This is a genomic window from Neobacillus sp. DZ-9 (genome assembly GCF_059587065.1).
Map to the genome: position 1 here is coordinate 173,015 of NZ_JCAIOL010000006.1, position 115,343 is coordinate 288,357.

Below are 115,343 nucleotides of genomic sequence, written 5' to 3' on the forward strand. Positions count from 1 at the left end.
ATTGCTCACTTAATAGCACGATCAAGTAAAAAATATTTTGATGAAGCTGGGCCTGATGTTCTTAAACGGATCGACGGTTCATTCGCTTTGCTTATCATGACAGATAAACAAATGCTAATTGCCTTAGATCGGCATGGGTTACGGCCCCTTAGCCTCGGAAAAATTGGTGAATCCATCATCGCGGCTTCTGAAACGTGTGCTTTAAATGCAGTTGATGCTAAGTTTTGGAGAGATGTTGAACCAGGAGAGTGGATTCTTGTAGACGAAAAGGGAATAAAAACCGGAAGATTTGCTGAAAAAGGAGAGATTTCCCTTTGTTCCTTTGAATTTGTTTATTTTGCCCGTCCTGATAGTGTGATTCATGGAAGAAGTGTTTTAGCCATCAGGAAAGAATTAGGTCAAATTTTAGCTAAAGAACACCCTACACAAGCTGATGTTGTGGTTGCTGTTCCAGAATCGAGTGTTCCTGCGGCTATTGGCTATTCACAGCAATCAGGAATTCCATATGAAATGGGAATCATCAAAAACCCTTATGCGGGCCGCTCCTTCATTGAACCAACTCAAGAATTACGTGATTTAGCAGTCCGTCTTAAATTAAGTGCCGTTCATGAAATACTTAAGGATAAAAGAGTTGTACTTGTTGACGATTCTATTGTTCGTGGAACCACAAGTAAGCGAATTGTTCAATTGATCCGCCAGGCAGGCGCAAAGGAAGTCCATGTAAGAATCACTTCACCTATGGTAAAAAACCCTTGTTTTTATGGCGTCGATATGCCAACCAAAGATGAACTTTTTGCAAACAAACACGAACATGAACGAGCAATGGGACAATCTATCGGAGCAGATTCATTAGCCTTTTTAAGCACAGAGGGGTTATTAGAGGCAGTTGATGTAAATCTTGCAGATTCAAGCAGTCGTTGTATAGCCTGTTTTAACGGGGCTTACCCAACGAAAATGTATTTGAAATGAACAACCCGATCAAAATTAATACGAAAGCAGGTGACTAAGGGGTATCCTTATCACCTGCCTCCTCTTTTCATTTGATTATCTAAATAATTATATAACTTTCATAGATACAGAAATTTCAAGCTTTTTGAATCGGGACTTGTATTTCAAACATGACTTCATTTGGATTATCCGTTACCGTAATATCCACATGCATGATTTGAAGTGCATCACCCGTGATCCGGTAACCCTTTTGGTCCAGATATGTACATATTTTATTCAAACTTTTACTCCGATTCCTTAACAACTCCCCATTATAACGGATACATGCAAATAACCCTTCAGGAATCATTTTCAGGTACTTTTCTGGAATTTGTTCATTGTTTTTGGCTACGACAAAAATAACAGAGGGATCCTTAAAACGTCGGTCATTAATGTCAGCTTCCTTAATTATGATTCCTAAGCGATTACTGGCAAGTATTGGAGCCTTCTCGGTAAGCAAGGTCTCTAACCTTATAATACTGTAACAAAGTTCCAAATTCGTATTGATATGTTCATTTAACGTAAATAACTTTCGGCTTTTTATTTCACGAACGGTAATTTCTTGAAAAGAATCTTCACTTAAAACACTGTCCAAATACGCTATTTTTTCTTGAATATTTTCCTCAAGCTCAGATAATTCTTTTAGTTTAGAAACAAGTTCGATATGTTTAGCTTTCAGAATGTCCCTCGATTTCTTAAAATTTCGCTGATTGAAATATTGTTTAATTTCATCCGTACTCATCCCGATTTGACGTAGCTCTTTGATCGTCCCGAGTATCTCATACTGAAAAATTGAATAATATCGATAACCTGTTTGAGTATCAACATATTTCGGTTTAAATAAATCAATCCGATCGTAATGACGCAATGTCTCTGTCGTCACCCCTCGTAACTTGGCCATTTCACTGATTGTTAACCTTTCTTTCAAAAAACCCCACCCCTTAAAGAAACAAAAAAGATATAAAAAATGCCATTACAAAACCTATTGACCTTTGTGTAACACAAAGCTTTACCATAATGATACATTAAGTTCAGATTTATCTGAATAGTAAATTTAAAGGAGGTGAAATTTGGTAGATTTGTTTTCCTATTAGAAAACGAACTCTATCGAAAAGATATGTTGTTCATCCAACCAAGGAAAGAAAAGAAGAAACATGATTACGGGCAAACGCCCAAACAGAATTAAGCGAGGATAGCGAGGGAGGAATGAATTTGACTGAAAAAGCAACTCTTAGAAGATCCCTTACATTGTTACAAGTTGTTTTTTTAGGTTTAGCCTGGAATAACCCAATGGTATTTTTTAATACTTATGGAATTGCAGCAGAGAGCTCAAAAGGTGTACTTGCAGGTGCTTATGTGATAGCGTTTATGGCCATTCTCTTTACCGCAGTCAGCTATGGAAAGATGGCGAAGGCACATCCAATCGCTGGCTCGGCGTACACCTATACTCAAAAGTCGATGAATTCTGAAACCGGTTTCATGGTGGGGTGGACCATTTTGTTGGATTATCTGTTGACGCCGATGATTACCTGCCTGATGTCCGCTGTTTTTTTAAGCGCAGAATTTCCAAACATTCCGTTTTCTTTTTGGATTATCATCCTAAATATCGGTATAACCATCATCAGTTTAATCGGGATCAACTTCTCCGCAAATACAAGCAAAATTTTTGTTATCGCTCAAGTCCTTTTTATTGTCGTTTTTGCTATCCTAACCATCAAAAGCGTCTTGGGAGGCATGGGTTCAGGTACACTTGTATCCATTCATCCCTTTGTTAACTCAAATGTTTCAGTCTCTGTCATCTTCGCCGGGGCATCACTTCTCTGCTTTAGTTTTCTAGGTTTCGATTCCGTCACAACATTGTCGGAGGAAACCATTAATCCGGAGAAAACGATTCCAAAAGCCATCTTTTTGATGATGCTTATCATGGGTATTATTTACATCGGTTCATCCTATTTGGCACAGATTGTCTTTCCAGGATTTCATTTCAAAAACACTGATTCTGCAGCACTCGAACTTGTCAAAATGATCGGTGGAAACTTATTTAGCTCTTTATTCATTACTGTCATGATTATCGGGAACTTTACTTCGGGTGTTTCGTCCGTTACGAGTGTTTCTCGCGTGTTGTATGTAATGGGCCGAGATTCGGTTTTACCGAAAAAAATATTCGGCTATATTCATCCACGATTTAGAACGCCATCCACTAGTATTCTAGTTGTTAGTTTCATTTCCTTATTTGGAATTGTACTAAGCCTGGATACAGCGATTACGTTTATTAATTTCGGAGCCTTGATTGCGTTCACCTTTGTAAATCTTTCAGTCATCGCACACTATTATGTGAAGAATCGTAAGCGTTCTTTCGGTGAAACCATTCATTATCTTATTTTTCCGCTTATTGGTGCAGCATTCATCATGTGGCTATGGTCCTATTTGAATATTCATGCGCTCATTTTAGGAATCAGCTGGATGGCAATCGGATTTGTCTATCTACTTTTCTTGACAAAATTCTTCCGTCAGCGGCTTCGAAAGTTACATTTTGATGATGTGAATAATGATTACCTGTTAGTGGAAAGTCAGGAGAAAAGTATTCCTGCCGATTCATAATTTTGGGTTTAGTAGTTAATGAGACATTTAGTATTACAAATAAGTAAAGGATCTTTTCCTATATAGGATGGTGTTACCTAGAATGTATGCATTGGAGTTTCATAATCTATCCTATGTTTTTCCCAATGGCGACAGAGGCCTTTCGGATATTTCAGGAGCAGTGCCATTTAATAGTAAAGTAGTGGTTCTTGGTAGTAGCGGCTCAGGAAAAACAACACTCGCTAATCAATTAAGTGGTGTATTACTACTTAAGAGCGGATCCATTCGATTATTTGGTGAAGAAACTCTATCAAAGCCAAAAAAATTCATCCGAGAACGTATCGGATTTGTAGAACAAGATTTACGCTCATCCCTTTTTATTCGAACCGTCTGGGAGTATGTAACCGCTGGAATCATCAATAAATCACTGCCTAAAGCAGAGAAAATTAAAATGGCAGAGACGGCTCTAGGAATGGTTGGCATGCTTGAATCGAAGTATCAAACCATAAGTTATTTAAACAAGAGTCAAAAAAAAAGAATAGGTATTGCTAGAGCACTTGTAACTCAAGCTGATGTTTTGGTTTTAGATGAACCGATTACCGGCTTGGACCCTGAAGGTTATCGGAGCATATACGCTCTTTTAGAAGGATTACACATTATTGGAAAAACAGTTATCGTTCTGACTCACGATGTCGATTTTGCAGCTAACTGGGCGGATCATCTGTTCCTACTAAGCGAAGGCCGTCTGTTAGCGGAAGGGTCACCCTCTTTGGTTCTTGATGAAAAACTAATGGAAAAAGCGCGCTTGCGATTGCCGATGATGTCACTTCCCTTTATAAACCTTCCTAGACACAAATTGCGTACAATACCTCGAACAGTCGATGAAGCTATAACAATACTTAGAGAATTTGTCCAAAATGAACATTTTACAGGGAGGTTTTAAAGTGGATAATGCAATCTTTGGCCTTATATTACTTTCCGTATTCTTGGGATTACGGCATGGGATTGATTGGGACCACATCGCTGCCATCACAGATTTGGTAGGTGGTGAGAAAGAACAGAAAAAGGGATTTATTTTGGCCTTTTGGTACGCAATGGGTCATGAAGTCGTCATTATTGTGCTTGGAGGAATGGCGGTACTGTTCGGAAGCACACTCCCCTCTTGGGTTGATAACGTGATGGAACCGGTTGTTGGAGTAACACTTATTATTTTGGCTTCTTTCTTATTGCTTTCTCTTTATAAAAACAGCCAAGAAACCATCATGGTTAGTAGATGGAGAATCTTATTTACAGGTTTTTATAATTTGTTTGCCCTAGTTACTGGTCGTTATTTCAAGAAATACCGAGGTTTTGATTCCAGCATCAATATCAACGTCTCCCGTACCGGTTCGTTCGCCATCGGCATCGCTCACGGTATTGGCGCTGAAACTCCTACCCAATTGATGCTGTTTACCGCTGCTTCGAGCGTCGGTCATTTGGATCATGGGATCATCGTGGTTCTAGCGTTTGTCGTCGGCTTGTTGATTTCTCATACCCTGTTGGCCCTGGCTTGTTTTTTCGGGTTTACACGTATTCTCAAGAATAAAATGGCCTTTCGAAGCTTCGCATTTGCTACAGCGATTTACAGTTTAGGCATGGGAATCCTCTATGTCTTTGGTGAATCTTCATTTCTTCCGGCTATTTTTTAGCCGGACGTAAATCATTTAATACTTTACTAGGAGGAATATAAAATGGGATTTTTTGATAATCATGGACTTAAATACAAACCGAGCACAGGATTGGACTCTGAAACCAAAAACGATCTTTTAGGTGTCATTGCCGCCCAAAAAGAAAAGGAAGTTCCAAGAGTGAAAGCAGAGGAAGAAATCAAACGAGGACTAGAATTCGGATTGGAAGCTGCTGAATCCATTGGAGATAGAACGATTTCTTGTTTTTCTAGAGGATCTTTACCACCCTATTCTGGTATTAATACTTTTCTCAAAGTCCCTTATTTAGAAGATGTTCGTGAAGTTGGAAAATATGACGTGGCCTTTATGGGAGTTCCTTTTGATATTGGAACCACTTATCGCTCTGGAACCAGATTTGGCCCGCAGGCGATTCGTCGCATTTCTAGCTTATTTACTTCCTTCTCTTTTGAATTAGGTGTTGATTTAAAAGAGTCACTAGATATGGTGGATATCGGTGATGTATTTACAATCGCCAATATTGAAAAAAGCTTTGATCAAATTACAAAAGCCGTATCACATGTATTTTCTTCGGGAACCATGCCCATCATTTTTGGTGGAGATCACGCTATCGGTTATCCGTGTTTGCGTGCCATTGCCGAAAATGTTGACGGGAACGTTGGAATCATCCATTTAGATCGCCATATCGACATGGGTGAAAAGGATATGGATGAAAGAATGCATGGTACACCTTGGTTCCATGCCACTAATATTCCGAATGCTCCGGCTTCAAATCTCGTACAAGTGGGTCAGGGTGGATGGATTAGCCCACGTGAAGGCTATTCCAATGCTGGAAAAAGAAATACTACTATTTTAACCATGACAGATGTGGAAACGATGGGTATTGAGAAAGCAGCTGAAATTGCTTTGGAAACGGCCTGGAAGAATGCAAAAGCCGTGTATTTAAGTTTTGATATCGATAGTCTCGATCCTGGTTTTGCTCCTGGAACGGGTACACCTGAACCAGGCGGTTTCTTACCACGCGAAGCATTGAAATTTTTACAGCTTGTCGCTAAAGAAGGCGTGTGCGCGATGGAAGTTGTGGAAGTATCACCTCCATATGATGTCAGTGACAAAACCTCCCTGTTGGCAGCCCGAGCTGTTTTAGATGTCTTGGGTACAATGGTGGCAAATGGGAAATTAGGTAAAAGAAATTTATATTCTGAAAAAACCATCCTGCGATGATAGAATGAAAAATATCGCTAAACCCTATTTTATATAAAAGCTAAAATAACCTTAGCCCTATAGAGTTCAGGGCTAAGGTAGCTTAAATAGTGCACCTTTTTATATACTGTCTGCTTGACGGGGGTAGGACTACACCTCAATAGAACATCTTTTTCTATTGAACATTATCCTATTTTCTCCTCTGTCCCTATTTCTGAAGTCACATCCTCAATGGAAACAAACTCCTCCGACATTGGACGAAGTTTCTTGGATCCTACTAAGAAATAATAGACAATCGCTACACCAAAAATCGTCAGAATCACACCCGCCAAAGGCAGCTGCACTCCAAACAATGGAAGAGTTGTCGTTAACACGCTGTATTTAACCACGCAGAAAAAAGAGAAAACACCCAATACTAATGCTATCGCCGGTACCACCGGATAGCTCACCTTAAATGGTCTTTCCAAGTTCGGCTCTTTTTTCCGCAGCACAAACAACGAAACCATACTTAAGCAGTACATCGTAATCGCACCAAAAACGGATAGGATAATCAACGCATTTGCAAAGTTTGCTGAGCCTGCTGCGATCACTCCAATCGCTCCAGGAACAATCAAGCCCCAATGCGGCACTCCGCGTTTTGATAGATTAGACAAAAACTTAGGCAGGTATCCTGCACGAGCCAGGGCAAACGTTTGACGGGAATAACCAATAATAATACCATGTAAGCTGGCAATTAAACCAAATAAACCGATAATGGCAACAGATTTTGGGATAAAGCTGCCTTCTCCATAAATACTTGCCAATGCCTGTGGAAGTGGATAATCCGCCGGTTTACCGGTACCGCCACCAAGTCCTGCCGTTACGACTAAAGTTAAAATCGTTGCCACACCAAGCGTTAAAATCCCGGAAATAAAGCCTTTTGGAATATCCTTCTTCGGGTCGCGCACCTCTTCTGCTGCCATCGCTCCCCCCTCAATCGCAAGGAAGAACCAAATGGCAAATGGAATCGCTCCCAAAACACCGGACCAGCCATGACTAAAAGCCATATCATTAAAGATATTGGATGATTGAATATGAGGTAAACCGGCCACATAATAAATTGCGAGACCGATTAGTGCCAATACCGTTGCCACTAGCTCAATGATAGCGGCACCTTTTACACCGATGAGGTTGACCAAAATAAATAAAATAAACATTCCGACCGTTGCATAAACGGCATTAATGCTTGGGATTAAGAAATTGATATACGCTCCAACCGAAACCGCAATCGCTGGAGGGGCAAACACGAATTCCAGTAAACAGGCTAAACCGGTTATAAAACCCATAAACGGCCCCATTGCCTTTCGGGCATAGGCAGACGGCCCGCCTGCATGAGGGATGGAAGTTGAAAGCTCTGAATAACTAAAAATGAAGGTCGTATAAAAGACAATAATAATCAGTGCGGCAATGCCGAGGCCGATGGTGCCGCCTGATTCAAAACCATAGTTCCAGCCAAAATATTGGCCGGATATTACCATCCCTACGGCAATACCCCAGAGATGGATTGGTTTCAGCGCTTTCTGTAAATGGTTGTTTCCCTGCTCCATAAACCCTTCCCCTTTCATAGTAAATCTCCTGGAAATATTAAACGAAAACAATATCCCCCTACAAGACTATTTCCAAAACTAGTAGTTTCTAGTTTAATATAGAATTGTAGAAGGACTCACAGGTTATATTATCCAAATATTATAGTGTCTTCAATATCGACATGACATTGCGAACAGATTGGGCTGATTGATCCAGGGCTGTTTTTTCTTCAGGGGTTAACGTAATTTCAATGACCGTTTCAATCCCATCGCCGCCAAGGATCGTTGGAACCCCTAAATATAGATCCTGATAGCCATATTCCCCTTCCAGATAGGCAATACATGGCAAGATTCGTTTTTTGTCCTTTAATATGGCTTCAGCCATTTGGACCATCGAAGCTGCCGGTGCGTAGTAGGCACTTCCTTGACCTAGCAAACTGACAATCTCGCCGCCGCCTTTACGCGTTCTTTCCACAATCGCTTCAATTCGGTCAGGCGGGAGAATTTTATCAAGCGGGATTCCGCCGGCATAAGAGAAACGAACCAATGGGACCATATCGTCCCCATGCCCGCCAAGGACAAATCCCGAAATATCCTCCACTGACACATTCAATTCCTGTGCAACAAACGTGTTGAAACGCGCAGTATCTAAGACCCCGGACTGACCGATAACCCTATTTTTAGGAAAACCAGTTGTTTTGTAGCAAACATAGGTCATCGCATCAACGGGATTACTTAAAACGATAATATAGCTATCCGGCGCATATTTTTTAATATTTTCCGAGACTTGCTCGATAATCTTTGCATTGGTAGAAACCAAATCATCCCGGCTCATCCCAGGTTTCCGCGGCAGTCCTGCCGTGATTAACACCAAATCAGCATCCTGTATATCCGCATAATCTGAGGTACCCGTTATATTTGCATCAAAGCCTTGGACAGGACTGGCTTCCAGCATATCCAGTGCCTTCCCTTTGGTCGGATCATTTTGAGACGGAATATCAAGTAGAACGACATCTCCTAATTCTTTTTGCGCAACCATCAGCGCTGCAGTTGCACCAGTAAATCCTGCACCAATCACGGCAATTTTTTTACGTTTGAACGCCATGTTTCTTCCTCCATTCTTTTAAAAATTATTCCGTTTGAGCTGGAGGCTCTTCTTGTTTTGCTTTTTGACCTCTTTTTGCAGGTTTAGGTTTCTCCTCGACCTTTTTCGGCGTCTGCGCCAACATTTGCCCTACTCCCTCATCCGGACGGGGGATCACATGCGCCGTTACCAGCACCCCGACACTTTGAGCTGCATACTTGCCGGCATCGACGGCTGCCTGGACTGCTCCGACATCACCTTCTACTAAAATCGAAACGAGTCCGGCATCCACATTTTCTTTTTTAACTAAACGTACATCCGCTGCTTTGACCATTGCATCTGCGGCAACGATCGAGGCAATCAGTCCTCTAGTTTCAATCATTCCTAAGGCCTTTGACATCGTTTACGCACCTCCTTCTACATCAATCGAATCGATAATTCCGATAATGACAGCATCAATCGGCATTCTATGGTCACCGATAATATTTGCCGCTGCACTTCCCGTTGTGACCATCACTTTATCTCCGACTCCGGCACCAATCCGATCCACCGCAATAAACGGTGAAAGGATAGGCGCCCCGGATGGAAGCTCCGGCTGGACAAATAAATATTTTAATCCTGTTAGATTCTCTTCCTTCCTTGTCGCCCACACATTTCCAATCACCGTTCCCACTATCAAAAAATCATCCCCTTAAACTAATCCATAACCTGGATGGTTTTTTTCAACTCTCTTGCGGCATCCCGTGCCATTGGAGTCACAATTGTGCCTTTGTGAACCGAAATCATCTCGTGCTGCCATGCCTGCACATCTCTTTTGGTTAAGAGATTTTTTTGAAAATGAACTTCTTTTGGTTTCTTTTGTTCAGGTGATCCCAGATTGGTAACAGGCTGGGGTTTTACGAAAGGTTCCCCATCCTTAACAAGGAAACCAGCCTGACCGCTTGTAATGAACCCGGCATTAGCTTCATCAGTATCGATATGCATCTCAAGCCGATATCTCGGTGAAACCCTTATAAGTACTTTTTCAAATGAAACCGGGCGTTCCCCTTCTGTTCGGATTCGTACATATTCGCCGTTTTCTACGGCAAAATAAGCGGCATCCTCAGGGTGCATATGAATATGAGCCTGGGCAATGATCAGTCCTTCATTTTTAAAAATACTTCCCTTGGGCCCTACCAGGGTAATTGGTGCAGAACCAGCAATATTGCCCGATTCCCTTACGGGCGGATTCAACCCAAGCTTTACTGCATCCGTTCTGCTGACTTCCACTTGTGTTAAAGAACGGGCCGGACCGAGGATTCGCACTTTTTCAATGCTTCCTCTTGGTCCGACGATGACCACCGTTTCATTGGCCGCAAATTGACCGGGCTGAGACAAGTCCGCTTTTTTCGTTAACTCATACCCTTTTCCAAATAGCGTTTCTAAATCAGTTTGACTTAAGTGGCAATGGCGGGCAGAGACAGCCATCGGGATTGTACTTTCTCTGGAGTCCTTTTTTAACAATTGCTGAATCACTTCTTCAACTACCGTTCGAATGGCTTGTTCGTTCATCGAATTGGCTCCTTACTACTTACACTTCTACTTCTAATTTTGGTAAAATGCTCTCCAATTCGTTGTGTGGACGTGGGATGACATGAACAGATAATAGTTCTCCAACACGTTCTGCTGCTGCCGCACCTGCTTCAGTTGCCGCTTTAACCGCACCTACATCTCCTCGGACAAGAACCGTTACAAGCCCGCCGCCAACATGTACTTTACCGATTAAATGTACGTTTGCTGCCTTTACCATTGCATCTGCTGCTTCCACGGATGCTACCAAACCTTTTGTTTCCACCATTCCTAATGCAGTTAATTCTCTAGCCATTATAAATTCCTCCTATTAATTCATTTGATATTTTTTTAATACTTGATTTACCAATTCAGAAATGACCTGCGGATCTAGCTGGCCCGATACATTCACATTGCTTAATACCTGATTCACAATCTCATCTACATGGTTGCTGGCACCCCAATGTGGAACAGTACTTTTGCTGGATGGTTTTGGAACGTCTACCTCTTTTGTTCCATAGGCCATTCTTTTGATATTGATTAAATGGCGGGCCGTTAGATTGTCTGAAGTAATATTACCACCAAATGATCCACAGCCAAGTGTCAGCGATGGCATCAATTCTGTTGTGGCTCCAACCGCACCTATGGATGAAAGAGTATTCACCATCAATCGTGATACTGGCATGAATAGCGCAAATTCACGGGCAACCTTGTCATCATCGGTGTGAAGCGATAAGCTATGACCCATCCCGCCTAAATTTAAGATTTTCACACACAGCTCTTTTGCACTTTCATAGCTTTCTGCTGTATAAATTGGAAAGATCGGCGACAGTTTTTCAATGGAAAAAGGAACATCCTTCCCTATCCGCGTTTCTTCAGCAATTAATATCGTTGTGTCGGCTGGAACGGAAATACCCGCTAATTTCGCAATTTTGACAGCACTTTGACCAACAATTGCCGGATTCAGCTTTCCTGGCAATGGTGAAATCACCTTTTCTAAAAGTGATTTCTCCTTCTCATTTAAGAAATAGGCACCATTCTTTTTAAGCTCCCTTACGGCCATTTCTTTCACATTCTTGTCAACCACAATGGCCTGTTCCGTTGCACAAATCGTGCCGTTATCAAACGTTTTGCTTTGAACAATCATTTTGACCGCTTTTTGGATATTGGCGGTTTTTTCGATATAGACGGGCACGTTCCCAGGACCGACCCCATAGGCAGGCTTGCCTGAACTGTAGGCAGCTCGGACTAAATCTTTTCCTCCAGTTGCTAAAATCAAATCAATATCACGATGACGCATTAATTCAGTAGTTGCTGCCATTGTTGGTTTTGAGATCCACCCGATAATTCCAGCCGGCGCTCCCGCTTCAACGGCTGCCTCCAAACAAATCTTTAAAGCGGCAACTGAGCATTTCACTGCCCGCGGATGCGGACTAAAAACGATTCCATTTCTTGTTTTTAAGGCGATTAATGCTTTAAAAATCGCACTTGAAGTTGGATTTGTCGTTGGAATGATCCCGGCAATCACTCCAAAAGGTGAGGCGACTTCCACGATTCTCTTTGTACGGTCCTCGTTAATAATTCCAACTGTCTTTTCGTTTTTAATAGATTCATAGACAGCAAGTGAACCGACGTCATTTTTCATTTTTTTATGTTCGACCACACCCATCCCGGTTTCTTCGACAGCCATCTGGGCTAATTCAAGTGATTTGGCAGCAGCCGCTTCGGCAGCCCGTTTTACAATTTCGTCGACTTGTTCTTGAGAAAACGCCAAGTACTTTTGCTGTGCTTCTTTTGCTTTCTGAAGTGCATCCCGCATTTCTTGAATGGATTGGAGATCTAAATCAAATGGCAACAGGGACACTCCTTTCTCTCTTGTTTTTTATAAAATTACACGTAAGCAGCATTTATCCGCCAATCAAATAGGGAATCTAATACTGTCGTGGATTTCTCGCAATCTCGATAATCACATCACGAAAAGCATCTGCTGCTGCCTGGCATGCCGATTGTGACCCGGTCAATAGTCCTCCACCAAAGTTTGTTTCCGAAGGCGGTCCAAAAAACTTCACCAGCTCTACATCCGCAGCCTTTAACGCCGCATCAATTCCATACACTGCCTCAAGCGGCGGAGCAATCAAATAGGCTAGTGCTTCTCCTTGATTAATCCCTGCCTCAGCTGATAGATAAGAACCGGTTCTTGCCACCACATGGGCATACAATGCATGGCTTTTTTCGTCATTTATGGCTTCAAAATACGCTTCATTTTCTGCGGTTTGAATCACCGCATCCATCCCGCTTTTCACTTCATCTGGACTTGGACCGGCCAACACGCCGATCATTTCCCCAGATAATGGCCCTGAGGCATGCGCGGAACCTGCGTAGAAGGACTTTGCATAGACAACCTCAACATCAGCGCGTTTCGTTGCTTCATCTAAAGCTGTATAGCCGACATCGTCAATCGTGGAGGTAAAAATCGCTAAACTCCGTTGATGGGGCTTTAACTGAAACTGTGCGGCTAAAGCAGGGTCAACATTTGGAATAATCCGAACAGCCAAGATTTCTGCATGAATTCGTTCTAATGCCATTTATTAACCCTCCTCTTATTGCTCTTTTTGTACCAGCGAAACACCGCTAGCTTCATATTTTAATATTTTTTGCACAACCGTTCCGATATAGGCGCCGGCCTCTACCGGTGGAATGCCACCCTTATGAATATTGGAGATGACCATCCGGTCGGCCTCAATGGTGCCTTGGCGTGGTTCGTAACAGAGATACGCACTTAACGATTCCGCACTCACGAGCCCTGGACGTTCACCAATCAAGTAAACAATCACTTTTGGTTTTAGGAGCTCCCCAACATCATCCATTGCCGCCACCCGGCCTTTTTCGATAAAAAATGGGGTTCCGACATCGAGCCCTAAGCTTTGAAGCGATTGATTAAGAGATAAAAAGACATCCTCTAAATTTTCCTCGACCGCTTTCGAACTTAAGCCGTCAGAAACAATAATTTGAACAGTTGGAGACTTTTTACATTTTTGATCAATTAATTGCTTTGCCTCATCAGAAAGCTTTCGGCCGAAGTCAGGGCGGCGGATATAAACCTCTTTGTCGGAAACCCTTGTATTAACTTTTAATAAAGATAAGCTTTCAAGAATTTTCGGGTCGACATCACCATAAACGGCATCAACTGCCGCCGCATGGTCAAAGCGAAACTTCAGCCAAGTGTCCGTTTTGGGTCTTAATCCCGCACGGCCGACGCCTATTCTTGCCGGTGTTTTGCTAATTAACAGATCCAGCTCTTCCTTATTAATCGGATTTTCAATTCCTACAGGCGGCTTTGGTTCAAGAAGTATTTCTTTTTCCTCGACTGACACCACGCAGCTCGTACTTTGATTGCATTCTGATTCAACATGATTCGCCCGGTGGTTCCAAAATTTCACTTCCACTTTTGCCGATGCATTATCGTTCGCCTGTTGCTTAACTTCTTCCACCGCCGCACCGCCAACAGCGGTCTTCGTCTGCAATTTTTCAACCACCATTTTCGTGATTTGTTCCACTAATTCAGGATTCACACCCTACACCTCCTATCGCGAAAAAATCGTCGGGTCGCCTGCATATTTACTTAATTTCCCGTTTTCAAATATCCCCATTTTCTCCAGCCATGCTTCAAATAATGGTGCCGGCCGTTTATTCAGCGTCTGTCTTAATGTCGCAACATCGTGATAACTTAAGCTCTGGTAATTGAGCATACAATCATCACCCATTGGCGCAGCGATAATAAAATTCACCCCGGCCGTGGAAAGCAGCACGCTAAGATCTTCAATGTCATTCTGGTCTGCTTTAATATGGTTCGTATAGCAAATATCAACGCCCATTGGAATGTCATGCATTTTTCCCATAAAATGATCTTCAAGACCGGCTCGAATTACTTGTTTGTTGTTGTACAAATACTCAGGTCCGATAAAGCCGACTACAGTATTGACAATATACGGGTCATAGTAACGGGCAAAGCCATAATTTCGGGATTCCAATGTCAATTGGTCGATATCATAATGAGCTTCGGCAGATAATTCCGAGCCTTGACCTGTCTCAAAATACAAGCGTTGTGGACCCGTTCCTGTACCGTATACTTTTGCCATTTCATTGGCTTCCTCCAAGAGTGCAGCGGTAATCCCGAATGAACGATTCGCCGCTTCGGTTCCGGCAATACTTTGGAAAATCATATCTGCCGGCGCCCCCTGCTGGACCGCTTTCATTTGAGCTGTCACATGGGCAAGCACACAGTTTTGCGTTGGAATTTCCCATTTTTGAATAAAGTCATGTGTCGCATGCAATAACCGTTTGACACTTTCAACGGAGTCATCTACCGGGTTTATTCCAATTACGGCATCTCCAATCCCATAGGCAAGCCCCTCTTTCATGGAGGCCATCATCCCTTCGACATTATCCGTCGGATGGTTCGGCTGCAGCCTGGAGGCTAAGACTCCTTTTTGACCAATCGTAATATTGCATTTGGTTAACACTTCAATTTTATTGGCGGCATGGACTAAATCGAGGTTGGACATGATCTTTGCCACCGCTGCAATCATTTCACTATTCAGACCTCGGCTGAGACGTTTCAAGTCTTCACCGGTTGTTGTATCGTTCAGGATATACTCTCGAAGCTCCGAAACAGACCAATTTTTAATCGATTGATAGACGGGTTCGTTGATCTGACTCTCGATAATCCTTGAAACCTCATCCTCTTCAGGAGATAGCAAAGGATTTTCCCTAATATCTTTTAGTGTTAAATAGCTCAACACATGTTTGGCTGCAATTCGTTCCTGAACCGTCTCAGCAGCGATCCCTGCTAAGCGGTCGCCGGATTTCTCTTCATTTGCTTTCGCAAATAAATCTTTTAGTGAGGTAAATTGATAGACGGCACCTAAATAGGTGGACTTTAATCTCATAAGAATGCCCCCTTTCGTCATTTCTGGAATGTTAATGTTTTTATGATGACAGGAACAACATCGGATTCGAGCACTTGGCCTATATCCAAATAGTCCCCATTTTCAACTTTAATTTGATCAATACAAATGATGGATTGCACCGGAGCCTTCCGCTTGAGTGTTTGCCCGAGAACTTTTGCATAATCCCGGTCAAGCACAAGGACCAATGGCTGATTTTGATTCGGTTTTTGTTCCATTGCTTTGAGGATGAATTCAGCAAATTCATCGATTTCACGGAATCTTAAGTAAGGCAGCTCTGAAAAATAAACCGCAAAATTCTGTCCATCACGCTGCGGGTCATAGAGATCGAGAGCTTCCTCAATCCGCATGGATAATTGGTTTATTTCCGTTTTAAAATCAGCCTCGAATCGAATCTGGTAAACCGGCAAGTTTTTCATCGGCAATTTATGATGATCAACTTCAATGGTTGCGCCGCTGATTTCAGTCGTTTGCATTCCGGCGCCCAACACTGTGGCCCGAACCGTTTCCTGCGGCTTTACCCAAGTCCACTCCGCAAGACTTGAGCTTTCCTTTAAGGAGGCGGCTAACATCAACCCGATATCATCGTACCCGTCTGTCAGTACGGTTCCAGTCTCATGCCGATAAATGCATTCACTTATCCCGCCTGAGAACATAATTGCCTCAATATCTTCCACCCAGTTTGGTTCATGACCTAGCAGCAACGTTAGATCCTCGTTTGTGAGTGCCTTTTTTAACATCCGCGCAATGACATCTGCCATAAAATCGGTTACTTGTTTTATCGCGGATGGATTTTGGGTTTGCCCCTCCACCATCCTTGAATCCCATTGTCTCAGTAAATTCTTAATTGGCGGAGAAATACTCTGGATTTTATTATCGTTACATTCAATTAATCTGCCGCCTACATGAAGCGTACAGGTTCCACAAAGTCTGCCAGATTTATAAACGGCCACATTGGCGGTACCCCCGCCGATATCGATATTGGCGATAACCTTCCCCGTATCTTTCGAATATTCATAGGCGCCCGATCCCTTAGCGGCAATTATTCCTTCTAAGTCAGGACCAGCTGTTGCAACTAGAAACTCCCCAGCCTGGTCAGACAGCTGATGCAGCATGACTTCTGCATTTGACTTTGTGGCTGTTTCACCCGTAATAATCACTGCCCCCGTTTGAATATCCTTCGGTTCAATACCCGCTTTCTGATATTCCTTTCTGACAAGGTCTTCGATTTTTTCAATATCAATCGTGGTTGGTGAAAGCAGCGGTGTCCGGTAAATCGGGCTGCGATGGAGGACCTGTTTGTCAATGATTTCAATTCGCGGCACATGGGCCCCGCCAGCCATATTCATTAACGTGAACCGGCTGATTACCAGCTTAGTAGTACTTGTACCGATATCGATTCCCGCACTGATCATTTCTTCTTTTTGCGGGCCTTTGAACTTCATCTCAACTCCCCCAAAAAACAAAAAGCGCCCCTAGTAAACTATCCCAAATTGGATAGTTTACAAGAGGCGCCATTGCCATTAAATTCATTTGTATTCATAATATAAATTATTTTCTGGATATTGTAAAGGTTTTCATTTAAAAAATAACAAATTCGGATGGATTTCCTTCCAAATACTGCTTCATTTCCTGTGTCGAACGAAAGTTTACCAGATTCCGGATCTCCTCTATTCCTTCATTTTTTAGGGAAGAGGTAATGGCAATCGGACCTTTGGTTACGATTACCTTTTTTAACAAAGAAATGGCTAGTTCAACGTCAGCCTGGTCTGAATCACTTTTTGTCACGACCCCTATGGGGATTTTATTGATACCGCTGCTGAATCCTGGCGGGAAAATCATTTTCTTCTTGGTCGCATCCTGTAAATACAAGACATGGGTCACTTCTAATGCCGTTGCCATTATATTTTTATAGTAGAACGGGTTTTCACAATATTCTCCTGGTGTATCTACAATCCAATCATAATAAATCAGGGACTGCGTTTTGACAGCAGGCACTTCCCGGCTAAGCAATGCATTCGTTAACGTCGATTTTCCCGCCCCTATGGAACCGATTAGCATGGCTCGGTTCTTTTTCGTCATCAGATTTCCTCCTTTCTTAAAATTCTATTTTCTGATTCTATGACTTCGTGATCTCCGCCGGGGTATATTTCAGCGTATTCTGCAAAAAACGGTTGATTTCCAGCATCGCCATTTCCACTTCTGAAACATTGCCGACAATCACAAGACTTCCGGTAAAGCGATCCAAAAATCCTAGCTTGACATTCGCCGATTTGGTGGCTAAATCTCCGGCAATAATCACCGTCTCACTTGGGGTCAGCGTCAATATCCCTAATGCCCCAGCCTCCTGGATCCCCAGTTTTTCAAACATATCCGGGTCCGGATTTGCAATAATATGGCTTAAAGTGACCTGTTTCCCTGGAACAAACTCCTGTATAAACCGTTGTTTCTCTTCGTTCACGACAAACCCGCCTCTCAAATTAATAAAAAAATGCCTAATAGATTTTATTTTTATAAAAAATAAAATCTACTAAGCACCATTGCTTCAGCTATTCACTTGTAAACTAACTTGGGTACTTCAATATAATGTACTTTGCCACTTTTTCCAATGGCATTTGTTTTTTCATGCTGAGGTCTCTCATCTTATTGTAAGCCATTTCTTCCGGTAAATTCAATTGTTTCATTAATATTCCTTTTGCTTTTTCTACGAGCTTTCGGTTTTTCAGTTCCCGATTCATTTCTTCTACTTTTTCTTTGTAAAGAATCGCATTTTCAGCCTGCTTCAAAGCAATTTCAACTGCCGGAATCAAGTTAGCCTCCGAAATCGGCTTTACAAGATACCCTAAAATATTTGCTTTCTTCGCTTTTTCTATATATTCCTTTTGACTATAGGCCGTTAACAGCAAAATTGGGATATTGAATTTGTTAGAAATAATCTCACTGGCCTTTAAACCGTTCAGCTTCGGCATTTTAATATCCATGATCATTAAGTCAGGCTTAAGGCTGTAGGCCAATTCAATTGCTTTCTCGCCATCAGCTGCTTCCGCCACAACATCGTAGCCCGCATCCTTTAACATGAGGGAAACATCCAATCGGACGAGGGACTCATCTTCCACTACAATAATTCGCTTTTTCATTCTTTAAACCTCCCTCTCAAGGGGAAATTCGACGATTGCTTCCGTTCCTTCCCTTGTTCCTTCCATGGAAAAATGGCCCGATAAATCGTGTTCAACCATCATTTTAACGATATCAAGTCCTAATGACGGCTTCATGGAAGGAGTATAGCCTATTCCATTATCTTTTACGAGGACTCTTACAGCAGAAACCTCCTCCTGGATGACTACATCAATTTGGCCCTCAGTCATCTCCGCAAATGCATGCTTCACACAATTTTGGATTAATTCATTGATAACCAGAGCAACGGAAACAGCTAGATTCGATTTAATCATCATCTTTGGGCCTGAATAGTTGATCGAAATCAATTTTCCTTCATGATCTTCACTAAAGACCAGCATATTCCCGATTTTTTCTATTAAACTAACAAGTTCTACATCATCCTGATTTTCAGAATTAGATAAAATGATTTCATAGACAGAGGCAATACTTAAAATTCGGTTAAGGCTCTTGATAAAATGAAACTTGCTTTCTTCGGGGATTCCTCTTCGCATTTGCAGCCGAAGAAGACTCGCTACCGTTTGCAAGTTATTTTTTACGCGATGATGGATTTCCCGGATGGCAACGGTCTTTACGGTAAGCTCCCGCTCCTTTTCGCGCAGCTCTGTTAAGTCTCGGAAAATGATAAACGATCCGCTATTTTTCTCATGCTGCACAAGAGCAATTTTTTTCATTTGAAAGACTTTATTTTGAATGATGATTTCTTGGACCACAAGTTCATCCGGCAGCCTGCATATTTCTGCAAGGTTAGGAAAATAGGAAGTAAAAAGATTGCCGTTTTTACATTCCTCCGAACACATTTCTAAAACAAGATTCATCGCAGCAGGATTTGAATATTGAATCCGTAAATCTTCGTCAATGATGAATAGTGCTTCCTCAATCACTTCTGGGATAAAAGTACGATTTTCAGCCATTCCCAATAAGAGTTCGCTAAGCGTCTCATTCGCTTCTGTTAGCGCTTTCAGTTTGTTTTGATTTTGGAGCTTATCACTGTTGTCTTTCTCCATGATCAACGCGCCAATCACCTGGTTATGGATTCCAACAATCGGAACAACACTTTGTTCGACTTTTTTCCCTTCCTGGGTTAAGGCATGATTGAGAAAAAGCGGCTTACCTGTCCGAAGCGCATAAAAAACAGCAGGCTCAAACGTTTCGTAGGCAAACTTTCCGACCACCGGATTTTTATAGACAGAACTGGCCGTTGCAGGTGCTGCTTCTGCCACCACTATAGCATGCTTTTTTTCTCTTGTTTGACAATCGACAAACACATTTGCTTGATTTAAATCTGCAATTAATTGCAGGTTTTGAACCACTTCTTGTATCTTTTGTATGTCTTGTCCCGATAGGTCTGTGTGAAGCTGACATAGAGTTACTACGGTGTTCATCTCAGTTTTAATCATGTCATAGCCCCAATCTTTTTATCTTTAAATATATAAAAATATTTTATATATCATTTATCATAGTGTCAATCTTCTGTTTTTTCACAAAAAATGGTTCACCCCATTATACTCCACGCTAAAGAGGGGTTGCCGCTGCAACCCCAATGTTAATTTCTTATATCTGATATTTTAATAGGAAAGACTTATTAACGAATTCTAGCCTTGCGAAAGCCATCTACTACATTGATAGCTGTCGATATTATAAAGATGAAAATTCCACCGCCAACGATCCAGGTCTTAAATTGATTAGCAGTAATGGAAAATAAATCCATCATATACATAATAAAATCCTTGCTTAGTAGATTCGGGTTTATTACCATTACTATAAATACAATAGTTTGAATGATCTGAAGGACAGCATTGGATATTGCCATCCGTTTCTTCCATTGTCCCTTTATCAATTTATAAAGGGATAATGCTATTTCGAATGCGATCATCATAACAACGATTGGCCAATACTGAAGCAATACCTCTTGATTGAAAGTTGGAGTCACAAATATAAGACCGTCTTTACCTCCTTCGTATACACCTACAAGATGACTAGCGTAAAAATAAAATGTCGCCCAGATCGCAGTCCACATTAATCCTCCAAATACTTCGAACTTGGAAATAGCTTTTTTCTTAGGGATATACGGGATATTTTTCAAATCATCTGGAGTCCATTTTTTAAGGCTTGCTGTTAGTGGCTGCTCTTCTTTTCCTTTATCTGTTCTTTCTAAAATCGCAAACACAATGGTTAGCCAAAAGAATACTTGGATCCCTACTTCAATGATTCTCCAAATTCCTTCACCAAAAAGTCTTAATACAACATTTATTACCGCTTCTTCCCCGCCATATCCGATAAAGTATTCGGCAATCATCGAGATTAACGAAATGACAGCAGCAATCGGTAATATCATTTTCAACAGTGTGATATATACATCAAAATAGCGAGGACCAATAAGATACATGGGCCGATCTCGATAACCACTAGCGAAAGTCACTGGACTTCCTAATTGTTCAAGAACAGCCTTTATATCTTTTTCACTGTAATCATCAGGCAGCATATCCTCTATGGTTGAACGTAATTCAAGTGCAATATCCTCACGATTTTTTTCAGGCAGCCTTCGAGTAACTTCCTGAATATAAATCTCAATCAGATTCATCCTCTTCCTCTCCCTTTAATAAGTTATAAAGCTCTTTTGAATTCTTAATCCATTCCTTTTTTACCTGTAAAAATATCTCTAACCCATATTCACTTAAAACATAGTACTTACGGGGTCTACTCTCAGATGTATCCCAACTACTTGATACCAGCTCCTGTTTTTCTAATCGGCGAAGCAAAGGATATAGGGTACTTTGATCAATGGCAATTCCTGATCCCTCCAATAATTGAACAAGTGAATATCCATACTGGGGGGTTCGTAATTGACTTAAAACCGCTAATGTCAACGTTCCTCTCCTAAGTTCTGTCGTTAATGAATCCAATAAATTACTCATTCACCCACCTCATTTTTTATTACTATATGTCATACAGTATTTGATTTATACTATGTATCATACACTATTGTTGTGACGAAATCCATTAAAATTTGGAAATATTTACAAATAAAAAAATTAGTAAGTAAAGGACATAAAAGTTGAAATAAAAAGAAACCGCAATTTAGATCTGTCTAAAATGTGGTTTCCTAATATTTTTTCTTCCACATACCTCTGTAAAAAAAATGTTTACACCAAGTTTCGGAGAAATTAACAGCTAGTGTTGGCCGCTAATTCTCCTTCCAGCCATAATCTTTTCATATGGGAATTTGCGTCCTGAAAATCAGGATCGGTAGCGTATGCAGTTGGTATTACATTTCCAAATAGCTGTTTGTATTTTTCCTCAACTCGATCCATAAATAAGCCTCCGGTTTAAGTTAAATTCCTTTTATTATTCCAAAAGATAGTTAAACATGATGCTTTAAAAATTTATGCTTAAAAAAATAAAAAAAAAATTTATCTCTAATCGGTTCTTTTTGTCTACTTGTTATCACAGTAGTGAATTTTTCGTCACATAATAACAGGCTAACTGGTTCCATTAGCATGTTATTGTTTCTATTAGTCTTAATTTTTTTTTAGTAAGGAGGAAAGCTTAAAAAGTAAAAAGCCTTAAAACGTAAAAATGTACGTTTTAAGGCTGTAAACTCTTAAACTTACTTCATCCACTAATTGACTCATTAATTCCACTAAGTAAATAGATTTCGAAATTTTTGATAATCCAAAAGCTACAGCAATAATATCTGTTTCAATAAATGAACGCCCGGTCAAACAGCTCTAAACCCAGTTGTATCAAAGATAGAAAATAGGTCAAAAAAATTACCCATTGAGGGCAGCTTTACCAACCGTTTTTGAATATATGAGCCCCACTAAAAATGCTGTATATAATCCATACACTGATTATTGCACCTACAACAATAGCTCCCCACTTAACAGGTTTCTTCATTTCGTCCCTCTCTCTTCCAGTTTATAGGATAACCTTGTGCTAACGATTGAATTAAATATGTGTAACTTTAAAATAAAGATTGATAGAAAACTGCCTTCAATCCCATATACACCAACAAATAGAAAACCGTTAGCTCGAAAAAAGATTGTTCAAAATGACGGTTTTCCATTTGATTAAAAATAAATTGTTTATAATAAAATTTCACAATCTTGTTTTCGAAATATTATTCATTTGTTCAAGATTCCTTTTTCTACACTCTAATTTTTTTTAATATCTAAAGTCGATTTTTCAAAATTCTTATTTTCAATTTTTTTCATTTCTAAAGCCAATTTTTGTTGTTCTAATTCCATTTCTTTGATTGTTAATTCATGTTCAAATTCCATTGTTTTTCTTTTAATTTCATATTTTCTTTTGTTTTCATAACCATAATAAATGAGACAAAAACCTATAATAATTGTAAAGAAAAGCCAAAATTCCAAGAATTTCACCTCATTTTTAATTTTGCATCGTTTAATCTAATATCATTTAAGTTATCTAACATAGCCAGGACTATAATGGTTAATAACAATTTCTGTATCTTAAGCTTACCATAAAATGAAATAAATTTGGGTTATATTCCCAAAATTCATTTTGAACTAAGCTGCTTCGTTAGTTGATATCAACAAAAATAGCCGCCAAATCGGCGGCTGACTCTTTAACTCTTGCACCCGTTAGCTTATGTACACTTTTTCACAAACTCATACAAAAGCCCCGTTAAATTACGATCCCTTTTTTTCAAATAAAGCCTTGTTTGTACTGCTTGTTTATATTACTCAAAGCTCAATAATTGTAATTACATTTTAGGGGCTTCCATACCTATCATAGCCCATTCCTCTTTTGATGGACCATAAAGACCAGGAACTGTTAAACCTGCTTGACGCATAAGAATTGTCATTTGTCCTCGATGGTGAATTTGATGTTGAATTAAAAAAGATAAAATCTCTCCCTTTGACATTTTTTGCCCAAACATATCCTGTACTTCTCTAAGACTGTTGTCAGTCCACTGTTTTTTTACTACTTCAACCAAACCATTACTTGCTTGTTGATAGCTGTCAGAGATGAACTTTGCTGAAGTTGGAACTGGATAATCTTGATTAGGAGAATCAAAAGAAAGGTCTGTTCGAGATGTCACAACGCCAATTGCTGTTACCGTATGCCAAGCAATTCGACCTAACGTCCAATTTTGAGGTGTTACTTCCTGAGATAATGATTCATCAGTAAGTTCATTAAGGATTTTCTGAGTAGCGTCTGCTTCGTATTTCCATAATTTAAAGAAACCATCTAATGTTTGAAACATATTCATCCTCCTCACTTAAATACTTCACAAATATATTCTACACTCTCAAAAAGATGCCTGCTCATTTAACAAAAACCACTAATTTCTTCTGAAATATCTATTCTAGATAATTGTAAAATTCTCAATGTACTAATTTTGCATTCCTTTAAAAATGTCATTACGGTATTTACATATGCTGCTTCAACAAGATGATATTCACTTAAAGTAAATTCTTTTCCACCAATAATTTTCCCAATTTCAGAGGGACAAGTCCATTCTACTTTTAAAGTATAATACCCCTCTTCATCTCTGAAATCGGGATTGTATTTTGTTATTCGCCATTGATAATTTATTGGATTTGGCATTAGAACCACCCCCTTTAAAAATTATACTTGGACCTTCAACTTTTGCTTTCCGTTACTTGAATAAGAAGCTTATCTGTTGCAAGCACCTTTATTAATTTCACTTAACATGAACTAAATTGCGTTATTAAGGAGCTTAGGAAATTCGCCAAGCTCCTATTTTTCATCTAATCTGTTTTTAATATCAAAATCGTGTCGTGTAGATACACTTTTTGACTTGGTTTTGTATTTTCATTGTTTAATAAAATCGTACCGTTCTTGATTTTTCGGATGATTTCAGTTCTGCTTAATCCTTCTATATGGCTGGCTAAGGCTTGATCTAGGCGAAAGCTCCCTTCCACAACGGTAACTTTAAATTCAATGACTGGTTGTTCCTTTAATCCTTGCATGGAGAATCTCTTGGTCTCTATTTTCGTTTCAAATTGAGTGGGAATAAGGTTTTCAGGAATAACATGGTCAGAATATGACTTGTAAATATCGAGTTTCTTGTTCCAAGTATGGTTTTTAGGACATTTAAAAATAGCAAACTGATAAATGTATTTTCCGTTCGCATTATGTCTCCTAATCGTTGTATCGGAAAAAACGGTTACCTTTTTGCACATCTTACAATGTCTTCTTATGGTATCAGCTTCACGTTTTTGAAGTAAAACCATTGGCATTGTTAGTATTTCCATCGTTTATCACCTCGAATAATGATTCGAGGAATACAACTCCTATTTGAAATTTTTGCAGTATGCACAACAAAAAAAGGTCCCCAAATGGCAGGAGAACCTTTGAACGCATTGTCTTATAAACGTAACAGACTGCAGTTCGCTGTATTCCTTCTGTAATGGGATGTAGACAGACTTCTCCCGTAGTTAAAAAACCGTAAGTTTTTTACATTTGAGAAGTTATCCAATTGTTTTCCATTACAGAGTAAATGATGGCATACAGGTCACATGGTCCTTTCTTTCAAACAGGATATAAAAATTTTACCATATTTTACACTTAATAACTATATTTTATATAAATTTCTTAACTAAATCCCTAGTTGAAGAACAAAAAAAGAAGGTATTTCCGCTCCAATCCCTTCTTGAAGTAAAGCCCACAGTTAGTTCAACAAGAAAAAGCTGACAATCATTAATTGATCCTCAGCTCCAACACCAGTTATAATAATTACAAATTGTCAAGTTGTGAGCAATACGTGATGTGATGCCAATTGAGAGATTGCTAATCAATGCAGCCCAATTAGAGTCCCCCTTATTGTTTTTATTTCATCCCAAGATCTTGGTCGATTCTCCCAATCGCTGCTCGTGCGCGTTCTCTTAGAGTCACTAGTTCTGTTTGGACACTAAGCATCCTCCTAAGCTTTAGTTCCATCATCTCCAGGTGGTCATCGAGGATTCCTAAGATATCAGTTAATTTTCCCCTTTGTTCTTTTGGATCTGATAAATTTCTAAATTCCACTTTCTGACTTTCTAATATGTCTTTGAGTGAAATGAACTGCTGTAATTCTTGCAACGTAAAGCCCAAAGCTTCTTTCGCAATAGTTATCCTGTTTAAAAATTCAACATGTTCCTGTCTATATAGCCTAGTCCCTCTTTCACTGCGTTCGGGGCATGGTAAAATACCAATCTCTTCGTAGTATCTAATTGTCCGTTTACTCAAACCACTTTGATGTGCTACATCATCTATTTTTAGAAACTGATCCATCAATAATCGCCCTCCTGTTAATATTATATATTATCTAACGTTAACGTTAAATTTACAATTTTCTTTCAAATGCTTTTCATACCTCTGATGATTATTAAAAATTGAATTTAATTGGTCCCTCCTGATTGCATTGGCACTTGCTCCACGCCTTCAATCCCCATTAATAATGTTCTGGTAATTTATATGCCTGTACTATTTCCTTCATAAAACACCCAATTTTATTGGATTAATTTCGACTTTATGTTCTAACAACGAAGAAATCATTTTTTTATCAAGTATATTTATTCTCGAACGTCATATATATTTAACGACGTTGACGTTAACGTTAAAAATCATAAAGGGAGTGTATATTATGTGGCAACTTTGGCTTACAGGATTGATTGGTATTTGGCTCATCTTTTCGCCATGGGTGTACGATTTCTCCAATAATTCAGGGGCAACGTGGAATAGTATTATTTTTGGAATTATCATCTTAATTCTATCAATATGGAGTGGCACGTCTAAGGATAAAAATAATAAATCCTAGTGGAAATTTGACCTGACAATAGCAGGGATGTTCCTGTAAACACCCTTCAGCACCCAGGGATATTTAACAAAGGCTTGTGTTAAAGTTCCTCCAGATTTCAATCTAAAAGGCATCGGAATATGGTGAACACCGATGCCTTTTACAAAAGGAACAAGTTTTTATGCATTATATTTCTTATTCATACTTTATCGTTATCATTTCCAACCTAGTCGATTTCATTGTGTTATCTTAATGTGCTACTCCCTCTCCCTGGTAAATCCGAAATGCTGGAACAATCGTGTCTGAAACAATTTCTTTTCCTTTTTCACGAATGAAGTCCAATTTATAATAGGCATCAAATCTTTGACTGATTTCCGTTTTCACAAGTTCGGGCGGAGTGACGACAATGAATTGGAACTTCAGTTTTTCGGCAACTGCGAAGATCGGGTCAAGGACATGTGCCGATGCAGCTTGTCCGAACGGATTATCACAGACTAAAGGAACCCAGCTTTGATCGGTTTCGCTTTTAACTGATAATAACATCATCATCATAACCATTCTAGCTGATAGCTTTTGTCCTCCACTGCCATCCGATTTCGTCTTAGAACCTTGATTTATTGTCTGCCAGGTTGAATAATGCTCTTTTTGCGGTTTCCCGTACATAAAGGCATTATCTGTCCGCATATTATAGACGAGCAGCTCTGGATATCGATTTCGGAGTGATACAAATAATATTTGCTCATCACTAATCAGTTGTTTTATTTCTTCATCTAGTGCTCGATTGTGATCATCAATCATATCAAATTGTTTGGTAATTTTATTAATAGCAGCTACAAAGTGCTGCTTCAGCAATGGTTCGATATCTTCAGCCTTTTTAGGTAAGATGTCTTCTTTGAGCTGGACGAGCGGAAAGGAACCACGTTCATTTTTCAGCTTCATCTTCGCAATCATGGAACGAATGGCCTCTGATATGCTCATCACTTTCATGCTGGCACGGCTTGCCCAGAAGTTTTGAGCCTTTTCCGCTCTTTCCTTGTCACGTTCTAATTGTTCTAAGCCACTTTGTGAAAAACGTTTCATATTTTTAACGATGGTCTGGATATGAGCATAATGCCTTGTATCCATATGGTCTAGTGTTGTTAACACTTCATTTTTAAAACGAATCTCCCAATCTTTTCCTTCAATCGTGAGCTTTAAATTTCGCAATGATTGATCGATTTTCGCATGCTTCTCTTGACCTTCTTCCTGAATAGCTTGATGTTCTTCGCACCAGGATATGATACATGCTTTACCTAGACTCTTAATTTGTTCTAAATCATTATTCGTAAATGCTGCGGCTTCCTCTTTCAGGATAACAGATAAGGTTAACAAATCACCTTCGAAGCCCGCAATATTGGTTTCCGTTTCTTTTTGGTGTTTCTCCGCTTTCTTTACTTCCTCTTTCGTTAATTTCGTTTGGTCTTTAATTTCTACTTCCTTTACTTCTAAATCAATATCTGCCCATTGTTCAGGTTGTTTTCCATGTTTTTCGACTTTCTTTCCTGACTTATCACGCTGTTCCGTCGCGTGCTTTAAGGATGTTTCAGCCACTGTTACAGCCGTTCCTTGTTCCCGTTCTTCTTTTTCTGCCGTCTTTACTTCCTTCTGTGCCGTTTGCAGCATATTTTCTAATATACTCATAGGTTCATCTGGTTCTGGGGCTTTATTCCAATCTAGATCATGTGCATTGAGTTTTTTCTCTAATTTCTTTTGCTGCTTTTGTTCGGTTTCTTTTTTTGCTTGAAGAACAAGTAATTCTCTTGCCTGTTCTTCTTTTGATTTTTGGAGCTGTTTTAGCTCTTCGATACTTCCATTTATCTCTTGTAAAAAATGTGGTGATAACCGAGGGACATCTTCACATTGGTCTGCTTTTTCATCAGCAGGATAAACCGCTTCTTCAATAAAGAACTTAATCTCCTTTATATTTTGTTCGGTTGTAAGCTTCCATTCTACATACGTTTGATTCCACTGGTTTTGCAGTTCAACGGTCTTCTGGTGCTCTTTTCCTATTTCTTGCTGCCGAATGGTCAAGGCTTCCTGTTGTTTCTCTTTTTCTAGTTTTACCCGTTTATTTTCTTGATAAAGAGTTTTGTCTTGATCAAACTCCTCCAAAGTTTCTACATTTCTTGTAAGCTTTTCTAACTTACCTTTTGTCTTTTCAAGCTGTTCTTTTAACCCCAGCTGTAATTCCTTTTCTTTTTCTTCTTGCGCTTTGATTTCCTGTAATTTCGTTTTCAGAGACAGAAGAGAGTTTTGTTCCTGATAAAGAGCTTTTTCGATATCAATTGAAAGCTCACTTGATAAAAAACGATCGATTTCTTTTATAATACGACGTAAAGAGGCTTCTGTTTTTTCAATTTCAACAAGAGCATCTTTCTTTTCTTCTATTTGTTTAGCAACCTTTATTTTCCAGCTAGTGAATTGATTTTTATCACTTAATAGCTCTTTCTCGGTTCCATTTATAATCACAAACGATGGCTGGTGATGTTCGCTGTTCATTTCCTCACGCAAGAAAATTGGAACAGGACTTTTAAACATTCTTCCTGTAAGAACCTGCTGATTAATTTTTTGCCATTGTTGCCCGCTTACGACCAACCCGTATGGAAGGAGCGGATACGTATTAAGGGTATGTACCATTTCCTCTGGACGTAATGATTGGAGAAATTGGGTTCCATAAAACACATCAATTCCAGTTTTCTCATCTATCCATTCCTTTAATTCTTTTACGTCTTTATTTGCGATCCAGAAGGGCTCATCGTTTAAGGAATGGTCGAGTTGTGTTACCCATAATTCTTTTTTAATCTGTTCAGCTTGTTCTCGATTATTACCCAGTATTTCTTCTATTTGTATGGCATATTTCGATAAGAGCGAATGAGTAAACGGCGCTGTGACATCATCTATTAAACCAAGAAGCTTTTCTAATAGTTTTGCCTCTTTTTGCTTTTGCTCTTTATTTGCTCGGTTTAAATCTTCACATTTTTCTTCTGAAAACTGAATGGATTGGACGAGCGTACCATGAGAAGTGGCAAGCTGATTTTGCTTCTCACTAGATTCTTTATCTTTTGCTTGCAACTCTACTAATCTAGCCTTTTTGTCTTCAATTTGTTTAATAAGACTCTCGATCAAGCCCCTTAAGTCATAGGTTAAGCGGTCGCCAAATTCTTGGATGAGAGCCACTTCCTTAGACTCAAAAGTATGCATTTGTGTATACAGAAAATCGATTTCAGTACTTAGCTGAGCAATCTCTTTTGTCTTTTGTTTATCCTGTTGAGCTAGTTCCGTTCCTTTTTTCTTTAAGAACTTTTGAAACCCCACATACTGTTTAACAGCTTCTTGTATCGATAGATAGGATTGCTCCCATTGCTTTTTAGCTTCTTGCTTGATTTCATCCATTCTTTGATTTACTTGCTCTAAACCGCTATTTTGTTCCAATGTGGCTATCTGCTGAGAAAGAGAGCGAATCGTTTGTTCATTTTCACTCCATTCTTTTAATAATAACTGAAAGACCAATTGTTCTTTTCGTTCCTGTTTCTCTTTAACGATCGCTTGGAAGGAGGTATGTTTCTCCCTTTCTTCCACTAATTTCTTATCCCATTGCATGACCTCTCTGTGAGCTTTTGCAAACTCCAAATTATCATTTTGGAAGCGTAAATCCGCTTGCCTTACAGTTAATTTCTCCATGTCTGTCTTTAAGGTATGCAGCGTTTCCTCTTCCGATTGCTTCAAATGCTCTAAGGCACCAAGCAGTTGTCTACCTGCCTGTAAACTTGCATGAACAATTTCTTTATGTTCTGCTCCTTTAGCTAAGTGCTCTTCAAATGGGACAATGTCTTCTAAAAACTCTTTATGGGCTTGCTCTCTTTTTAAGAGCACTGGCAGATCCTTAGCAATACTTGCCTGGCTCTTAAAAATCTCTACAAGATCGTTCTTTTGATGTTCGGTCCGATGTAAGACTTGACTAACAGTAGGTATGATTCGTTTTTGGAAAAGGGAATGATCATCCTCAGCTCCCTCGAAGTATTTACCAACTCCGCCTTCATCCTTGTTAATGTCCTTCATAATATCCCAGTCTTTACGGTTAATTCCGTATGTATCAAGAATGCGATAGTGCTTCTTCGTATCTCGGTAAACGTCATATCCATTCCATTTTAAATAGTCCTTCAAGCTTTCAGTTTCAGCAACCTCATCATTTTCATAGAGTGGAATATGCTCAAGCGCTGCTTCCTCTTTCCGTTCAAATTCTCTTGTATAAAATGTAATATTAGGGAGGATTTTTGCTTCCTGTTCCAATGTTTTACTTTCATTTCCACTTTCTTCACTCATTGAAACCCGCTGCTCAGCTGAGAACATTCCTCCTGTTACTAGAGACGCGCGGTCTGCACCGTCCAATTCCCATTGAATAAGAACATGAAAGGTATAGGGAATAAATTGCTCTTTATTGTTAAAGAAAAACTGCTGATAATAACGATTGTTCTGTTTTCCCCATGAAGTTCCAGGTTTGAGTATTTGGAAGATGGTCTGAAGGAACACACCTTTCCCACCCCCATTCATCATTGCAATGAGGCCATTTGTTGATGTCTCATCATTATGGAAATTAAAAGTGGTATCTTTGTATTGCTTTTGCATGCCATCATACTTCAGGCCGACAATTCTAATTCGATGGATTTTCGGCATGCATATCTTCCTCCGTTGTCATCAATTTTTTTAAAAGTTCATACCGATCATAATCGTGATACAGGTATTCAATTCGCTCAAAAAGCTCTTGTTTTGGAATCACCTTAGCTATATCGTCCCGATCAAGAATGACGATCAACCCCTCTGTCTCTAGTAAGCGCATGGCGCCGGCAATTAAACCGATTCGGGTTCGTCTATTTCCTTTTTTAATCCCATAATCGTCCGTGTCAACCTCCATGTATTTCCATGTGGTTACCACTTCTTTCATATCAATTCGTTCTTCTTCTCCGAAGGCCGGTTTAGCTTTAAGAATGCTCTCCCATTTCATCATTAAGTCGTTGACTTGCCGTTCTAATGCGTAATAGCTAATCCCTTCCCGCTTCGTACGGATTTTTGCAGCCTGATTTCGGTCTATAGCTGCTAAAAAAGACATTATGACAACGCTAATAAGATGGAAGTGTTTTTTCGTTTCCACTTGCCGATGCTTTTCTTTCAAATGGGTAAAATTCGTAGCAAAGACGGATCCAGTTGGCTGGACAACTAAGTGGATGCGTTTAGGCGATTCAATAATATATGTACCTGATTCGTCTGCTAATAAAAGAACCGTCTGTCTCACTTCCGGATCAAAATAGGTCTGGAAATGTTCACTGTTTTCGTCGATGACTTTATCTTTTAATAGTGTAAAATAGACAGCTGATGCTCTTTTGATACTTTCTGCATTCATCTTTTTTCCTCCTGTACACATAATTTAAAAGGGGTCATTTTCATTTGATACCATAGGAAGGGTTCCGCCCGATGATCAAACACTGTATAGATCTTCAAGCCTTCAAACACTTGAAATTGCGGATATTCCAACATTAGTTTATAAAGAAGAATTTCTCTCTCATCGCTTAAGGTTTCTTCCTTTCGATGCAGTACTTGAACCTTCAGTGGCTTTTTATCGAACATCATCCACAAATCAATCGTTTCAGATTCTTCAAACCATAAATCCTGCACTTCTAATGGCAACTCTGCTAGATCAGCTAACGAAAACTCTCCGTTTGTTTGTAAAAATTGAAAAACATAACTCCATGCTTTAATTATAGATTCCCAGTTCGTCACTCTCAGACGAGTAATGCTTTCTTCTGCCTCATCTTCCATTACTGCATCCGTTAGTTGTTTTTCATCGAATTCTTGTTCACCCCAAATCCAATCCAATGGCAAAATAAATTCATTATTCGGTGAAAATATAGGAGAAAGTACTGTTTCTATAGTCTCAAAACGATGAACGCCTTCCTTCATGAACCAATTTTCATAAAAATGCTCTCGAAATGAAACCAGACTGTTTTCCCAAAACAATGAAGGGTTTTCCGCTTTTAATTTCATCTCAAATGAAATATTTTGAATGACTAACTTTGCAAAACGATCATGCAATTGCCTTGTATGGCCAATTTTTTCTTGCAGAAGAATCAATTCTTTCTGAATATAATCATCTTCTTCGTTTCTTCGTTTTGTCTTTTCTATCATACTAGTAATCGTACGGAAGTGATTTTTTTCCTCTTCAAATTGATTTTCAATTTCAACACGATTGTCAGCCCTTTGCCATTCCTCTTCCATCAATAAGATTTTGGGATTGTTGATCATTTCCTTTTGAAAAGTGAATTCATTTGCCATTAAGCGGTTTACGCGTGAAATGAGGTGATCGAGGTTTCGAGTAGCTTTTCTAAAATTACCGTTTTTAATCAGCTGCATACTATAGAGTTGTTCAATCGTGATTGAGAATTCCTCAGCCATTTCCCTGCTCATAAAAATCATTTCCTGAGCGACATCTGTGAGTTTATAAACAATGGATCCGCCCATTTCTAAATTCGTATATAATTCATCCATTGTGACATACCGAAATGTTTGCGTCTCCCAGGATTGTCTTATTTCATCGTAATATAAGGCTTCAAACGGTTTACTATACTCTTCTTTTCCCTGATATAAAAGCCCGCTTGTAATCCGTTCAATTTGCTTATCGTCTGCTAAAAGCTTCATTTGCTTAATCGAGTCTTCAACGATATATTTGATATCTGATTTACGTCTATGATCATCATCATTTAATTCTCTATAAAAGATTGTGAGGAGCACTTGCATGAGAATGGTTTGGATATGAGGTTTCAACTCACCTACTTCCATTCCCCTCCCTAGCTCAAACAGAGGATTTAATCGTTGCAAACGCTTGCCGAAGCCTTCCCATGATTCGTTCACGTCCATCTCCTCCATGTTTCGATTGTTAACACTTCTTGTGGGATCCGCTTATTTTCCTGCCATAATTGCTGTAATCGCACTTGCTCCTCTTCCGTAAACCATTGAAAGAATAAATCACGGTATTTGATGTTTGGTGTTTGGCCTTGTTTTTGGTCATTCCTTTGTTCTAGACATTCAAGCATTTTGCGATAAATTTTTAAGGCGGGCTGAATACAGCAGTCCGGGTATTTTTCGATAAGCCGAATGATAATCCCGTATCCCGCTGCATCAAGATCTCCTGCGTAATAGAAAAGATAGGATTTTGGCGGAAACATTCGAAAGAAAAAGGAAAAGCTCCGTTCAATTTTAGGCCCTTCACCATAAATAATCAGTTCAGGTTCATAATCGAGTTGACCCGCTTCCAATAACTTAATGGAAGTATGAAAGAAAGATAGGTTCTCGACAATCAGTACTCTCTGAATATCTTTTATTTCTTTCCCTTGTTTCATCCAAAATACAAAAGGCTCCCCGTATTTCACCATTTTAAGCTGCTCTTCTGATATTCCAATTCTAGCTAAAAATCCTTTTCCATCAGGAAAACCATCACCGTCGAGTAAAAATTTTTCATGGCCAAAGAGCTCCAGGCTTCTTTCTTCGACTGACACGATTTCCCGTTCCTGACTGGATTGGAGAAATGTATATACATTCTGGATTCGTACCCATTCTTCTTTCGTTTGCCATTCGGGATGCCGTTCATAAAAGGAAAAATCAAACTGATCACCTAATTTCATCATCTCAAGACGATCCCATTTGTTTTCCTGAACTTTTATATTAACCCAGTAATATAAGGTAAGCGCTGGTATTCTTCCATTAAATTGAGTATTTCGGATAGGGATAAGTTGTCCTTCCGTTTGCAATATTTCAATGGCACGATAAAACAATGTATAACCGTCCATTTCATCATAATCATCCAACAGCTTGCGCAGCTGAAGTTCTAAATCGTTAATATTTATTTTCTTTTTTTGTTTAGGGTGTTGAATATCTCCAATAAAACCTCTCACCCGTGTTTCAATGATATCGATGGTATTCACCTACTTGAATCTTCTTAGTTTCATAGGAATCGACTCCTACAATCCAATTTGGACATCCTTATATTATAAACTAGTTGCGGTATTGTCGGTAAATGAATTTTTCTTAATGAAGTGGCCGGCTGCAAAAGACTTGCTTTTGCTCATTCCACTAAATGATACAAAAAAGGGAGTACCAGATTTTCAATATTACCGAATTAATTTTCCCTCAATACTATCTGCGACACGTACTCAATATGTGTGGTGGCAACACATGGGGTGTTGATGAGTTTACACTTGTTATAATATAATTTTAGTTTAGAACTCAACCAATTCTTTCATTTTTTAAACAGTTATTCCCATATGGGAATAACTCATATCTTGCCACCAGGTTCCGTTGTATAATAGACTCTTACTAGTATTATTCAATAATCTAATTTAATTAAGAAGAGGGCAGACTTCAATTTAGCCCAAAAATCGAATTTACATTTTTCACAAAAATAACTTCAAGATAGAAAAAGCAGCCAAAATCTAGTAAGATATCCACATGTGATATTAGATAAGGGGTTAAAAAAATGAGCGTATTAAACGTAAAAAATTTAAGTCACGGTTTTGGTGATCGTGCGATTTTTAATGATGTGTCTTTTCGACTTTTAAAAGGAGAACACGTTGGACTAGTTGGGGCAAATGGTGAAGGTAAGTCTACTTTCATGAATATTGTTACTGGGAAGTTGCAACCCGACGAGGGGAAAGTTGAGTGGTCACGAAAAGTTCGTGTTGGATATTTAGATCAGCATGCTGTACTACAAAAAGGTACTACGATGCGTGACGCTTTGAGTACTGCTTTTCAATATCTTTTTGATGCTGAATCAGAAATTAATGAACTTTATGCAAAAATGGGTGATGAAGGTGCTGATATCGATGCATTACTTGCAGAAGTTGGAGAGCTACAAGAAACTTTAGATAGTAATGATTTCTATCAAATTAATTCAAAAGTTGAGGAAGTTGCTCGTGGTCTAGGATTAGACGATGTTGGACTCGATCGAGATGTAGATGATCTTAGCGGTGGGCAACGTACGAAAGTTTTGCTAGCTAAGCTTTTGCTAGAAAAGCCTGAAATCCTATTACTTGACGAGCCTACGAACTATTTGGATGAACAGCATATCGAATGGTTGAAGCGCTATTTACAGGAATATGAGAATGCATTTATCTTGATTTCACATGATATTCCATTCTTGAACAATGTTGTTAACTTGATCTATCACATGGAAAACCAAGAGTTGAATCGCTATGTTGGTGACTATGATAACTTCTTAAACATTTATGAAATGAAGAAGCAACAGCTAGAGTCTGCTTTCAAGCGTCAACAACAAGAAATTGCTGATTTGAAGGATTTCGTTGCTCGTAACAAGGCAAGTGTTGCTACTCGTAATATGGCGATGTCTCGTCAGAAGAAGCTCGACAAAATGGAAATTATTGAATTGGGGAAAGAGAAGCCGAAACCAGAGTTTAATTTCAAAGAAGCTCGTGCAACTAGTCGTTATATTTTCACGGCTGAAGATCTTGTTATTGGTTACAATGAACCGCTTTCTCGCCCTCTGAATTTGAAAATGGAACGCGGACAAAAAATTGCATTCGTGGGTGCAAACGGTATTGGTAAGTCTACTCTTTTAAAAAGTATTCTTGGGTTGATTGATCCAATTTCAGGTAAAGTGGAACGTGGTGAGTATCAACACATCGGTTACTTCGAGCAGGAAGTTAAACAGTCCAACTACAACACTTGTATTGAAGAGATTTGGAGCGAGTTCCCAAGTATGAATCAGGCTGAAGTCCGTGCTGCTCTTGCAAAATGTGGATTAACGACGAAACATATTGAAAGTAAAATCGAAGTCCTTTCTGGTGGAGAAAAAGCCAAAGTTCGATTGTGTAAAATTATTAACACAGAAACGAATTTACTAATTCTAGACGAACCTACTAATCACTTGGATGTTGACGCAAAAGAAGAATTGAAGCGTGCTTTAAAGGCATATCGCGGAAGTATCTTGATGGTATCCCACGAACCTGATTTCTATCGTGAAATTGCAACCGATATTTGGAATTGTGAAGATTGGACTACGAAAGTGTTTTAAATAATGATTAAGGGGTAACCAATGAATTAAAGTTCACTTGGGTACCCCTTTTTATTAACCATCCAAAATTTCTAATAAAAATATATTTTTAGATTTCTTAAAAAAGCTCATCCAAACTAAAGTTAGAATGAGCTTCTATCTATTTCAATATTAATTTTGTAATAGCTATTTACCATATATGACGGCAGTGGTTTCCATCCAATTAACCCAAGTATCGATGGTATAGCGACTTTGCTTCGGAAATATCCTTCGTTCCGTGGACTAACGCCCTTCCGTCATTAAAAACGACTAATCGGTGAGAACCCAATGTATAAGATAAAAGGAAAGGATTTCGCTGTACTGTTCCGCCATTTTTCGCCAATATTTTTTCTAAAGCTTCTAAATCCATTACTGTAGGAATGGAAGGTCGGATCTGCACAGAATCTCTTCCACATAGGACAGCTGATTTTGTTTGATTTTCAAATGATAAAAAAGGGTAAGAGCGTTCATTCCCGCAAGAAGGACAGCCCGCCTTTTTCAATTTATCTACTTGGACGGCACTAAATTGGTTTTTCCATAAATCAAAAGAAACTAGTTTGTTTCGCAAGGAATCCATATCCCCGACCAAAATTTTCAATGCTTCACTTATTTGATAAGAAACGACCATATTCACTGCTGGACTTATAATCCCTGCTGTGTCACAAGTTAATCCCCCTAGAGGAACCGTATCTAATAAACACGAAAGGCAAGGTGTCTTTTCAGGAATAATCGTGTAGGATATTCCATAGCTTCCAACACAAGCACCGTAAATCCATGGGACACCAACTTTTTGCGAAACATCGTTGATAATCATTCTGGTTTCGAAATTATCTGTTGCATCCATTATCAAATCTACTTTTTGAGCCCAGTCTTCCAGCTCTATGGCTGTAGCATCCCCAACGATGGCCTCAATGGCCACAGACGAGTTAATAACTGTTAATCGATTTTTGGCCGCGATCACTTTTGGAATCCGGTTTTTGGCATCTTCTTCTGAGTATAACTGCTGCCGCTGTAAATTGGACCATTCCACATAATCACGATCCACGATGGTTAGTTTTCCAATTCCAGCGCGGACGAGTGCTTCCGCACAGCCTGACCCGAGTGCTCCCACTCCTATAATGAGTACATGTTTATTGGAAATTCGCTGCTGCCCTGCTTTTCCAATCGGTGAAAATAGCTCTTGCCTTGAGTACCGATTATTCACCCGATGCTCATTCCTTCCTTTGGACTGCTTGCTGTTGCATATCTCTTTTTCTCGATTCGACCGGCTTCATAGCCTAATCGTCCCGCTTCTATCGCTAGTTTCATCGCTTTGGCCATTTTTACCGGATCCTTGGCCGCTGACACAGCCGTATTTAATAATACCCCATCCGCTCCTAATTCCATTGCCAAAGCCGCATCCGCTGGTGAGCCAATCCCTGCATCCACAATCACAGGAACGACCGCTTCTTCGATTATAAAGCTCAGGTTAACGGGATTGATGATTCCTTGACCAGATCCGATTGGTGATGCCCCTGGCATGACAGCATGACAACCAGCTTCTTGAAGCTTCCTGGCTAAAACCACATCATCGGAGGTATATGGGAGGACAATAAATCCCTCCTTCACTAATTCTTCTGTGGCTTTTAAGGTTTCAATCGGGTCAGGGAGCAATGTTTTATCACAGCCGATCACTTCCACTTTAATCATATCGCATAGGCCTGAAGCTTTGGCTAATTTGGCAATCCGGACAGCCTCCGCTGCGGTTTTTGCACCTGCAGTATTAGGCAGAAGCGTATATTTATTGGTGTCTAGCTGTTCTAAAAAATTCGGCTGGCTTGATTCAAAAATATTCATACGTCTAACCGCAAACGTAAGGATTTCTGCTTCGGAAACCTCTACGGCTTCCTTCTGGATTTCAAAGCTTGGATACTTTCCCGTTCCCAGTAACAAACGAGATTGAAAGGATAATGAACCGATTTTTAACATAATCAACCGCCTCCTACAAAATGGACTATTTCAATTTTATCTTTATCTGCTAATCTAGTACTTTGGTGTTCTAACTTGGTTAATATCTCACTGTTAACCTCCACGACAACGACCTTATCATGGATTTCATACTGTTTGAGAACATCTGAAACAAACAAGACATGCTCTGGCAATTGGACCAACTCGCCATTCAATAATACCTTCATGTTTACCCTCCCTAACCCACTGTTACTTTATGTCTTTCTAATTGAAATGCTGAGAGAAGACTTTCATCTAGCAATCTGCCTGCCAATAGATCAGCTACTAGTTTCCCTGTAATCGGACTTAATAAAATCCCATTTCGAAAATGCCCTGAGGCAACAAACAGTCCTTTCCAGTTGGGATGCTCACCAAGGTAAGGAAGTCCATCGGCTGTTTGCGGCCTAATTCCCGACCACACCCGCTCCCACGCTGCCTCCTTGATCTGAGGAACTAGTTGAGAGGCTCTTTCTATTAATGTAGTAATTCCTTCTGGCGTTATCTTGTTATCAAAGGTATGTTCAATCATGGTCGCGCCAATATAAATTTCCCCATTTCGTTTTGGGACCAGATAACAGCGTTTATCGGAAAAAATCGTCGTGTTGATGATCGGTTTATCCGTTCTTATCGAAAAGCATTCACCTTTAACAGGGTAAACACTAATATCCAGCCCAGATTCACGCATTAATTTCGCCGCCCAAGCCCCAGTTGCTACGACCACTTGCTCGCTATGTATGATGCCTTTGGTGGTTTTAACCCCTTTAACCTGTCCATTTTCAAAAATAAACGAAAGGACCTCCGTGTTTTCACGTATTTCCGCACCAAAATAGACAGCCGCTTTGGCAAACGCTTCGGTTAACTTTGCTGGCTGCACATGCCCATCGTTAGGGAGATACATCGCTCCGACTACATTTGGCGAAAGTGACGGTTCCATTTCTTGTAATTCCTTTGCATCCAGCCATTTAATCGTTGGATCCCATTTCCTTTGAAAGGCGACCTGTTTTTTTACTTCGTTTGCTATTTCTTCGGTTTCAGCAATTTTAAGCATCCCTTTATTCACATACTCAATATCGATTCCTGAATATTCATATAACTCACTTGTAATGGCAGAAAACATCGCCTGACTTTTTAAAGCCAACTGGAATAAAGGACCGTCTTGTTCAATCTCCGCTTGTGCTGCCAGCATTCCGGCTGCCGCACTTGACGCTTGGCAAGCCAATTGATCTTTCTCAATGATGATTGCTTTTCTTCCCATTTTTGATAATTGATAGGCAATGGAGGCCCCGTTAATTCCCCCGCCAATTATGGCAACATCAAATGAATTTTCCACTTTAACCCTCCTCTAATGCATGAATGTAAGTTTTTACAGAGGATAATGGATCGGGCGCTTCTAAAACTCCTGACATGACTGCAATCCCATTTGCTCCTGCCTGAAGTACCTGCCCCGTATTTTCGGGTGTTATGCCGCCAATGGCAATAACTGGAATGTCCAGTTGGGATATCCTAGATAATTCCTCTAGTCCTTTGGGTCTCATTCCTGGCTTTGATTGAGAAGGGAAAACATGACCGTATAGGAGGTAATCAGCACCCTTCTCTTTTGCTTTTTCTCCTTCCTCGTAGGAGTGAATAGAACTCCCTAACATAAGTTGGGGAAAATTTTCTTTTACAAGGTCTGCATCTAAGCTATGAAAGGCTAATTGAACTCCCCTAACCCTTTTTACGAAGGCAACATCGACCCGATCGTTAATAATGATCTTAGATAGGGGTATGTTTTTCTTTGTTAAAAGTTCAACTGCTTGAAAAAGGTCCCTAGCTGATCTTTGTTTCTCTCGTAAGTGAATCGCGGTTACATATGGGTGAATATCCATTACAATTTCACATAATTGCTCGATCGGCATTTTTCCATTGGAGATGATATGGAACTCATTCCCATAAAAACTAGTGATAATACATCTCCCCCCTTTGAGAAGATTCCGCTTATCTATGAAATAAAGTGAAAAACAAAAAACCACTTCCAAATGTTTAAGGAAGTGGTCGAAAATTTGAATAGAAACGATGATTCTTCAAATATCCAGTTTTCCACTTCCCTACGCTGGTATTACCCAGATCAGGTTCATAGAGTCCCGAAGTAACACTTCAATCTCAGCCCTTTAAAAAGGCACCTCTAGCGGAATTGCTTAAAATATTAATTTGTAATGTTAACCTTTAAAGATAATATTAACACTTCAGTTAGAAAAGTTAAATAACTTTTTTATACTAGGGAACCTTCATTTAACTTCTATTTAGTTTACTATGCTTTCTGCTAATTAAATTTCTTTGCTATCTTATTATTGGTAACTTCGATTTTCCCCGGCAAAACAAAAAGATACTCAATCAAGCTTTCTAATAAGTCCATTATTAATGATGTTGTCTCGTAATCCATTTCGGTTTCCAATTCAAGCATCCGATGAAGTGAACCATCAGTTGCCAATAAATGGCTAAGAGATTGAATAGGCTTTGCCAAATCCACATGATTCGGCAGGATTTCAAGCTGTTGAGACAAAGGCTGAGCCTTACTTTTATCCCCGAGAAAATGCTTTAGGATACTTTCAATCACACGTTTTGACATAACAGCAGTAGCTGAATTTTCTCTAGCTTCATAAACATTTATTGCTGAACGGTAGGCCCTGATCAGATCCTTGGGTATATTGGGTAGACTTTCTATTTGATTTACCGGATGTTTGGAAGCTTGAAGGTCATAAATAAAAGTATCAGCATTTTCGCCTTGTTCATCTATAACTTCCTTAGTCATAATGACGAATACTGCTGATTTTTTACATAATGGACAACTACTCTCAGTTACCATGCCATTCTTACTGCTCTGGTAGTTTGCATTAAGCATAAATTCAGTGGTTTTTCTGCATTCCGGGCATTCGTACTGAATATTCTTTGGTATCTTTAGATTCCCATACTTTATGTAAGAAATGACGGAGCCTGGATTTATCCTTCTCATTCGTTATACCTCCCGAATTTCATTTATGCCTATTACCAGTGTGTCTCCTTTTACTACATCACCAATTAGATTTCATTCCTATAGTTTTTTCATCCTTTAGGATTTCCATTCCAAGAACTAATTAAATAATTCCTTTCATATATGTTTTTCTCCTGGATTCATTTTTCAAAAATGAATCAGATAATATAAAAAGTGAGTGCATAAAAACACTCACCTAGAGAAAAAAATAATTGTACTTATTAATAGTTAAATAATTAGTTAGAACGTTCACCAAGCCAGTCACCAATAGTTGGGTAAGTTATTTTTGTTGCTTGGCTGCCAAATGTAATGGACGTATGACCAACAGGTAAATTTTCAAACTGTTTATCTTTACTAGAAATAGCGTCCATCAAGGCTTCTACCATATGCGGCTGGGCAATTAGATCAGATTGGCCTGCCAAGTTTAGTACATTAGCAGTGATATTGTTCAGATGGACTTTACGACCGCGGACAACCAGGTCCCCTTTAATCAGTTTGTTTTTTTGATAAAAATCTCTTATCCACTGGCGATATGCTTCACCTGGAAATGGAATTCCATCGTTTAACCATTTTTGCAGTAGTTTAAAGTTTTTTACAAATTTCTCGTTATCAGCACGATCGACAAGACTTACAAATGGTCCAAAGAAGTTTCCCATTGGTTTAATCAATTTGTTTCCAAAGTCAATCATTTCAGGAGGAATCACACCTAGAGTATCTACTACTTTATCAATATTAAAATATTTTTCATTCAGCATTGCCCCGTAAGAGCCTGAATTCTCAAAATCAAAAGGACTTGTCATAAAAATTAGATTACGAATCGGCAATTCAGGGTAAAGTGCTGCAAATATAGACGTCATCGTACCGCCCATGCAATACCCAAGGATGGACAATTCGTCTGCCTTTGATGTTTTTAAGACTTTTTTAACCGCTCTTGGTATATAGTCAACAATAAAATCATCAAGTTTCATATTTCGATCTTCGTAGCCTGGGGTCCCCCATTCAAGGAGATAGACATCAAACCCATTATTAACTAAATATTCAACTAGACTTCCACCCTCAGTTAAATCCAATACATATGGTTTATTTATTAGTGCATAAATCAAGAGTAATGGTATTTTATGCTTTTTCGGTTTTTCGGAAAGATAACGATATAGTTTCGTTTTATTTTTAGTCCAAACCACTTCTTTCGGAGTAGGCCCTACTTCTGGTTCAGCGTCAATGGTTAACACTTGGGTTGCCTTGATGACACGTTTTATTTGCTGTCCGTACTCTTGAGGGAATAAATCCAAAAGCATTTCCCATTCTTTTTCGGCATTTACACTCATGTTGTACACTCCTTCCTTAGTTTAGTTATTTTTTTTTGCTATGTACTAAGCCATCCAACAACCACCTACATATCTATTACATGTAAAGTCCGCCATTAATATTAAGCTGCTGACCAGTAATATAGTCACCATCTTTACATAAAAAGGCAACACCGCGTGCTACTTCTTCCGGTTTTCCTAACCGTTTTTGTGGTACCTTTTCCACAATTCCAGCAAGCACTTTTTCAGGAATTGCTTGAACCATTTCGGTTCCGATAAATCCTGGGCAGATCGCATTAACTGTTACATTCGTTTTCGCTAGTTCGAGAGCTAGTGATTTTGTGTAGCCAATAAGGCCGGCTTTTGCTGCAGCATAGTTGGTCTGGCCAAAACCTCCAGCTTGCCCTATTATCGAGGAAATGTTGATGATGCGGCCTGCATCTGATTCAAGAAGGTACGGGAGGGAAGCAGATGTTGTGTTGTAAACACTATTTAAATTAACATCAATTACCCTTCTCCAATCCTCTGAACTTAGTTTTTTGAATGTGCTATCCCTCGTAATACCTGCATTGTTAATTAAAATATCTAATCGTCCAAAATGATCGATTGTTTGTTGTACGAGATAGGCTGCTTCCTCACAATTTGAAACATCCGCACGAACTGCATATGCTTCGCCACCGATTTCGTATATATCCGCGACCATTTTTTCAGCCAACTCTTCACGAGTCACATAATTAAGAACGACTTTCACACCATTTTTTGCCAGTTCCTTGGAAATTGCTGAACCAATTCCTCTGCTCCCACCTGTCACAATAGCTACTTTTCCCTTTAAATCTGTCATTATTTCTCACCCCAAATATTATTTTTTTGTATTTGAATTATTCTGTGGCTTTTAATAAAGAAATAATTTGATTAAGTTTTTTATCCAAGTTCTTCATTTCACGTTTTAAATCCGTTAATTCGTGTTGAAACGATACCAGATTTTCGTTGTTTTCCAGTTTCTCTTCGAGTAATTCTTCTAAACTATCAACTTTTGCATCGACATTAACAATCTGTGAGGACACGTTCGAAAGGTCCTTTCGAGATGGCACATTAACAAGTTCTAAATACTTTTCTGTTGTTTCATCCATCAATTTTTTAAATTGTAGATTCATGTCCAAAATTTGCCCTATACCCTGGGAAGGAAAAGACTCCATAATTTTTTCATCATAAAAATTACTGGTTTGATTATAAAGATCCTTCCAAACTTCAAATAAGTTAAAATCTCTGCTCATTTTTTTCCTCCTTGCAATTTTTCCGACGTTTTTATCGTACTATCATCCTTGAAACATTTAAAGAACAAACATTAAAAACATTCAAAAAATATTATTGCATTTTACGACATTTTTCTACCTTCTATGTAAATTACACCTATAGGATTTTTTTAAATATCCCGCAAAGTCAATAAAGGCAATGGTTTCACAGGTAGATTCTTCTTTCGATATATTTTCCTCTGTTCTAATTTTGTTATCTAATGAATAATATTTGTAGCAAATCGCGATTATATTATTGGGAAAATAGTTGCATATTCACAGGTATTCCGTCTTTTCTTTTTTCAACAATTGTCGACAAATCTATGTTTTTTGGTGGTCGTTATTGTTCACAAAATAGACAAAATTTCTGACTGCATTTTTTTCTCTTCATGAATTCTAGGTGATTGAAAGAAATTGAAAAAGAGGTGGAAATTTTGAGGTTTATAGAAAAAGTCGTTTTAATTACAGGCGGGGCACAAGGAATTGGAAAAGAAACGGCAAAAAAATTTCTAAAAGAAGGAGCGAGTGTTGTTATATGTGATTATGATGAATCTGCCGGCAAGGAAGCATTAGGAGAATTGAATGATGAAAAAGTAAATTTCTATAAAGTTAATGTAACAGAAAGCTCCCAGATTGAAGAAATGGTGCGATTAATTATTCAAAAGTACGGTAAAATTGACATTTTAATTAACAATGCCGGAATTACCCTTGATGGATTTCTCACAAAGATGGAGGATTCAGATTGGGAAAAAGTTATTTCTGTCAACTTATCGGGTGTTTTTAAATGCACAAAAGCTGTAGCCCCCATCATGGTAAAACAAGGGTCGGGTGTTATACTTAACGCTTCTTCAGTTGTCGGTATCTATGGAAACATTGGGCAAACAAATTATGCTGCTACAAAGGCCGGCGTAATCGGACTAACAAAAAGTTGGGGGAAGGAGTTTGGACCCAAAGGGATCAGAGTCAATGCAGTAGCACCTGGATTCATTGAAACAGGCATGACCGCTGCAGTCCCAGAAAAGGTACTAAATTTAATGAAAGAAAAAACTCCTCTAAAAAGGCTTGGTAAGCCAGAGGATATTGCAGCGGCCTACCTATTTTTAGCTTCAGACGATGCAAAGTATATTAACGGAACTGTTTTAAGTGTTGATGGAGGTTTGGTTATTTAGGTACGATAGGTTCTTTTAACTAAATAGAAACTATAAAAAAATAGTAGCACAAACCATGGGCTTTGTTTGTGCTACTATTTTTAGTATGTATGAAAACAAAACTGAAACCATCCAAAATTGGATGGTTTCAGTTTTGTTTATTTTTGCAATAAAACCTAGCTTAGCAAACTTCCCTTTAACCAGGCGCGGGGACGATAGGGTCCAACAGGGATTTTAATCAAGCTGGTTTTTCCTTTCGAATTGATCCTGTATAGTTCATCACATTGGTTCACATCGAAACCTAGCAATGGATGGCCCCCCATCCCTAAGGCACCCGACACCAAGAGCAGCCGCTGCACGAGAATGCCCGCCTCCATCTGTTGAATACGATATCCTCTATATCCTAACTTCTCTTTGTTGTAATCCTTGTCTCCAACGACATGCATACATAACGGAACTTGAAACAGATTCACATTGGGCATTGTTAATCCAAAATGTAAAAGTTGCCGGTAATCACCTTGATTAATTCTCCGAAGTGCATGAGTACTATTTTCATAGGAGTAGGTACCATTTGGAACGCCCTCGACGTTATAAAAACTGCCATACAATGAAAAACGAGTCTCTATCTGCCCTTCTGTTCCATCGAGGTCATTTTGATACGAGAAGGTAAATGTCTCTTTTAACAAAGTCGAAAGTTGTATTTGATTTACATTTCCCAAAACAAAATCGCTATCAAGTGAATGGCGCTCCCTGCAAATGGATGCAAAATCATAAAATAAGCGTTCTGTTAAGGGCAAAAATAACATCTCAGTACTTAAGGAAAGCTTTTCACTTTTATTTTTCATGATTTTCACAAATGACTCAGTCGTTTCCATCCTCGATGCCTCAGTAAGTTTTCTCAGCATCGGATAATCAAGGACTCTCTTTGATTTGTTATAATATACATGTTTCAACATGGGAATTTCCCTACATAATTCAGTCGCAGAAACAATGTCTCTTTTATTCCCATTGTCAACATAATGGGTAGGTTGATTTATGTCTAATGGAATAACCGCATATACACTTTCTTCCTTTTCAGATAATCCAAGTAAATGATTGATGGCCGAATCAAGAAATTGATAGCATACGCGAGAGGAAAACCCAATCTGATCGGCCACTTCCAACGTTTGCCCTATTAACACTCCTGCATCTAACCCTTGGAGCCTATAAGAAAAGTTATTGTATTTATAGTAATTCTTCCAAAACATTGTCGAGACAAAAACGGTGCAAAAACTGTTTGAAATATCATAACCGTTACCAAGACTTCTAGATAAGTAGGAATCGTAGTTTCCTTCTCGCAGCAAAACAAGGCGGTGATGTGCCGCATCGTAATGGTAAATTCCATTTGGAGCTCCCTCCAGATTTACATAAACATATAATTCACTCGGATACAACGCTCCTCCGGAGGGAACAAATCGCCTTTTTGACTGGGCAAACATTACATCATTTTCATCCGTTCCAACGTTTATTGCAGTTAGTGAATATTGTGTTAGGCCATATACATACCATAAGAAATGGCCAAGCTCCTCTAGACTTGGTTTTTGCTGGGAATCTCCTCGCTTGAGGGATAAAGGTCTTTCTGTGTTGAGAGGAATCACTGGTAAGCCGCGATACAGTTTATAGGGCAGGGGTCCATCTTCCCAGTCCACCTGCCAATCAGGCGGAAAGATTTTTTCCTGGTCAAAATGCAAATTGTGTAGAAATGCATCGAGCTCCAAACTTAAACCCCCTAGTCTTCAATTATGGAAATGGATGGGGATATGGATTTAGTTGTTGAAATGATAACGGTGTCTTCTTAAATCCTAGCTCCATCGGTACCTTGAGTACCCTCTCCAGCCCTTTCACACGGGTAAGGTGATGACCAAATGTCATTGGTAACATTCCTGGAATTAAAACCTTTACACAGAATAATCCGTTCCGTTCTGTAACTGGGGTTGTTTGATTAACCACAATGACTTCGAGGTTTAAGCGGCGGAATCTGTTTAAAATATCCAATAGATCATCCTTCAAATCAGAATTGGCCGGAGGCTGCTTGAATTCCTCAGCAAACGTACGTAATGGACGCTTATCATCTAATATAAAATCCAGCCGTTCTTCAGCTTCAGGAAGACCGTACAGTATACCATGGTCCTCCATCGTCCGTACTGCGAACGGATCTTGCAGCATATCTTTATATTTCTGTCGGTTTTTATCCAATTGTTCGTCATGTTTACCCATCATTCCTGCAAGCTCGTAAATCGTGCTTTTTACGGCCCTTACAGGATCAGGGTTCGCTCCGGCTGCACAAATCAGGTTTAGCCCCTTGGATTTTCTGTTTTTTGCTACTGCCCATACGCTTGGAATTCCATGCTCCATCGTCGAATTGTAAAAATGAAGGTCATATCCTGTCACTTCATGTACTCGGTCGACCATCAGCTGTAATTCCTTATCGTTGGCAGAATGAAGGTCAATGCGCGGAAGAGGAAGTTTGGCATACCAAGTTAACAAGAAGGAATCCCGCTCAATGACTTCCATGATCGCATGGAAAATCGCTTCCTCTAAACTCCCCCCTAAAGCACATCCGTTGGAGGTTTCATAAACGAAACATTCCCCATAACCCAAACTGTAATAGGCTAGTAACTCCGGTACCAAAATAGGTCGCTCTTGTAAGAACGAATAGCCCCAGACCCAATTCATCGGAGTATCAGGATGAAATGCTTTAAACGGAAAATGAGGCTTTTTATATTGTTCTTTGTCATGTAAACCTACGCTTGCTGGATTTAATGCTATTTTTTCTAAATTGTGATAGCTATCGCGAACGATCTTTCTTTTTCCTCGCGGCTCAATCCCGCAATATCGTTCCAACCCTTCCAAAATAGCAGTCAGCTCGCTCATTTCATAAGAATTAGACCTTCCCGCTACCCCCTCATCCCCTTCAAAAATCGGCATGTTTATTAATACATCCGCGAACGGCAGTGAGAAATCCTGCATTTTACCATTCATCACCCCACTGCGATAATCGAGGTAATCCTTGACGAGGAACGGTTTCAATTCCTCCATCGAACGTGTGCGATAACCCATACCATTTATTTTAGGACTGGATTCCAACTTGATTTGAGCCAATTCCGGTGTGTCATCAGGTAATGGACTGCAGATGGGGCATAATGGATCTGGCAAGAAAGGATGAATAGAGTTCGTTAACGTCCTCAGGTTCGTAATGAAAACTCTTTCTTCCAAATGGCTGGGTTCCCCTTGAAAAACCTTTTGTACTTCATTACATATCAACGCGGCGATTTGCGATAGACCCGTTCGTGATGCCCAAGCATCCCGCATCCCACCTTCTCCACTAACCCTGCTCATCTGAAATCCCCACATCTCACGGCGATCGGGTCCAGCTAATATGCGCCGAATATCAGCACAACGAGAACATCCTGGTCTATCGGGGCGTACGATTGGACCGATGATTCCCTCCCCAAAGGAAATAAATCCTCGAAGCCAGGGTATTCCTGTTTCCCTGAATCTTTCTTCCGCTTTGTTATGAACCAATGGATTCCAGGCATCGTTTAGGACAAGCGCGAATTCTGTGTCATCGGGGATTTCTTCTAATTGGCTTTGACGCTTAACGAGATAGCTGTCGGACAATCGATCAGAGACAAAATCCGCTAATAATCCCTGTCCCTCAATAAGAATTTGGGCAGCCATCAGGATTCCCCCTCTCGCACCTGTACACCATACACTCCTGCCAATTCTTGTTTTAAAAAAGGTTCGAACGCAAGATCATAAATGAATAGCCGTTTGTTCTTCCTGTTCAGCACCTGTAAAGAAGATTGCAATAACTCCAATTGTGTTATTTCTGCACATGAGGGGATATCGAGCTTAAATTTCTTTTCTTTCAGAAAAACAGCTGACTCCATTTCCCTCTCGGTTACATTCAAGTCGTTTTGCGCATCCAACAGCGCCTGCTGTATTGAATACCGTAATGCCAATGCCGTATTTAAACCTGCCCTTGTGTACCATCGGCCATTCGATCGTACCCCGATGACAGGGAATCCAAGAATATCCTCTTTCAAGCCGATAGTCGGTGCACCATTTAAGGTAGTCAAGGCTTTTAAATATAATCGGCACTGTTGATCTTCTATCGCTCCCAATGGAATTTGAAAAATCGTACTGTTATGGTTGGCCTTTCTTTGTCTCAATTCTTCATCAATATATGCCTGAAGACCTCGACAAACTGCCTCTTCGATTGTTTCTCCCGCACCTACGCCGATGAATCGATCGTGTATATTCACACTATTTTTCCGATCTGTGAATTCCTTGATCATTTGCGAGACATACATTTCTATACCTGTGAGTCCTGCTTCCCTTCTTGCTTCCTCATGGGTTAATCCAGAGCAGATAACCTCCGGCAGGAGAGTTGCCGGTCCTTCTGAAACTGGATTAACTGCTTGAACATAGCACTGTGATAGAGGAAGCTGTTTAAGGTCTCGTTCCTCCCAGATATGGAAAATACCTGTTTCTACAGAAGTTAATAGATTGAAATACTCCAAGAGGTTATGGTTTGGATCCTTTTCACTCCCTTCTTGCTCTAACCCTACATCGAGATCTTCCACTAGTCGAGGCGAAACATCATAATTCGCAACCAATGGATGGGGGATGAATGAAATCCAGTCTCCTTCCAGTGTTTCAAGATTAAGATTGTAAAATTGGGTACTCTGATTGGAGTCTGCAATTTCTGTAGCCTTTTTAAAAAATTCAAATACCATGACATGAGCAAGAATCGCTCCGGCTGTTCCGGAAAAAGGTTGCTGCTGTCGATCTACCTGCAAAAAAGATTGATGGATTCGGCGCCATGCTGATTCCCAGCATCCCTCTGATTCAGGATGAACCACTGGGCCAGCAAGCCCCACTTGGTCTAAGCAGATGGCCGGTACAAATACCTTCCGCTCCTCTTTGCACACCCTATTTAGCTCCCTAAGCTCTTTTTCATTTCCATCTTGAGAGATATATAGGATCCAATCATAGGGCTTTACTGCTTCTTGCCAAAAATTCCTGCCATCAGCTTGATATGGTATTTGTCCTACCATCACCTCGGAGTCATCCTTGCGGGCATTGCGAACGAGTTCATGAATTCGTGCCTCATTTGTAGGTACCGAATCCGTCATCATGAAATGGAATTTCGGAAGCCCAGATTCAAGTAGGGCATCAGCCAATGAAACCAAAAAGGATCCAGAACCAACAGCCAAAACTTTAGCCTGTCGGTATTGTTGAAAACGGTACGGACCGGAATCTACAAAACTCTCGATAAATTCAATTTGTGAAGCGTACTTTTCGAGAATGTTGCTATTTAATTGGTGGGGATGATCTTGGCTTACATCTCGAACAAAACCATTCTTGTACAATGTTTCTCCAATCTCATATACTCTGGTACGATATGGGGGTGTTAATCCTTCTGTTAAGTGTTCTAATGATTGCTCCCCGTTGAACATTGGCATCAGTTTTTCAATCCATTGATAGATGGTACCGCCTTCCAAACGGAATGAACTTTGATTATTTCTAAAATACACACCACCTTGTGGATCAGGTAAATAAAAGGTATCTCTTTTCACCTTTAGACGTGAATATGTGTTTAGTTCTGTCATTCAGCTCCTCCTCAGTTCAAATTATTCTTAGATATGCACTATTAGTTTATGTACTTTTATTTGTCCAATATGAGTAATAAAGCAACTTGACGATTGGCAAGCACCTATCGGAGAAGTCGGACTCGTAGTTCGCTAAAAATCATAGGCACACGAATCTTTCCTTGGTGTCCTTTTGCCTGTAAAAAGCAGCTACTTTCCTATCGGTAAAAAAGAAATGCCCCTGCTGCAGGGGCATTTCTTTCCAATAGATTTTTTTAAATGAAACCGAAACAGCTAAAACCAATACCAAAACAGCTAAAACCAATACCAAAACAGCTAAAGCCGAAGCAACTACCAAAACCGAAGCAACTACCAAAGCCACCACAACGGCCAAATCCACCGCAACGACCAAAGCCACCACAACGGCCAAATCCACCGCACATCATGCCACCGCAACGACCAAAGCCACCACACATCATGCCGCCGCCGCAACGACCACAGCCACCACAACGCCTGTCGTCAAAAACTTGAGTTTGAAAATCCATAGGAACTAACTGACCCACTTGGTAAGGATCCATCCCTAACGATTGAAGATCATTTTGGAAATTCTGCATTTTTTCCTCCCCTTTGTTATTTATAATCAGGTTATCCACCTGTAAAGAGAGTTGAATTTTTTTAATGAACCCATGTAGGCTCCTTCTCGTACTCTCATAAACAAATTATGATTCTCTTTAGGTCGTTGTTACTGATGTAAAAGCCTATTTCATTAGGGGAAATGTTTCTTTATTACAGCGAGCACTGATCGTTATAAAATCTTCTTTATTAAATTTTCAAAAATATAAAGGACTGGTTGATTTGTTATTTTAATTAACTAAAAATCAGCACTTGTCCACTCCATTTTAATAATCTGACATATATTATTATTGCCACCGCCAAAAGGCATAGATATTTATCTCCAAAGAGACGTTTGCATGTAATGCAGACGTCTCTTTACTTTTAAAGAATACACTGATTTTTTTTGTCACTATGATGTTTGTCCAATCGCTTCTTCTCTTAAAAAATATATATATATGGAAAAGGATTTCTCTATAGAAAACCAAAGGGTGGTGATAAATATGTTTGGATGCGGATGCGGCGGTTTTGGCTACGGAGGTTTTGGCTACGGAGGCTTCGGCTTAGGCAGCACCTTTGTTTTAATCGTAGTATTGTTCATACTTCTTATCATTGTTGGAACGTCCTTCATCTAATAAATGGTACAGGGTAAGATGTTTGGATATGAAAAAGGCTCCAGTTAAGGAGCCTTTTTTGTTTCAATACGGCCATGGGAACGGTTCTTCTGGTCTGCACCAAACATATTTTGAGCCATGAGAACCGTCCCTGTGGAATCTTTTACATCCCAACCTCCTCAGCAACAAACAACTCAAACGGAGTAGCGGTCTTTGATTGTCTGGATAATTTTTCAACGATGAGACGGTAACCTGTGCCGTATTCGTCTTGTCGGTTTAGGAGTTGTTGTTTGAGCATGTTGGCGTAAGGGATTTCTCCCATTTGGGTCATCATGTGTACTTCGACCCATGAGGCAAATCCTTCAAGTTCTTCAACCGTCAGCCTTTCCACATCTAAATTCTCATACTGCCAAATATGGGTTAGTTCATGGGCTAATGTAGAAAGCGTATAGATTTTTGGCGACCCGTTTTCTATGATAACTTTAAGTTTCCCATAAATATCCATGCTAGCTTTTCCAGTTAAACGAGGATGTCCCGCTTCTGGAATAAATGGTAATCCGCTTATTTTGTGAAGTTCTGCTGTACTTAATACGGATAGCTCTATATCAGCTGGTAAGGGTACTAGATATACTTCATTGAAAAATTGACGAACCTGGTTATAAAGAGGCTCAACTTGTAATACATGGTCGATAGCCGTCTCATTACACGAAAAGCATCTTTGCCTGCCATCATCGAGTTGATGTACTTGAGTGGAAGAAAATACATTTCCACAGAACACGCATTGCGTAACACTGCCACTCATTTCCTTGCTGTCACCGTCTTGTAAACGTCCGTGATATTCTGTTCGTACTTCCCGTAGTTTTTTCCTTGTTAACAGCTCATCGATCATTAAATAGGTTTCACGTAAGGCCAGTTCTGTTGGATACCTGTCATAACCAAAATGAAGGTAATCACTAGTACCGTTACTTTCGTTTGATAACCAATACAAATAGTCATTCAGAATATCAAAGATATGTTCCCAATTATCGCGAATCGCTTCTAAAATTCCAAGGTGGACAGGCGAATCCTCTATCATGTATAAGATAATTTGCCCTTCGTCTTCCGTCTCACCATCCATCCGTAATGAATGTGTAATCAGTTGTAACTTTTTAGATATGGTGTCTGTCTCATCAAAAAATGAACCATCTAATCGGGTACAGACCTTCACAAAATGATGTGTTTCCGGAAATAAGGACAAAAACAACTCATTTAACAATAATGCGAGCGTAAATTTAATTTGAGCCGGGTTTTGTATGGTTCCCTTTTTTGCACGAATCGCCATTCTTAGTACATGGCCGTTCTCATACTTCCTTATTACCTCCTCATCTTGATGGAAGGAATGAACCTTCATCGATTTTAGATTCAACATTTGACTTAATTCCACATAGCCGCATGTGTGAACTCTGACATCCGCCTGCAACTCTCGAATGCTGACCTCTACTCGGTCAAATGAAATGGTTTTATTTTCATAGGAGCCTGCATCTGTCAACTTACGTATTTGATATTCCATTCTAGGCCGGTAATATTTCTGTTCAAAAAGAGGTTCAAAGCTGACTTCCACGACTCCATGCTCCAGATCGACCTTTTGGATTTTGTAAAGTTCGCCATTAAAGGAATGAAATTGACCCGGCAGGTATTGTTGATAGATATGCCCTTCAAAAATCTCTGAAATGCACTTGTTGTTATGCCTTATCTCAATAAAACGGAACCCTCTTGGTATAATCTTTTCCTTAGCTGTAGATAGAATCCGAAATTGGCTCTGCCTTACAAAATCCCTTTTGGTGCGGTCGAATTTTACTAACTCTCTAGATTCGATATTCAATCGGTAGGCCAATTTAGGACCAAAAGCGATCGAGAACAACTCGTGAACACCTTCCACCACCGAGCGGTAGGAATGTATCTTCGCTTTACTTAAGTAGTTCTCTATTTCTTCCTCGTTCAGGTAAAAATGACATAATCGCTCTAATAGGTAATAGGCAAGGCTCCAAACCGATTGAGATAAGCGTGGAGCCAATGGTGCAATGGTCCGATTGGTGCTCATATAAAACTCCAGCTGGTTTGCTAAATAATCCCGAATTAAATAGGGCGGGGATACGATATGCACAAAGGAAGCCATTTTACCGGCACCCTTCCACATATTCAAACGATCCACTAAATTGTAGTGATGATCTCGAATGAGTAAAAAGGAAAAATCATCACTAGGAATGGAAAGATTGCGATCATGGATTCTCATCCTTTTTAAAAAATGGTCCAATGTCTCTAGATCAAATCCAAGCTCAAATAACGCTGACTTCGCATCCATGATTTCCTGTATGCTCTCTTTCACTGTGGTCTTCCGCTGATGAATGAAGTGAACAGGTTCAATATTTGCCTTTATTGCTGGCAAGGATAATACCACTTCCGCTTCTAACTGTCGGTGCGACATCTTCGGAAGGATGGTTTGCTGAAATAAATGTTCTCCTTCTTTTTTCCAAACCATATAAAGTAAATTTGGACTAATGCTCGAGGAGGCGACGAAATCTCTTGGCTCGCATTGCAAGACTGTACGGATGGAAGGCTCTAATCCTTCATACCACTCTGTTAGGATGATATACTGCGGTTTTTTGCCAATTAGCTCCCTTACATTGGAGTTAAACGCATGCAGAATGGTGGAATAGGTTGGAATCAGTTTTTCCGCCTGTAATAGCATTATGCCTTCCAATCTCTTTGTTTTTTCTAACTGGCTTAAGTATTGCAAGAATCGGTTTTCCTGCAAAATATCAGGCGAAACCACTAAAACATCGGAATTGATGTTTTGCTCGAGGGCATCTAAAAAAGTGCTTACCTTCCATACTTGATCGATCCCGGCCACTTCGCTAATTCCATTCGTTAGCCATTCCACAGCTTCCTCAGCAGCATGATGGCTATGGGCAATGATCAAGATCTTCTTATTTTTCGTCAACAAATGGTACAAAGCCGGAAAAAAATAGGAAGAGAAATCCTCGTAGATGACATCCTCAATCAACACATCATGTTCTTGAATGATTTCTAACATTATCCTCGTATAACTCTCATCGATGATCAGATTTCTTTTCTTTATTCCCTCACAAATGGTATTCATAATCAATTGATGCTCTGGATCTGACGAGAGATTCTCATAGGAAAAATGATTGGTTCGATGAGAAAAGAGCTTATTTTCTTTAATGATTCCATCGGCCAGTAAGCGGTCTTCCCATAATTCCTTGTATTGGTTAAATACCTCTTCATAGGTGGCAAGCCTTGTTGAGATGGCATCGTTCCCCTCAATGAAGCCTTCACTATAAGCAGCCTTTCGCCCATTTAAGAACCAGGCAATCTCCATCAACAGAACAATGGAGATAATCGGATATTTAGGCAAATACTGAATCAACGATAAATGATATACACTGGCAATCATAATGAGCACCAGTAAAACAAGTGGAAAAATACTAGCATATTTAAAAAACCATGAAAGGTACGTCCATTCCTTTTTCAAAAGGATCTGTCCTCGGCTTTTGATATAAACCAGCGAAACGGTTCCCGGCACAAATAACTTCGTTTTTGTTCTATTTACGAGATCTTCCGGATAGAAGATGGCTTTGGCTTTTTTCGGAAGTGTGTCGATCCAGCTTAGCCAACGGTACTTCATCGACTTTTGGTCCGGTTGTTGTACAGACAGCTTCCCCATCATTCTCCAGCACCATTTTACAATCAGAAATGCTAGCAGAAACGATAGATTGATTAGCAGCTGAATATATGGTATTAAATTAGACATCTGTTCATTCAGGAATTTTTCGTAAAAACGAGTGAGACTATCATCGAATAGTAGTAAAGGTATGGAAGTGAATAGGGCTGCGGCCGGGAGTAAAAGTTGTTTATAACGATGTTCCTGAGAATCATTTGCCGTATAAAGGAGGATGAAACTGATCACAAAGACGACTAAACTTCCTAACAATAATGCAAGTAGGTTCATAGTTTATACACCTTATCCTCTTGGATCCGAATTTGATCAATTTCATTGAAATAGGTTGATTGATATTGTTCAATGGCACTGCCAAGATATACTTCGATCCCATTTCCCCCAGCCTCATGCAAGCCTGCCTGCTGAAAGGGTGAATAAATAGGATTTTCGTTTACACTCTTTTCCATTTTAATCACCGGAACACTACGATCTTTATTAGCCGTGTCCTGTTCGATATTCATTTGGAGAATATGAAGCAGCCGGTTTGCCATATGAGCAAATTCTTCTAATTTAATAAGGTGATAGCGATGCAGCAGATTCTGTTCCTTCTTCTCTTCTGCAATGCTGGATACTTTTTCGTGATATTTTCGTAACGAAAAAAGTTTGAATAACTGATTTAGGTAATGATTGTATTGATGCTGGGAATTCACTTGCATTTGATAGATTTTTTCGATTTGCTCATAGGTTTGTTCTTGAAATTTCCAAATCGGTCGATGGATAGTTTGTTTTGTAAAAAAGTACCCCATGCAGGTAACAGCAAGGATGACAACAAAGACAATAGCAAAATTGAATGTCCATCCTCTCTGAGATGTGGTGGCTGTCCACATAGACAGGAAAGGAAGGATTAAGATTAAAAAAATGAGTGCTCCCATCGTCTGGTACTGGCGCTGGCTAGGAATCAATTCTAGGAGAAAATGCATCTTCTTTTTCGCTCCGGGCACATAATTTTTCCAGTTAGAAAGAGCTTCTGACGAAGAAGGCGCTGTGTCGATTACCTGTTGGTGCACAAGACTCATCTTTTCAACCAATTCCTGTTTATAATCATTGATCTCAATCCATTCTTCCTCTTCCAAAAATACATTTTTCCTTTTTACTACATTTAATTTTTTGAGGGCTTCTCTTGATTTTTGAAGAAGCTCCCTTTCGCGATCCATGATGAAGGTTTCTGCATTATAAAGCTGATCTTCCCATAGGTCAAAAAAATGATAAGTAATCTTTGAATGTTTCGAGACTGGTGGATTGAAATCCCTTTTCTTTTCAATCGCTGCTGCCGTATATGGGGCAAATTCATCATCCCGAAATCGATTGGTATGAAACTGGTTTTGGAGTAATAGTTGATCCTTTATTTGCTTTTTCACTTTTACCAGATTGATATAATAATTTTTTAGTAATTTCTCTAAACGCTCTTCTTCTAACGTCACCTGGATCACATTCGTACTTCCCTTGTCCATCCTTTCAATAAGGGAGGGATGGTGGCATATCGTCAGAAGGAAATAGGCGAGTTCCAAATATCCTTTCATTCTTTCCCGTTGAGAGCTTTGATCGATTTCTTGACGAATTAAACGAATATCACCGATTTCACTTTGGATTCCCACATGAAATTTCAAGCTGCTTGAAAGCTCTTTTGCTGGCGAAAAGTTCGTTAACGATTGTGTCAAAGGGGGCGTCTTCATTTGCGCCATCTTATTCTTAAAATCCTCCAACACAATCTCGAGCTGCCGAGAGGTCATCCAATAATCATGAGCTTTAACCTCTCCTAGATTCACTAAAAGCTCCTTTTTTCGATTGATCAGTTGTTTAAGACAGCTAATCACCCGGTTACATTTATCTTTTAGAGCTAACATGAATTCATGATCTGGTTGGTCTAAAACAATATCTTGAAGCTGGATGGTGTCTCCCCACTCTTCATCCAGCTTGTTTATTTCCTGTTTTGTAAAGGCATTGCCCATTCCAAAAGCTAGTTGGTCTGTTTCGAGATAGCCAAAATGATCCAGCTCCCAACACCTTTTTAACGCTTCCTCTTTTGGAGCGTAATGAGAATTTCTTTTGATCATATCAACTAAATGTAAAAGGGTTTGAAGCGGATTAAAACCTTTGTCCCTTAAAGGAGAAAGTAGTTCTTTCCGTATTTCTGATAGCTGTGTCGTTAAACGTAAATGTCGATTTCGTTCATCATTTAGGTTCAGGAGAATAATCAACTGCCAATCCTTTATTCGAAAACGGTCTAAATGCTCAATCATTCTATCCACTAATGAGGAATAGAGAGGTTGAGAGGAGGAGTCCTCCTCCCAGTAAAAGATTACTTCGTTATGATTCTGCAGCTTATAAAAAAATGGCTCGACGAGATGCCAATCTTCATACTTTTTGCCAAAATGTATCACAATGGAGTGCATCAAGAATCAGTCCTTTATCACAAGCTTATACAAATACTTGTTCTTGATTTAATGAACTCATTTTATGATTAATATCATTCATCCACTTGTTGAACTCTTCTGTATCTTGGGCCGTTTTATATCTGACAAGTGATTCAGCCCAGAGTCGTTTAATCAACTTCGCAGCTTCCCTTTTGGCTGAGTCCGGTTTCATCACCTTCATAAAGTATTCTACGATTTCATTTAACAAACATTGTCGTAACCGATCAGCCCTTACTGTTAAGGAAGGATCGGAGATAAATTCCAGATCATAAGCCAACACCAAGTCTAGAATATTCCTGATTCCTTCTTTTTTTACTTTTGAGATTTCTAAAGCTCCCAGCATAAAATCGTGTTCTTCTATATTACGATTATTTTTTATTTGATTTTCCTGTGTTTCTTGGTATCTTTCTAAAATTTCATCATAGATGACAGGATTATGAGGTAAGGCTTCATGAAGCAAAAACGTATCCTCTTCCACCTTTTCTCCGAATTTCAGTAATAATTTTGTGCCTTGATTTCCACTATATTGATAGACTCTTTTCCCATCTGAGTTGACTAGCTGGAGCCACCCATAGATAACCCCAAGGATTAAAGCTCGGTCTGTACGATTGGTTTCAAGCTCAGCCCGTTCTGGATTTAAGTCGGGCATATATGCAGGAAGATGCCAATTTCGATCCAGGTGAGGCGTAATCGTGCGATTTTCATCCTCATTAAGCTTGTTGACTAAACGATGATAGGCCTCATAATAAACCCCTGGCGGCTTACCATTTTTTCCAGAAGAAAATTTGCTAAAGTCACTGACCGATAATCCATAATGGGCACGATAACAAACGATTTCATTCCGGTTAAACGCATTTTCAACAATTTGCTTATCATTAAATAACTCGTTCTTTTCCATCTCACTGAGTAGATTAAAGCTTTCAGAATGGAGTCCCCAGAACTTCAAGCTTCGATAATGACTCGTGATGGGAACGAAAGGTTGAGCAAGCTCCTCAATTGCCTTAATCTTGCGATAAAGGTAATCGGCCGCATCCTTTCCTAATCGGCCTGCTTCTATTTTCAATGCTTGAATAATGGTTAAATCCAATTGATCCTGATGCTTATTCGCCAATTCCTGCCGGCAAAAAGCCACTACATTTTCTTTAAAAAACTCTTCCACCTTTGTTTCCTTATAAAATTCCTCTGCCCCGCGATTATGTTTTCGCTCGATAAAGCGGTTATAAAGACTTAAATAAATTTTTTGAGAAATACTCTCCGGTAAAAACCCATTATCCACCGATTGGCGAATCCGCTCCCAGGTTTGTTCCAGCATTTCCTTATCTGCCAGAACAAACGTTTTCGTCGGGTCACTGACACCCTCAAACTTCCTGGCCAATTGATGAATCTCACCTGTGAGCGTTTCTTTTGTCTCCATTAAATTGTCAAAGAATCTTTGCCAATCCCCAATCATTTCCTTTATTGATTGATTGAGAGCTGAAAAGACTTGTTCTAACAGCATCGAATATTTATAACGGTTCAGCGTATTAAACTGATGCGTGGCCTTTTCCGTATATTCATTTATAAAATCTTTAAAGTTATTTCTAAACATACTGGAAAGGAAACCCTGCTTTAAGGCTTTATCGACGCGGCGTACTGCATCGTCTATGTCACCATCATTGCGGTCTAAATCATAGATGTCTTGATATCGATTCATCTGTTCCTTCAATAGACGATTCTCTTCTCTTAAACTGGAAATTTTCTTGATTAGTTTATTATGAATGCTATAAAGGATATACCGTACCCCTACCGGATGGATGGGCGATTCCTCTTTCAGTAACCACGTGTTTAAATGAAATCTACTTCCGTCCCCGCCATTAGGCGAATGATAATCAGAATCGATCACCTGGTAGGCAATAAAATGACTATTTTCACTGATTTTCTTGTTGATCTCTTTGGCATAGTCTTCCAAGGCTGCTTCCATCCTATTTATTTCTTGTTTTGCTTGATCTTTTATTTTTAGTTTTCCTGCATCAAGCTTACAATGCTCTTCATAATCCTCTTTTAACTCTTCATCCTCTCTAATTACCCTTTTTGCATATTCCTCTACCTCATGTAGAAATAAATCCGCCTTCGATGAGCCTTTTTTTCCTTTATCCTCGATTTGGTGAACCTGCATATCAAGCTGACGGAAAAATGGATTGGGTTTTTCTTGGTTATTCACCGTCTGATCAAAGTATTTCACATAAAGCTCTCTGATCATTGGTTTTTCATGATGGATTCCATTTCTTTCGTCGTCTTCATGCCGCTTTTTTTCTTCATAAAATAGCTGATCTAATCGAAGCCAAGTTTCATTTAGTCCATTCACAGACCATTTTAATGCACAATAATCCAAAATATCTTCATACGGATAGGTTAAGGAAGCGACACCAGACCCACAGTATCTTGCCTGCCCATTTGATTCTACTAAGCTTCTTATTTGATTATCTTCCTGAGAAAAGCTTTTTGCAGAAATCGGGCTAAAGAGCTGCAGGTATACTGTACGTGCCACTTGTTCCATATACTCGGAAACATTTGTCAAATGCTGCCCTTTCGTATTTTCGTAATCAAAAAGAAAGCAAAAATCAAATGGAAGATGTTTATCGGTAATCGCATGTGCCGTCCTGCCCTCTAAATCAATCTGATTGGGGCGATACTCAAGTTCGATCGTCACGTTTTGCTTATGATTGCCGGATGCACTTAATGTAATGGCGTTCAGTTCTTTTAAGCTAGCGTATCCATTCCCTTGGACGGCTTCCCATTCATTTTGATCCAGCGTATTACTTCTTACTAAAATATCAGGAAGTAAAAATGCGCCGCGGATTAATACACTTTCCGAGCCTAACTTCCGCTCCAGCATTTCCCGTAAATAGAGAGCAATTTGCAGAAAAATCCCGGAGCCGGTTCCTCCTACTAAGGAACTAATAATAATCACACGGACATTATACGATCTTGAATCGCTGTCAACTGGAAATATTCGTTCAATGCCGTCCCACAAAGCATTCAGCTTCCCTTCAGACATCGCTGAGCGAAAGGCGAGTCTTGAAACTGCCCGAACCTGGCCAGCTCCATCTGTCATCGTTTTCCGTTTTATTTGAGGATTATTCGGAAACCATTTTATGACATCTTTATTCGCTTGCAGATATTCATTAACAGAATGGTTCGTGCTTGTTTGTGTCGCACAGTTTCTTAAATGATCCAATTGAGCGATACTGCTTGCATCCGTATCAAAAGCATGGATGGCCACTCTGCCTCGCTGTTCAGGGGGAATACGACCATATACCATATTGGCAATATTACTGCCTATACCGCCTAAACCGATTAAAATTGTTGGAACGTTAAAGCTCATGCTGGCTGCCCCCTCTTAGGAATTTATTAATGTGATTTAAAAGTGTATTCTAAATAGTTGTTACTTCTTTCAATTTGGATTTGATCGTTATGATAAATCGCTATGTCTGCCTTCTTACTTCTATCCGAAAGCTTTTCATGTCTCACAATCAAGTCAGCGTATTGGCTTTCTTTCACCAGCAACACCCGGTCTTTCTTTCGATACGCTTTAAATACTAAATCGCCAATCCTCTTTTTTTCAGCAAAATAGGGCACAAGCCATCTTTGAACCAAGCTGGTATGGAAGTTCTCTGTCAATACACGTGCATCTCGCAGTTTTTCTCTTTTCCGGCTCTGCTTGTATTCTATGGAAATGCGATTTTTGTCAAACCTTGGTTTGATGATGATTCCAATCAAATACACAATAATGGCCAGCAAGATTAAAGCCCAAACGATATCCTTGCCATATTTCTTAAAAATGGAGATATCTTCAATCGTCAGTGTAAAAGTACCTTCGGCGACTTCATTAGGGTATTGGCCTTGAAGCGAAATATGCAGGGGAACTTCCCCCACTGATGTCCGAAAAATAGGAGATAAACTTTTCGGATAAATGTAAATTTGATTCCCTTTTTGTTTCTTTTCAATTTTTATGTTGCCAGGTGATTCAATTTTAAGTTGATTCATGATCTTCTTAAGCTCTTCGGAAGTCATTTCTTCCCCGTTAACCATTGGCGTGATCACAAGGGGCTCTGCCTGATTCAGTTTGTCTAACGGTGCACTCCAAGTATCGGTATTGGCGACTAAACTCAATTTCCGAGTAGGAAGTGCCTGCAGGCTCGTATCTTTTTCTTTTTGATAGAATCCTTTAATATTGACCTTTACGTTTACAGGAATTTTTTCATTGTTGGGTATTGTAAACTCCCCTATGAATTTATTAAGTTTTCGATCATATTTAAGCGGAAGATTGTTTTGACCTATTTTCGCTTCCACTTCAAACAAACTTCCCACATCAATATTGCGGATATCAATTTCTTCATCGGAGCTGTCACTTTTCAACAAAGTCGTTTCTACCCTTATTTTACTGCCTTTAAAGAACACGGAAGGATCCTTCGTCAGACTCCCATTGCTGTTGATTTTCTGAAAACCAATTTTAAAATCAATCGCCGGTTCCGCTACTACCTCAATATTCTTCTGTTGTTCTTCGGTTAGTTTCTTATCAAAGACAATTTTGTAGGTGCCTTTTTCGATAACGCCTTTACCATTCACGTTGTTAAAGTGCGTGAAGGTTCCGCGAATGGGAGGATGTAATTGTGCAGGGTCATCGGGGGTTTTCACTTTAAATGGCCCCTCCATCCCCTTTTCAATTCGTTGGTTGTTCATATAAAATTCTTTCATTTGAAAGGACGCATTCTCTTCGGGTGATTGTTCAAGGAGAGTAATTCTCCTTAAAGGGAAAGGTGATTTCAAGACTAATTGATTCCCCTCCCAAACAGGATTTAAATCAAACTGCTCCTGTTCGTTTGGATCACGATTCGTCATGAGAGCTGCAACCTCATTAATCCGTTGAATAATATCCAGTTGCCCTTTGCTTTCTAAGACAATTCCGCCTGAACTTTCTTTCCATTGCCGTTTAAAATCAGCCATGATCGATAATTCTTCAGGGTTCAAATAGGTCTCAATGGGTATCAGGGTGGTGTGGATACTGGTTCCATTTTTCTCCACCTTCGCCTTCAAATCTTGTAAACTAGAGAAAAGTGCCTTCTTATTCGCATCAATTTGGCTGGTCGAATTAGATTTGTCAAGATGGTTCAGTTCATTAAAAATTCCGTCCGTTAATACGATTAACCAAAACTCTGAGTTTCTATTATTCTCTGCCGCTTTATTCAATTCATTTATGGCTGTATGTAAAGAAGCCAATGGAGTGTTTTTTTTCCCTTTCCATGTTCGAATTTGATCAATCTCGTGCTGCCGGAGTCTTTCATCTAATTCGATTGGGTTCGCTACAGTTGGTGAACTCATATATACCACCTTTAGCTGATCCTGCTTCTCTAATAGAGCCGTGAAACTTTGAAGAGCGTAATTCGCGTATTTCCAATTATCTATGGGCAGTTTTCCACTTGATCCGGATTGTTCCCACATACTACCCGAATCATCATATACAAGCGCAACAATTTTATTTTTCGGAATTCGCGGATCCGTTTTTGCTTCAGCCTTTGCCGTAAAGAAAGAAAAGGGATAAATTAACAGGATTAACGTCACAACTAGCTGTTTATACTTACCTATCATTAATTGAACTCCCTTCAAGTAAACAACACAGACGGTAAATTTACAGTTTTTGATAGTTCATTTTATTTTATACAGGAAGTCCATCAGTTATGACCTGCTAATTAAAAAGCCATGAAAGCATCCTTTAAGCAACGAGAATCGTCCCTATGGTTTTTTATTGTTCTGCAAAACAGGAGGATTCCTTCCATAATCACCTTCACCTCAAAAAAAAAAACAAAGCCCCAGCATGCAGGCTTTGTTGGTTTAAAATTTATAATATTAATTTATTCCTTCGATAATTTTCTACTAACTCAATAAATAAGTTCATAGATTTTGTATGGAATTCAGCAGATTCCGTTATAATGGAAAAATTTCTTTTTATCGGGGTCCCTTTAACATGTAATACTTGAATGGTACCAAGCAGTCTTTCTTTTTTAACAGTAAGTTCTGATAAGTAACTAATGCCAAGCCCTGCTTCAACTGCCTCTTTAATTAGTTGCGTGCTGCCGAATTCCATTAATTTTGATGGCCGTATTTGTAGAGTTTGAAATAATTTTTCTGTTGCATCTCTTGTTCCAGAACCCTCTTCTCGGACAATCCAATTCTCTTGTTCTAACTGACTACGTGACACTTCCTCCTGGGTGAAAAATGTATGATTCCCCCCAGCTACTATATACATAAGGTCTTTTGACACAGTTTTAAAATATAACTTTCGATTTAATATTTCTCCCTCTACAATCCCAACATCAATCTCATGACTAACGATTGCTTTAGCAATATCTCTTGTGTTCCCTATTTGAACGGAAGGAATGATATTAGGATAAAGGTTTTTCATTTTAGCAAGGATATGTGGTAATACGTATTCTCCAAAAGTATAGCTTGCACCGATTTTTAACAGTCCTGTTGGCTCGTTATTTAATTCATTTACTAAAATAGACATTCGGTTATATAAACCCGTTATTTCTTTAGCATGTTGATAAACTATTTCACCTGCTTTTGTCAGCTGGACACTTTTGTTTGTCCGCAGAAGCAGCTTTGCGCCAATATATTTTTCTAATAGTTGAATTTGCTGGCTAACTGCAGGCTGAGTCATGTGAAGCTCTTCCGCAGCCCTGGAAAAGTTTCTTTTATCGGCTACAGATATAAAAACGGACAGTAGTTGATCCAATAAGCTCACCTTCTTTTATCGTATTTACTTATTATAACTATAATAAACATTTATTTTCCTTATTGTAAATCATTCATTACGATATATTTAAATAATGCTAATGAGGAGATGAAAGACGTTGGAACAAAAAGCATTAATCATTTCTAGCCCAATTGAGCAAAAAAAAGCTGTAAATAAGCTAAATGTTTCTATGGTTTATGGGATTGGTTTTACATTGATCATTGCGGTGTGTGGCTTTATTTTGGCAGCGTTACCAGGATTAAATCGTATTGGTCCACTAGCGTGTGCTATTTTACTTGCCGTAGTGTATAGACAGGTTTTTGGGTACCCTGAAAAATTACGTACTGGAATTCAATTTTCTTCAAAAAAACTTTTAAGATTTGCTATCATCCTTTATGGCTTAAAACTTAACATGATCGTAATTTTTCATCAAGGTTGGCCTCTATTGTTAAGAGGAGCCGTCACCATTATTTTTTCAATCGCTGTTCTTATGATCATTGCTAAATGGATAAAGGCAGACTTGAATCTTTCCTTATTATTAAGTGTGGGTACTGGCATTTGTGGTGCCGCTGCCATTGCGGCCGTATCACCAATTATTAAGGCAAAAGATGAAGATACGGCAATGGGAGTCGGCATCATCGCATTGGTAGGCACAGTGTTTTCAATCATTTACACGTTAATTTTTCCCATTTTACACATTAGTCCTACTGATTACGGAAATTGGGTAGGAATCAGCCTTCACGAGATTGGGCATGTTGCTTTAGCAGCTGCTCCAGCAGGACAGGATGCTCTTGCTAACGCATTACTTGCAAAGCTTACACGTGTATTTCTATTAATTCCAGTATGTTTTATCCTTATGTTTTGGATGAAAAAGAAAGGAAAATTAGAGGGAGAGGCAAAATTCGAGTTTCCTTGGTTTTTAATTGGTTTTATCATAATGAGTTTTGTAGGGAGCTATATCATTGGACATGGAATTATATTATCGAAAGAAATTATGTCAGATATTGCAACTGTCACATCATTTATTTTAACAATGTCTATGACTGGTTTAGGATTAAATATTAGCTTAAATGAATTACGCACTAAAGCAGTACGTCCGCTTATCGCCATAACGATTACATCCATTCTTTTAACGTTACTAACCTTCTATAGTCTTTAATTAAAAAATCTATAACAACACTTTTATACAATACAACATAAAAAACAGCCTCAGGTCTTTATTTACAAGAGCTCTGGCTGTTTTGTTTTCTGGATACGATTATGATCAGGGTCATTCAAAAATAAAATACTGTTTTCGTTTTGCAAAGTATATCTCATGTAAACCGTACTTACTTGCTCATATCAAACTTATTCCCCATTTTAAAACTCCTGGCTAACTATCCGAAATAATAAAAATCGATTTCCTTGTTTGAAAATCGACTTTAAAAAATGGTTGTACTACTTCTTTAATACCGCAACCTTTTTATTGTTTTGTGGCTATCAACATAATCTCAACCTTTATTACTCGGTTATTTTTTGATTACCCTTCAAATTATCTAATTTTTTCATTAATCCAGCAAAACCTCTAATAGTAAATAAAGTAAAACTTACACTTCCAAAAGTATGGAATGGTGTCCAATTTTTCCATTTAAATAATCTGGAATTCCTTTCAAAATACCATTGACCGATCGTCATGGGGACACTAAAAATCAAACTTTTCAAAAGGATATTTCTTAAATTATCGTTATATGAAAGTTTAACCCAGATAACACTTAAAATCGGGTAAAACAACATATCATATACAATATTAGTTTTGAAAATTTTAGGAAAAGGGCGAACTGGATAGGCAACTTTTTTGGTAGCAACAACATAGGCATCAATCAAAGTTGCTAAAACTCCTTTTGAGAAAAAAATAACCAGATTTTCTCTCATTTTTGATCCTCTAAATAAGAATGGAAGACATGCAGCACTCAATGCAAGAACCAAATTTAATAACTTTTTCTCCATACATTAACACACCTTTAAATATGTAATTGTAATACTATTATAATGACCTAATACTTATCGTTAATTCCATTCTGTTTTTGTTTATTTTTAATAAATTGAAACTAATTTATCCTTACACTCTTGGCTCATTTGATAGCTAGAACTTTTAAAACCAAAATAAGCAGTCAGGATTCTCCTGACTGCTAAAATTCGTTCAAAGAACTTTTTTTCTTCTTAGTGAATAGTCTTATATTGAAATAGTTGAAAGCTGTAAGGTTATATCTATTTGGATGCTTAGCAGCAACCTTCAATAGTGCAAGATTGACCATCCATAATGATAGAATTCTTAAATACCTCTTCCTCAATAATTTGTTCCAGAGTTTCCTTTGATTTTAGTCCAGTAATCACTTTATCTCCTATTATCAAAGTAGGCACTGATTGAATATGAAATTGCTTAGCTTCCACTAAATACTTTTGTTGAATTTCTTTATATTTTCGAGTTAATAATGATGTTTTGAAATCCACTTCGTTCAGCCCGATTTGACCAGCTAAACTAGTTAAGATATTTACATCACCAATATCTTTTTCCTCTTGAAAATAAGCTTTGAACACGATTTGATTATATTCGTTCCCCTTCCCGCATTCATTTGCAAAATGATATCCTTCATGAGCAAAAAATGTATGCGGTTGTGGTGAAATCCCAGGTAAAACGATTGGAATCTCTAACTTTTCAGCAAGTGGATACACAGATAAATTCCAGACTTTTTGCATATAATCATCTTCAGGTTTTAATGTTGGGATAGGAAAAGGCCGCAATTCAAACGGCATCCATTGAATCTCAACATCTTTTCCTTTAACTGCTTCTTCTAATACCTTTTTTGACAAGAAACAAAATGGACAAGTGTAGTCCCCAAATATTTTTATTGACACTGTCATTGTATAGCCCCCTCGAGATATATTTTTTAACCTAATCTTGAATTTTGACCTAACCTTTTACCCAAGGACTCTAAATGTTTCCCCAAAATGAGTTGAGAATTTTCCCATTTTTTTAAAGCCAAAGTTAGGTCATCTTCACTTGCCAAAGCGTCAGCCAAATGCATAGAATTGATTGCCGCTTTGGATGCACTTGCCGCTGTATGAGGTCGAGGAACAAAGGCGGAATCTCCAAGTAAAATGACTCTGTCAAAAACCATTTGTGAAACAGATAAATCGGTTATCGGTTGAACAAATGGTTCTATGGTAAGGTCCACCAGCCCTTTAAATTGACTCGGCAGTTTTGCTTTTTCTACTGATTTAAGGTTATCAACATATTCTTTATGAACTCTCCCAGGAGGTACAAAAAACTCCCTTCGCTTGCCAGTATTATCTGTTAATAAGCTTTTTAATTCTTCCTGCTTTACATTCACATACCAGACCCAATTTAATCGCCTGCTCTTAATATCTTGTGCTCCTGGAATCATATAACTGAGAATTTGAGTCCTCATTCCTTGGTAAAACGTAAATCTGTTCTCAAAGAACTTAAGCAAACCTCGAGGCACTTCACTTTCATCTATAAGGCCACGCCAAGCAACATAACCTGCATAAACAGGATTTTCTGCAGGCAATAACTGATGACGAATAGTAGAGCCAATACCATCTGCAGCTATAAATAGATCTGCTGTTAATTGCTCCCCGTTATTAAACTTCACCAGAACCTGATTTTTATCTTGTTTAAAACTTACAACTTCCTGCCCGGTATGATAAAACTCATCCGGAAACACTTCTCTTAATTTCCGATAAAGCATTTCCCAAGAAGTCATAGGCTGGGGCATTTCCATTCGCGTTGCGCTGCCATCATACTTAACAAACTGCCTTTCCTTCAAAGGGATACTAATTTCTGAAGGTGTGCTCACTTTATAGGTTCTCAGAAATTCCTCTACGTCGGTTTGCAGAACAATACCGGCTCCACGACTTTCCAAATTGCCCGAAGATCGTTCATGAATGGACACTTCGTGACCGTGAGCTCTCAACGCAACTCCTGTAAAAAGCCCTCCTAAGGATCCCCCTGCGATTACAATTCGAAGCGGTTTTATTCCCATGATTCTTCCTCCTGGTTCGCTCTTTTTAATAATTCTGTGATAGCTTCAGTGCTTTGAGCACCTGAAAATGCATAACCTCCATTGATATAGACCGAAGGTACAGCGCTTATTTCCGCATTACGCGCAATCTCCTCTTCTTTCTTTACTTCTTCGATTCCTTCGTTATTTGAAAAAAATTCATCTATTCGTTTTCGTTCTATTCCTGCTTCAATAGCAATTTGAACTAATGAATCACGTTCTCCAACATCATTTCCATGAACAAAATAAGAAGAGAATAAACCTTCAACGACTTCCTTTTGTACCCCTTCTGATCTACCCAACCAAATCAATCTATGGGCTTCAAAAGTGTTAGGTGTACGTTTTATTTTCTCAAAATTAAACGATATGCCTTCCCTTTTTCCTGCTTCCCATACTTGACGGTCCAACAGCATTGACTTTTCCCAACTGCCAAACTTTGCTGAACGATATTCTTTACGGTCCAATCCATTCTTAGGCATCGTAGGATTTAATTGAAATGGCATATACTTAATATCAATTTCATATCCATCACCCAATTTTTCAATTGCCTTTTCCATTTTACGTTTTAAGATAAAGCACCATGGACAAATAACATCAGAAAAAACATCCACCTTGATTACCACAACATCTCATCCCCTAAAATTTTCTATTTTTAAAAACTTGAACTAACTCCATAATTTTCTATAAAAACACATGTAAATAATGCAGCTTAATAATGATTTCCGTACCCCAAATTAGAACGGTTACCTAATTGTTTCCCCATTTTGGAGAGGTATTGCCCTAATCGTAACTGATCTGTTTCCCACTCTTTAAGTTTCATTCGCAAATTATCAATCGGTTGATTCACGATATCAAAAGCAGCTGCAAGTTTCATAGCATTATAGGCTGCTTTTGAAACCCCCGATGCTGTATGCGGTCTAGGAACAAAGGTAGAATCACCCAATAAAATAACCTTGTTAAATACCATTTTCGAAACATCTAAATCATATATTGGCTGAACAAATGGAGTCTTTGTTATATTAACTAAGTTAGCAAAAGGAGTCGGTAATTTTTTTTCAGCTTTTTGTTTTTGACTATATATAACCGACTCAAGAAATTGATTTGGCGGCATCACAAACTCATACTTTCGTCCATCATTAGCGGTCATTAACTGGTTTAATTGATCATTATTTAAAATAGTTTCATACCAGACCCAGTTAAGTCTTATTGGATCATATGAAGACTTATTCGGGATAAAATAACTGAGTATTTGAGTATTTATACCTTGATATAAGGTGAATTTGTCAAAGAAAAACTTTAGAATATCTTTTGGGATTTCTTCTATGTTAACCGTTCCTCTCCAAGCGACATACCCAGCATATGAGGGGGAAACAGCTGGTAATACCTTATTCCGAATAACTGAACCGATTCCATCTGCACCTATGATATAATCAGCGATAACTTTTGTACCATCTTGAAAATTAATAGATACACCATCAGGACTTTGCGAGAAATCTACAACCCTTTTATCCGAATGATAATGTTCAGAAGGGAAAGCATCTATTAAAATACCATACAGACGGTTCCATGATGTCATCAATTGTGGCATCGGTATCTCATCAATATCCCCATCTCTTCTAATAAATTTCCGATAAGAGAGTGGTACAGTCGTTTCTTTAAGAGTTGCCAAATTATGTTTAATCAAAAATTCTTCTATTTCCGGTTGAATGACTAATCCGGCTCCCCTATCTTCCATCATTCCAGCAGAACGTTCGTAAATATCAACTTGATGCCCTTTCTCTCTTAAGGCGATACCTGTAAATAAGCCTCCAAGCGAACCTCCAATAATCGCTATTTTTAAAGAATTCATAAAAACCATTCCTTTCTTAAAATATAAGCATAAAACAATACTTTCCATTAGTTGATGTCTTGCATTTCGAGTGAAATTTAAAAATTCCAATTACGGACAAATGGACGAGTTGTAAAATATGGCACAAATACCAAATGATTGACCCCTAAATTTGTATAGAAGTTAAAGTAGATGATAAGACCTAACCGAAAATCTAATAGAATTTTCGTAAGGAATTAATCGCAATTTCTAAATATATCGATATATTAGGTTTGCGTAATTGTTTAAATTCACCTGGCTTCTTCATGTTTGCCAATGCGCGGTAGTTTTTAATTAATAATGCCTTACCTTGTTTGGACTCCTAAAAAATTAATGTACAGACAATTGTCTGTAGAGATTGCCCATTTCAATAGCCCCCACAGCTGCTTCGAAGCCCTTGTTTCCAGCTTTTGTGCCTGCACGTTCAATTGCTTGTTCAATTGAATCTGTAGTCAGAACGCCAAAAATTATTGGAATTCCTGTTTCTCTTCCGATATTCGCAACCCCTTTTGCTACTTCTCCGCTTACAAATTCAAAATGCGGAGTTGCACCCCTGATTACCGTTCCTAGTGTAATAATCGCATCAAAGCCGCCTTTGTGGGCAAGCTTTTGAGCAGCCAACGGGATTTCAAAAGCACCTGGAACCCAAATGATTGTAACATCGTCCTCCGCTACTCCATGGCGTTTTAAAGCATCTTCTGCACCACTAAGCAATTTACTTGTAATGAACTCATTAAAACGGCCAACTACAATGCCAATCTTAAGCCCGGTACCTACCACATTTCCTTCAATTATTCTTTTCATTATTTTCCACTCCCTAATTAAAATGATAATAAATGTCTCAGATTTTCTTTTTTTGTTGTTCTATAAAAATCCGGTCTCTCTTAAAAAGTCACTTGTAATACTTTTCGGTCGCTCACTTCTCTGGTTGTCATTTGATAGAAATGAATGGATGTACTTTCCAATCATATCGAACTCTATATTGACAATATCCCCTGCTTTTTTTATGCCTAGCACTGAATCTTTTGCGGTATACGGAATGATAGAAACTGTGACAATATTATCCTTTGTCCCAAAAATCGTCAAAGACGTTCCATCTAAGGAAATCGATCCTTTGTTTATAGTAAGGCGCGAATATTCTTCAGGAATAGATATATCTATATAAATCGCATTCTCTTGAGGTTCCATTTTAAGAATCTTTCCTACAGCATCGATATGACCTGTAACAAAATGCCCTCCAAAGCGCCCATTAGAGCTCATTGCTCTCTCTAAATTTACTAACCCACCTTGTTTTAATGTTGATAATGAGGTGCTTTTAAATGTTTCAGGCATAACATCTGCCAGAAAAACACGATTATTTAATTCCGTTACGGTTAAACAAACTCCGTTTACAGAGATACTGTCACCAAGATGTAAACCCTGGAGGATTTTTCTTGCCTGAAGTGTATTACCTTGTATATTAATTTTTTGAACAGTCCCTAATTCTTCTACGATTCCGGTAAACATCTATTATTCTCCTCCTTTCAAGCGCCTTTATCGTAATCTCTCATTTATTTTCTTAATCTCTTTTTTTGTTAAGCTCAAGCAGAATAAAAGACACGCTTAATTAAAAGGATTGTGTGTCGGAAAATGAGGTAAGATCTCCTCACCGATTTCCTGGATTATCTCTTCAATTGGCCTCTTGGCAAAATACGGTACAAATGCCAAATGATTAACCCCGATTGCCTGGAATTTGTATAATAGTTCAAGTAGATGATTTCGCCCTAAACGGAAACCTAATGGAATTTTCGTCGGTAATTCATCGGGATTTTCAGATAAATCGATATATAAGGTTTGTGTAAATGGTTTAAATTCACCTGGCTTCTTCATTTCTGCCAGTGCACGGTAGTCTCTAATTAATAATGCTTGCTCTGCGATATCCCTCGGATATTGAATCCAGCCATCACCGTTCACTGCAATCCATTCCAACGTTTGCTGGCTAAATCCGGTCACCATCGTTGGAATTGATGTTACAGGTCTTGGTATCAACTTCATATCGTCTCCATCTACAACACCAAGATTAGAATGGATAGTTGGATTTTCCTCCTTAAGTAACTGCACAAGGAATTGGTAGTTCTCTTTAAATAGCTCTCTTCTGTTTTCTCTCTGAACACCTAAAGCTTTGAAATCTTTTTCTCGATCTCCTGTAGCCACTCCCATGATCAACCGATCGGGAAAGAGCCTGTCAATTGACGTGGCTTCCTTTGCAACTCGAACTGGATGACGGAGTGGAAGAACCACACTTGAGGTTCCTAACACAATATGTTTTGTTTTGGCGGCAAGATATGCTAAGTAAATCCAAAGATCATAGACTTGTCCATGATCGTTAGATTTAAGGCTTTGGATTGTTACATCCCTTAGCCAAATGGCTGAAAATCCATACTCTTCTAATTTTCTCGCTAGTTCAACTGTGTTTTCCATCCTTGGAAGCTCTTTTGTCATCGGTTCAAAAGTTGGTAAAAACCCAAGTGTCATTTTATCTTTTTTATACACCCTATTAAATGCCTCATGCTTTTCAGACTCATATTATCCCCCTTTGGCTTTAGAGGTTTTTACCAATAAAGCGCTCCAATTCTTTAATGATGTCTTCATTTCTACGGTAGTATGTCCATTGTCCAATTCTTTTCATTTCTAGAAGACCGCTGTTCTGCAATAATGATAGATATTGAGAAGTTGTAGATTGACCCAAGCCTATCTTGTCTTTAATATCGCCGACACAAATCCCTCCTAAGAAATTGTCTCCCTTATGGATATGGACTTGAGGAGGGAAATTTTTTTCCGGCTCTTTTAGCATTTGTAAAATTTTCAACCTAGTTGCATTTGATAATGCTTTAAACATATCTACAAATTTTTCATTATTTTCTACCTGTCGTTCTTCAATCATTTTCTTGTCCCCTTTCATTAGGTAAGAGACTCTCCTTTGTTCAAAAAGCAGCCAATAAGAAAGATCATTATTCACTAACCACTTCTTTTAGCAATTTGAAGGAGCGTTTTCGTTTTTCAAAATCGTAAATAGGTGTAATAGCCATTAGTTCATCAATCGGGAACTTATTCGTTAATTCCTTTATTTTTTGTAATACAGTTGCTTTTGAACCAATAATATATGTTTCTTTGACGGTTTCTATTTCTCGTTTATCAGTTGGATTTAATTCATGTGACAATGCTCTTTCTGGATCTACCAGACGTGTAAGCAGCCCGCGATGTAAGTAGTAATTAAACCGCAATGCGCTTTCAGCAATTTTTTCTGCTTCTTCATCGGTGTCTGCAACGATAATCTTCATGGTTACCAGCACTTGTGGTTTAGTTAAATGTACAGAAGGCTTGAAATTATTAACCTATAACGTTAACGCCTGTTCCATTCCACCCGGCTGATAGTTAATGAACTGAGCAAAGGCGTAAGGTAATCCTTTTTCAGCTGCTAAAAGGGCTGATGAATTACTTGTACCAAGAATCCATAAATCCGGTTTTTTCTCTATTACTGGTGTTGTTTCTAAACTTCTTAAAGGATGGTTATCCGGCAGCCTGTCCTGTAGATATTCTAACAGTTGATCAATTTGTTCAGGAAAAATATCAACATTTCTAACTCTTTCACCTTGAAGGGCTATTGTAGACAAATGATGACCTCCAGGAGCACGACCTACACCCATATCTACACGTCCCGGAGCGAGCGCACTCATAACCTTAAAACTCTCCGCTACTTTGTATGCACTATAGTGCGGTAACATAACTCCACCAGTACCTACCTTAATATTATCTGTTTTAGCTAACAAATGGCTAGCAAGAATTTCAGGAGAAGATCCAGCTAAAGCATCCGTACTATGTTGTTCTGATAACCAGTAACGATGGTAGCCTAATTTATCAACATATTTTGCCAACTCCACTGATTGTACAAAACCTTCTTCTGCTGATAAGCCTTCTAATAAATGAGTTTGATCTAATACACTAATTTTCATTAATTTTCTCCTCCCTAGATTTTTTTATTACGGATAATAAAAATATATCGATATATCTAAATATCCCGATATTAAAGCTAATCTTATCTTCTAATAAAAAAACGGAGCTATAAGTATATCGCTATATTCCGATATCCCGATATTATAACTTTATTTTTATATTGTCAACCACGATGTTTTTACTTATCTTTCAGTTTGAAAACTGAGCCAATTTTATAAAATATTTTAGCTGTTTACCAAATCCACAAAAAGAAGCTGCCCTTCAATTCGAGCAGCTCATTAAATAGTGAATGTAAATACAAAAATTTCAATGTTACCAAAATGTGACCAAAGTTAAGTGTTTCAGTTGTTTGCGAACAATTCCACACAATTCTAACTTCATTAAAAATCCTCTAAAACCCTTATAAATCAAGGTTGGCGGGAATGCGTGGGAATCGGATATACACCACTTTTGGTATTAATCTCCTCGGCTTAGCATCCCAACTAAATACAATTTGCCTCTATTACCTGTCCAGACACCGCCATAAGTTCATTTATGTTAACCCAACCACCAATATTTTGTTTTTGGTCCACACCTTCAATTGAAAATGAAAGGCTTATACTGTTAGGAAGTGTTAGAGTTGATCTTTTACCAATACAATTTTGAGCTTTTTGCAAAGAATCCACCTTTACACCTTCACACGAAATCGTATACCTTTGCAGCGGCATATAAATCAATACTCCCTTTAATGGATCATAGGTCTTTATAAAACCTTCAACGGTTGTTCCATCTCGGAAAGTTAATCTGATCCATCGCTTTTGCTGATAACAAGCAAGAATTTTTTGGAAGAGTCCTTGTCTGTAGTCATAGTAATATGGATAGAAAGGCTGGTAAGGATAATTTGGATACAATGCAGCCTCCCCCTTTCTTTTATCACTAAATCTTTTCATGTATATGAGGAAAATAAGGGTTGGTGCTTGCCATCACCCAGTGCATAAGAAAAGCGAACAGTACTGGACTGTTGACTGGTTGTATATAAAATAACCGTCCCTAAGGCTTTCTTTATTAAACTTTATTTTCAAATCTAGTACAGGAGTTGTACCAGATTTTTGCTAGATTAATATAAATAGTATTGTAAAGTATTAATAAACTAAAAGGCGGCGATGTTTTTGGAACCTAAATGGCTGGATTGGGCAAAGCAGCTTCAGTCTATTGCTCAGGTGGGATTAACATATTCAAAAGATGTTTATGACTTAGAGAGATTTGAGTTAATAAGAAATATTAGCGTGGATATCTTAGCCCATTGCACAAATATGGAAAGGCAAGTAATCAAAGATTTATTTGCTAGTGATAAAGGTTATGCAACACCTAAGGTCGATATTAGGGCTGTAGTCTTTAAGGATGATAAAATACTGATGGTTCAGGAAAATTCCGATGGAAACTGGGCATTACCCGGCGGCTGGGCTGATATTGGACTTACCCTAAGTGAAGTTGCTGTAAAGGAAGTAAAAGAAGAATCGGGATTCGACGTAAAAGCAATCAAATTATTAGCTGTAACCGATTATAAATGCCATCCGCACCCTCCTTCAGCTTTTCATATTTATAAAATATTTATCCTTTGTGAAATAGTAGGAGGAAAGCCCTCCAAAGGCGTTGAAACAAGTGAAGTAAAGTTCTTTGCTGAAAACGAACTCCCTTCTCTCTCAACAGCCCGGAATACAAAATCACAAATTGAAATGGCTTTTCAATACTTAAAAAATCCACTAGAAACCGTTTATTTTGATTAAAATCATTTTGCTTCAGTTACGGTCCTCTTAAACCGTTTTTTTACACAAATCTTATAATGATCCCCGCTTTATCATCTTGACGTAGATGATTCTTTTTTTCAAATTGTTCTAATTCTAGGGAATAAACGTCAATACCAGACCTATGAATCTTTTTAAAAGTTTCTTCGATTGAAAAATTGGGGTGAAAAAGCCCATCTGTTATCATTAATAATGTCTTCATTTCACGGATATTTACTTGACCATGCTGAATGAAATCTATCACTTCTTCTTTTCCATTCGCTACAGTGTAACCATATTGCTTATTCGCCAATGATCGATTAAAGAAAAGCTGTTTAGTAATATCTTGAAAATAGTCCTCACCTGGTATGTTAATTCCTTGTTTTCTTTGTTCCTCACGCCATACTTTTGCTCTTTTACTTATATTCTTTACGCTATCCCTTGTTAAGGCTTTTATCAAACCGTTTTGATACTCAGCAATAATCATGCAATCACCCAGCTGTGCATAAGAAATCCAGCCGTCTTTTTCAATTTTTATCACTGCCGCACATGTTGACCAAAGATTTTCATATTTTGCCTGATCCACCTTGTATGTTTTCATGTGTTCTCTCAGCATTCTATTCGCTATTACGATTCCTTCAACTAATGAAAGGTTACTTCGGTAGAGTCTTAAGAAATAATCTTTAAATATATTAGCTGCTAAATATGCACCGTTCTTTCCGTTTTCATCCGTAAATGGTATTAGTGGTGTAGTCCCATCAAAAACACCATAAACATTTAAGCCTCCATTTAATAAGACTGAATCTTCACTTACACCTTTATGTGGGGCAGCCCTTAAAAATGACTCAACCTTCATTGGTTGTTCACCTCTTTTTTATAATTTCATTCAGAAAATGGGAAATTTCTTAATACACATCATATGATGTTATTCTGGCGCATACAACTTTCATTCTGGGCAAACATTGTAGTAATTACATATACACCTAAGAAGTTCCATACTTTCCTTATGTTCAACCTCTCCCCAAGTAAATGCATAAGAAAAGCGAACAGTGCTGAACTGCTCGCTAGTTCTAAATGTACTTCTAAATTTTCACTTTAATGATTGGTACGATGTATTTTCTTTATGATTCATTTTATTTAGGACATTAAAATAAACCCAAACAGCATTAATAAGTAATAAGGCACCTGTAATCAGAAACACAGATCTGATTCCAAAAGACGATGCCAGCTGTCCCCCTAATGTTGCTCCTCCAAAAACCCCTAAATACCCCGCAGACATTGTAATGCCAAACACTCTACCCGTAAGGAAATCTGGGGTAATTTTCTTAAGCAAAGTATTTACAGAAGGCATTAGCCCTGCTGATGCCAATCCTAAAATAAATCTTAACACCATTAACTGCCAGGGATTTTTCACGAACGCTTGCGGTATAAACATCAATCCTGCCACAATAAGTGCAGCAAAGATAACCTTTTGTGCTCCTAGTTTATCCGATAGTTTACCAAGTCTTGGGGCTGCCATGATACTTGCCAGTCCCGCTGCCGAGAATGTCATTCCAGCTAACAAAGCAACATGGCTGGAGTTCTTTGTTAATAGAGTAATATAAATTGTAATGATAGGTTCAATTGAATAAAGAGCAAATGTTAGTATAAAGAAGGTTACAAACAAAGTGATCGTTAAACTTTTTTCTGGAACCTGACTCCATATTTTTTTAATAGGAAGTACTTTTTTATCTTGGCGATTGACGGATTCCTTTACAAATAAAGCAGTGGCAATAAATGAAATAACCAACAAAGCTCCTGTTATAAAAAATACATTTTGCAATCCAGTGCTCTCTTCCAAATAACCACCAACCATCGGACCAATCAATGAACCTGCTGTACTTGCAGTTGAAAGTGTACCCAGAGCAAATCCTGCATGTTCTTTATCTGTTTGAGTCGCAATCAAAGCTGTACAGGCAGAACCATAACCAGAAATAACACCTAACAGTAATCTTAATCCAATTAGTTCAAAGACATTTTGTGCAAACCCCATACATCCAATAACAATTCCCATTCCGAGGCTTGCCCGCAAGAGCATGGGCTTTCTTCCATACTTATCAGCCGCACTTCCCCAAATAGGTGAAAACACAGCGGAAATGATAAAAGTAGCCCCAAACGCAAATCCCGAATATTGGGCAATTAAAGCAGTATTATGAACTCCGAGATGGTTAATATACAGAGGTAGTACTGGTGCTATTTGGCTCATCCCTATACTGGACATAAACATCCCAAACCAACATACAATTAAATTCCTTTTCCAAATTGGCATAAATGGAAGCTGTCCTTTCCTTTTGTTATAAAATCCAATAAGCACCTCTTTGGGTTAAGAGGCGCTTGTTGGTTTTACACGAGTGAATATGTCAATTTAAAGTACTAATTCAAGTGTCCACAGTCTGAACATCTGCTTGGCGTGGAAATACCTTTTCGGTGAGAACACGGTGAACCTCAGAATCAGCATCAAGACATGCATCCGAAAGCACTGTAATGTCAAAATCTTTATCCGCCGCTTCTCTCAATGTGGATAGTACGACTCCACTTGTAGAAATGCCGCTAAGAACAAGTTTGTTGATTTGTTGGGCACGAAGAATTACTTCCAGATTGCTGCCGGCAAATGCACTAATTCGATACTTCGTAATAATTGGTTCATTTGGTTTGGGCTGAACAGCTTCGTGAATTTGTGTGGCTGGATCAGATATGGTCATTCCGCCGTTTTTAGAAAAGGCTGAGAATACTTTATTTTGTGGGCTAACTTCCGGATATCCCTCGCTAAACCCTACTCGAACAAAAATAACGGGAATTTGGTTTTGACGAGCCGCTTCAATTGCTTTTTGAAATGGGTGAAGAACATCTGTATTTTCTGCAAAACGGGATACAATACCATTTTGCAGATCCATTATTAACAATGCGCTATTCTTATTTTGCATACGTTGTAAATTCCTCCTTTTTGGATTAAAATTAAACGGAGAGTTCTCCTCTTTATACTAAATGGAGACCTCTCCGTTTGTCAAGCTCTAGGTATGTATTGAATTTTTTAGGATGTGATAGCATGGTAAATGACGAGAATCCCCCCCGTACACGGACTGAACGACGTGATGCTGCCAAGAATCGTCAGCTTATATTGGATACAGCCCATAGGCTATTTGAGAAATTTGGTGTTGAACAGGTAAGTATGAACCAAATTGCCACAGAAGCACAAATTGGGCCAGGAACACTTTATCGCCGTTATCGAAACAAAGGTGAGTTATGCCAGGATTTAATTAAAGACAGTGTTGATCTTTTTTTCGAGGATATTGAAGAATACCTGAAGAAGAACGATCAAGAGCCGCCCAATCAAAGATTGAAAGAAGTACTAAGCTTTTTTATTCGTTTTAGGGAAAAAAAAGCACAACTGCTTACAGGAGTCGAGGAAGCCAAGTCAACAAACCCACTTAAGTCGCGAACCCAAAGCCCTTTATATGTGGAATTGCATCATATATTGGTCGAACTTTTTGACGAAATGGAAGCAAATGAACAGACCTATTCGCAAAGTGCCTTTAAAGCCGATATGGTGCTAATGGCTTTGAGCAGCGATTCGTATTTTTTCCAAAAGGATGTACGTGGGTATTCACCTGAGGAAATTTTGGAACTGCTCTCTTCTACTTTTATTTTCAAATAATTAGAGTAATTTATTTCCTCCAAAAAGGAGCAATTCTTTTTTAGAATTGCGCCTCCTGTTTCTGCTTTATATAAACTCGCTATGCTATGTACTAAGATAATCTCCATCCTTAACGAATGGATTAACCTCAGTTCCAAAGAACGTATCCTCTCTTTCAATTCGTCTTCCATTATAACAAGGTGCTCATTTCCATCACTCCTTATTGATGATGACTTATTAAAGATTAGAGTGATGGAAAATTTGTTTAATGACTCTTTTACTAATTGTTTTCAACATGGTTAGGATCTAGAGGATGATAAAAAGGGAATGGATGGTAATGATGCACTTCTACAAAGTCACTATGTCGAAAGAACAACGTCGGTTCGGAAATATCGAGTGAATAACCATCAGATGAAGAGCCTCCTGTGACCGTCACTAGAACGAGGTCACCTGATTTTCGAATGTCACCGCTAACAATAACGGATAAAACCTGCGGACTGTTTGGTTGTGTACTATTTGATTCTGTTGCTTTGGTAACAGACAAAGGAACATGCATACTCGACATTGAGTTCGGTGGAAGTGAAATATCTGTTTCTGGAAGGAGTGGGGAAAATGAAACAGGAGAAATAACTGGGACCGAAGCAATTGAAGATTGTTTAATCATAGCCCTAACATTCAGGATTCGGTTGGTTAGGTTGCTTAATGTCACAATTACGATATTTATGGGGCGTGCACCGAGCGTGAAATTTGGAATTAGAAAGGGGCCGGTACGCAAAATCGCCATAATTGAATCATCCTTTCGATAGTCTATTCTTTCATTACTTTAGTTAATGCAAAAGGTCAACTATTTGCAAGGGACAAATTATCGAGTCCCAGCGGATTATTTGATATTTACTTTTTAGAACGAAACGTAAAAAAACGCCTTCAATGATAAATTTTGAAGGCGTTTATGTGGATAATACTATCTATTTAATTGTTTCACTTTCACAGACTTTTTTTCCTTGCTTACTTTGATGATCTCACCAATAATACTGATGGCAATTTCTGCTGTTGTTTCCGAGCCCATTTCCAATCCGATTGGAGAATGAACCTGCTCCAACTGTTCTTGTGTGACCCCTTCGTTTTTTAATTTTTCAAATATGGTTATGACCTTACGCTTGCTGGCAACCATTCCCACATAAGCACACGGAAATTGCAGTGCCGTTTTCAAGACAATATCATCACCATCTTTTGTCACAATCACCACATAGGACTTTTCATTGAGATTGGCTGCAAGCATTGCCTTTCCAATATCCTCGTCTACAAAAAGGTTTGTCGCATTTGGAAAGCGCTCCTTCGTACAAAAATCAACACGGTCATCGACAATGCAATAGGGTAATTCGAGGAAATCAGCGAGCTTTGCCAAGGCATAGCCTAAATGGCCAGCACCACACAGGACGAGTTCAGGCCTGCTTGTATAGACTTCAATAAACACCCGTAAAGTGCCGCCACAACTCATTTGAATTCCATCCTTTGCATGTCTATTCAATTTATATTCAACGATTTTCGATTGGCCATTTTGGATTGCCTTTACACATTCTTGGATAATATAGTGTTCTGCCAAGCCCCCTCCAACCGTCCCTTCAATCGTACTATCCCGGTATACAATCATTTTTCCAACATGCCTGGGAGTCGAGCCCTTGGATTCTATTATCATGGCTAAAGCAAAGGTTTCGTTTTGACGAGTTAGCATGGCCACTTTTTCCATCAGTAGCATGAATAGCCCTCCCCCTTTTTTGAAAAAATCAATTCGTTTGATATTGCTTTAAGCTAAGAAAATAACGTAACAGATTTAACGCAACGGTTTTTCTGTAGACCGCCGTGGAGCGCTGATCGTCGATTGGCCGAATGATTTTATCGAAGTCTGCCACAATCTCAGCGATGTCTGTTTCGGCTAACGGGATGGTTTTTCCAACCAGCTTCTTCTCAATATCAATGGAACGAAGCATCGTCGGTCCAACCGCCCCGAAGGCAAAGCGAACATCTTCTATTCGAGCGCCATTGATCCGGATATAGCCTGCAAACCCTACTTTGGCAATGGCGTCTGCGTTTCGGTTGCCGACTTTCTCAAACACGACATGATAGCCTTCTTCTAGTACGGACGGCAGGATAATCTCCATTACGATTTCATTTGGATCGCGCTGCACCCGTCGGGGACCTTGAATAAAATCGCTAATCGCAACAATACGATCACCATTGACGGAGCGCAGCCGAAGCTTTGCATTGTATACATATAATAATGGTATTGTGTCACCAGCTGGGGAGGCGTTGCAGATATTACCGCCTAATGTTCCCCGGTTTCGAATGGCCGGTGCCGCAATGCTTTTAATGGCGTTTTTTAAGGCAACAGGAATCAATGGATGTTCCAATAATTCACTATAGGTACAGCAGGCTCCAATGTGTAGATCCTTATAAAGGTGATACACCTGCTTTAATTCTGAAAGATGATCAATAAAAACTATTGGTTTAGGGATTTTCGGTGGTACTCCCCTCCGGCTTTTGTGAAGAACCATAACATCCGTGCCGCCGGCGATGATCGCACAGTCTTCATTATTCAATTGGCTTAGGGTTTGGTCTAAACGATCGAAGCGATAGGCGGTTATTTTTTCTGCCATAGGCCGTCACCTTTTTTCGCTGCCAGATTAATCGCATCCACAATCATATTGTAGCCCGTACATCGGCACAGATTTCCGGAAATGCCATCCCGAATTTCAGCCTCCGAAGGATGTGGATTGTTCGATAACAAAGCGGCACTTGCCATAATCATCCCCGGAATGCAATAGCCGCATTGTACACCCCCGGCACTCGAATAGCTCTCATCTAAAAGCTTAAATTGTTCCGTTTCCATGATCCCTTCTATCGTTTGAATATCCGCACCCGCAATCGAGCCAATGGGAATCAGGCAGCTGTTCTGCAGGAGGTTATTTACAAACACACTGCAGGCTCCGCACTCCCCTTCTCCACAGCCTTCCTTTGTTCCGATTAACGCAAACTCATCTCTGATTAAATCTAGTAATCTTGCGGTAGGAGGGGCGTCCGTTTCTACGATTCTCCCATTTAGGGTAAATTTAATCATCCCTTTTCACCTTCTTTCCTCCAAAGGCTTTCAATAATGACTTCCGGTGTAATCGGAATTTGCTGAAAAGAAGTTTGCAGTGCATCCTCGATCGCTGCTTGGACGGCTGGTGCTCCGCCGATTAACGTTAATTCACCTGCACCCTTCGCCCCGTATGGACCATCCGCATAGGGGTTGTCAAAGACCTTGCTTTCGATGGACACAACGTCCATTGCAGTCGGCGGTCCATAATCCGATATGCTTTTCTGCTGGATTCTGCCTTGTCTTGACGTCATCTTTTCTAAATAACCGTACGCTAACCCTTGGGCCAATCCACCGTCAATTTGGCCTTTCATAATCCGGTCATCGATGACCTTACCCACTTCATAATTGCCGTATACTTTTTCTAGCTTTACATTGCCTGTTAACGTATCCACCTCTACCTCCACGAAATTCACACCCCAGGAATAAGCCGGGTAGGCATCTCCCGTGAAGGTTTTCTCGTCCCATGGAATCATTTCACGATGAACATAATTCTCCACTGCTTCCTGTTCCACTCCGCTTTGCCACTTAACCTTCAGTTTTTTAGCGGCCCGTTCAAGCAATTTTCCAACAATCATCGTCGTTCTGGAGGCTACGGTCGGACCGGAGTCGGGGACCTCTTTTGTATCGGGATCAGGGTACAAAACTCTTTCGTATGGGAGGTCTAGTTCTTTCGCGACAATTTTACTCAATGTCGTATAGATTCCTTGTCCCATATCAGAATTTGAAATTTTAAGTGAAACCAGGTCGTCGCTTGATTTCACCAGCTTTACCGTTGCTTTAATATGGTCTCTTTCTCCGCTGCCTGTAAATCCGCAGCCGTGGAGGAACAATGAAGTTCCGATTCCTTTTTTATAGCGTTGATTTTGTTGTTTGTTACGCTGGAACTCTTCTTTTTTCGTTTTGTATTGTGCTGCGTTGAGCAGGTCTTCAATCATATCTTCCACTAATATCGGGTCTCGGAACTCTCCTTTGGTGATGGTGGGGTCTCCTTGTTTGACGAGGTATTTTCGTTTATATTCAAGCGGGTCGACGTTTGCTAGTTTACTAAGATGTCCGATATGACTTTCGATTCCGGCAAAGCTTTGCGGAGCTCCAAAGCCTCTGAAGGCGCCATTCGGAACGGTATTGGTTTTTAAAACATAGCCTTTTGCATGGAAATGCGGAATATTATAAACACCGGCACTGTTTATTAAAGCTCGCTGCAGCACGACTTGGCTCAATCCTGCATTCGCTCCGCCATCGAGGTAGATGTCCACACACATGCTCAAAATATTTCCTTCCTTATCAAGTGCCGTTCGATAGTTGAGTTTGGCCGGATGCCTTTTCGTTGTCACCACCATATCCTCAGACCGGTCGAATACGAGCATCACCGATTTTTTGACGGCTTTAGCGGCCACTGCTACGTGACAAGCCATCATCGAAGGAAACTCTTCTTTGCCGCCAAAGCCTCCGCCGGTAGGACTTTGAACCACTCTGACTTCATCGTCGCCGCAGGCTAACGCGCTTAGCAAGGCATTTTTTATATAATAAAGACATTGCATCGATCCTTGGACGACTATTTCATCATCCTTATAAATGGCGAGCATTCCTTGCGGCTCGAGATAGACATGCTCCTGATAACCCGTATCATATTCTTCTTCAATGATTTGATGGGCTCTCTGCTCGATCGCTGAAATGGTTTCTAAGCTTTCCCCGAATTCATAGCTTGCCATAGTTACCCCGGATGCCGATTTTTGTTGGATAGCTTGGTTCAAAGTATACGTAGCCGGATGTTCTTCAAAATCAACCTTCACTTCATCTAACAAACTGTAGAGGATACTCAGGTCTTTTCCTACGAGCATGAGAATCGGCTCGCCAATATAATTGACCCACTCATTGGCAAAAATGGGCTGATCTTCTTGGATAATCTTCACATTATTTGGTCCGGGGATATGCTCTGCACCTACCGCTTCATACCCTTCCGGAAGGTTCGGCAATTGAATGGATTTGATTTTTCCATAAGCAATCGTCGACCGAACCAAAACTCCATTCACCATATTTTCTACTTTCACGTCACTAATATAGGGCAGCTGGCCCGATACTTTACCTTTATGATCCTTTTTGGGCACTGAGGTGCTTATGTCTTTGAGACTCATTTTCACAACACCCTTCGACTCGTTTTTTAAAGTGGACACATTTTAATAGAAACCCTCTTCCTACGATTTTATAAATGAGAATGATATTTTATGATTAATTTCATTCCAGAATTTCATTTAATTATATTTGTAAATCGGGAAACTTTAGCGATTTATGTAAGAATTATTAACCAACTATTAATATTTTTCTTGCTAATTGTTTACCGTGCCAATCAAAAAATGCAGCTTCATTCGACCTGAAAGGCTAATCGAATCAAGCTGCTTTGTTTATGGAAAAATATCGAGAAATTTAAGCTTAAGATAATTAATATCCATTAATACTCCCGGACCATCTACTTTCACGTATTTCTGATTTATACCTAGGTCCTGCGACTCATCACCCGTTGTCACCCTTAATTTCATAAAAATCCAATCACTTCACCTTAAAGTTTTTCACCCTCAAGAGGATCTTTTTTCTTACTCTTTTTTCACCCTAAACTAGATAATGATTCTTTTTGCTGTGCTACTATACTACTTTTTTGGTAAACTATTTCTCCGTCAACCATTGTCAAGTTAACAGACAAATCCTTAATCTTTCTTTTATCCGCTTGCAGTATACTACCGTCTATAACAACAAGGTCAGCAAATTTTCCAACTTCAATACTTCCTTTCATATCCTCTTCAAAGCTAGCGTATGCGCCATTCCACGTATACATCCTGATTGCCTCCATGACACTAATTCGCTGATTTTCTCCTACTTTTTGTCCTGTAACACTCTCTCTGTTTACGGCAACGTGAATACCAAACAGCGGGCGATAATCAGTGACCGGGCTGTCGGATGCAATTGCAGCATTTAATCCATTATCAATAAACTCCCGTAACGGATACATATGATTCACACGCTCCCCGTAATTGATGATATAGCCATCGCCGAACTCATAGAAAAAATGTGGATTGGGAATTGGAACAACCCTCAGCGCTTTCATACGCTCCAGCAAATCAGGTTCCGTTATACCTGCATGTTCTATGCGATGGCGATGATTTTCGCGTGGATATTTTTTAAGCGCCTTTTCAATACAATTTAACATCATTTCGATTGCGCGGTCTCCTTGTGCATGAGCGGTTATCTGAAAGCCATTCTTATGTGCCTCTATCAGGATTCGATCGAGTTCATCTTGGCTATAGTTAAGAATTCCGTAATCTCCAGGGGTGCTTGTATGTGGTCTTCTTGTCGCAATCGTACGTCCGCTGCTGCTTCCATCGATAAACACCTTGGCAGGGCCAATTTTAAATCGTTCGTTTCCGACTCCTGTACTCATTCCGGCACTGATCATTGATCGAAGAAACTCTTCAGGATCATTAATGGTAATGGCCATGGCATAGACCCTAACGCGAATCAGACCTGAACGTGCCCCCTGCTGCATGATACGAAAATTATCTTCATTGTACACACCTGCTTCATGAACACTAGTAATCCCGGCAGCAATGTAATCATCAGATGCCGTTGCCATCGCCATTTTTATTTCTGGTTCAGAAAATTTGGCGGCTTTCATCATTTTTAGAAAATGCGCCGTCTCAAGCAGACGTCCTGTTAGTTCCCCATTATTATTTCTTTCAATTTTTCCACCTTTTGGATCAGGTGTATCCTTGTTAATATTGGCTAATTTAAGAGCCATCCTATTTGCCACCGAAATATGGTTGCATGCCCGTACGATGAGAATAGGATGCTCTGTGCTAACAGAATCTAATTCCACTCTAGTCGGGTAACGCTTTTCAATCATTTTCGTTTCGTCAAACCCCCATATGCGCACCCACTCTCCCTTCGGTAACACTTGCGCTTTAGCCCGTATCTCAGACAGCAAATCGTAAATTGTTGTGATGTGGGGTTGATTACATCTCACACCCAATTTCTCTGTACCATAAGCAGTTAGGTGCAAATGTGAATCGATGAATCCCGGCAGCAAACTTTTCCCTTTTAAGTCAATGACATTAGTCTCTTCGGTAATTAGAGCTTGGATTTCTTTGTTTGACCCCACGGCAACAATCCTGTTCTTATTAATAGCAACTGCTTCCACTACATTGTTTGCATGGTTTACTGTAATCACTTCACCGTTTAAAAATACAACACTCGTTTTCACTAATTTCTCCTCACTTTTTATAATATTTTCGTTTGTTCTTTGGCAACGCTTTCAGTTTCGTTCAACACACTAACTACAGTTTTTTGATATGCCTTCATATCACTTGTCAAAAAGAGTTTTTAGTCTTTTAGACCATGTATACGTGGAGCAAATCCATTAAATCAAATACATGATCAGTGAAACCTGTTGTATCGGTGAAATGCTCCTTAAATTGTAACTCCGACTCATGATATATTGATCACATGGTTCATTTTATAATTCTTCTTCAAAAAATTCGGACAATTCCATTCACAAACAAGGTCTTTAGCCAAGGAAACGATCCAGTCCTTTGTAATATGGTACTCTTCCCCATCAACCGTAATAAACACTTCGCCGTCTGTCACATAGAAAGCTTCTTGTTCTTCTACATGCCAAGTTCCTTTATTAGGTTCGCCTACCCATGGTTCCCACGTATCAACACCTAATTGTCTTGCTTCCGCGGCTGTAAGTTTTCTCGCAAAAAACATGATGATCCTCTCTCTTTCTAGTAATTTTGAAGAATGAATTGATCACAATTCTAACGCTAGCTTTGTTTCTTTCAAACGCTTAAACTCTTTTCTAATAAAATAAATAGCAATGAGAACTCCTGGAATTTCCGAAGCTGGCGCCGAATACCATATACCATCAACTCCCCAATATTTAGGGAAAATAAACATAAACGGGAATGTAAATAATAACATTTTGCTAACATTAATAAACGTTGCAGACCAGTTTTTCTCTTGTGATTCGAAATAACCGGCGATAAGCAAGCTAACGGCATTTAATGTAAACATGCAATTAAATACAGTTGTCGTCCAGATGCCTAGTTTCTGTAAATGCGGATTACCTCCAGAGAAAAATGACATAATTGGATCAGCAAAAATGATTAGTAAAGCTGTCATAATCACAAAGAAAGCAATTGTAAAAATGAGTCCAATCTTTATTGCTTGTTTAACACGATCAAGATTGCCTGCACCGTAATTATAACTAATGATCGGTTGAAGTCCTGTCATCCCACCGAGCGCTGCTAAGGCGAGCAGATTTGTAATGTAACCGTTTTGAACCGTGAAAGCGGCAACGTGCAGCCCGCCACCGTAGCTTTGCAGTAAATTATTGAAGAAAATAATGGCAAAAAACATCATGAGCTGACTTGAGAAAGATGCAAAGCCTGTCCAAGCCACTTCACCTATAATCATTCGTTTTATTTTCATATCTTTCCACTTTGGTTTAAGTTTTGTTTTTCCAAACCAGAAATAAAAGATCAGGAAAACAGGGATCACTTGCGAAATCGTATTGGCCCATGAGGAACCCATCATCCCCATGTCATACTTCGTTACCATAATCCATTCTGTAATCCCTGAAACAACTGCTGCGACTAACCAACTGTTCATAGATAGTAGAGGTTTTCCATCGATATTGGTTAAAATACTTAATACAACGGCCAATATCGTTAATGGCAATGAAATCCATAGCAGACGGCTGTAGTGCACTGCATATGGAAGCGATTTAGCACTTGCTCCGAATAAGGTCATAATTTGATTTTCAAAGACCAATCCAAGTACAGCTAGCAAAATGGAGAAGAAAAGAGTAAACCATAAGGTTTGACCCATAATACTTCTAGCTTCTTCGAGCTTTCCCTTTCCAAGTCGAAGTGAAATGACCGCTCCAGCTCCCACGCCAAAAAGAACGCCAAGCATACGGGTAATAACCATGACCGTAAATCCAATTCCGATCCCTTCGACTTCCAGCTCCTGAAAGCCGCTGACAAAATAGCCATCGACAACCGCTACCACTCCAAGAATCGCATTCGCCATTATTCCTGCCAAAGCAAACCGTAAATATAATAAATGAATACTTTTTGTTCCCAGCACTGAATCATGTATGGGCTTATTCATTACTTCTACTTGTTCTATCCTCGATGACGGACGGTTGTCTGCTACTTCCATGTGCATATCCCCCTACTAAATAATTTATCTAGCAAGTTAATCTTCATTAATTCTTATACCAGCCAACAGGCTTGGCGTGCTGATGGATATTGATTTGCTTAATTTCCATAAAGTGTTCCAGCCCAATTTTGCCTAATGATCTTCCGATTCCACTTTGCTTATATCCCCCCCAAGGACCATCAACATAAGCAAGGTGATAACTATTAATCCAAGTAATTCCAGCCCGCAATTTACGAATGACACGTTTTGCACGATCCATATCCTCAGTAAATACAGCACCGGCTAATCCATAAATAGAATCATTCGCTTTTTGGATGGCATCTTCCTCATCTTTAAATTTCTGTACAACAAGGACTGGGCCAAAAATCTCTTCCTTAACAATACGCATATTCGCATTTACATCAGCAAAGATCGTTGGTGTGATAAAAAATCCTTGATCAAGTCCATTTTCAGTTAAGCGCTTACCACCGCAAACTAATCTTGCACCTTCTTCGATTCCGCTCTTGATGTAATCTATAACTTCATTCATATGATGCTCGTTTGAGAGAGGTCCCATTTCAATGTTCTCATATTCCCCGTTGCCAACTAAAATCTTGTTTGCACGCTCTTCCAGTCTTTCAACAAACTTATCGTAAATCGTCTCTTGTACCAGCAAACGAGATGCTGCTGAACAAACTTGCCCAGCATTGTGAAAAATGCCAAACATCGCATTCTCGACTGCTGTTTCAAAATCCACATCATCGAACACAATAAGTGGAGATTTACCACCCAGTTCAAGTGTGATTTTTTTCATATTGCCCGCAGCTGCGCGCATAATACTTTGGCCTGTTTTTGTTCCACCGGTAAAGGCAATCTTGTCAACATCATGGCTCTCGGCAAGCTCATTCCCAACTGTTGATCCAGGCCCCAATACCAGGTTTGCCACTCCGGCCGGAAGTCCAAGCTCTTCGAGGATTTCAAATAGTTTGAATACGCTTACAGGAGTGACCTCAGCAGGCTTAATGACAATTGTATTCCCTGCGGCGAGTGCAGGAGCAATATGCCAAACAGCTATCATTAGCGGAAAGTTCCAAGGTACAATCAGACCACAAACACCAATCGGTTCATGAATAATAATGGTTTCCGAAGAATCAGCGCGAGTGTAAGATTCTTTTTTCATGCCTTTGATCAAGTCAGCATAATAGCGGAAGCATTGAATCGACACTGGAATATCCACATAGGTGGTTGCACGAATAACCTTACCGTTATTAGCAGTTTCCAAACGGGCAATTTCAGCCGTATTCTCTTCAAGACGGTCTGCAATCTTATAGAGAAAGTCAGCTCTTTCATCTGCCGATAGATTCGACCAGATCCCGCTGTCAAACGCTCTACGAGCCGCCTTGATTGCCATCTTCGCATCATCTGCTGATCCATCAGAGGCCGTTGCGATCAACTCCCCAGTTGCAGGATTGATAATGTTTCTTCTAGCACCGTATAACGCTTCTACCCATTTCCCGTCAATGAACATGTTAATTCTCATGAAAAACTCTCCTTTACCCAATCATATCAAGCATTTTGAAACTAATATGTGCTAAATTTACCAGCATCGTTTTCTGATTATAGAACGGTAATGATTTGAGGCGTTTTTTTTCAAATCGATATCCGCCCGCATTACCTGTAACGATCCATTGAGCCAATAACTTACCGAATAATGTCGAGAGAGAAGCTCCGTGTCCCGAATAACCTGTTGCGAAATATGCGCCTTCTTTAGATCGGCCGATAATCGGGAACGTATCAATTGTAACCCCGATAAATCCACCCCAACGGAAATCAATCTTGCTTCCTGCCAGTTTTGGCATTGTTTTAACCATGGCATCGTAAACACTTTGATAAACTGCATCGCCTAAGTTTGGACGAACATCGCCACCGCCAAATACAATCCGATTATCTGGAGTACGTCGGAAATAGTAAAGGAAATTGCTTGTATCAAAAACCATGCGATCTTTAGGAATGACGGTATTCACCAGTGACTCTGGAAGCTGTTCAGTAGCAATAATACGTGCCGAAATTGGCAGTACGCCTTTGTTTAGTTCATTCATGATTTTTCCGGAGTAGCCATCAGTAGCTACAATAATATTTTTCGCAGTAACAGTACCTTTTTCTGTTACAACTTTCACACTGTTTCGATCGTACTCAATAGATAGTGCTTTCGAATGCTCAAAGATTTTTGCACCAATCGATTTAGTCGCTTCTCCCAAACCAATTGCATAGTTCAGTGGATGGAACGAGTAACTCGAATTGTCAACTAAGCAGCCATAATAGAGTGGGGAATCGATTTCTTGATGCAAATGACATCCATCAATTACCCTAGATTCGTACCCGAAATTTTTGTTTAAGTATTCGCTTTCATGTTTCAATTCTTCAAAATGCTTGGCTTTGTAAGCCGCCACAATGTGACCTGTCTTTCTAAAGTCACAGTCGATTTGATGCTCATCAATGATGTTTTTAACCAATTCAATACTTAACAGGGAGAGATCGTTAAGCTGTCTCGCCTCGTCTACACCATACTTTTTGGAAATCTCCTGCATCGTCGGCTTATAGCCTGGCAATACCATCCCACCGTTACGACCGCTGGCACCATATCCAATCGTTTCTTGCTCAAGGACAATGACACTCTTCCCTAATTTTTGCAAATGATAGGCAGAAGAAAGACCTGTGAAACCTGCACCAATAATGACAACATCCGCTTCTTCATTTCCTTCAAGAATCGATCTTTTTTCATAGTTGTTTGCAGTCGCTGTCCACAGTGAGAGTGTATCCATTCGATCCATTTTATCCATAGCTTGTTCTTCTCCTTTTGTGACTTGTATGCTACAATACAGTCAATATTATTCAAAATATTCACACTTTCTGAGTCCATAATATGACTTGGAGCTTCCTCCAAGTCAATAGCAATTTAAGTGCTTTTTGAATTCATTTTTGTAAAAAAATGGAGTAACTCCACTTTTTTCATTGGGGGTATCTATGAAAATTGGTACATTTGCAAAGCTATTTCATGTTACGACCGATACCATTCGTTATTACATTGAACTGGGATTATTAATCCCAGAAAAAAAAAACACCCAGTATCATATGAACCAATCGTGTCTCGACGACATGGCTTTTATTACTAAGCTGAAAAAATTTCATTTTTCACTGTTAGAAATTCAACAAATTTTATCATATCAGCGTGTTACAAACTTCTCGGACCATGAGGATATCGACTACTATAACACCTTACTTATTGATAAAAAGAACCAGCTGATCAAGAAAAAAGAAGACATATCAAAAGCTATCCAATTGATTGAAAAAGCGGTTCAATCCAGCTCGCCTTCATCCAAAGAAGAGAATTTTAAAGGGGTCCCACTTTCATTTGTAAGTCTGCTCTATTGTCCGAAGTGCCACATTCCACTTGAAATGAAAGATATAACGATTAAAAAAGTCTACATTCAAGCAGGAAGGTTAACTTGTACCTGTGGATACGAAGCAGTTATCGAGGAAGGTATTATCATTACCGCGAACTTGTACGAGACTTCTCCTTATCCTTCTTATTTTTACGATAAAGAAACGATAAAAGAGATCAATCCCAATATGATTAACTTATTTGAAAAAAGTAATTTTTGGTTTCAAAAAGTTCTGCAAAATGTAGAATTGAAAAACAAATTAATCGTGGAAACAAACGTTGACGCTTTTGTGACACTACCCAAATATATTGATGTTCTAGAAACGAGTGCATCCTATGTATTCAGTGGCTATTCGCTTGGGATGCTCAAGAAGATTAGAAAAAGAATTGAACGAATGAATCCTAAGCCACATGTTCTTTATATTTTGAATTCTGATTTAAACTTGCCATTGAAACCGCTTTCCATCGATGTTTTTGTGGATAGTTTTACAGCATCTGATTTTTCACTGCTTAATCCGAATTTCCCAATTCATGATCTAAAAAACTATTTCCATAGCAACTCAACAATTGTTGGCGGATACTCCTATTATGATAGCTCTGCCAAATCATTGAAAAATATTTCATCCTTATATCCAAATTCTCACGAGCATATTTTATATCCAAAATTTTTAGAAGAAAATTTATCAGTTAACGGATTTCAAATCACGCAAAGTGAAAATATAGGGTACAGTACAGATCCAGGACCTTTTTTTGACTATCATGTAAAAGACGAAAAATTCCACATGTTAATGTATTTGGCCAGTACAAAAAAAGAGGCTGTCCGAGTTTAATTCAAGGATGAAACAACTCCCTGCCAATCAACAAAAATGCAGCTTGATTCGAACTGGAAAGCCGATCGAATCAAGCTGCTTTTTTTATGGAAAAATCACAGAAAATTTAAGCTTTTAAATAATCAATGGCTTGTTGGTATTCTACCGGCGTATCAACATCCATTAATATTCCTGAATCCTCTACATTCAAGTATTTCTTTTCGTAAACGTTAAGGACCGCACGCAAATTACTTTCTGGATTGGTTTCGAGAATTTTCTGTTTCAATTCGCTTGATAATTTGATGGGGTGGCCGCCTTTATAGTGAAAGCTGGGAATCACTACGTTTCCTTTTTGTTCTGCTATTAGCTGAACGGTCTCTTTCTTAACAAGCGGGCAATCTCCAGGTGTGATAAAGAAGGCTGGGGCATTTACTTCGTTACAGCCCTTTTGAATGGAACTAAACATTCCCTGGTGAAAGTCTTCATTATAAACAAACTTGATCTGAAAGGAGTACGCATTTTTACTGCTGATTTTTGCCGTTTCTTCTTGAATGATTTCTGCTTGAAACCCAGCTACGACAATGACCCTGCTGCATATTCCTTCAAATTTAGATATCGTTTGCTCCAACATGGTTATTTGCCCCAGAGGCAACGTCATTTTAAATGCATCCGCTCGGCTGGAATATCCAGCAGCTAGGACGATTGCTTCCATAGTATCACCTTCTACCTATCTTTGAATCTTGATACTGGAACAAAAGGTAATCGCTCCAACTCTTAATTTCTATTTTATGGCCGGTATCTGTTTTGATGAACTAATTCTCTATTACATACACCAAATAAATCCCCATGATGTTACAGAATTTGGCCGGCTCCAGATGTACCAAGGCATGGATCAACTTTATTACTAGCTAAACATGTTTGGCAGAGCCATTTAAATACAATCAGTGAAGCCTTTTTTCAAGAAAGACCAATCCCCGCCTTCCTGAGCGGGGATTTTCTAGTTTAATAGTGTAGGTATACTCTGTCTATTTTTGATCCTGTCTGCATTACCAGTCACATGTCTATTAAACAAATTAGCTCAACTACTTTTCGAGCAACCTCATAGCTTCTGCCCTTGTTTCACTAGTGATAACAGGATATGGCCCATACTGCAATAGGTTATATGCCGCTGCAATATTTGCCATAGCCGCAACTTTTTTCGGTACAAAGCCTTCACAATACGCATAAAGCGCAGCAGCAGTGGAACAGTTACCGCATCCAGTAGCATCAACAACATCTCCAACAGTGATACTTGGAGCAAAATATGCCTGACCATCCGAAATCATGTACGAACCTCTACTACCAACTCTGAAAAAACATGGAACGCCAAAGGAAATAATTGCCTCAACCGTTGATTTTTCATCCTTTGTCTCAAATAGGCTCATCGCCTCTGGCAAATTAATCGAGTACAGCCCAGCCTTGATAATCGTCTTTAACACTTTTTCTTTCCGATGCTTTTGCATCGCTGCGGAAGTAGGGATTTCCCACATGATCTTCGCGTTGGAATTCATGTGAATCAGATGCAATTTATCCCACAGAGGGTCCATTTCGGACGCTTCAATATAGATGCCTCTCGTTTCGCTACCGCAATGACTGGCAATCTGCTCGGCAGTCCTCTTATCTAGCTCTGAGATCTGCTTTTCAATGTCCTCGCCATAAATGGAAACCTCATCATGAAGTCCTTCATCCCCATATATAAGGGTCGTATATTCTGTATGGGGAAGATTATAATTGAGACCTTCATAGGAACATTGATTTGCATCCATCCACTCCCCATAATACTTCGAGAAATCTTCACCTACATTTGATACATAGAGACAGTCGTCACTCCACATTTTTACCCCTTCCAGACAAAATATGGCGCCGCCAATATGCCCCTTGCTTATGCTGCCATCTGCAAATTGGATATCATTCACAATCGTGGGACCAACAATAATATATTTCATAAACGGAGTATCTCCTTATTTTAAGTCAAGACGATCCAACTGCCTTCTTAATGCCGCAGCCTGGTCAGTATTGTTTTTGAGTTCATGTAAAATGACCATATCCGAATTAACAGCACGAATCTTGAGAATCATCTCTTTTATCGCTTTAGGGTTCAATATCCCATCCCCCAATGGTATATGGGAGTCATAGCTGGAGAGTACAATATTAACACCATAATCCTCCTGCTCTCCCCAACTATCAAGAGCAACGATTTCGTCATAATATTGTCCGGTCAACTTACCATTACGGAAAAACTCAGTCGTTTTTAACGCACAGTCTGAAAGCTGTATACAACCAACACGATCGACTATCTCTGGGTCCATAATATTGTGTTCCAGCCACTTCTGGGCAAATACCTGCGGCTCGTTGCCATAACGCTGTTGCAATTCAAACATTTGGCTGCTAATTTCGCTGTCTGGCAGGAAGAATCTGGCGCAATTTTGAGTCTCGTCAAAGCCAAGTGCATGTAACAAGTGGTTAATATCCCAACCAATCTTGACTTTTTGGAGCGGATCGTAAAGCTGGCAATACATTAACTGATAGTCCTCTGCAGTCTGCAAACCATGTTCCAAACCCCACCCGGCATTTTCCACTTCAATCAATGGAGAATCTTCAGTAAGCAGATTTTGATCCATCAGATAATTTAAGAATTGCTGTATCATGTATATCATCGCCTGACGAATATCACCCTTGGAAATTGTGAACTCCCATTTCCCATCAATTGGCGCGTAATCAATTAGATGAAACGTATACGCCTGTGCTTTTAGCTCAGTGGCAATCTGATACTCATCTGCCCATCTTTTATACATATGATCACCTGTTAGGTCACCATAATAATTCACGACATCTTCCCAGCTTCCAAATCTCTCAACCAGTTCTTGAAAATTATTCTTTGTAAGAAAGCTGGTTGGATACGCCCAGTAAGAGCAATGAACTCTTTTTACATGTAAAGTACGAAGTTTATCCAAGATTACAAGTTTCTCATCATTCAAATCTTGATCTCTTGAAAGGACATCATCCATAAAAACTTCCATACCATCAAGCCCAAATTCCGCACAGAATTCAGCCATCTCATGTTGGTGTTCATCAAAAAGCTCCGCCTTAAAAGTTGAAAACTGCATCAGATTATCACCCTTTCAGCTATATATTTATAGATTCTCCCTCTTTAATTGCTTCTTTTTTGTTTCGTTTCTCCCAAAAATAGAAGACTGGAAGGCCCGTAACAACAACGATGATCGCTGTAATAATACTTGGAATTGCTGCCCACATAAACGTGGAAACTACCAATATCAAACTAGATGCGATCGAAATAACGGCCATGAATTTCCAAGCTGGTGCTTTCCACAATGGGTTATAATCCGGCTTTTTTCGGTGCACAAAAATCGAAGCGAATGTAAGCGTATTCTTTAATAACAACACAAAGGTGAAATATCCAAGCAACTCAGTAATATTGGATAAGAAAATAAGAACAATAGCTAATATACACTGTGCCATCATAGAGAAATATGGAGTACCATATTTTTTGTGCATTTTTCCAAAGCTTTTAAAGAAAAGTCCGTCTTTTGCCATTGCATATTCCAAGCGCGGTTGGAACATAACGGTTCCTGACAAAGCAGCGAGAATAACAATAATACCTGATAAGGCAATAAACGTACCTGAGATATTTCCAATCAGCGGAATTGCCGCACCTGCGTCAGCAAGAGGTGCTTTCGAATTGACCAATTGGTCGAACGGTACAACACCTGTAACAACAAAAGTTAAGCCCACATATAATAGAATAATAATGATAACCGAGCTGATCAAAGCTCTAGGCATGGTCTTTTTCGGATTTTTGATTTCGCCTGTCATGTATGTGCATGCACCCATACCGTCAAATGACCAGCTTGTTGCTGAAATACCAGCCAGCAATGCCATCAAACCAACTGGAGTAGCAGCTACTGCTGGAGTCATGACCAGGTCTCCTCTTACAAAAAATAACCCCATACCAATCAGCAAAACAAAAGGCAGAATCTTAATAAAAGTAATGATGGCCTGGAATTTACCGCCGCCTTCTACCGAACGGATATGGATCATCATAAAGAGTAAAATGAAGGCAACTGCAATAAATTTAATAGCGAGGCCATTCATTGGAAAAAGGTAAGCAATGTACTGTACCCCCGCTAAGGATACGATCGCGAGTGCACTTGAATCATTAGCCCAAAATGATGCCCACCCTGTCAAGAATGCAAGCTTTCGCCAACCCGCATGTTTAAGAAACACATAGTTCCCGCCATTTTCCGGATAGGCCGTCGCTAATTCGGCTAAAATTAAATTCTGTGGAATCATGATTAAACCGCCGATTAAAAATGCCAATACTGTAAAGAGTGCAGAACCGGAGGCCCCTGCGACCTCACTAATTGAAATAAAGATTCCCGCACCAAGGGTTGTTCCTACTGACAGAGCAATCGTTGGGGCTAGTCCCAATTTTCTTTCCAAATTATTTGCCATCTATTTACACTCCCCATATAATGAAGTCAAAATATTTTATTTAGTTGTCAGTAAAACCACTTGTACATAAATAAACAATTCGTTTGTACAGTAAAACTCTTATCATTCCTTTTTTTCGCATAACAAATAGACAACTAATTAGCTGTCATTTTTTTAAAAATGACAAACGATAATTACTTGTATCATAATAAATCGTGTTTGTTTTAAAAAAAGTCATGTCTAACGCTTTTTGAATTTGGAAAATCCGGAGATTATGCAATCAGTAAGAACGGATTGCATATTTATATCGATCTGTTCTAATATATTCTTCGTTATAATACAGGAGATCGAGTTTTTCAGTAAAAATCGTCTGGCTAACTCTCAGCAAAGGGCTTCCAGTCTTATATTCAAGAAATTCCGCCTGCTCCTTTGTCGCGGATTTCACTTCGAAAATATCATTAAATTCCTTTGCAACAAGCCCTGTCTGATTACGGATAATTTCTAAAATAGACTTGTTGTCTAAATCCATTTCCAATAGAAAATCATACTCCGGTAAAAAATAATCTTCTTCTAGAATCGCAGGAAGATCATTGACCAAACGCAAGCGCCTGATATGAATAATCTTGGAACCTTCCTCTACGTTCAATGAATTAGCAATTTTTTTATTGGCATTCACATAGAGCTTTGAAATAATTTTGGTGCCTGGAACTACATCCGTTTGTTGCCAAGATGCCGTAAAACTTCCACCCACCCCAATACTTTCCACATATTCTGGCATCGATACAAAGGTTCCTTTGCCATGACGCTTCACAAGAATATTATCTTCTACTAATTTATTCAATGCGCTGCGAACCGTCACGCGACTAATATTGTAGATTTCAATAAGTTGGGCTTCGGATGGGATACGCTCGCCGGGTTTGTATTCGCCAGATGCTATTTTTTCTCGAATTGTATTATAAAGCTGCTGGTAAAGAGGTACCATATGATCAGCTTCTAGTGATTTAATATCCATGACCAATTAATGCTCCTTTAATCCTCAAGATCAAATCGAATTTCAGCTACCGATATACCCTACTAGCTGATAAACTGATAATCCCATATTTGATCTCCCCCCGTCAATTACCTGCAACCTTTTACAGCTTCTATAAAAAGTCGTACATGAGAAGCATCCATATCTCCCTTGTCTGTATAGGTATCCTTGAAGTAACTCCCAACGATTGCTCCATCAGCAACTTCCAATTGCTCTGCACTATTTTCTGGAGTCACGCCTGCTCCGATAATTAATGGAAAGCCCTTAATCATCCTTTTGAATTCCTTGATTTTGTCGATTGGAGTCTGCATGCCAGTCCCATCCCCTGTTACAACAATAGCATCACATCTTGTCATTCCGATTTCCAAGTCTTCCTCAAGGGAGCGTCCAGATTTGTAAGGCTGATACTTAAATCGCACACCACCCATAACAAATGCTGATGATTCCTTGCGCCATGTTTTCATTTTCTCATGGAAGATCGCATCTTCTTCTGGTGTGAGGTGTCCTGCAACTGAGTCTAATTGGATGAATTTTGCCCCATATTTATTAGCAAATTCAAACGCTAGATCATCATGATCAAGAACGTTAACACCATAGACGATATGATTCTTTTCACGTTGAAGATAATCTAGTACTGTTGCAACATCCTCTACTGAGCCAAAATAGTTCTCTACTATAACTGCATTCACACCATTTTCAACTAATAAATTAATCTCTTTTTTTGCTATTTCCAGCATGTTACCTTCATTGCCGCCTTTAAGGTGCAACATTCCCATAATTGGCTTTTCGCTTCTAAATAAATCTATGAAATTTCCTTTACCACTCATCTTACTCTCCATTCCGCTGGTTTCCGTATTAATTTATTAATCTACTGCGGATCGGGAATACAATAATATCCCTGCGATACTAGATACTATTCCCAATCCAAGTTCCTTCACCAGCTGACTAATCATTATGACTGTAATTAAGAAGAAACCGATTGCAACAACAATCTAAAGTCACTTCCAATAATAGGGACCCTATTATTGTGAATTTCATGTCCTCCTTTCTTAATACATGTTAACACGACTTATTTACTCCGTCTATCTATTTTCATATAAAATGTATTAATATATTTTAAGTCGTATTAATACGTTGTATTAATCGTATAATCATGATATATTTAACTCAAAATTTAAAGAAAAGGAGCTCTCTGTATGGATCACCAGGGGTACACATTTTTTATTGGGGATATAGCTTTGGATGAATATTATAGTGCTGCGTACTTTCCAAACCTACGCGATAAAGTCATCGTTCATACACTACCCGCACAAATGGGTGGAATGATTGCCAATGCAGCAAGTGTCTATGCCAGTTATCTACAACCTGCCAAATTTTTAACAGCCTTGAATAACAGTTTCATTTCACAACAACTTTGTGAGAATCTACGAGATGCTGGGATTGATACAACTTATATTATTCGAGATGATTCTTTACCGGATTCTAAGACCATTATTATTCTAGCAGAAAACGAACATACGGTATTTATTCCTACCATGGGTATCAAACGTCTTGAGATTACCCCGGAAACATTAGACGCAATCTGTAATGCGGAATATATCTATTCCAACTTTTGCGAATTGAAACCACTTTGCTGTGGTGATCTGGATGCAGCAGGTATCCTCTCCAAAGCAAAAGTTAACGGATCAAAAATATGGTGTGATCTTGATGTCGCCGATCTCCAGCCCGGAGAAGATCAGTTTTTTGCGTATGTCGACACTCTTTTTGTAAATGAAACTGGATTCAACAATCTAATGCGCAATAAAACCAAAGAAGAAACCAAACAATTTTTATTCCAAAAAGGAATTCAGATGATCGTTGTTACCTATGCGGAAAAGGGATGTCGAATATTTACAGCGCACAACGAAATTGCTGTAAAAGGTATTAACGTGCCAATAACGGACGTTACCGGAGCTGGAGATACCTTCTGCAGTTCTTTCCTTTATGCCTATAGACGGACCGAAAACATTCAACTTTCAGCGGAATTTGCTAACTTTGCAGCTGCTCGTAAAGTCACCATTATGGGTGGCAGAGCCGGGGCTTGCGGAACGGAGGCTGTATTCCAATTCATAAAGGAACACAGTGAAGACTTTGCACGTTTCGGTATCCTAAAATAACAGGAACAAGTAGCTACATATTACCTATTTACTACCTAAATAGAAAAATAACTCAGTTCTCGATGAACTGAGTTATTTCTACTATTAAAAACTATTTCATTCCTTTTCTCATAAAATGAAGTTCCCCTAATTCCTCGGTAAATCCCCACTTTTTATAAAAAGTTAACATCTCTGGACGACAGTACAACTCAAAATGTTTTACATCTTTTAAAGATGGATGTTCCAAGACAGCATTCATCAATAAACGCCCTAAATCCTTACCACGGTAATTTTCTTTCACCATTACATCAAGAATCAATGCTTTATATACATAATCGGTTAAGATCCTGGTAAAACCAAAAAGTTCATTTGTTTTTGACTCACATAAACCAATCATTACATCAGTGTTTTCGACCATTCGCTCAACATCTGACAACTCACGTCCTTCCGTCCACCATTCTGATTGGTACAACATATGTAACTCCTGAATTTGTGGCTTTTCAAGTTTATTAATAACTTTTATATTCAAGATATTTATCACCCTTTCTATTAACATATTTTAAATATAATGGAATTAAATCATAATTGGAAACTATCCAGTATTGTTGTATCTACCTCGACGAGAGTTTTCTTGTATGAATCAAAGATAAAGAAAGTTCCGAGATGCTTTTTAAAATGATTAATGGCCAAATAATAGATTCTGGTCAATAACACAATCTCTAAACTTCTGCCCATATTTGATATAGACGCGCTCTAATATCCTTTCTGTGTGTATTATATAGTGTAATGTCATAGTAACTCTCCAACTTTAGAAAGGAAGTGTAAAAAATGGATAATGCCATACCACATATTGCTGCTTCTAATGTTATTCCCCACCCACCATTGTCTTACGGCTATGCAGCTCCTGTTTATGGAGGTTGTTTTCCTCATCATCATCATCATCATGGGTGCCACGATTTTATCATCATAGTAGTGCTGTTCATTTTATTAATCATTGTTGGTGCAGTTTGTTTCTGCTGAAAAATATAATCCTCCTCTTTACTCAAGAGTGAGGATTATTCCCTTAACAAAAATGGACTGGTTGGGAGAAGGAATCTAAAAAAGAGTTGGTAAGGTTTTTCTTGTAATAAAAAAGTTCCTAGTCCAGAAAAGACATAGGAACTACCATTGTATTATCGTCCAACGATCTTTAGTGGAAGATTCTTCACTCCATGCACGATAAAACCACGCGCCATTTCCAGTGGTTCATTATTTATCCTCTCGAATTGAGGAATTCTAGATAGCAGCAACGATAATGCAATTTTTGCTTCCATTCGAGCTAATGGTGCTCCCAAGCAAAAATGAATTCCATGACCAAATGCTATATGCGGATTAGGATTACGATTCATATCAAATTGTTCCGGATTGGCAAATTTATCGGGATCACGATTAGCGGACCCGATCCATGCGATGATTCTACTTCCTTCAGGAATGGTTGTGCCGCTAATTTCAATATCCTGCTTCGCAAATCGGAACATGGCTTGAACTGGAGAACGAAAACGCAACGTTTCTTCTATCGCAGAAGGTATAAGGTCCATGTTGTTACGAAGTCGTTCGAACTCATTCGGCTGCTCCAATAAGGTTAGGACCGTATTGCTAATTAGATTTGTGGTTGTTTCGTTCCCGGCAACTAGCAAGAGCCAGCAAAACGATAATACATCTTCCTCGCTTAAGTGTTGATGATCCTCCTCAGCTTGAATTAAGGCGCTGATAAGATCACCTTGCGGATTTTCTCTTCGTTTCTTAATTATCTTTCGGAAATACTCATTCATTTCCTGGTGTGCTTTTGTCGAGTCAGCACTCGTTCCTCCGATTGCTTGATCTGCGGAGGCAACGACTTCATCTGACCAATACTTAAATTGTTCACGGTCCCCACTTGGAATACCTAGCATTTCGGCTATGACGATAACGGGTAAAGGATAAGAGAGATCTTGAACAAGATCAAAATCTTCTTTATCTGCAATTCGGTCAAGAAGCTCATTCGTAATGTCATGAATCCGCGGCTCAAGTGCTTCAATTGCTCTTGGAGTAAATGCACGGCTGACGAGTGAACGCAATTTCGTGTGTCGTGGCGGATCACTCGTAATCAAACTAGAGTTCATTCTGGTTTGCATGGAGGCAGTTGCTTGTGGCAAGTTTTTATCAACGTATTGGGATGAAAATCGAGTATGATCTGATAGGACTGTTTTAACATCATCATAGCGAAAAACAGACCAGATGTTGTAGGGTTCAAAGAATAGTACAGGCTGTTTCTCACGCATCATTTTGTACATTGGATAAGGATTCCGGCGTATTTCTGGTGAAAAGAATGATTCCATTTTATCAGCCCCATTAATCAATGATATTTAAGTCTACAAATATATAAATATAACCTAATCTAATTATTCATGACTAATTTTGGAATTGTACTTTGGTTTGATGTTCTCAATCTATTTTTCATCTTTTTCTTCTTTATATATCCGTTCACCGTTTTTGGGATTAACATAAACTCGTTTTTTAACCTTTGTAACAGGATCAATAAACACTTCGTGCGTTGGCTCAAAATCTAGTGATAAATCATCATCATCATTATCTTTATAACGTCTATCTTTACGTTTGGAATATATCCAAAAGAAAAGTATCAAACAAATTTGAAATACAAGGTAATACAAAACCCATTTCATTTTTACTCATCCTTTTCAACTACGACCGCTGTCCCATAAGCTACTATTTCGCTCATATTTTGGCCAATTTCCCCTGAATCAAATCGAAACATCACAATGGCATTAGCACCCATTGCATGAGCGTTTTTCGTTAATCGGTCCATTGCTTGTTTTCTAGCATCCTCAAGCATTTCTGTATATTCATGTATTTCTCCGCCTACAAGTGACCTAAATGCTGCAGTCACCTGACCAGCAAAACCACGACTTCTCACAACCAGACCAAAACAAGCACCTTTTATTTCTTTAATTTTAAAGCCATCGATTTGTTCTTTCGTTACTACTATCATACATACTCCCCTTTTTAATTTGTATTAATCTACTATTCATTATAAAGGGAATAATTACTATTGTCGTTAAAAGTTTACAGTTAAATCAAAAGTCCTTCACTTTAATACAGTGAAGGACTTTTATTCATGTTTTTAAATTACATCCTGTGTTTTAATATCCGTAATGCTTCCCCTGGATGCACGATCTACACCGTATTCATACATTCGACTAGATTTCCTATTGCAGTAGCCTTTGCATCCATTTTGGGCAATAGCCTTGTGAGCTTTTTCAATGTTCTTTGTGAAAATACCGGCCTGCAAACCATATTGTGTCTTAAGGGTACTGAGAAGCCTCCAAAAATTTCAATCCGGCACCCTGATATGGCGTCTTAAGGACAAAACTAGCTTCGTGTGTAAGCGAAATGTCCTTAATAACGCCTCTTAAGGACAAAACTGGTTTCCAGATTAAGCGAAATGTTCTTAATAACGCTTCTTAAGGACAAAACTGGTTTCGAGATTAAGCGAAATGTCCTTAATAACGCTTCTTAAGGACAAAACTGGTTTCCAGATTAAGCGAAATGTCCCTAATAACGCTTCTAAGAACAAAACTAGTTTCGGGATCAACAAAATTGGATCTTTTTTCTCAAATTAAAAAAAACGACTTTCCTTAAACTTTATTGATTGATGAAAGTCGTTTTTTTAGATTAACTGTGCTCTCCTGTGTCTCAAAGACAATTATTTATGAAACAACAGCAATCTATTCTCTAGATTGCTGTTTTTTGTAGCTTTAGTTCAATTGTATTAGTTTACATTATTCATCTAGTATTTATAGTAACATCACCAAAAATTATCTTTGTAATAATGCTAAAAACTCAGCCCTGGCATCTGATTGTTCAGCAAATACGCCACGAGTAGAGGTGGTAGTAGTGGAAGCGTTCGATTTCTTTACCCCTCTTCCACACATACACATATGTTTGGCTTCAATGACGACCATCGTCCCTCTTGGCTGAAGAATTTCCTCAATTGCCTCGGCAATTTCGTTCGTGAGGCGTTCCTGTACCTGAAATCTCTTGGCAAATCCCTCCACTAAGCGTGCCAATTTGGACAGTCCTGTTATTTTTTCATGGGGTATATAACCTACATGAGCTACACCGAAAAATGGCGCAAAATGGTGCTCGCAAAGTGAATGGAATTCAATGTCTTTCACCAAAATTAGTTCCTTATGATTTACATCAAAGGTTTTCTCTAAATGGGTTTTCGGGTCTTCCCGGTTTCCTTCTGTATACTCAAGAAATGCCTTTAGCACCCGATACGGTGTCTCTTCAAGGCCATCCCTATCAGGATCATCCCCGCATAATTCAATAAGGTCTCTAAAGGCTGACAAGATCTTAGTAACTTGAACATTTTTTTGACCGTCCATAGCGTAAGGATCATCAATCATTCCAGGAAATTTATTAGAGATAGACTCTAACTCTTTTATAAACATAGTTTCACAGTCCTTTCTCTTTTTCTAACCGTAATCCTCTCTGGATCAACTCCGGGTATTCCGGATGAAGCGTTTGAATTCCGACCAACTGTTGAAGGAGGATATTTTTCCAAGAAGAAAGCACATTATATTGTTCCATAAGCTCAAAGATTTCCACTCGCAGCAGCCAATCCTCTGAAAAATCAGCGGAAAGTTTCTCGAATACTTTTTTCAATCCTTCTTCCCTATCTTCATGGTTCATGACCGTTTCTCTTAATGCCCTTACTTTACTGTATAGATTCTCAAGAGTTGTTTCTTCTCTTTGCACCCATGGCTTCTGTTCCAAACTCTCCATATCGGCGTAAAACTGTTCGGAGTCTGCCGCTCCTGCAAAGACAGAAGTAATTGTCTCTCCTACTACTAAGTCAAACATGCCCCATTCCGGATGAAAGAGGATCTCCTCGTTGATTGAAACGGTACAGTTTTCGAAAGAAATAACGAGAAGCCTGTCTTGTTCACGAAGGAATTGCTGAGGAATTCCTGTCACGGTCACACCGCTCTCATATTGAAGCGTGTACTCTTTTCCTATTTCCATTTCACCTAGCGGACGCGTGGATTTTTTCAATCTTCCAACCGGGGCACCGAATCCATCTCCATGTCTTCCCTTGCCGTGTCCTGGCAGTTCTTTATGATTATAGGCTAAAGCCGATGGCCCATTTGTTCGAATGTAAAAAGCCTCTCCGTTCGAATCTTTTAAAATGGTACTTAATGTTCCAGTTAGCTGAACCCCAGAATCATATTGGATTGTCGCCGTATGGTTAGAGCGGAGTGCCTTTTCAAGGCTTTCAGTCCCGCCTTTATGGAATGCCATTTTGCCTGCAAATTCCTTAACCGCCTCAATTAACTGCTCAAAGCTTTCACAAACAAACAATTGTGGCTGAGGCTTTGTGATATCAAAGCCGGTTTCAATTACATTCTGTAAATCAAATGGCCGTTTTTCGACCGAATCCGTAAGACTGCTTCTTCCTTCCGCCACGGAAGACAGAAGACCAGCACCATAAATTTTTGGTTCCTCCATGGTCCCGATTAACCCGTATTCGACCGTCCACCAGTACAGTCTGGAAATTTGCTCTGCCTCTGACAATTCGGTTACTTTCGCTTGTTTTTCTTCAAAAAGTGCTTTTGCTGCAGCAATCTCTGCATCGGTAGCTGTACCGGTTTCTAAAAGGTTGGAGTATGCTCTGGTTGCTTCAAACAATTCGTGTTCTTCGCTTGTGGCAAGTGCCTTTGAGCCAATGCTTCCAAATAGTTTTACATATTCCGAGAATTTCTCGTCTACTAGAATGGGAGCATGTCCTGCTGCTTCATGAATAATATCAGGAGCAGGAGTATATTGAATGTTCTCCAGCTTTCGAATATCTGAAGCAATCGGTAAAATACCATGGGCCTGAAAATCGAAGAAAACAACTCCAGGAATGAATCCATCAATGTTGGCGGCGCTCCAGCCAAAAGGTGAAAGTGCGTCGTTCATATCATGTACATTCGGAATTTTTTCAATAGAAATACCGGAGGATTTTAAACCACCAGTGTATGCAGGATGGGCAGAATCTTTTAGGAAATGATGATTCTGTCTCATCACATAACGCCAAACCGCCTGATCAATCGCTGTGTATTTTTCATATTGCTGATTCACTACATATTTTTGTAAATGCTTCGGAATTTTTTTTACAGTTGCTTTCATTTGCTGTCTCTCCTTGTTGAAAAAATAAAAAAGAGAGTCCTCCATCCCAAATAAGGGACGAAGAATCTCTCCGCGGTACCACCCTTTTTGACCCAATCAGGTCCACTCTAAAAAAATTGCCCATTATGCTGCATGTGTAATTCGTACATCTTCTCACCTGGACTTTCACCACCCGTCCAGTCTCTATTTGCTGTTAAGAAGGTACTACTAGAATGCTAGGCATTAATATTCACTAACATACTTAAACGCTCAAACGCTTTTAAGTGATAAAGTATATTAATAAAATACTAGGAAAATTGATATCTTGTCAAATGTTTTTTTAAAATAACTTTTCATAAACGCTTACTTTTTTCGAGAAATAGAAGCAAGTACAGATTCATCGAATCCTTTCACCAGTAGCCATACGGCTAAAATCATTTCATAAGTTGCTACTGGCAGCGACAAAATACTCCAAACAGAAATTTGTTCAATCACACCGAACATTACCAACAATCCATAAATAAAAACAAGAATTGCCCCTGTCATCCCCAAAATCGCTATAAACCTGGGTACGAGCTTGGATTTATAAAATATATAACTGTACATCATCGTATTTATACCCAGCATGAAAAGTGGTCCAAGCATAAATGTCCATGCATGTATTGCTTTTAATACGATACCTGATGTTTGAAAAGATCCGGAATCCGGGGCTCCTGCATCTACAAATTCCTGACTTAAGGTCAATAGGGACAACATACTGATTACACCAACAGTAATGATAATTGCTTCAAGAAACCTGAAACAAAGATGCCAAAGAGCGATCGTTTCATTATACTTTCTTAATATTGGAAACATGGTAGTGGCAGTCCCAACTGCTGAGGCAACAAGAATTAACTCCATAAGCGCTCCCAGTATCACCTGGTTGGCGTGTTCGGAGCCATTTATCATGTAATCAGGACCATTAAGGATGGGATCGTATAAAATAAGACCGATTATTGCCGTAACGGCAGCAAGTATAAACAGTACGCCCACAATTTTTGCAGCTTTCTTGTTTGAATTCATTTTTCATCGCCCTCTCAGGATAAATTCCTACACATTCAAGCTTATTGCTTTGTGTTGTTCTGATAAAAAAAGACTTCTTCCAAAGGTAAGTTAAAGGCGTGAGCAATGCGAAAAGCCAATTCCAGGGATGGGGAGTACTTCCCCTTTTCGAGAGCGACGATGGTTTGTCTGGTCACGCCTACCTTGTCAGCCAGCTGCTGCTGTGTCATTTCATCATGGTTGAACCGTAATTTTCGAATGTGATTGCCGACAAGATTTTTGCCCATGTTAAACTCCTCTCCTATAGTGATAAATTTTCGTAACCGAGCCTGTCACATCTGATAGGAACCCTGAAATAATCAAGGTCATGAACATCACCTGTGACGGCTGAAAAATGACCAGCGATCCCATTGCAAGAAGGAAGCCAATGATAAACACAAAAAAAGAATTGCGGCTCGCTTTTAAGGAAATTAACTTATCCAGCTCATCTGCAAATGTAGGTTCCTTTTCTCTGGTCGTCATTCTAAAGACAATGTTAAAAATAATGCCGATAATGATGTGCACGACGATTGAAACCAAAGTTAATTGGAGGACAAAGGAACCCCAATAGCGAAAGGTTTCTGGCGACTCCAGTCCGCCCTCGGGATGCTGAGGGTACATGTATAACCAAAATGAGATGAAAATGAAAATAACGGTGATCACTGATACGATGCTCTTTTTTTCTTGATAGGTCAAAGTTTACACCTCCTGTATGTTCACTTTTACATCGGGTAAAGTATTATATGCATAATGTAAAAAAAAGTTTACATCAAGTTATGTAAAGATGACATCAAATTGGCTGGACCATGGTCCAGCCCAGTCTTTTTCTGCCGCACTCCCCTGTCAAAAAAACCTTTTAAAACATAGGCATCCCTACCAGTGAATACAATGTATTAATCTTTATCATTAGGGGCGATTGGATGCCTAATTCCACAAATATTAAATTAACTTCTCAACAAATGATTAGCATCATTAGAAATGGACTGCCAAAGTCTCAATTTCCTAAGACCATTACCATTGTCGGTGCAGGATTGGCTGGACTTGTTGCTTCTTCTCTCCTGAAGGAAGCAGGGCACAAAGTAACGATTATGGAAGCAACCAATTATGTGGGCGGACGTGCAGCGACAATACGTTCCCCTTTTAGCAATGGGCTTTATTTAAATATTGGTCCTATGCGGATCCCTGATACTCATCATTTAACTTTAGAGTATATTAATAAATTCGGATTAACCGTAAACGAGTTTATCAACCGGACTCCAGTCGATATTCTTTACCTCAATGGAATCAAAACACGTCTTGACATTTTTGAAAGTAATCCAGGTATTCTAAACTTTCCTGTTGACCGAAATGAAAGAGGCAAGAGCGCCGAGGATCTGTTAAATTTAGCGATTCAGCCCATTGTCGATTTTATCAACAAAGATCCTTTAATACATTGGCCTCTAATCGAAAAAGAATTTAAAGATTACTCTCTAGGTACATTTTTAAGGTCTTACCATTATCAATATGGAACCACTTTTTCTTCTGGTGCGGTTGATATGATTGGTTTACTCCTTGACTATGAAGCATATATGGGGATGTCATTTCTGGAAGTTTTACGCGAAGCGGCGAGCTTCAGGACAGATCGTTTCTATGAAATAACGGGTGGTATGGACCTGCTCCCTAGGGCATTTTTGCCTCAATTAAAAGATGATATATGGTTCTATCAAAGGATGACGAAAATTGTTCAACAACCAAATCGTATAACTATCCATTCAAACCATTCTCACACCTTAAAACAATCCTCTATAACAAGTGATCTTGCCATCATAACCATCCCTTTTACCGTCTTACGTTTTGTTGAAGTGGAGCCCTTCCATTCTTTTTCCTATTATAAACGGAGAGCGATTCGTGAACTGAACTATATGGCTGCGACGAAAGTAGGGATAGAGTTTAAAAGCAGGTTTTGGGAAAAAGAAAATCAATTTGGGGGTAAATCGATAACGGACCTGCCGATTCGTTTCACGTATTACCCTAGTCAAGGGATTGGAACAATGGGTCCGGCTGTGGTTTTGGCAAGTTATACGTGGGCGGATGAGGCTTTGACATGGAATGGTTTATCCAACGAAGACCGAATTCACTTTGCTTTAAAGAACTTATCCGTCATTTTCGGTGACCTAGTGTTTTCAGAGTTTGTTTCAGGAACGTCCTATAGCTGGGTAGATAATCCATATGCTCTTGGTGCACTAGCGACATTTAAGCCTGGTCAGGAACACGAACTTTTCCCCTATATCTCTATACCTGAAGGTAGAGTCCACTTTGCAGGTGAGCATACCACACTTACCCACGGGTGGATGCAAGGAGCAATTGAGTCTGGAATCAGAGTAGCAAACGAAGTCAATCACTTGCCAAAATAAAAGAACTACATACTGCCAATTTACCTATATAGAAAAATAACTCAGTTCATGGTGAACTGAGTTATTTCTTTTATATAAATACTGGATAACCATTCCATCACTTTTTTACTTTTAATTTCACTGGTATGGTTGTCCAGTACTTTGGGTCTTCTAAGCCAAGCCGCCAAATCCCGATTCCCCGTAAGTTATATTTTTCTACAAGATTAAGCTTAAACCGCAGACTATTGCTATTCTCAAACCAAGCTTGGTGGTTATGATGTTTTTCATCGACGTAATTGAAATATGGCGATTGCGAATGGGAGTCCCATATAATTTTTGCTTTATATTTTGTTTTCTGACCCATTAACTCTTCATAGGAACTATACTTTGCCTTGCCTGCTGCTGTCGTATCCCAGTCCCATCCATAACCAGCGATACCGAGTAAAATTTTTGATGGTGGTACTTCATGTTTCAAAGCATAACGAATTGTTGCTTCTGTCCATTCGACTGAAGCTGTTGACCCGGGTTTTGTTCTAGGGTTGTGCTCATCATATGTCATTATCATTAAACCATCTGAATATTGACCAAGCTTTTCGTAATCAAACCATGGGGACCAGGGATTAGCACGGGAATCACCTGTATTAGCCGGGACGGAAACCGTAACTACTTTTCCATCACGATTTAGTGCATCAGACAATTCTTTAATTAGCAGACTAAAGGAATCTCGGTCAGTCAAATACAGATTTTCCATATCAATATTAATACCGTCATATTTAAACTGATTCATTTCAGTGCGTAAGTTCTGAATGAAAACATTGCGGTTTTTATCGTTATCAAGGACACTACTCGCTGTCTGCTTGCCCTTCTCCACGGTTTCATAAAAGAGATTATGTACAACCATATATACCTTCACGTGTTTTTTATGGGCACTTTGAATAACCTTTTTCTTATGATCTGTTGAAACGGAATCAATAAGACTGCCTGGTCGTTTATCATCAAGCTTATACCAAAAAGGAGCAATGACGCTTAAACTCTTGAATTGAGAGTTAACTGTAGCTTGAGACCCTGGATACGTACCTTCCTGCTCTGTATAGAAGCCTAATACTTCACGAGGAGTTTTCTTCTTTTTGGATACTTCTTTTCTTTGTAACTGGTTACAGGCTGACATTAGTAATAATGCCATACATAATGAAATGATGGTGAATGACCGAAAATAATTTTTCGCCATAATACACCTCCTTTTAATTTGTATATTCCTTAAGTTGATGAGAAAGGTTGTAACTTATTCACCCATATGTGGAAATCCTGAACGCACAAAAAAAACTGCCAGAATGATTTCTAGCAATTTTTTGGTAATATTTTATGAATATATTTTATTAACATTAATATCCTTAAAGTTCTTAACTTGCCCTGATATAGCCAATTCAGTCGGAAGTCTTTCAATACTCGAGGCTCCAAAGAATCCGGAAACACCCGTTGTTCTATTTAAGACATACTCTGCATCTTCAGGTTCAGAAATTGGACCGCCATGGCATAACACGATGATGTCAGGGTTGATGCTCTTACCGGCATCATGGATCCGTTGTACTAAGTCGACTGCTGCATCAATATCCATTGCCGTTTTCGCGCCAATGGCTCCTTTGGTAGTTAAACCTACATGAGCAACTAATATATCAGCGCCAGCTTTTGCCATTTTAATGGCATCCTCTTCATTAAAGACATATGGGGAGGTAACTAACCCGATCTCATGAGCTTTTTTGATCATTTCCACTTCTAGATCATATCCCATTCCTGTCTCCTCTAAATTTTGACGGAATTGGCCGTCACATAACCCTACTGTTGGGAAGTTTTGGACACCGGAAAACCCTAATTCCTTTAATTGTTTTAGGAAGTAATCCATGTTCCGGAATGGATCTGTACCGCAAACACCCGCTAATACAGGAGTATCCTTCACGACTGGCAACACTTCGTTCCCCATTTCGACAACAATCTGATTGGCATCCCCATAAGGCATTAACCCTGCCAGCGACCCGCGCCCTGCCATACGGTATCGGCCTGAATTATAAATGATAATTAGATCAATTCCGCCCATTTCTGCGCTTTTTGCCGATAACCCGGTTCCAGCACCGCCGCCTATTATCACTTTGTTATCTTTGATTTGTCTTTTTAAACGTGCTAATACTTCATTTCTAGAAAGCCCCATTCTTAATCACTCCAATTCTTGTATTTAGAACTTCCAATAATTGATCAGCTATTATATGAGCCACACTTGGATGATTGATATCTTCATCCATTTCCACGAATGTTATATGTGATTCCAGGTTATCCTTAATCCCCTTATAGAGAGCCTGCCTCTCTACAATCCCTTCAAATGGCTGGCCCGATCTATCGAGTAAAGAAACTCCTCCTTTAGGAAAAACGAGGACAGTTGGCGATGTACTTTTGTTCAACTTACGTGCGATGGTTTCACCAAATGTAAAGTTCTCTTCAACCGTTGTTCTCATCAAGGTTGTGGTTGGATTATGCTGATAAAATTTCCGATCTTTAAATTTCGCCGGCACTGTCTCAGGAGGACCGAAATTCACCATATCTAACGCACCTACTGAAACCACTTGAGGAATCCCTTTCGCACCGGCAGCCTCTAAACGGTTTTCACTTGAGCAAAAAATTCCGCCCACAAGCCCATCTGCCAGTTCTGTCGTCGTGATATCCACCACCCCTTGAATAAAGCCGTCATTTATTAAGTTCTCCATCGCATCACCGCCAGCGCCAGTTGCATGGAAGACAAGAACATCAAACCCGTTCTTTTCTAAAATTTCTCTCGTTTGATTTACACACGGTGTGGTTACTCCAAACATCGTGGCCGCAATCATAGGCTTTTCTTCATATATTTCAGCAATGAAATTCCCTTTTACCATCCCGCAGAGGGCATTTGCTGCGTTCCGAAGAATTTTGGCAGATAAACTGTTAATCCCTGCTATATCTACAATCGAATACAACATCATAATGTCTTTCTCGCCAACATATGGACGGGTATTTCCTGATGCTACAGTGGAAACGATCAATTTCGGAACGCCGACCGGAACACTTCTCATCGCCGCAGCACCAACGGTTGTGCCAGCCGTTCCCCCCATTCCAAAAACAGCTGCAACGTGATTCTCTTCTACCAATCGCTTTACAATCGAGGCCGCTCCATTTGTCATAACAGCAACGGCAAAGCCACGGTCATTTTTTTCCTTTAGTTCATGAATGGTTGATCCTCCTGCTATGGCAACCTCTTCATTCAGGATGTCACCAGGAGTGGAAGATTCATAGACACCTGTATTGATTAGGAGTGTCTCCATTCCTGATTCTTCGATCAATTCTTTCACATACAAAAACTCTTTTTCCTTAGTATCTAAAGATCCAACTAGAACAATCCTTTTACTCATAAGCGCCCTCCTTTTTCAAAATTGTTTCGAAAAACTCCTTCGTCTTGCGGACAACCTCCACTTCACCTAGTTTGTCTTGCTGGTAAAATGACGGATAATGAGTATCAATCGTAAAAATTGCTTGTGGATCATGTTCAGTAAGCGCCTTCATGATTGGTTCGTGATCAAACTCATCCTTTCCGGCAATCGCAAAATTGCCAAACAATCCATATGGGTTATCCTTTGTGATGGAATTCGATAACCGTGAAGCTCCTTTAAGATGGGTTTGATACACTGCTCCTTTAATACATTCATATTTTTCTAGAGTCGGATATTCACCTGCCCGCCAGCCATTGACGATATCCCAATTGATTTTGAGATTGGGATGATTTGTATATTTAACAAGGATACCCAATTCCT

General features: G+C 39.2%; 106 protein-coding genes, 1 pseudogene and 1 riboswitch (2 of these 108 running past the window's edge). Of the genes and pseudogenes, 16 read left to right on the forward strand and 91 right to left on the reverse strand.

Annotation, left to right across the window (positions count from 1 at the left end; translation table 11 throughout):
• A protein-coding gene (purF, locus tag AC59HZ_RS18370; protein ID WP_496547240.1) for an amidophosphoribosyltransferase crosses the window boundary here: on the forward strand, positions 1 to 969 show its 3' portion. It extends 411 nt beyond the left edge of the window; only the last 969 of its 1,380 coding nucleotides appear in the window; the start codon falls outside the window, past its left edge; it ends in the stop codon at positions 967 to 969.
• 115 nt (positions 970 to 1,084) lie between these two features.
• On the opposite strand, the gene AC59HZ_RS18375 is transcribed toward purF, so the two are convergent.
• Positions 1,085 to 1,915: a MerR family transcriptional regulator gene (locus AC59HZ_RS18375; RefSeq protein WP_496547241.1), complete on the reverse strand. Its 831-nt coding sequence runs from the start codon at positions 1,913 to 1,915 to the stop codon at positions 1,085 to 1,087.
• A 284-nt stretch (positions 1,916 to 2,199) separates the two neighbouring features.
• On the opposite strand from AC59HZ_RS18375, the gene AC59HZ_RS18380 reads away from it, so the two are divergent.
• The 4 genes from AC59HZ_RS18380 to AC59HZ_RS18395 all read left to right on the forward strand — a co-directional run bounded on the left by AC59HZ_RS18380 (position 2,200) and on the right by AC59HZ_RS18395 (position 6,476).
• Complete coding sequence (locus tag AC59HZ_RS18380; RefSeq protein WP_496547242.1) at positions 2,200 to 3,588, forward strand: APC family permease; 1,389 nt, start codon at positions 2,200 to 2,202, stop codon at positions 3,586 to 3,588.
• Positions 3,589 to 3,655: 67 nt separating this feature from the next.
• Positions 3,656 to 4,510: an ATP-binding cassette domain-containing protein gene (locus tag AC59HZ_RS18385; protein WP_496547243.1), complete on the forward strand. Its 855-nt coding sequence runs from the start codon at positions 3,656 to 3,658 to the stop codon at positions 4,508 to 4,510.
• Between the two features lies 1 nt (position 4,511).
• Positions 4,512 to 5,255 carry a hypothetical protein gene (locus AC59HZ_RS18390; protein WP_496547244.1) on the forward strand — a complete coding sequence of 248 codons (744 nt, stop codon included), beginning with the start codon at positions 4,512 to 4,514 and terminating at the stop codon, positions 5,253 to 5,255.
• Between the two features lie 42 nt (positions 5,256 to 5,297).
• A complete protein-coding gene (locus AC59HZ_RS18395) occupies positions 5,298 to 6,476 on the forward strand; it encodes an agmatinase family protein (protein WP_496547245.1) in 1,179 nt (392 codons plus the stop codon).
• 164 nt (positions 6,477 to 6,640) lie between these two features.
• Here the strand turns inward: AC59HZ_RS18395 and eat are convergent, their stop codons facing one another.
• The 23 genes from eat to AC59HZ_RS18510 all read right to left on the reverse strand — a co-directional run bounded on the left by eat (position 6,641) and on the right by AC59HZ_RS18510 (position 26,062).
• Complete coding sequence (gene eat, locus AC59HZ_RS18400; protein WP_496547246.1) at positions 6,641 to 8,041, reverse strand: ethanolamine permease; 1,401 nt, start codon at positions 8,039 to 8,041, stop codon at positions 6,641 to 6,643.
• 139 nt (positions 8,042 to 8,180) lie between these two features.
• Positions 8,181 to 9,125: a malate dehydrogenase gene (gene mdh / locus AC59HZ_RS18405; protein WP_496547247.1), complete on the reverse strand. Its 945-nt coding sequence runs from the start codon at positions 9,123 to 9,125 to the stop codon at positions 8,181 to 8,183.
• A 25-nt stretch (positions 9,126 to 9,150) separates the two neighbouring features.
• Entirely contained in the window at positions 9,151 to 9,504 is a 354-nt protein-coding gene (locus tag AC59HZ_RS18410) for a BMC domain-containing protein (protein ID WP_496547248.1), read from the reverse strand.
• A 3-nt stretch (positions 9,505 to 9,507) separates the two neighbouring features.
• A complete protein-coding gene (locus AC59HZ_RS18415; protein WP_496547249.1) occupies positions 9,508 to 9,783 on the reverse strand; it encodes a EutN/CcmL family microcompartment protein in 276 nt (91 codons plus the stop codon).
• A 17-nt stretch (positions 9,784 to 9,800) separates the two neighbouring features.
• Positions 9,801 to 10,655 carry a phosphate propanoyltransferase gene (locus AC59HZ_RS18420; RefSeq protein WP_496547250.1) on the reverse strand — a complete coding sequence of 285 codons (855 nt, stop codon included), beginning with the start codon at positions 10,653 to 10,655 and terminating at the stop codon, positions 9,801 to 9,803.
• A gap of 19 nt (positions 10,656 to 10,674) precedes the next feature.
• Positions 10,675 to 10,968, reverse strand: a complete 294-nt coding sequence (locus AC59HZ_RS18425) for a BMC domain-containing protein (protein WP_026564963.1) — start codon at positions 10,966 to 10,968, stop codon at positions 10,675 to 10,677.
• Between the two features lie 15 nt (positions 10,969 to 10,983).
• Positions 10,984 to 12,507, reverse strand: coding sequence for an aldehyde dehydrogenase family protein (locus AC59HZ_RS18430; protein ID WP_496547251.1), 1,524 nt, complete (start codon positions 12,505 to 12,507; stop codon positions 10,984 to 10,986).
• A gap of 76 nt (positions 12,508 to 12,583) precedes the next feature.
• Positions 12,584 to 13,237, reverse strand: a complete 654-nt coding sequence (gene eutL / locus AC59HZ_RS18435; protein ID WP_496547252.1) for an ethanolamine utilization microcompartment protein EutL — start codon at positions 13,235 to 13,237, stop codon at positions 12,584 to 12,586.
• Between the two features lie 15 nt (positions 13,238 to 13,252).
• Positions 13,253 to 14,224, reverse strand: a complete 972-nt coding sequence (eutC, locus tag AC59HZ_RS18440; protein WP_496547253.1) for an ethanolamine ammonia-lyase subunit EutC — start codon at positions 14,222 to 14,224, stop codon at positions 13,253 to 13,255.
• 12 nt (positions 14,225 to 14,236) lie between these two features.
• Entirely contained in the window at positions 14,237 to 15,601 is a 1,365-nt protein-coding gene (locus tag AC59HZ_RS18445; RefSeq protein ID WP_496547254.1) for an ethanolamine ammonia-lyase subunit EutB, read from the reverse strand.
• Positions 15,602 to 15,618: 17 nt separating this feature from the next.
• Positions 15,619 to 17,064, reverse strand: a complete 1,446-nt coding sequence (locus tag AC59HZ_RS18450) for an ethanolamine ammonia-lyase reactivating factor EutA (protein ID WP_496547255.1) — start codon at positions 17,062 to 17,064, stop codon at positions 15,619 to 15,621.
• A gap of 136 nt (positions 17,065 to 17,200) precedes the next feature.
• Entirely contained in the window at positions 17,201 to 17,701 is a 501-nt protein-coding gene (locus tag AC59HZ_RS18455) for a EutP/PduV family microcompartment system protein (RefSeq protein ID WP_496547256.1), read from the reverse strand.
• 37 nt (positions 17,702 to 17,738) lie between these two features.
• A complete protein-coding gene (eutS, locus tag AC59HZ_RS18460; RefSeq protein ID WP_496547257.1) occupies positions 17,739 to 18,080 on the reverse strand; it encodes an ethanolamine utilization microcompartment protein EutS in 342 nt (113 codons plus the stop codon).
• 103 nt (positions 18,081 to 18,183) lie between these two features.
• Positions 18,184 to 18,756 (reverse strand): ANTAR domain-containing response regulator, encoded by a 573-nt coding sequence (locus AC59HZ_RS18465; protein WP_496547258.1) that lies wholly within the window; start codon positions 18,754 to 18,756, stop codon positions 18,184 to 18,186.
• A 3-nt stretch (positions 18,757 to 18,759) separates the two neighbouring features.
• Positions 18,760 to 20,193, reverse strand: coding sequence for a histidine kinase N-terminal domain-containing protein (locus AC59HZ_RS18470; RefSeq protein ID WP_496547259.1), 1,434 nt, complete (start codon positions 20,191 to 20,193; stop codon positions 18,760 to 18,762).
• Between the two features lie 185 nt (positions 20,194 to 20,378).
• Positions 20,379 to 21,377, reverse strand: a complete 999-nt coding sequence (locus tag AC59HZ_RS18475) for an HAAS signaling domain-containing protein (RefSeq protein WP_496547260.1) — start codon at positions 21,375 to 21,377, stop codon at positions 20,379 to 20,381.
• Positions 21,364 to 21,711, reverse strand: coding sequence for a PadR family transcriptional regulator (locus tag AC59HZ_RS18480; RefSeq protein WP_496547261.1), 348 nt, complete (start codon positions 21,709 to 21,711; stop codon positions 21,364 to 21,366). The genes AC59HZ_RS18475 and AC59HZ_RS18480 overlap by 14 nt, the downstream gene beginning before the upstream one ends.
• 249 nt (positions 21,712 to 21,960) lie before the next feature.
• Positions 21,961 to 22,107, reverse strand: coding sequence for a hypothetical protein (locus AC59HZ_RS18485; RefSeq protein ID WP_496547262.1), 147 nt, complete (start codon positions 22,105 to 22,107; stop codon positions 21,961 to 21,963).
• An 843-nt stretch (positions 22,108 to 22,950) separates the two neighbouring features.
• Positions 22,951 to 23,172, reverse strand: coding sequence for a hypothetical protein (locus tag AC59HZ_RS18490; RefSeq protein ID WP_496547263.1), 222 nt, complete (start codon positions 23,170 to 23,172; stop codon positions 22,951 to 22,953).
• Between the two features lie 353 nt (positions 23,173 to 23,525).
• The gene (locus tag AC59HZ_RS18495) at positions 23,526 to 24,029 is read right to left on the reverse strand and encodes a DinB family protein (protein WP_496547264.1); all 504 of its coding nucleotides are present in this window, start codon (positions 24,027 to 24,029) and stop codon (positions 23,526 to 23,528) included.
• A gap of 65 nt (positions 24,030 to 24,094) precedes the next feature.
• Complete coding sequence (locus tag AC59HZ_RS18500) at positions 24,095 to 24,373, reverse strand: hypothetical protein (protein WP_496547265.1); 279 nt, start codon at positions 24,371 to 24,373, stop codon at positions 24,095 to 24,097.
• A 164-nt stretch (positions 24,374 to 24,537) separates the two neighbouring features.
• Entirely contained in the window at positions 24,538 to 25,044 is a 507-nt protein-coding gene (locus AC59HZ_RS18505) for a DUF1062 domain-containing protein (protein WP_496547266.1), read from the reverse strand.
• Positions 25,045 to 25,618: 574 nt separating this feature from the next.
• On the reverse strand, positions 25,619 to 26,062 hold the full coding sequence (locus tag AC59HZ_RS18510) for a MerR family transcriptional regulator (protein ID WP_496547267.1): 444 nt from the start codon (positions 26,060 to 26,062) through the stop codon (positions 25,619 to 25,621).
• Between the two features lie 352 nt (positions 26,063 to 26,414).
• On the opposite strand from AC59HZ_RS18510, the gene AC59HZ_RS18515 reads away from it, so the two are divergent.
• Entirely contained in the window at positions 26,415 to 26,588 is a 174-nt protein-coding gene (locus tag AC59HZ_RS18515; protein WP_496547268.1) for an SPW repeat protein, read from the forward strand.
• A gap of 228 nt (positions 26,589 to 26,816) precedes the next feature.
• Here the strand turns inward: AC59HZ_RS18515 and AC59HZ_RS18520 are convergent, their stop codons facing one another.
• Genes AC59HZ_RS18520 through AC59HZ_RS18535 form a run of 4 tightly spaced genes read right to left on the reverse strand, consistent with a single transcriptional unit; the run spans position 26,817 to position 34,579 of the window.
• Positions 26,817 to 31,280 carry a coiled-coil domain-containing protein gene (locus AC59HZ_RS18520; protein WP_496547269.1) on the reverse strand — a complete coding sequence of 1,488 codons (4,464 nt, stop codon included), beginning with the start codon at positions 31,278 to 31,280 and terminating at the stop codon, positions 26,817 to 26,819.
• Positions 31,258 to 32,004, reverse strand: a complete 747-nt coding sequence (locus tag AC59HZ_RS18525; protein ID WP_496547270.1) for a DUF6063 family protein — start codon at positions 32,002 to 32,004, stop codon at positions 31,258 to 31,260. The genes AC59HZ_RS18520 and AC59HZ_RS18525 overlap by 23 nt, the downstream gene beginning before the upstream one ends.
• Positions 32,001 to 33,515 (reverse strand): hypothetical protein, encoded by a 1,515-nt coding sequence (locus AC59HZ_RS18530; protein WP_496547271.1) that lies wholly within the window; start codon positions 33,513 to 33,515, stop codon positions 32,001 to 32,003. Before AC59HZ_RS18530 ends, AC59HZ_RS18525 begins: the two co-directional genes overlap by 4 nt.
• The gene (locus tag AC59HZ_RS18535) at positions 33,506 to 34,579 is read right to left on the reverse strand and encodes a Wadjet anti-phage system protein JetD domain-containing protein (protein ID WP_496547272.1); all 1,074 of its coding nucleotides are present in this window, start codon (positions 34,577 to 34,579) and stop codon (positions 33,506 to 33,508) included. Before AC59HZ_RS18535 ends, AC59HZ_RS18530 begins: the two co-directional genes overlap by 10 nt.
• 551 nt (positions 34,580 to 35,130) lie before the next feature.
• Here AC59HZ_RS18535 and AC59HZ_RS18540 point away from each other — a divergent pair.
• Complete coding sequence (locus AC59HZ_RS18540; protein WP_496547273.1) at positions 35,131 to 36,684, forward strand: ABC-F family ATP-binding cassette domain-containing protein; 1,554 nt, start codon at positions 35,131 to 35,133, stop codon at positions 36,682 to 36,684.
• Positions 36,685 to 36,886: 202 nt separating this feature from the next.
• Here the strand turns inward: AC59HZ_RS18540 and AC59HZ_RS18545 are convergent, their stop codons facing one another.
• The 9 genes from AC59HZ_RS18545 to AC59HZ_RS18585 all read right to left on the reverse strand — a co-directional run bounded on the left by AC59HZ_RS18545 (position 36,887) and on the right by AC59HZ_RS18585 (position 44,276).
• Positions 36,887 to 37,906: a thiazole biosynthesis adenylyltransferase ThiF gene (locus AC59HZ_RS18545; RefSeq protein ID WP_496547274.1), complete on the reverse strand. Its 1,020-nt coding sequence runs from the start codon at positions 37,904 to 37,906 to the stop codon at positions 36,887 to 36,889.
• The gene (locus AC59HZ_RS18550; protein ID WP_496547275.1) at positions 37,903 to 38,670 is read right to left on the reverse strand and encodes a thiazole synthase; all 768 of its coding nucleotides are present in this window, start codon (positions 38,668 to 38,670) and stop codon (positions 37,903 to 37,905) included. The genes AC59HZ_RS18545 and AC59HZ_RS18550 overlap by 4 nt, the downstream gene beginning before the upstream one ends.
• A 2-nt stretch (positions 38,671 to 38,672) precedes the next feature.
• Positions 38,673 to 38,876: a sulfur carrier protein ThiS gene (gene thiS / locus AC59HZ_RS18555; RefSeq protein ID WP_496547276.1), complete on the reverse strand. Its 204-nt coding sequence runs from the start codon at positions 38,874 to 38,876 to the stop codon at positions 38,673 to 38,675.
• An 11-nt stretch (positions 38,877 to 38,887) separates the two neighbouring features.
• On the reverse strand, positions 38,888 to 40,018 hold the full coding sequence (gene thiO, locus AC59HZ_RS18560) for a glycine oxidase ThiO (RefSeq protein WP_496547277.1): 1,131 nt from the start codon (positions 40,016 to 40,018) through the stop codon (positions 38,888 to 38,890).
• Between the two features lies 1 nt (position 40,019).
• On the reverse strand, positions 40,020 to 40,673 hold the full coding sequence (gene tenI, locus AC59HZ_RS18565; RefSeq protein WP_496547439.1) for a thiazole tautomerase TenI: 654 nt from the start codon (positions 40,671 to 40,673) through the stop codon (positions 40,020 to 40,022).
• 82 nt (positions 40,674 to 40,755) lie between these two features.
• Positions 40,756 to 40,864: riboswitch (TPP riboswitch) on the reverse strand.
• Positions 40,865 to 40,990: 126 nt separating this feature from the next.
• Entirely contained in the window at positions 40,991 to 41,680 is a 690-nt protein-coding gene (locus AC59HZ_RS18570; RefSeq protein ID WP_496547278.1) for a DUF4145 domain-containing protein, read from the reverse strand.
• Positions 41,681 to 41,934: 254 nt separating this feature from the next.
• Positions 41,935 to 43,023 (reverse strand): class III poly(R)-hydroxyalkanoic acid synthase subunit PhaC, encoded by a 1,089-nt coding sequence (gene phaC / locus AC59HZ_RS18575; RefSeq protein WP_496547279.1) that lies wholly within the window; start codon positions 43,021 to 43,023, stop codon positions 41,935 to 41,937.
• Between the two features lie 76 nt (positions 43,024 to 43,099).
• Complete coding sequence (gene phbB / locus AC59HZ_RS18580) at positions 43,100 to 43,843, reverse strand: acetoacetyl-CoA reductase (protein WP_496547280.1); 744 nt, start codon at positions 43,841 to 43,843, stop codon at positions 43,100 to 43,102.
• Positions 43,844 to 43,880: 37 nt separating this feature from the next.
• Positions 43,881 to 44,276: a hypothetical protein gene (locus AC59HZ_RS18585; RefSeq protein WP_496547281.1), complete on the reverse strand. Its 396-nt coding sequence runs from the start codon at positions 44,274 to 44,276 to the stop codon at positions 43,881 to 43,883.
• Positions 44,277 to 44,728: 452 nt separating this feature from the next.
• Here AC59HZ_RS18585 and fabG point away from each other — a divergent pair, with 452 nt between their 5' ends.
• Positions 44,729 to 45,463, forward strand: coding sequence for a 3-oxoacyl-[acyl-carrier-protein] reductase (gene fabG, locus AC59HZ_RS18590; protein ID WP_496547282.1), 735 nt, complete (start codon positions 44,729 to 44,731; stop codon positions 45,461 to 45,463).
• Positions 45,464 to 45,618: 155 nt separating this feature from the next.
• On the opposite strand, the gene AC59HZ_RS18595 is transcribed toward fabG, so the two are convergent.
• The 4 genes from AC59HZ_RS18595 to AC59HZ_RS18610 all read right to left on the reverse strand — a co-directional run bounded on the left by AC59HZ_RS18595 (position 45,619) and on the right by AC59HZ_RS18610 (position 51,692).
• On the reverse strand, positions 45,619 to 47,199 hold the full coding sequence (locus AC59HZ_RS18595; RefSeq protein WP_496547283.1) for a SagB family peptide dehydrogenase: 1,581 nt from the start codon (positions 47,197 to 47,199) through the stop codon (positions 45,619 to 45,621).
• A gap of 22 nt (positions 47,200 to 47,221) precedes the next feature.
• Complete coding sequence (locus AC59HZ_RS18600) at positions 47,222 to 49,162, reverse strand: TOMM precursor leader peptide-binding protein (protein ID WP_496547284.1); 1,941 nt, start codon at positions 49,160 to 49,162, stop codon at positions 47,222 to 47,224.
• Positions 49,162 to 51,099 (reverse strand): putative thiazole-containing bacteriocin maturation protein, encoded by a 1,938-nt coding sequence (locus AC59HZ_RS18605; RefSeq protein WP_496547285.1) that lies wholly within the window; start codon positions 51,097 to 51,099, stop codon positions 49,162 to 49,164. Before AC59HZ_RS18605 ends, AC59HZ_RS18600 begins: the two co-directional genes overlap by 1 nt.
• Before the next feature lie 254 nt (positions 51,100 to 51,353).
• Positions 51,354 to 51,692 carry a heterocycloanthracin/sonorensin family bacteriocin gene (locus AC59HZ_RS18610; RefSeq protein ID WP_496547286.1) on the reverse strand — a complete coding sequence of 113 codons (339 nt, stop codon included), beginning with the start codon at positions 51,690 to 51,692 and terminating at the stop codon, positions 51,354 to 51,356.
• A gap of 501 nt (positions 51,693 to 52,193) precedes the next feature.
• Between AC59HZ_RS18610 and AC59HZ_RS18615 the strand changes: the two genes are divergently transcribed.
• A complete protein-coding gene (locus tag AC59HZ_RS18615; RefSeq protein WP_496547287.1) occupies positions 52,194 to 52,325 on the forward strand; it encodes a YjcZ family sporulation protein in 132 nt (43 codons plus the stop codon).
• A gap of 142 nt (positions 52,326 to 52,467) precedes the next feature.
• On the opposite strand, the gene AC59HZ_RS18620 is transcribed toward AC59HZ_RS18615, so the two are convergent.
• The 5 genes from AC59HZ_RS18620 to AC59HZ_RS18640 form a co-directional block, all read right to left on the reverse strand.
• Complete coding sequence (locus tag AC59HZ_RS18620) at positions 52,468 to 56,313, reverse strand: hypothetical protein (RefSeq protein WP_496547288.1); 3,846 nt, start codon at positions 56,311 to 56,313, stop codon at positions 52,468 to 52,470.
• The gene (locus AC59HZ_RS18625; RefSeq protein WP_496547289.1) at positions 56,310 to 58,331 is read right to left on the reverse strand and encodes a hypothetical protein; all 2,022 of its coding nucleotides are present in this window, start codon (positions 58,329 to 58,331) and stop codon (positions 56,310 to 56,312) included. The genes AC59HZ_RS18620 and AC59HZ_RS18625 overlap by 4 nt, the downstream gene beginning before the upstream one ends.
• A gap of 169 nt (positions 58,332 to 58,500) precedes the next feature.
• A complete protein-coding gene (locus tag AC59HZ_RS18630) occupies positions 58,501 to 61,860 on the reverse strand; it encodes a tubulin-like doman-containing protein (protein WP_496547290.1) in 3,360 nt (1,119 codons plus the stop codon).
• A 26-nt stretch (positions 61,861 to 61,886) separates the two neighbouring features.
• Positions 61,887 to 64,124 (reverse strand): vWA domain-containing protein, encoded by a 2,238-nt coding sequence (locus AC59HZ_RS18635; protein ID WP_496547291.1) that lies wholly within the window; start codon positions 64,122 to 64,124, stop codon positions 61,887 to 61,889.
• Between the two features lie 250 nt (positions 64,125 to 64,374).
• Entirely contained in the window at positions 64,375 to 65,271 is an 897-nt protein-coding gene (locus tag AC59HZ_RS18640; protein WP_496547292.1) for a LysR family transcriptional regulator, read from the reverse strand.
• A gap of 190 nt (positions 65,272 to 65,461) precedes the next feature.
• Between AC59HZ_RS18640 and AC59HZ_RS18645 the strand changes: the two genes are divergently transcribed.
• Positions 65,462 to 66,430 carry a YeiH family protein gene (locus AC59HZ_RS18645; protein ID WP_496547440.1) on the forward strand — a complete coding sequence of 323 codons (969 nt, stop codon included), beginning with the start codon at positions 65,462 to 65,464 and terminating at the stop codon, positions 66,428 to 66,430.
• Positions 66,431 to 66,771: 341 nt separating this feature from the next.
• On the opposite strand, the gene AC59HZ_RS18650 is transcribed toward AC59HZ_RS18645, so the two are convergent.
• The 12 genes from AC59HZ_RS18650 to AC59HZ_RS18705 form a co-directional block, all read right to left on the reverse strand.
• Entirely contained in the window at positions 66,772 to 67,257 is a 486-nt protein-coding gene (locus AC59HZ_RS18650) for a CBO0543 family protein (protein WP_496547293.1), read from the reverse strand.
• 273 nt (positions 67,258 to 67,530) lie between these two features.
• Positions 67,531 to 68,172 carry a DsbA family oxidoreductase gene (locus AC59HZ_RS18655; protein WP_496547294.1) on the reverse strand — a complete coding sequence of 214 codons (642 nt, stop codon included), beginning with the start codon at positions 68,170 to 68,172 and terminating at the stop codon, positions 67,531 to 67,533.
• Between the two features lie 26 nt (positions 68,173 to 68,198).
• Entirely contained in the window at positions 68,199 to 69,314 is a 1,116-nt protein-coding gene (locus tag AC59HZ_RS18660) for an FAD binding domain-containing protein (protein WP_496547295.1), read from the reverse strand.
• The gene (locus AC59HZ_RS18665) at positions 69,305 to 69,955 is read right to left on the reverse strand and encodes a DsbA family oxidoreductase (RefSeq protein WP_496547296.1); all 651 of its coding nucleotides are present in this window, start codon (positions 69,953 to 69,955) and stop codon (positions 69,305 to 69,307) included. The genes AC59HZ_RS18660 and AC59HZ_RS18665 overlap by 10 nt, the downstream gene beginning before the upstream one ends.
• 86 nt (positions 69,956 to 70,041) lie before the next feature.
• On the reverse strand, positions 70,042 to 71,229 hold the full coding sequence (locus AC59HZ_RS18670) for an FAD binding domain-containing protein (RefSeq protein ID WP_496547297.1): 1,188 nt from the start codon (positions 71,227 to 71,229) through the stop codon (positions 70,042 to 70,044).
• Between the two features lie 300 nt (positions 71,230 to 71,529).
• On the reverse strand, positions 71,530 to 72,003 hold the full coding sequence (ribH, locus tag AC59HZ_RS18675) for a 6,7-dimethyl-8-ribityllumazine synthase (protein WP_496547298.1): 474 nt from the start codon (positions 72,001 to 72,003) through the stop codon (positions 71,530 to 71,532).
• Positions 72,004 to 72,063: 60 nt separating this feature from the next.
• Entirely contained in the window at positions 72,064 to 72,705 is a 642-nt protein-coding gene (gene ribE, locus AC59HZ_RS18680) for a riboflavin synthase (protein WP_496547299.1), read from the reverse strand.
• Between the two features lie 96 nt (positions 72,706 to 72,801).
• A complete protein-coding gene (locus AC59HZ_RS18685) occupies positions 72,802 to 73,731 on the reverse strand; it encodes a TIGR03571 family LLM class oxidoreductase (RefSeq protein ID WP_496547300.1) in 930 nt (309 codons plus the stop codon).
• A gap of 49 nt (positions 73,732 to 73,780) precedes the next feature.
• Positions 73,781 to 74,122 carry an ArsR/SmtB family transcription factor gene (locus AC59HZ_RS18690; RefSeq protein WP_496547301.1) on the reverse strand — a complete coding sequence of 114 codons (342 nt, stop codon included), beginning with the start codon at positions 74,120 to 74,122 and terminating at the stop codon, positions 73,781 to 73,783.
• 67 nt (positions 74,123 to 74,189) lie between these two features.
• Entirely contained in the window at positions 74,190 to 74,519 is a 330-nt protein-coding gene (locus AC59HZ_RS18695) for a hypothetical protein (RefSeq protein WP_496547302.1), read from the reverse strand.
• 54 nt (positions 74,520 to 74,573) lie between these two features.
• On the reverse strand, positions 74,574 to 75,191 hold the full coding sequence (locus AC59HZ_RS18700; protein ID WP_496547303.1) for an MsnO8 family LLM class oxidoreductase: 618 nt from the start codon (positions 75,189 to 75,191) through the stop codon (positions 74,574 to 74,576).
• A 483-nt stretch (positions 75,192 to 75,674) separates the two neighbouring features.
• Positions 75,675 to 76,082, reverse strand: coding sequence for a hypothetical protein (locus tag AC59HZ_RS18705; protein WP_496547304.1), 408 nt, complete (start codon positions 76,080 to 76,082; stop codon positions 75,675 to 75,677).
• 258 nt (positions 76,083 to 76,340) lie between these two features.
• On the opposite strand from AC59HZ_RS18705, the gene AC59HZ_RS18710 reads away from it, so the two are divergent.
• Positions 76,341 to 76,958 carry an NUDIX hydrolase gene (locus AC59HZ_RS18710; protein WP_496547305.1) on the forward strand — a complete coding sequence of 206 codons (618 nt, stop codon included), beginning with the start codon at positions 76,341 to 76,343 and terminating at the stop codon, positions 76,956 to 76,958.
• A 40-nt stretch (positions 76,959 to 76,998) separates the two neighbouring features.
• Here the strand turns inward: AC59HZ_RS18710 and AC59HZ_RS18715 are convergent, their stop codons facing one another.
• From AC59HZ_RS18715 to AC59HZ_RS18725, 3 genes are all read right to left on the reverse strand, one after another.
• A complete protein-coding gene (locus tag AC59HZ_RS18715; protein ID WP_496547306.1) occupies positions 76,999 to 77,811 on the reverse strand; it encodes a protein phosphatase 2C domain-containing protein in 813 nt (270 codons plus the stop codon).
• A 234-nt stretch (positions 77,812 to 78,045) separates the two neighbouring features.
• Entirely contained in the window at positions 78,046 to 79,263 is a 1,218-nt protein-coding gene (locus AC59HZ_RS18720) for a multidrug efflux MFS transporter (protein WP_496547307.1), read from the reverse strand.
• Positions 79,264 to 79,372: 109 nt separating this feature from the next.
• Complete coding sequence (locus AC59HZ_RS18725; RefSeq protein WP_496547308.1) at positions 79,373 to 79,918, reverse strand: cysteine hydrolase family protein; 546 nt, start codon at positions 79,916 to 79,918, stop codon at positions 79,373 to 79,375.
• A gap of 122 nt (positions 79,919 to 80,040) precedes the next feature.
• On the opposite strand from AC59HZ_RS18725, the gene AC59HZ_RS18730 reads away from it, so the two are divergent.
• Entirely contained in the window at positions 80,041 to 80,649 is a 609-nt protein-coding gene (locus AC59HZ_RS18730) for a TetR/AcrR family transcriptional regulator (protein ID WP_496547309.1), read from the forward strand.
• 259 nt (positions 80,650 to 80,908) lie between these two features.
• Here the strand turns inward: AC59HZ_RS18730 and AC59HZ_RS18735 are convergent, their stop codons facing one another.
• The 11 genes and pseudogenes from AC59HZ_RS18735 to AC59HZ_RS18785 form a co-directional block, all read right to left on the reverse strand.
• Positions 80,909 to 81,412, reverse strand: a complete 504-nt coding sequence (locus AC59HZ_RS18735) for a hypothetical protein (RefSeq protein ID WP_496547310.1) — start codon at positions 81,410 to 81,412, stop codon at positions 80,909 to 80,911.
• Between the two features lie 177 nt (positions 81,413 to 81,589).
• Positions 81,590 to 82,384, reverse strand: a complete 795-nt coding sequence (locus AC59HZ_RS18740) for an XdhC family protein (RefSeq protein ID WP_496547311.1) — start codon at positions 82,382 to 82,384, stop codon at positions 81,590 to 81,592.
• A gap of 28 nt (positions 82,385 to 82,412) precedes the next feature.
• Positions 82,413 to 83,282, reverse strand: coding sequence for an FAD binding domain-containing protein (locus AC59HZ_RS18745; RefSeq protein ID WP_496547312.1), 870 nt, complete (start codon positions 83,280 to 83,282; stop codon positions 82,413 to 82,415).
• On the reverse strand, positions 83,267 to 83,743 hold the full coding sequence (locus AC59HZ_RS18750) for a (2Fe-2S)-binding protein (RefSeq protein WP_496547313.1): 477 nt from the start codon (positions 83,741 to 83,743) through the stop codon (positions 83,267 to 83,269). The genes AC59HZ_RS18745 and AC59HZ_RS18750 overlap by 16 nt, the downstream gene beginning before the upstream one ends.
• A complete protein-coding gene (locus AC59HZ_RS18755) occupies positions 83,740 to 85,902 on the reverse strand; it encodes a xanthine dehydrogenase family protein molybdopterin-binding subunit (RefSeq protein WP_496547314.1) in 2,163 nt (720 codons plus the stop codon). Before AC59HZ_RS18755 ends, AC59HZ_RS18750 begins: the two co-directional genes overlap by 4 nt.
• Positions 85,903 to 86,369: 467 nt before the next feature.
• Complete coding sequence (locus AC59HZ_RS18760; RefSeq protein WP_496547315.1) at positions 86,370 to 88,019, reverse strand: amidohydrolase; 1,650 nt, start codon at positions 88,017 to 88,019, stop codon at positions 86,370 to 86,372.
• 145 nt (positions 88,020 to 88,164) lie between these two features.
• Positions 88,165 to 88,254: pseudogene (locus tag AC59HZ_RS18765) on the reverse strand (Tn3 family transposase); the annotation flags it as partial.
• A complete protein-coding gene (locus tag AC59HZ_RS18770) occupies positions 88,244 to 88,525 on the reverse strand; it encodes a cupin domain-containing protein (protein ID WP_496547316.1) in 282 nt (93 codons plus the stop codon). The pseudogene AC59HZ_RS18765 and the gene AC59HZ_RS18770, both read right to left, overlap by 11 nt.
• 42 nt (positions 88,526 to 88,567) lie before the next feature.
• A complete protein-coding gene (locus AC59HZ_RS18775) occupies positions 88,568 to 89,983 on the reverse strand; it encodes an MATE family efflux transporter (RefSeq protein WP_496547317.1) in 1,416 nt (471 codons plus the stop codon).
• Between the two features lie 46 nt (positions 89,984 to 90,029).
• Positions 90,030 to 91,502: an aldehyde dehydrogenase family protein gene (locus AC59HZ_RS18780; protein ID WP_496547318.1), complete on the reverse strand. Its 1,473-nt coding sequence runs from the start codon at positions 91,500 to 91,502 to the stop codon at positions 90,030 to 90,032.
• 13 nt (positions 91,503 to 91,515) lie between these two features.
• The gene (locus AC59HZ_RS18785) at positions 91,516 to 92,802 is read right to left on the reverse strand and encodes an NAD(P)/FAD-dependent oxidoreductase (protein WP_496547319.1); all 1,287 of its coding nucleotides are present in this window, start codon (positions 92,800 to 92,802) and stop codon (positions 91,516 to 91,518) included.
• 184 nt (positions 92,803 to 92,986) lie between these two features.
• On the opposite strand from AC59HZ_RS18785, the gene AC59HZ_RS18790 reads away from it, so the two are divergent.
• Positions 92,987 to 94,234: a MerR family transcriptional regulator gene (locus AC59HZ_RS18790; RefSeq protein ID WP_496547320.1), complete on the forward strand. Its 1,248-nt coding sequence runs from the start codon at positions 92,987 to 92,989 to the stop codon at positions 94,232 to 94,234.
• A 106-nt stretch (positions 94,235 to 94,340) separates the two neighbouring features.
• Here the strand turns inward: AC59HZ_RS18790 and AC59HZ_RS18795 are convergent, their stop codons facing one another.
• The 6 genes from AC59HZ_RS18795 to AC59HZ_RS18820 all read right to left on the reverse strand — a co-directional run bounded on the left by AC59HZ_RS18795 (position 94,341) and on the right by AC59HZ_RS18820 (position 100,561).
• The gene (locus AC59HZ_RS18795; protein ID WP_496547321.1) at positions 94,341 to 94,925 is read right to left on the reverse strand and encodes a nucleotidyltransferase family protein; all 585 of its coding nucleotides are present in this window, start codon (positions 94,923 to 94,925) and stop codon (positions 94,341 to 94,343) included.
• A gap of 370 nt (positions 94,926 to 95,295) precedes the next feature.
• Positions 95,296 to 96,198 (reverse strand): PfkB family carbohydrate kinase, encoded by a 903-nt coding sequence (locus tag AC59HZ_RS18800; RefSeq protein ID WP_496547322.1) that lies wholly within the window; start codon positions 96,196 to 96,198, stop codon positions 95,296 to 95,298.
• Between the two features lie 15 nt (positions 96,199 to 96,213).
• Positions 96,214 to 97,359 (reverse strand): hypothetical protein, encoded by a 1,146-nt coding sequence (locus AC59HZ_RS18805; RefSeq protein ID WP_496547323.1) that lies wholly within the window; start codon positions 97,357 to 97,359, stop codon positions 96,214 to 96,216.
• A gap of 19 nt (positions 97,360 to 97,378) precedes the next feature.
• Positions 97,379 to 98,725 (reverse strand): amino acid permease, encoded by a 1,347-nt coding sequence (locus AC59HZ_RS18810; RefSeq protein WP_496547324.1) that lies wholly within the window; start codon positions 98,723 to 98,725, stop codon positions 97,379 to 97,381.
• Positions 98,726 to 98,984: 259 nt separating this feature from the next.
• On the reverse strand, positions 98,985 to 99,716 hold the full coding sequence (locus AC59HZ_RS18815; RefSeq protein ID WP_496547325.1) for a GntR family transcriptional regulator: 732 nt from the start codon (positions 99,714 to 99,716) through the stop codon (positions 98,985 to 98,987).
• Between the two features lie 107 nt (positions 99,717 to 99,823).
• Positions 99,824 to 100,561, reverse strand: coding sequence for a BtpA/SgcQ family protein (locus AC59HZ_RS18820; protein ID WP_496547326.1), 738 nt, complete (start codon positions 100,559 to 100,561; stop codon positions 99,824 to 99,826).
• Positions 100,562 to 100,930: 369 nt separating this feature from the next.
• On the opposite strand from AC59HZ_RS18820, the gene AC59HZ_RS18825 reads away from it, so the two are divergent.
• Positions 100,931 to 101,890: a carbohydrate kinase family protein gene (locus AC59HZ_RS18825; protein ID WP_496547327.1), complete on the forward strand. Its 960-nt coding sequence runs from the start codon at positions 100,931 to 100,933 to the stop codon at positions 101,888 to 101,890.
• Between the two features lie 91 nt (positions 101,891 to 101,981).
• On the opposite strand, the gene AC59HZ_RS18830 is transcribed toward AC59HZ_RS18825, so the two are convergent.
• Complete coding sequence (locus AC59HZ_RS18830; RefSeq protein ID WP_496547328.1) at positions 101,982 to 102,398, reverse strand: GNAT family N-acetyltransferase; 417 nt, start codon at positions 102,396 to 102,398, stop codon at positions 101,982 to 101,984.
• A 299-nt stretch (positions 102,399 to 102,697) separates the two neighbouring features.
• Here AC59HZ_RS18830 and AC59HZ_RS18835 point away from each other — a divergent pair, with 299 nt between their 5' ends.
• A complete protein-coding gene (locus AC59HZ_RS18835) occupies positions 102,698 to 102,889 on the forward strand; it encodes a YjcZ family sporulation protein (protein WP_496547329.1) in 192 nt (63 codons plus the stop codon).
• Positions 102,890 to 103,041: 152 nt separating this feature from the next.
• Here AC59HZ_RS18835 and AC59HZ_RS18840 read toward each other — a convergent pair whose 3' ends face one another.
• The 8 genes from AC59HZ_RS18840 to AC59HZ_RS18875 form a co-directional block, all read right to left on the reverse strand.
• Positions 103,042 to 104,226, reverse strand: coding sequence for a cytochrome P450 (locus AC59HZ_RS18840; protein WP_496547330.1), 1,185 nt, complete (start codon positions 104,224 to 104,226; stop codon positions 103,042 to 103,044).
• A gap of 111 nt (positions 104,227 to 104,337) precedes the next feature.
• On the reverse strand, positions 104,338 to 104,571 hold the full coding sequence (locus AC59HZ_RS18845) for a hypothetical protein (RefSeq protein ID WP_496547331.1): 234 nt from the start codon (positions 104,569 to 104,571) through the stop codon (positions 104,338 to 104,340).
• A gap of 2 nt (positions 104,572 to 104,573) precedes the next feature.
• Positions 104,574 to 104,897: a heavy metal-binding domain-containing protein gene (locus AC59HZ_RS18850; protein ID WP_496547332.1), complete on the reverse strand. Its 324-nt coding sequence runs from the start codon at positions 104,895 to 104,897 to the stop codon at positions 104,574 to 104,576.
• A gap of 826 nt (positions 104,898 to 105,723) precedes the next feature.
• The gene (gene folE, locus AC59HZ_RS18855; RefSeq protein ID WP_496547441.1) at positions 105,724 to 106,296 is read right to left on the reverse strand and encodes a GTP cyclohydrolase I FolE; all 573 of its coding nucleotides are present in this window, start codon (positions 106,294 to 106,296) and stop codon (positions 105,724 to 105,726) included.
• Between the two features lie 70 nt (positions 106,297 to 106,366).
• A complete protein-coding gene (locus AC59HZ_RS18860) occupies positions 106,367 to 108,082 on the reverse strand; it encodes an aromatic amino acid hydroxylase (RefSeq protein WP_496547333.1) in 1,716 nt (571 codons plus the stop codon).
• A gap of 342 nt (positions 108,083 to 108,424) precedes the next feature.
• On the reverse strand, positions 108,425 to 109,123 hold the full coding sequence (locus AC59HZ_RS18865; protein WP_496547334.1) for a DUF4386 domain-containing protein: 699 nt from the start codon (positions 109,121 to 109,123) through the stop codon (positions 108,425 to 108,427).
• 41 nt (positions 109,124 to 109,164) lie between these two features.
• On the reverse strand, positions 109,165 to 109,389 hold the full coding sequence (locus AC59HZ_RS18870; RefSeq protein ID WP_430063836.1) for a helix-turn-helix transcriptional regulator: 225 nt from the start codon (positions 109,387 to 109,389) through the stop codon (positions 109,165 to 109,167).
• 1 nt (position 109,390) lies between these two features.
• Entirely contained in the window at positions 109,391 to 109,837 is a 447-nt protein-coding gene (locus AC59HZ_RS18875) for a hypothetical protein (protein WP_496547335.1), read from the reverse strand.
• Positions 109,838 to 110,061: 224 nt separating this feature from the next.
• Here AC59HZ_RS18875 and AC59HZ_RS18880 point away from each other — a divergent pair, with 224 nt between their 5' ends.
• On the forward strand, positions 110,062 to 111,534 hold the full coding sequence (locus AC59HZ_RS18880; protein WP_496547336.1) for a flavin monoamine oxidase family protein: 1,473 nt from the start codon (positions 110,062 to 110,064) through the stop codon (positions 111,532 to 111,534).
• 97 nt (positions 111,535 to 111,631) lie between these two features.
• Here the strand turns inward: AC59HZ_RS18880 and AC59HZ_RS18885 are convergent, their stop codons facing one another.
• From AC59HZ_RS18885 to AC59HZ_RS18900, 4 genes are all read right to left on the reverse strand, one after another.
• On the reverse strand, positions 111,632 to 112,741 hold the full coding sequence (locus tag AC59HZ_RS18885) for a glycosyl hydrolase family 18 protein (protein WP_496547337.1): 1,110 nt from the start codon (positions 112,739 to 112,741) through the stop codon (positions 111,632 to 111,634).
• Positions 112,742 to 112,873: 132 nt separating this feature from the next.
• Positions 112,874 to 113,716 carry a phosphoenolpyruvate hydrolase family protein gene (locus AC59HZ_RS18890; RefSeq protein ID WP_496547338.1) on the reverse strand — a complete coding sequence of 281 codons (843 nt, stop codon included), beginning with the start codon at positions 113,714 to 113,716 and terminating at the stop codon, positions 112,874 to 112,876.
• Positions 113,703 to 114,944: a Tm-1-like ATP-binding domain-containing protein gene (locus tag AC59HZ_RS18895; protein WP_496547339.1), complete on the reverse strand. Its 1,242-nt coding sequence runs from the start codon at positions 114,942 to 114,944 to the stop codon at positions 113,703 to 113,705. Before AC59HZ_RS18895 ends, AC59HZ_RS18890 begins: the two co-directional genes overlap by 14 nt.
• Positions 114,937 to 115,343 carry the final stretch of a sugar phosphate isomerase/epimerase family protein gene (locus AC59HZ_RS18900; RefSeq protein ID WP_496547340.1) on the reverse strand. It continues 508 nt past the right edge of the window, so the window shows 407 of its 915 coding nt (coding positions 509–915); its start codon lies off the right edge, out of view — the gene reads right to left on this strand; it ends in the stop codon at positions 114,937 to 114,939. The genes AC59HZ_RS18895 and AC59HZ_RS18900 overlap by 8 nt, the downstream gene beginning before the upstream one ends.

What these genes read in the sequence shown, in the direction of transcription:
- AC59HZ_RS18620 (WP_496547288.1), bottom strand. Translation starts at nt 56,313, where the DNA reads ATGAACCTACTTGCATTATTGTTAGGAAGTTTAGTCGTCTTTGTGATC.
- AC59HZ_RS18600 (WP_496547284.1), bottom strand. Translation starts at nt 49,162, where the DNA reads ATGGCTGCCCAAATTCTTATTGAGGGACAGGGATTATTAGCGGATTTT.
- AC59HZ_RS18615 (WP_496547287.1), top strand. Translation starts at nt 52,194, where the DNA reads ATGTTTGGATGCGGATGCGGCGGTTTTGGCTACGGAGGTTTTGGCTAC.
- AC59HZ_RS18895 (WP_496547339.1), bottom strand. Translation starts at nt 114,944, where the DNA reads ATGAGTAAAAGGATTGTTCTAGTTGGATCTTTAGATACTAAGGAAAAA.
- AC59HZ_RS18880 (WP_496547336.1), top strand. Translation starts at nt 110,062, where the DNA reads ATGCCTAATTCCACAAATATTAAATTAACTTCTCAACAAATGATTAGC.
- AC59HZ_RS18445 (WP_496547254.1), bottom strand. Translation starts at nt 15,601, where the DNA reads ATGAGATTAAAGTCCACCTATTTAGGTGCCGTCTATCAATTTACCTCA.
- AC59HZ_RS18455 (WP_496547256.1), bottom strand. Translation starts at nt 17,701, where the DNA reads ATGACGAAAAAGAACCGAGCCATGCTAATCGGTTCCATAGGGGCGGGA.
- AC59HZ_RS18510 (WP_496547267.1), bottom strand. Translation starts at nt 26,062, where the DNA reads ATGGATCAGTTTCTAAAAATAGATGATGTAGCACATCAAAGTGGTTTG.
- AC59HZ_RS18810 (WP_496547324.1), bottom strand. Translation starts at nt 98,725, where the DNA reads ATGGCAAATAATTTGGAAAGAAAATTGGGACTAGCCCCAACGATTGCT.
- AC59HZ_RS18500 (WP_496547265.1), bottom strand. Translation starts at nt 24,373, where the DNA reads ATGCCAAATCCAATAAATTATCAATGGCGAATAACAAAATACAATCCC.
- AC59HZ_RS18870 (WP_430063836.1), bottom strand. Translation starts at nt 109,389, where the DNA reads ATGGGCAAAAATCTTGTCGGCAATCACATTCGAAAATTACGGTTCAAC.
- AC59HZ_RS18735 (WP_496547310.1), bottom strand. Translation starts at nt 81,412, where the DNA reads ATGGCGATTTTGCGTACCGGCCCCTTTCTAATTCCAAATTTCACGCTC.
- AC59HZ_RS18720 (WP_496547307.1), bottom strand. Translation starts at nt 79,263, where the DNA reads ATGCCAATTTGGAAAAGGAATTTAATTGTATGTTGGTTTGGGATGTTT.
- AC59HZ_RS18480 (WP_496547261.1), bottom strand. Translation starts at nt 21,711, where the DNA reads ATGAGTAATTTATTGGATTCATTAACGACAGAACTTAGGAGAGGAACG.
- AC59HZ_RS18645 (WP_496547440.1), top strand. Translation starts at nt 65,462, where the DNA reads ATGGTTTATGGGATTGGTTTTACATTGATCATTGCGGTGTGTGGCTTT.
- AC59HZ_RS18655 (WP_496547294.1), bottom strand. Translation starts at nt 68,172, where the DNA reads ATGACAGTGTCAATAAAAATATTTGGGGACTACACTTGTCCATTTTGT.
- AC59HZ_RS18410 (WP_496547248.1), bottom strand. Translation starts at nt 9,504, where the DNA reads ATGTCAAAGGCCTTAGGAATGATTGAAACTAGAGGACTGATTGCCTCG.
- AC59HZ_RS18635 (WP_496547291.1), bottom strand. Translation starts at nt 64,124, where the DNA reads ATGATAGGTAAGTATAAACAGCTAGTTGTGACGTTAATCCTGTTAATT.
- AC59HZ_RS18775 (WP_496547317.1), bottom strand. Translation starts at nt 89,983, where the DNA reads ATGGAAGTAGCAGACAACCGTCCGTCATCGAGGATAGAACAAGTAGAA.
- ribH (WP_496547298.1), bottom strand. Translation starts at nt 72,003, where the DNA reads ATGAAAAGAATAATTGAAGGAAATGTGGTAGGTACCGGGCTTAAGATT.
- AC59HZ_RS18585 (WP_496547281.1), bottom strand. Translation starts at nt 44,276, where the DNA reads ATGAGCAGAGATTTTAACTTATTTGAAGTTTGGAAGGATCTTTATAAT.
- AC59HZ_RS18670 (WP_496547297.1), bottom strand. Translation starts at nt 71,229, where the DNA reads ATGGAAAGTATTGTTTTATGCTTATATTTTAAGAAAGGAATGGTTTTT.
- AC59HZ_RS18570 (WP_496547278.1), bottom strand. Translation starts at nt 41,680, where the DNA reads ATGAGAAGGATAAATCCAGGCTCCGTCATTTCTTACATAAAGTATGGG.
- AC59HZ_RS18805 (WP_496547323.1), bottom strand. Translation starts at nt 97,359, where the DNA reads ATGCAGTTTTCAACTTTTAAGGCGGAGCTTTTTGATGAACACCAACAT.
- AC59HZ_RS18420 (WP_496547250.1), bottom strand. Translation starts at nt 10,655, where the DNA reads ATGAACGAACAAGCCATTCGAACGGTAGTTGAAGAAGTGATTCAGCAA.
- phaC (WP_496547279.1), bottom strand. Translation starts at nt 43,023, where the DNA reads ATGAGTGTAAATGCCGAAAAAGAATGGGAAATGCTTTTGGATTTATTC.
- phbB (WP_496547280.1), bottom strand. Translation starts at nt 43,843, where the DNA reads ATGACAGATTTAAAGGGAAAAGTAGCTATTGTGACAGGTGGGAGCAGA.
- AC59HZ_RS18505 (WP_496547266.1), bottom strand. Translation starts at nt 25,044, where the DNA reads ATGGAAATACTAACAATGCCAATGGTTTTACTTCAAAAACGTGAAGCT.
- AC59HZ_RS18865 (WP_496547334.1), bottom strand. Translation starts at nt 109,123, where the DNA reads ATGAATTCAAACAAGAAAGCTGCAAAAATTGTGGGCGTACTGTTTATA.
- AC59HZ_RS18715 (WP_496547306.1), bottom strand. Translation starts at nt 77,811, where the DNA reads ATGAAGGTTGAGTCATTTTTAAGGGCTGCCCCACATAAAGGTGTAAGT.
- mdh (WP_496547247.1), bottom strand. Translation starts at nt 9,125, where the DNA reads ATGGCGTTCAAACGTAAAAAAATTGCCGTGATTGGTGCAGGATTTACT.
- AC59HZ_RS18605 (WP_496547285.1), bottom strand. Translation starts at nt 51,099, where the DNA reads ATGACAGAACTAAACACATATTCACGTCTAAAGGTGAAAAGAGATACC.
- AC59HZ_RS18845 (WP_496547331.1), bottom strand. Translation starts at nt 104,571, where the DNA reads ATGAAATGGGTTTTGTATTACCTTGTATTTCAAATTTGTTTGATACTT.
- AC59HZ_RS18785 (WP_496547319.1), bottom strand. Translation starts at nt 92,802, where the DNA reads ATGGATAAAATGGATCGAATGGATACACTCTCACTGTGGACAGCGACT.
- AC59HZ_RS18815 (WP_496547325.1), bottom strand. Translation starts at nt 99,716, where the DNA reads ATGGATATTAAATCACTAGAAGCTGATCATATGGTACCTCTTTACCAG.
- AC59HZ_RS18470 (WP_496547259.1), bottom strand. Translation starts at nt 20,193, where the DNA reads ATGATTAAAACTGAGATGAACACCGTAGTAACTCTATGTCAGCTTCAC.
- AC59HZ_RS18650 (WP_496547293.1), bottom strand. Translation starts at nt 67,257, where the DNA reads ATGGAGAAAAAGTTATTAAATTTGGTTCTTGCATTGAGTGCTGCATGT.
- AC59HZ_RS18885 (WP_496547337.1), bottom strand. Translation starts at nt 112,741, where the DNA reads ATGGCGAAAAATTATTTTCGGTCATTCACCATCATTTCATTATGTATG.
- AC59HZ_RS18860 (WP_496547333.1), bottom strand. Translation starts at nt 108,082, where the DNA reads ATGAAAGCAACTGTAAAAAAAATTCCGAAGCATTTACAAAAATATGTA.
- AC59HZ_RS18695 (WP_496547302.1), bottom strand. Translation starts at nt 74,519, where the DNA reads ATGAAGATTATCGTTGCAGACACCGATGAAGAAGCAGAAAAAATTGCT.
- AC59HZ_RS18750 (WP_496547313.1), bottom strand. Translation starts at nt 83,743, where the DNA reads ATGATTAAATTTACCCTAAATGGGAGAATCGTAGAAACGGACGCCCCT.
- eutL (WP_496547252.1), bottom strand. Translation starts at nt 13,237, where the DNA reads ATGGCATTAGAACGAATTCATGCAGAAATCTTGGCTGTTCGGATTATT.
- folE (WP_496547441.1), bottom strand. Translation starts at nt 106,296, where the DNA reads ATGGACGGTCAAAAAAATGTTCAAGTTACTAAGATCTTGTCAGCCTTT.
- AC59HZ_RS18725 (WP_496547308.1), bottom strand. Translation starts at nt 79,918, where the DNA reads ATGCAAAATAAGAATAGCGCATTGTTAATAATGGATCTGCAAAATGGT.
- AC59HZ_RS18790 (WP_496547320.1), top strand. Translation starts at nt 92,987, where the DNA reads ATGAAAATTGGTACATTTGCAAAGCTATTTCATGTTACGACCGATACC.
- AC59HZ_RS18520 (WP_496547269.1), bottom strand. Translation starts at nt 31,280, where the DNA reads ATGCCGAAAATCCATCGAATTAGAATTGTCGGCCTGAAGTATGATGGC.
- AC59HZ_RS18450 (WP_496547255.1), bottom strand. Translation starts at nt 17,064, where the DNA reads ATGAAGTTCAAAGGCCCGCAAAAAGAAGAAATGATCAGTGCGGGAATC.
- AC59HZ_RS18385 (WP_496547243.1), top strand. Translation starts at nt 3,656, where the DNA reads ATGGTGTTACCTAGAATGTATGCATTGGAGTTTCATAATCTATCCTAT.
- AC59HZ_RS18825 (WP_496547327.1), top strand. Translation starts at nt 100,931, where the DNA reads ATGGATCACCAGGGGTACACATTTTTTATTGGGGATATAGCTTTGGAT.
- eat (WP_496547246.1), bottom strand. Translation starts at nt 8,041, where the DNA reads ATGGAGCAGGGAAACAACCATTTACAGAAAGCGCTGAAACCAATCCAT.
- AC59HZ_RS18780 (WP_496547318.1), bottom strand. Translation starts at nt 91,502, where the DNA reads ATGAGAATTAACATGTTCATTGACGGGAAATGGGTAGAAGCGTTATAC.
- AC59HZ_RS18740 (WP_496547311.1), bottom strand. Translation starts at nt 82,384, where the DNA reads ATGCTACTGATGGAAAAAGTGGCCATGCTAACTCGTCAAAACGAAACC.
- AC59HZ_RS18840 (WP_496547330.1), bottom strand. Translation starts at nt 104,226, where the DNA reads ATGGAATCATTCTTTTCACCAGAAATACGCCGGAATCCTTATCCAATG.
- AC59HZ_RS18730 (WP_496547309.1), top strand. Translation starts at nt 80,041, where the DNA reads ATGGTAAATGACGAGAATCCCCCCCGTACACGGACTGAACGACGTGAT.
- AC59HZ_RS18495 (WP_496547264.1), bottom strand. Translation starts at nt 24,029, where the DNA reads ATGTTTCAAACATTAGATGGTTTCTTTAAATTATGGAAATACGAAGCA.
- thiS (WP_496547276.1), bottom strand. Translation starts at nt 38,876, where the DNA reads ATGAAGGTATTATTGAATGGCGAGTTGGTCCAATTGCCAGAGCATGTC.
- AC59HZ_RS18795 (WP_496547321.1), bottom strand. Translation starts at nt 94,925, where the DNA reads ATGGAAGCAATCGTCCTAGCTGCTGGATATTCCAGCCGAGCGGATGCA.
- AC59HZ_RS18630 (WP_496547290.1), bottom strand. Translation starts at nt 61,860, where the DNA reads ATGAGCTTTAACGTTCCAACAATTTTAATCGGTTTAGGCGGTATAGGC.
- AC59HZ_RS18700 (WP_496547303.1), bottom strand. Translation starts at nt 75,191, where the DNA reads ATGAAAATTAGTGTATTAGATCAAACTCATTTATTAGAAGGCTTATCA.
- AC59HZ_RS18515 (WP_496547268.1), top strand. Translation starts at nt 26,415, where the DNA reads ATGTGGCAACTTTGGCTTACAGGATTGATTGGTATTTGGCTCATCTTT.
- AC59HZ_RS18425 (WP_026564963.1), bottom strand. Translation starts at nt 10,968, where the DNA reads ATGGCTAGAGAATTAACTGCATTAGGAATGGTGGAAACAAAAGGTTTG.
- AC59HZ_RS18540 (WP_496547273.1), top strand. Translation starts at nt 35,131, where the DNA reads ATGAGCGTATTAAACGTAAAAAATTTAAGTCACGGTTTTGGTGATCGT.
- AC59HZ_RS18850 (WP_496547332.1), bottom strand. Translation starts at nt 104,897, where the DNA reads ATGATAGTAGTAACGAAAGAACAAATCGATGGCTTTAAAATTAAAGAA.
- AC59HZ_RS18745 (WP_496547312.1), bottom strand. Translation starts at nt 83,282, where the DNA reads ATGGCAGAAAAAATAACCGCCTATCGCTTCGATCGTTTAGACCAAACC.
- AC59HZ_RS18690 (WP_496547301.1), bottom strand. Translation starts at nt 74,122, where the DNA reads ATGATTGAAGAACGACAGGTAGAAAATAATGAAAAATTTGTAGATATG.
- AC59HZ_RS18475 (WP_496547260.1), bottom strand. Translation starts at nt 21,377, where the DNA reads ATGAATCTGATTGAGATTTATATTCAGGAAGTTACTCGAAGGCTGCCT.
- AC59HZ_RS18530 (WP_496547271.1), bottom strand. Translation starts at nt 33,515, where the DNA reads ATGGACGTGAACGAATCATGGGAAGGCTTCGGCAAGCGTTTGCAACGA.
- AC59HZ_RS18660 (WP_496547295.1), bottom strand. Translation starts at nt 69,314, where the DNA reads ATGGGAATAAAACCGCTTCGAATTGTAATCGCAGGGGGATCCTTAGGA.
- AC59HZ_RS18835 (WP_496547329.1), top strand. Translation starts at nt 102,698, where the DNA reads ATGGATAATGCCATACCACATATTGCTGCTTCTAATGTTATTCCCCAC.
- AC59HZ_RS18800 (WP_496547322.1), bottom strand. Translation starts at nt 96,198, where the DNA reads ATGAAATATATTATTGTTGGTCCCACGATTGTGAATGATATCCAATTT.
- AC59HZ_RS18550 (WP_496547275.1), bottom strand. Translation starts at nt 38,670, where the DNA reads ATGTTAAAAATCGGTTCATTATCCTTTCAATCTCGTTTGTTACTGGGA.
- AC59HZ_RS18395 (WP_496547245.1), top strand. Translation starts at nt 5,298, where the DNA reads ATGGGATTTTTTGATAATCATGGACTTAAATACAAACCGAGCACAGGA.
- AC59HZ_RS18465 (WP_496547258.1), bottom strand. Translation starts at nt 18,756, where the DNA reads ATGAAAAAGCGAATTATTGTAGTGGAAGATGAGTCCCTCGTCCGATTG.
- AC59HZ_RS18755 (WP_496547314.1), bottom strand. Translation starts at nt 85,902, where the DNA reads ATGAGTCTCAAAGACATAAGCACCTCAGTGCCCAAAAAGGATCATAAA.
- AC59HZ_RS18525 (WP_496547270.1), bottom strand. Translation starts at nt 32,004, where the DNA reads ATGAATGCAGAAAGTATCAAAAGAGCATCAGCTGTCTATTTTACACTA.
- AC59HZ_RS18890 (WP_496547338.1), bottom strand. Translation starts at nt 113,716, where the DNA reads ATGGGGCTTTCTAGAAATGAAGTATTAGCACGTTTAAAAAGACAAATC.
- ribE (WP_496547299.1), bottom strand. Translation starts at nt 72,705, where the DNA reads ATGTTTACCGGAATCGTAGAAGAATTAGGGACTGTTCAAAAAATTAAT.
- AC59HZ_RS18770 (WP_496547316.1), bottom strand. Translation starts at nt 88,525, where the DNA reads ATGTTTTTTGCGAGAAAACTTACAGCCGCGGAAGCAAGACAATTAGGT.
- AC59HZ_RS18610 (WP_496547286.1), bottom strand. Translation starts at nt 51,692, where the DNA reads ATGCAGAATTTCCAAAATGATCTTCAATCGTTAGGGATGGATCCTTAC.
- AC59HZ_RS18485 (WP_496547262.1), bottom strand. Translation starts at nt 22,107, where the DNA reads ATGGATCGAGTTGAGGAAAAATACAAACAGCTATTTGGAAATGTAATA.
- AC59HZ_RS18820 (WP_496547326.1), bottom strand. Translation starts at nt 100,561, where the DNA reads ATGAGTGGTAAAGGAAATTTCATAGATTTATTTAGAAGCGAAAAGCCA.